This window comes from Prosthecobacter sp. (assembly GCF_020439865.1).
In the GTDB taxonomy this organism is placed as follows: domain Bacteria; phylum Verrucomicrobiota; class Verrucomicrobiia; order Verrucomicrobiales; family Verrucomicrobiaceae; genus Prosthecobacter.
Genome location: NZ_JAGRPF010000113.1, coordinates 56,286 through 169,608 on the forward strand (window position 1 = coordinate 56,286; position 113,323 = coordinate 169,608).

Sequence of the window (113,323 nt, forward strand, 5' to 3'; positions counted from 1 at the left end):
TATGTGCCAAAGGGCACGCAGATCATCGGCGGCTTCGCTGAGGGCGAGGGCTTCATGCTCGATCCCGACGGCAAAACCGCGCACACGTTTTCCCAGAAGCCTGGCTACTTCAGCGTGAAGGTGCCGACAGGGCAGGATGGCAAACTCTGGAGCTTCAAGCACAGCGGCGGCAACCGCCAGCTCATGACCGTGCCGCCGTGCCTCGCCCGGGATGCGAGCGAGTTGTTGCTGCCGGAGGAAGTGGTGGCCAAAGATGCCGCACCATGAAGTCCACGATCATCCAGCAAGCGCCGTTGCGTCTCATCACCGTGAAGGCGAAGAGTTTTCCGGAGGGCATCCGTGCCGCGTGGCAGGACATCGAATCCAGGCGGAAAATCAAAGGCCGCAAGGCTTACGGATTGATCTATGACAACGAATATTTCGCCGGACTGGTGTCGGACGGCGAACTCGAGGAACGCGTGACGGGACTGCAGGTCGTTGAAGTGCGGGGCGGTCCTTGCGCTCGCATCAAAGCAGAGGATTGGAACCAGCGGACGGGTGAAATCGGATCGTTGTTCGCACATATGGCGGCTGAGCATGAAGTTGATCCGTCACGACCGGCGATGGAGTTTTATCGCAGCTTCACGGAACTGCATCTGCTGCTGCCGGTGAAGATGAAATCCGGCAGGAATTGAATTGCAGAGAAGCTGGGATGCGGGTCATCATGGAACGAAACCCGCATGTCGAACTATTCCCAGCTCAATCCTGAACTGCTTGTCGCCACCGTTGAAAAACTCTCCACGCGCATCGGCGAGCGCTTTCCGAAGGCGGGATTGTTCCGCGTGTCAAAACACTTGTGTAACATCGCCGCTGAGTCCCGTCGGCGTGTTACCGAGACAGGGCGGCGTTCCCTGTGGATTCGTGCGGCGATCGTCCTGCTGCTCATTCTGATGGTGGCGGGCGTCGTGATGAGCGTGTCCGCTTTCCGGATTCAGCCGAAGACAGACGATGTGACGTGGGTGGAGCTGGTGCAGGCGATGGAGTCCGGCATCAATGACATCGTGTTCGTCGGAATCGGGGTGTTCTTCCTCGCAAGCCTCGAGACCCGGATGCGGCGGCGGCGCATTTTGAAGGCGCTGCATGAACTGCGCTCGCTGGCGCATGTGATCGACATGCACCAGCTCACGAAGGATCCTCAGCGCGCCGCGGGCGTGCTGGTGGCGACGCCCTCTTCGCCAACGAGTGACATGTCGCCCGACCAGCTCATCCGTTATCTCGATTACTGCAGCGAGATGCTGTCGTTGGTGGGAAAACTCGCGGCGCTCTATTTGCAGCGCTCGGACGACGAAGTGGTGCTGAGCACGGTGGACGAGATCGAGGGCCTGACGACCGGCCTCGCACGAAAGATCTGGCAGAAGCTCATGATCATTCATGCCAGCCATCCTGCTGGCGCCAAATAAAAGAGGCAGGTCCGGAGACCTGCCTCTTGGAAAAGTTTGGGTTGGATGAATTACTTCACGATGCCGAGCAGCTCGACTTCGAATACGAGAGCTTCGTTCGGGCCGATGTCGCCGCCAGCGCCGTTTTCACCGTAAGCGAGCTGAGAAGGAATGAAGATCTTCCACTTCGAACCGACGGGCATGAGCTGGAGGGCTTCCGTCCAGCCTTTGATGACTTCCTGCACGCCGAAGGTGATCGGCTGGCCACGCTCGACGGAGCTGTCGAAGACTTTGCCGTCGATGAGGGTGCCGTGGTAGTGGACGTTCACCTTGTCGGTGGCGACGGGCTTGGGTCCGTCACCGGCCTTGATCACTTCATACTGCAGGCCGCTGGCGGTGGTGGTCACTCCTTTGCGCTTGCCGTTGTCCGCGAGAAACTTGTCCCCCACTGCCTTGGCTTCCTGACCACGCATGGCGGCCTTGGCCTGCATGCTGGCTTCAAAGGCCTGCATGGCGGCGATGAGCTCTTCCTGGGTGTACTTGGGCTTGTCGCCGGAGAGGCCGGACTTGATGCCTTCGTTGAGGGCGGCCAGATCGATGTCGATTCCCTGGCCTTTGAACTGTTCGCCGAAGTTGCGGCCGATGAAGTAGCTGACTTTGTCCATGGGAACGGAGGTGGGGGCGGAGGCGGAGGGTTCGGCCAGCTGTGCGGGCTTGACTTCCTGGGCTTGGGTGGCGGAGGCGACCGCAAGCGCGGCGCAGAGCATGGCGATGGTGGATTTCATATTGGAGGCGCGGAGACTACCCATTGCCCCGTTGCGGTCAATGAAAGCCTTGGAGGGCCGGGAAAAAGCCGTTTGACCCCGTCCCCCGCTTGAACCACTATCGCCGCCCTCCTAAACCAGAACCTATATGCCCGCGAAAATCTACACTGAAAAAGACGCCAGCCTTGCACCTCTCAAAGGCAAGACCTGCGCTGTGATCGGCTTTGGCTCCCAAGGCCACGCCCACGCCCTGAACCTCAAAGAGAGCGGCGTCAATGTCATCATCGGCCTCTACCCCGGCAGCAAGAGCCGTGCGGTGGCTGAAGAAAAGGGCCTGAAGGTCTATGACACCGCTGAAGCCGTGAAGAAGGCCGACGTCATCTTCGTTGCCGTTCCCGACACTAAAATCCCCGACGTCTTCAACAAGGACATCAAGCCGAACCTCGTCAAAGGCAAGACCCTGCTGTTCAGCCACGGCTTCGCGATTCACTTCAAGACGATCACCGTTCCTGCCGACGTGAACGTCATCATGGTGGCTCCGAAAGGCCCCGGCCACATCGTCCGCCGTCAGTACACCGAAGGCAAAGGCGTTCCCGCCCTCATCGCCATCTATCAGAACGCCGACAAGCAGGCCAAGAAGATCGCCCTCGCCTGGGCGCACGGCATCGGTGGCACCCGCGGTGGTGTCCTCGAAACCACCTTCAAGGAAGAAACCGAAACCGACCTGTTCGGCGAGCAGACCGTTCTTTGCGGTGGCGCCAGCGCCCTCGTGCAGGCCGGATTCGAAGTGCTGGTGGAAGCCGGCTACTCCCCTGAGATGGCCTACTTCGAGTGCTTGCATGAGCTGAAGCTCATCGTCGACCTCATGAACGAGTCCGGCATCGCCGGCATGCGTTTCTCCATCTCTGAAACCGCCAAGTGGGGCGACGTCAAAGTCGGTCCGAAGATCATCGACAAGTCGGTGAAGAAGCGCATGAAGGAAGCCCTCAAGGACATCCAGACCGGCAAGTTTGCCAAGGAGTGGGTTCGCGAGACGAAGACCGGCTACAAGAAGTTCAACAAGCTGCTCAAGGACGGCGAGAAGCACCCGATCGAGAAGACCGGCGCCCGCCTCCGCAACCTGATGCCGTGGATCAAGAAGCGCGACATCAAGGGCCAGCAGGCCAGCTACTCGTAAGAGCGGCTCAAAAAATCAAGCAGGGCGCGGACCGGCAACGGTCCGCGCTTTTTTTGTCTCAGGTTCCCGCCTGAACGACCTTCGAGTGACCGAGTTTGTCCTCAGGTGTCTTGAAGCACATGGCGATGGCAAACGTGACCACGGTGCCGAAGAGAATGCGCCACGGGAACTCGATTTCCACCATCCACTCGGGGCGCGGAATGCCGCCCTCCATGCCGAGCGAGGCCATGAGGCCTTTGTCGAGCCCGCTGAGGTAACCGACGACGATGAATCCGGCGAGCATGGCGATGCCGTTGCCGAGATCGTTCCCACGCGTGTTCGTGAACAGCCCGACCATGAACACACCGAGGAGCGAGCCGTAGGTGTAGCCGAACACGCCGAGGATGATCGGAATGATGCGCAGCGAGGGATTGTGCGCCTTCACCCATGCTGTGCCGAGCGCGACGGAGATCAGCAGGATCGCGAACAGCACCGTTCCGAAGCGCAGCACGCGCACCTTGCCCTTTTCAGTGTCTGGTTCGCCGAACCACCGGAAGTGAAAGTCGCGCACGTAGCTCGTCGCGAGCGAGTTCAATGCGGTGCTCAGCGATCCCATCGCCGTGGCGAGCACGCCGGCCACCACGAGCCCGCGCAGGCCGGTCGGCATCGAGGTGAGGATGAAAAACGGAAACACCTGGCTGCTGTCGGGTGCGCCTTTGGCATTCTTTGGCAGGAGGATCTCCGGATGCTGCTGGTAAAAAACGAAGAGCAGGATGCCGATGCTCAGCACCATGAAGTTCACCGGGATGTCGGCCACGCCGGAGAGAATCGTTGCCTTGGCGCTCTGGCGTTTGTCCTTCGCCGTGAGCATGCGCTGCACCATGTCCTGATCGGTGCCGTGGGTGGCCAGCGTGACAAAGGTGGAGCCGAGAAAGGCCGTCCACATCGTGTATTCCGTCTCGAGGATGCCTTTGATCCAGCCCCACGCACCGGGATGCGCCGGATCCGGCCGGCCCCAGTCAATGACCGCCGGTTTCAAGATGGCGTCATTCAACGCCGACCATCCGCCGGTGTGCTCGAGCAGATGCCACAGCGCAAATCCGAGCGCGGAAAACAGGATCACCACCTGGATCACATCCGTCCAGATCACCGCACGGATGCCGCCGAGCGCGGTGTAGATCGAGGTCAGCACCGTGATCCCGACAAGCGCCACGGCATAGAGCCAGAACTCCTGCATCGGCGTGATGCTTGGATTCATAAAAACCTTCCACCCCAGAACCAGAAGCACCGTGGGCACCCAAAGACGTGAACCGCTTGCCAGCAGGCGTGTCACCAAAAACACCGCCGAGGCGCGTCGGCGCGTCTTCGGTCCGAAGCGAGCTTCGAGGAACTCATATACGCTGACCACACCGTGGCGGTAGTAGGCAGGAATGAAAACGGCGCTCACCACCACGCGGGCGAGCAGATAGCCCGCCATGAGCTGGATGTAGGTGTAATTGCGCAGCGCAAAGCCCTCGCCGGGTGCGCCAAAGAACGTCCCCGCGCTGATCTCCGCGGCCAAAATCGATGCCAGCACCGCCCACCACGCGATCTGACGATCGCCCAGTGTGAAGCCTTCCATGCTGCCGCTCTTGCTGCGCTGCGACAGACCAATGCCGATGATGAGCGCGAAGTATCCGAATATGACCGTGGCGTCGAGGAGATAAGGCATGGTGCGAAGTGTCGCCGCTAGGCACCATGCCCGTCAAGCCTTCCGCCTACTTCTTCGTCACGTTCTCCAGTTCCAGACGAGGCAGGGCACGTATGATGATCCGCTGTTGAACCGATGTGCCGCGTGGTGAGACGACGGTGACCTCCTCATACACCTTGCCGCAGTCCGCATTGGTCAGCGGACGATTGATCAGGCGGCGGGTCATTACCGTGGTGTCTCCCAGTTGTTGCCGCGTCACATTACCCGTCGGCGTGCTCAGAGCAGTGGCCACGGGCACACCGCTCTTGTTGTAGATGGTCTGCGGTTTGGCGCATTGCGTCAGGGGCAGGGACATGGTGAGAAGCAAGGTACAGACGGCGATGTTTTTCGTGCGGGGCATGGGTTGGTATCGTGTGTGTTTGGTTGGTTCCACGTCGATGACGTGGACTGCCTTGGATCATGTTCCGGCCATGGCGTTCAATCGTTTGCAATGATCTCGCGACCAACGCCTTATGCCGCAAATACCCTCGTTGCATTTTCTTCACTCCACGGTAGGGGATCAGTCCAATCTATTGCTGTAAAAGCTCTGGCAAGTCCGTGTCCGCCCGCTAGCATCCGGCCCCGAATGTCCGCCGCCACCTTCATCAAAGAACTCCGCCACAACTGGAAGACCATCGGCGCGGTCGTGCCTTCCAGTCCTGCCCTCGCGGAGCGCATGATGGAGGCCGCCGGTGTGTGGCAGGCTCGCCGGATCCTTGAACTTGGTCCCGGCACCGGCGCCTTCACCGAGGCCATCGCCGATGCCATGCCGCACGGTTCGGATTACGTCGGCATCGAGCTCAACGACACCTTCGTGCAGCAGTTGCGGCCACGTTTCCCGAAGCTCCGCTTTGAGTGCGCCGACGCCCAGCACTTCGATTTCTCCCAAGTGCTGCCCGAGGGTGAAAAGTTCGACTCCATCATCAGCGGTCTGCCATGGACCTATTTTCCGCGTTCGCTGCAGGAGTCGATTCTCGGCAACGTGCTCAAGCATCTCGCGCCCGGCGGCTGTTTTGCGACCTTCGCCTACTGGGGCTTCCACAAGCTTCCCGGCGGCCAGCAGTTTCGTTCATTGCTCCATGACATGACGCATGGCGTAGAGACGACCCGCATCGTCTGGGGCAACGTGCCGCCCGCCTTCGTGTATCTGGCGCGCATGGCGTGAGGTCTGCGCCCGGCCTTTCCGCCAGATCGCCGCATTTCAGCATCGACAGCCGCAATCCGAGCCGCTTTGATCTCGGCCCATGTCCCGGTTCTTCCTGCTCCTCCCTTTCCTGGCCTCGCTCGCCCTTGCTGCCGACTCGAAAAAGAAGTCGGACGACGCCATCAAGCCCGGCGTTCGTTCCCCCATCACGTTCCAAGTCTCACCACCGGTCTCCGACAATGCGCAGCTCAAAATGCGCATGCATGCCCTGGAGACGCCGCCGCCCTTCAGCATTAGCATGGAGAAATTCGACATCATCGTACCGAAGAAGTACAAGAAGGGCGATCCGCATGGCCTCTTCATCTGGGTCAGCCCCAGCAATGCTCCGTCTCTCTCACCCGAATGGGAGGCAGTGCTGGCGGAAAAGAAACTCATCTTTGTCGGCGCACACAACTCCGGCAACAATCGCGAGGTCTTTGCCCGCATGCGCATGGCCGTCGATGCGAACGACAACATGCGCGACCTCTACGACATCGACGATGCTCGCGTGTATGTCTCCGGCTTTTCCGGCGGCGGCCGCGTCGCCAGCATGCTCGGCGTGACCTATGCCGACATGTTCACCGGCACCATCGCCTTCATGGGCACCAACTTTTACACGGACATAGTCACGCTAGACAAGACCGAGGTCTTTGAAGCCCGCTACATTCCGCACGAAGAAATCGTCGCCATGGCAAAGACTGACTGCCGCTACGTCCTCGTCACCGGGGATAAGGACTTCAACCTCAAGAACACCAGCGCCGTCTATGAAAACGGCTTTCTCAAAGAAGGCTTCAAGTCCGTCGAGCTCATGAACATTCCCGGCCAAGGTCATTCACCGCCGAAAGCCGAATGGCTCAAGAAGGCGATCGAGTTCCTGGACGAGGGAAAGGGGAAGAAATGATCACCGTGGATCGCTCACGCGACCAAGGAACAGGCACGCACCGCTCGCAGCGTGCTGGATCGCAAAAAGGAACGGGCGGTCGGCATTGATCTCTATGGGCTTTTCTGGTGGCGGAGCGATGCCCGTGGCACGCACCATGACCACAGCCGTCGCCGCCGCTGCCTCGGTGCCCTTCTCGTCCAGCTCAAGGAAGGTCTTGTGGAACACCGCCGAGATGTACAGGTAGTCGTCAGGTTTCTTTGGTGCCATCGCATCGAAGTCTGCGCTGCCCTGTGGTTTGTCGAAGGCGGTGGTCATGCCCATCTTTTGCAGAACATCTCCCAAGAGCATGGTTGGCGGTGTGATTTTGAATTTTGGCAGATGCAGAATCACTTCACGTGAGTCAGCTCCAGAACAGGCGAGCAGCACTTCCGGTGTCAGCTTTGTCTCCACATCGGTCACGCCTTTCACGTCGTCCGGCACGATCAGCAGGAAGTGCAGCTGGTTGCCTGCATACGGCAGTGCCACCGTCTGAAAACCATTACCGCGATGGTACCGCATGTGTGTCTTCTTGAACATGGTAGGCACCTCGACAGTCTGTTTGCCGCCGCTCGGGTGAAACGGCTTCGGGGTGGTCGCCTGTGCTGAAAACTCATCCATCCAGGCGGATTTGAAGTAGAGCGCGTTCACGAGGACGAGACGCGTGGTCTCGTTGAGGCCGTTGTCGGGAATCAAGTCCCTGATGCGCTTCTGCGTCTGCTTTTCCACCCATTCGTTGATTTCGCGTGTGGCATCCGCGTGATCCTTGATGAAGTTCATGAGCTCCATTGGGGCGCCAAAGTGTTGCTTCACGCTGGACCGAAAGGTGTCGCGGAATTCGTAGCCCTTCTGCCCGAACAGCCGGTTGGCCACATGAAGTTTCACGGCCTCGGTGGGGCCGCCATACTTCTTGCTGCCTGCGACGAGTCTCGCGGAGGCCTCCTGCGCCTCTTGGAGCGCCTGCGCGAGCGCGGCGAACGACTCACTCAGCGCTGTCTTGTCCGCAGGGAAGTGCAGCACCTGCTCCATTTCCTTCTGAGTGACGCCGCTGGCTCCGAGATAAGTCATCGCCAGCGCTGATTGGATCGAGTAAGGTGAAAGGCAGGTGTTTCCATCCAGCGGCATCTGCCGGTGCAGGTTCAGGCCCAGGGTGTTTACTGCTCGTGCCGCCATCTCAGGCGTTGCGGCCGGCGCTGTGATGGCGAATGACAGCGAAATGACCAAAGCAAGCGTCTTCATGACGCTAATTCTGCCAGTTCGCTTGGATGACAGCCAGATGATTCTACGCCTTCTTCTTCAGCTGCGGGAAGAGCACGACGTCGCGGATGCCTTCGGCGCCCGTGAGCATCATGATCAGGCGGTCGATGCCGATGCCGATGCCGCCGGCGGGCGGCATGCCGTGTTCGAGTGCAAGGATGAATTCCTCGTCGATCTTCTGTGTCTCTTCACCGGCCTGATGTTCCAGGCGCTGGCGTTGGACGATGGGGTCGTTCAGTTCGGAGTACCCCGGGCTGATCTCCTGGCCGTTGATGATGAGTTCATAGACATCGACGATGGAGTCGTCCTCGGCGTTTTGCTTCGCCAGAGGCACCAGTTCCTTCGGGCAATGCGTGACGTAGAGCGGATCGAACTGCGGCGCTTCAACCAGGCGTTCAAACACATGCTGCGTGACTTCGTAGTCCTCGAAGTTCGGTCCGATCTCCACGCCCAGTTCTGCAGCACGTGCTTTGCGCTGCTCGGGCGTGTACTCATACCACTTCGGATCGACACCCTTCAGCAGATCCGTGTAGCGCGCACGGCGCCATGGACGCTCGAGGTTGATCGTACGGGTCACGTTGCCATCTTCGTCCTTGTGCTCGATTTTGAGGCCGCCGCAGAAGGTTTCCGCGAGGTGGCAGACCATGCCTTCGACCAGATCGGCCATCTTCTCGAAGTCGGCGTAGGCCCAGTAGGCTTCCAGCATCGTGAACTCCGGATTGTGACGGCGGCTCATGCCTTCGTTGCGGAAATTGCGGTTCAATTCGAAAATCTGCGTGAAGCCCGCCACCAGCAGGCGTTTCAGGAACAGTTCCGGTGCGATGCGTAGGAACATCGGCTGGTTAAGCGCATGGAAGAAGGTCTCAAACGGCTTGGCGGCGGCACCGCCGGGCACGTCCTGCATCATCGGCGTTTCGACTTCGAGGAAACCGCGCTCCTGCATGTAGCTGCGGATGGCGGCGATCATCTTGCTGCGCGTCACGAAGATCTCGCGGCTGCGGTCGTTCGAAATGAGATCGAGGTAGCGCTGGCGGTATTTGATCTCCTTGTCGGCCACACCGTGCCACTTGTCCGGCAGCGGACGCAGAGCCTTGGACAGCGGGGTGAGCTTTTTGATGTGGATGGACCGCTCGCCGCGCTTGGTGATGAACGTGAAGCCTTCCACGCCGACGAAGTCGCCGATGTCGACGAGCTGGTTGAACTGCACGTAGGCCTCGTCGCCGACGTCGCCCTTGCTCAGGTAGCACTGCATGCGTCCGCTGATGTCACCGAGGTCAAAGAAGGTCGCCTTGCCCATCTCGCGACGGGAGAGGATGCGGCCGGCCACGCGCACTTCGAGACCCTCCGTGAAGTCCGTCTTTAGCGCACCGGGCTGATGCGTCGTGTCAAAACGGGCGCCAAACGGGTTCAGGCCGGCCTTCACCTGTCCGTCGAGCTTTTCGCGGCGGATCTGGAGAAGTTCGGACTCGGTATGTTCGGGGGCTGGCGTCGGTTGCATGGTCGTTCGGATGAGTGGGCCGTGTTCTTAGCCTCTCCCGCACGTTTTGCCACTGTAAAACCCACCGGTCTCACTTCGCCCCGTAAAACGGGAACAGCTTCTTGATCTCCTCCATCGTCGGACGACGGCCATACTCGCAGACCTCGAAGGTCTCAGCGTATTTCACCGCTTTGCCCGCTTCAGGGCCGTAGAACTTGATCAGCAGGTCACGATACTTCTCCGCCTCGCTGCTTTGACGTGCACCCCAACGGCGTTTGAGCCAGGCGCGGCGCCCTGCTTCGTCGCTGGCAGGCGGAACGCTTTTCACATGCTCTTCCGAGCCGTTGGCGCCGCCTTCATAGTGTTGGGAAGTCAGTTCGTGGATGCCATCGAGCTTTTGCTCGAATGAATCGTCCACACTGACCGCGATGTCCGGGGTAAAGGGGTAGGGCTTCTGAAAACCGTCACTCGAATACAGGAACACCGGGTTTTTCTTCAGCGGCGGCACGTCCGGGCAGATGAACGGCACCGCCACCATGAAGGCCGCGTCCTGCATGAGGACACCGACATAGCGATGGTCCGGATGATAATCCCACGGGCGATGGGCGATGACGATATCTGCCTTCCACTCGCGAATCACACGAGTGATGAGCTTGCGGTTCTCCAGCGTCGGCATCAATTCGCCATCGTGAATGTCGAGCACCTGCGAGGTCACTCCGAGCTTCTTTGCACATTCTCTGACTTCCGCGGCACGGCGCAGAGCCAACGGTCCGCCCGCTTCCTTCCAGTGTCCAATGTCGCCATTTGTCACTGACACCAGCTTCACGTGATGCCCCAGTCGCGCCCACTTCACCGCGGTGCCGGCCGTTTTGTACTCCGCATCATCCGGATGCGCTCCAAAGACAATGATGCGCAGCTTGCCGTCGTCTTTGTTTTCGGCGTGGAGGGTGAATGCGGCGAGACAGGCGACGAGAGTGAGGAAGGATCGAATCATGGCGGCATGAGTACGCGATGAGGCCGGTACGTTGTTCACGCTTTAGCGTGTCAGTGGATTCTGCTTAAAGCAGCCGAACATGGAGCCAAACCCGGCAGGTCATATCGAGAAACGAGATCACGGCTGGTGCCGAGAAAAATGCAAGGAGCCACGGCTTGATACCACTGGTTCGTACGATGAAGTAAATGACCAGAGCGATGTGTGCCGCTGCGAATGGCATCACTCGCCAAAACAAGGTTTGGTAATTGGGAGACGAGGCTTGTGACATGAACAACGTCACAAACCAGCAAAACAGCAGGATTCCGAAAAACAGGCGGTCAAGCAGGGCCTTCATCACCCTCTCAACCTTCCTCAGCCTTCGGTTCCGGCAGCAGGAAGCCGAAGAGGAAGCTGACCACCACGATCACGCTGGCGACGATGCCCGCAGCTTTCGCGACGTGCAGAGGAAGCAGCGGTCCGCTGCCGGCGAGCATCGGAGCGACGAGGTTCGTTGTAACGAAGGCCATGCTCGTGCCGATCATGCGTCCGCCGACATTGGTGGCGAAGCTGCCGCCCGTGCCGCGCAGATGCATTGGAAACACCTTGGGCAGGTATTCACCGAAGTAGCTGAACTGCGCGACGGTGAGGAATCCGCAGATGCCGTAGGCCCAGAGGAAACCCTGGCCTCCCTGGTGGAAGAAATAGAAATAGGTAACCGGGAGAACGATCAGCGCCGGAATCTGGAAGATCTTGAGCAAGGCCACGCGGCTGATGCCGATGATGAGCAGGATCGCGAGCGCGATTCGTCCCATGAGGCCGCCCATTTCCTGATGGAACTGCACGGTGTTCGCCATCTCCTTCACCTTGTCATTGAGCGGCTTCTGCTGGCCGAAGTTCTCTTTGATCTGTCCGACCAAGGCCACACGGGCCGGATCCGTCGGCGGCACTTTTTTATCGATCAGCGCGTTGAGCTGGGTGTTGAGGTCCTCGCCAGCCTTGCGCAGCGGGGCGAGCGCCTTGGCTTCCTGCTTGAGCTCAGGCAAACCGGGTGTCACGCGTGCCACGGTGACCTGCAAGGCGCCGAAAGCGATGCCATAAGCGCACGCGGACAGCGCGGCGGTCACCAGTGTAACGCGGCGCAGCTCGGGTGCGAACAGAGCGCCAAAGCTTGGGCGCTTGAGAGTGCCGGCGGCCTTGCGGTCTTTCCAGATCTTCGATTCCGGCACAAACGGCAGCAGGATTGCGATCGGGAGGGCCGGCAGGATGCCGGTCATGAGCAGGTAGCGCCAGGTGGACGGATCATTGGATCCAAGGCCGGCCGGCAGTCCGATGTGCGGCATGTCCGCCCCGTGTTTGGTGATCCAAACACTGACCATGGTCACAAAGACGCCGCCGATGGATGCAAAGGCCTGCGTGATGCCCATCCACTTCTCTTTCTGCTTCTTGTCCTCGAACACTTCCGCCAGCCAGGTGATCGCTGCCACGAACTCGACGCACACACCGATGAAGGTGGTGCTGCGGAAGAATACGAACATCTCGATCGAGGTCGAGTAGGCCGCCGCGAACGGCGAGAACGAGTACATGAAGATGCTCGCCGCCATGATGGTCTTGCGGCCAAACCGGTCCACCAACCAGCCGCCCAGCAGGCCGAATACACCGCCGCACAGCGCTGCGATCCACAGCAGGCTGCCGACCCAGCTCGTGACGATGGGGTTGTTCATCGGCAGCTTCAGAAGCTCCGCGATTGCCGGCGCCGCGACCAGCGGCGTCATCAGCAGCTCATAGGTGTCAAAGAGGAAGCCGATGCTGGCGATGATGATGATGAGCCAGTGAGTGGTGGAGAGCTTGGGTGCGGGAGTGGACATGGCGGCGCGATGCTGTCAGGAGTTGGGAGGCAAGTCAACGGGGCGCGTGCCGGAACTCTTTTTCATTTCTTCCGTTTCTTTCCGGCCCGATCTCGGAATCTTCGCCCCACCATGCCGCACGACCTCACCTCCGCGCCCGCGACTGACCCTCTCAACATCTACCGCTATCGCGACAGCCTCTATGCGGTGGACATGATCACGGCGGCGCTGGGATTTGATTTCTTCACCTGGCTGGCGGCGAATCCTTCATCGCTGGCGGGCATCTGCGACCACTTTGGTTTCAGAGAGCGGCCGGTGGACACGATGCTGACATTGTTCGCGGCCAATGGCTGGGTGGAGGATCGCAGCGGCACGTTTCATGCCACGGCGACGGCGCAGGAGCATCTGCGGGCGGGCTCGGTGTGGGATGTGTGTCCTTATTATGCATCGCTGCATGATCGCCCCATCGCGCGAGACTATTTCGAAGTGCTCAAGACCGACAAGCCCGCGGGCTGGAGTGGCGACAAGGCGGCGTTCGACTGGCACAAGGCGATGGAGCAGGAGGACTTCGCGCGGAAGTTCACCGCCGCGATGGACTGCCGCGGGCTTTATCTCTCGCAGGCGTTGGCCAAGAAGCTCGATCTCGCCGGACGCTCCTGCCTGCTCGACATCGGAGCGGGCAGCGGCATCTACGCGTGTGCGATCGCAGCGCAGCACACGCACTTGAAGGCCGTCGCGTTTGATCAGTCGCCGGTGGACCGCATCGCTGCCAAACTGATCGAGGAGCGCGGCTGTGCGGATCGTGTGAGTGTGGCGACCGGCAACATGTTTGATGGCCTGCCGTCAGGATGCGACGTGCATCTCTTTTCGAACGTGCTGCACGACTGGGGCGTGCCGGAAGTAAAGAAGCTGCTCGCCGTTTCGCATGCCGCTTTGCCTGCTGGCGGACTGCTCATTATTCACGATGCGTTCATCAACGCGACGAAGAACGGTCCGCTGCATGTGGCTGAGTACTCATGCTTGTTGATGCATTCCACGCAGGGCAAATGCTACAGCACCGGCGAGTACTCTGCACTGCTTGATGAAGCCGGATTCGATCCCGGCGACTATCATGACACCGCCGTCGCACGCGGATTCATGACCGCGATTCGTCGTTAAAAATTAGTTTGTGCAAAGAAACAGAGTTGTCGTATCGTCTCAGAGTTCGCTTATGAAGCTACTCACTCTGCTCTCCTTGTTCGCTCTGGCCGCCGTCGCGCGTGCCGAGACCACCCTCACCATGACCGGTTTGCACAACTGCTGCGGCAGTTGCGCCAAAGGCATCGTTAAAGCCGGCACGAGTGTTGGCGAAGGCGTTACTATCGATCTGCCTGAAAAAAGCAGCACCGCCACCATCACCACCAAGAAGAAGGGTGATGCCATGAAAGCCGTCGAGGCGATCATCGCCGCTGGTTACTTCGGCAAGGTCGAAGGACAGGAGACCGCCGCCGCTCCAGCATCCACCACGCCTGAGACCAAGATGACAAAGGCCACCGTTTCCGGCGTGCATCTCTGCTGCAAGAAGTGCGAAACCGCCGCCGCCAAGGCCGTGGCAACGGTTTCCGGCATCACCAAGCACGACATTGTTTCCAAGGCGACCTCCTTCACCGTCGAAGGCGAATTCACCAAATCTGAGCTGGCTGCCGCGCTGAATGCCGCGGGCTTCGCCGGCGAGATCAAATAATCACCGCAACCAACAACGAGCGGGGCCGGGGTTTTGCGAAAGCAGCCCCGGCTTTCTTTTTGTCCGCGCGTCTTACTTCACCATCGCCAGCGCAGCGTCCACGCTCGCTCCGTCGTGCACCATGGCCATCAACGCACGGGTGATGCCTTTCGGATTCGGATGCTGGATGACATTGCGGCCGTAGACGATGCCTGAAGCGCCCTGTTCGAGGAGACCTTGGGTGCGTTCGAGGATTTCGCGATCGCTCACACGACCGCCGCCGCGCACAAGCACCGGAATGCCTGAGGCGGCTTCGATCACCTTGTGATAGCGGCTCACGTCGTCGGTCGGATCGGCCTTGATGATGTCCGCGCCGAGTTCGACGGCCTGACGCACGAGGTAGGTGATGGCCGTTTCATCGCCATTGACCATGTAGCCGCCGGCTTTTTCATTCGGTTGGAACACCAGCGGCTCGACCATCATCGGCACGCCGTAGTAATCGGCCTGCGGTTTGAGCTTGAGGATGTTCTCCACGCACTCGGCATGCACTTCGGGCGCGCCGGGAATCTGGAAGAGGTTCACACACACGCAGGCGGCGTCATAACGCACGGCCTGCAGCATGCAGTCCTCGATCATGAGGCTGAAGCGGCGGTTTTCAGGCAGCGTCTTGCCGTAGATGTTCGCTACGTCGGTGCGAAGCACGAGACTGGGTTTCTCGCGGCCCGGAATCTCCTGCAAATGGCGCGCCATGCCGAGGGTGAGCTGGATTGCATCCGGTGCGGCATCGACGAGCACCTCGATGACCTTGCGCATGTCTTCGATGCCCTGAAGGAAACCGGCCTGATTGAAGAAGCCATGATCGACGGCGACGTCGAAGCAGCGGTTGGACTTGGCGTTGAAGAGGCGTTTGAGGCGGAAGGATTTCATGGTGGGGTTTGTTAAAGCGAAGAGAAGGGCGGTCAACTTTCACAGAGCCGCTTTCAAGATCGTGACCAGTTCGTCATGCGTGAGCGAAATCGGATTGGCCTTCATGCTGCTCGCGGCGGCGGCTTTGCGCGCGATTTCATCGAGATCGGCTGCCTGAATGCCCCAGGCGCTGAGTTTGGGGATTTGCATACGTGCGGTGAGTGCATGGAGCCAGGAAACGGCGTCGCTGCCGAGCATCGCGTCGATTTGATCGAACTTGGTGCGGTTCGATACGCGTTTTGCATTCGCTTCCCAAACCGGAGCGAGCAGCGCTGCGCAGACGGCACCGTGTGGCGCGTGGAACATGCCGCCGATCGGCGCGGCGAAGCCATGCACGGCACCGAGACCGGCGTTGGCGAGAGCGATGCCGCTGTTGAGGGCGCAGAGCGCCATGTCTTCGCGCGCATCGAGATCGTGGCCGTTTTGGAACGCGCGTTCGAGCGAACGGATGGCGCGCTGAATGCCGTCGAGGCACAGCGCATCCGTCATCGGCTGCGCACGCGAGCAGACAAAGGCTTCGAGGCATTGAGTGAGCGCATCCATGCCGCTGGCGGCTGTGACGTTCGGCGGGACATCGACCGCGAGTTCCGGATCGATCAAGGCGACGCACGGCAGCATCGAGAGATGTCGCAGGCTGGCCTTCACGCGGTGCTGCTCACTGGCGATGACGGCGTTGCGTGTGGCCTCGGCCCCCGTGCCTGCGGTGGTCGGAACGGCGATGAAGGGCGGCGGCGAGGCTTCGAGCGGTTTGCCTTCGCCGATGACTTCGATGTAGCGCATCAAATCACCCGGCTGAGTGCTCATGGCGGCGATGGCCTTGCCCGCATCGACCACACTGCCGCCACCGATGGCGACGATGACGTCGGCGTTGAGTTGTTTCGCGAGTTCGACTCCGCTTTGGATGTCTTCGACGGTTGGCTCGCCGCGAATCGATTTGATGCCGGCATGCGGCAGCCGGGTTTCCCATTGTTGCGGGCGGCTGCCGGTCACGAGCAGGGTTCGCTGACCAAAGCTGGCACAGAGATTCGGCAGTTCGCGCACCGTTCCGCGTCCGAAGACGATGCGCTGGGCGGTGGCGAATTCGAAGCGGTTCATCGGCTGAGCGTCATGACGCATTCGAGATGCTTCGTCTGCGGGAAGAGGTCGAACGGCTGCACGGTGCCGAGCTTGTAGCCCGCTTCGGTGAAGAGAACGAGGTCGCGCATCTGCGTGGCGGGATTGCAGGAGACATAGACGACTCCTTTCGGGCCGAAGGCAAAGAGCTGCTGCAGGAACTCCGGGCTGCATCCGGCACGCGGCGGATCGATCAGCACGACGGTGTCGCCTCCGGCGTGCGGCACGTCCTGGAAGACGTGCTGCGCATCGGCGGCCATGAAGCGGCAGTTGGTGAGCGCGTTGATCTCGGCGTTGTGCGCGGCTTTTTTGACCGCGCTTTCGGAAATCTCGACGCCGATGACCTGCTCGAAGTCGCGCGCTCCACAAATCGCGAAGAGGCCGCTGCCGCAGTAGGCATCGACGAGATATTTCGCGCCGGTGGCCTTCGCTTCGTCGATGGCGTGACGGACGAACTTGGGCAGAATGAAGGGATTGTTCTGGAAGAAGTCGCCGGCCTGGAACTCGAAGCGGACACCATCCACGTCTTCAACGGCGATTTCATCGTTGCGGGTGAGGACGCCGTTCTTCGCGGCGCGCATGAGCAGCGTGGCGCCGTTTTTGAAGGCGTCGGCGTTGGCACGCGCCCGCTCGCGCACGGCGGCGAGCTGCGCGTTCAGCTCAGGCATCGCGATGGGGCAATGTTCAACATCGACCATCGCGTTGCGAGTGCGCGCACGCAGGAAGCCGATGGCCCCGATGCCGCCACTCTTCGGACGATGGAAGTGCGGCGTGATCTTGGAGCGGTAGCCGTATTCGACGGGTGAGGGGATGACCACGCGCACCGGATGCTCGATCTTCGCCATGTGTTTCAGCAACTCGGCCACCTGACAGCGTTTCGACTCAAGCTGTTCCGCATACGCGAGGTGCTGATACTGGCAGCCGCCGCACTGACCAAAGAGAGTACATTGAGGCGCGACACGATTCGGTGCCGGTTCCAGCACCTCGACGAGATCCGCCTCGCTGTAGTTCTTGTGATTGCGGAAGACACGGCACTTCACCAGCTCACCGGCAAGCGTGAACGGGATGAAGACCACCCAGCCATCGACGCGGGCCACGCCGGCACCTTCGTTGGTGAGGTTCTCGATCCGAACGTCGAGCTCCTGATGATAGGCAAAGGGATGCGGATTGAACTTGCGCGGCGGTTCCATGCGTCGCGTCACTTCTTCACGGGGTCGTCCAGCGTCATGTAGGTGCGTCCTTTGACGTCGCCATTGAAGGGATTCAGGGATTCGATCCGCAGTTCCTTCAAAGTCGTGGCTCCGTCCACTTTCTGCACCTTGGTGACCTGATAGCGTTTCACCACCTTGCTGTTCCGGTCATAGGCTTCCATTTTCGCCGCGCCGCCGCTGCCCTGATGCACCCAGAGATCGACCACGTAGTAGGGGCCCTCGCGGCTCGGGTTGGTGACACGCACGATCCAGCACTTCTGTCCGCTGACACGGCCTTCACCCATGAGCTGTGGACGTGGCCAGTAGAGGAAGGCGAGGGAGAGATCCTCGTAGTTGAACTCCATGCCGCGAACCTTGTCACCATGCTGGCCGGCAGGCACCACCGAAGAACCGCCCTGGCGCACCTGATAAAGCGTGGCGGGCTCGGTGTTCAGGTCGAGGTGGACGATCTCCGGCGGAGGGTTTTTGAAAAGAAAACGCATGACCCGGTCTTCCATCGTGAGCGTCAGGGGTTCGACACGCCCGGTGGCATCGTCGCGAAGCTGGCCGTTCATCTTGTGATTCTGCAGCGCGTAGCTCAGGCGCACGATGCGGAGGATTTCCTCGGCCGTTTTCGGCTTGGCGTCTTCGGCACGCACGAGGGATGCGAGCAGCAGCGGAAGCAGGAAGAGACGTTTCATAAGAGTGGGAGGGTTGGAGACGACACTTTGACATGCGGGCGGCGTCCTCTATTCAATGCGCTCAACCACCATGCAGCGCCAGCGCTTTCTCTTCGCCGCCCTGGGCCTGCTCACGCTCTGGCGCTGGGCGCTGCTGCCGACGCTGGAACTCTCGCCGGACGAGGCGCTGGCGGTGTTTCGCGTGAAGCATGGGCAGATTGGCAGTTTTTTCGAAATGGGACCGCTAGTGCCCCTACTGGCCCGACTGGGCATGCTGTTCGGCGGCGAAGGCGAATTCGGCGTGAGGTTTTTCGCTCCGCTGCTCGCGCTGGCGGCGTCACTCGCGATCTGGCGGTTGATGCGCGGGCTTTTTGATGAGCAAATCGCGGGCTGGGCGGTGGTGATCGTCAATGTGCTGCCGGCCTTCAACCTCGCCGCCGTGACGCTGACGCCGGCGACGGTGATGTTTGCTCTGGTTCCTGTGGCGGCGCTGTGCCTACGCATCGCACTGCTGCATGCGAATCCGCTGCACTGGGGTTGGTGGGCTGCGGCCGCATGTGTGATGGGCTCGGTGCTGGTGCAGCCGCCCGCTCTTTCGACGATGGCTGCGGTGGCCCTGGTTTTCGCGTTGCCGAAGCGGCTGCGGCATCATCTGCATGGTTCGGGGTTTGTCGTGATCGTCGCAGCGTGGCTCGTGGCGGTGCTGGGCTGGTTCATCTGGCAGTGGGGAAATGGTTGGCCGTTTTTCAGCTCAGGGCGCTGTCTGCCGGAGTGGCGGCTGATTCCAAATCTGCTGCGCTGGATCGTGCTGGCCTCGCCTCTGTTGCTCGGATTGTTCGTGATCGCCGCACGCGCGGGATTTGCCCAAGCGACACTGATGTCTCACCGCAGTCTGCCGCTGGCGATGCTGCTGCCGCTGGCAGGCATCGATTTTCTTTACGGCCCGAACGAACCTTGGCCGGACATGGGCGGCGCGGTGTGGACGCTCTTCGGCGCGATGCTCCTCGCCCATCGCGGCATGGTGACAGACCGCATCGCCGTCGAGGAAAAGATCAGCCTGCGCACCATCGCCATCGTGCTCGCCGCGTTGCAGAGCGCCTTCCTGCTGCAGACGGATCTTCCGCGCACGCTCGGTCTGCCATGGCGCTTCTCGCAGAGGTCCGGCATCGCGACGGACTACCTGCGCATCGTTTCCGCGGATCCTTCCAGTTCCATGCGTGGCTGGCGTGAGAGCGCGAAGCTCGTCGCCGGTGTGCTCCAAAAGGCGGAGGGCAGGGAGTCCTGGTTCGTCCTTGCCAGCGACTGGCCTCTCGCCGTCGAACTGGACCACTATCTCGGTCAAACCGAGTCCGTGAGATCTGTGCAGGACGATCTGGGCGCCTTCACCGGCCGCAGTGCGATCTTTGTCACCGATGACTTCGACGCCGTCGAGCCGCCGGAGGCGGTGAGGGCGCGGTTCGAGGGCTTTGAGGTGCTCTCCGTCGCCCGCATCATGCATGCCGGGAACGAGGTGCGCTGGCTGAAAATCTTCGCTTGCCACCATGGTCGGAAGCCCGACTCTTGACGCCCTTTTTGCCAGCACATGTCCGCCTCGCCCGCCATTTCCGTCGTCGTGCCTCTTTATAATGAGGAGGACAATGTCGTGGAGATGCAGCAGCAGATCGATGCCGCACTGATCGGTCGCGATTACGAACTCGTGCTCGTCGATGACGGTTCCAAGGATCAGACGCTGGCTCGTGTGAAGCCTGGCGATCGAGTTCGTGTGATCGTCTTTGAAAAGAACAGCGGACAAAGTGCCGCCATGCATGCAGGCATCCACAGTGCGAAAGGCGATGTCATCGTCACGCTCGACGGCGACCTGCAAAACGACCCCGCCGACATTCCGGCGATGATCGCGAAGCTCGAGGAGGGATTCGACCTCGTGTGTGGCTACCGCGCCAAGCGCAAGGACACCACCTTCAAGCGCTTGCAGAGCCGCATCGCCAACTTCGTCCGCTCGCGTTTCGTCGGCGACCACGTGCGCGACACCGGCTGCACGCTCAAAGTCATGCGTCGTGACTGCCGCGAGGCGCTGCTGCTCTTCAATGGCATGCACCGCTTCATTCCCGCGCTCATTCGGAACATGGGCTGGCGCGTCACCGAAATGCCTGTGAACCATCGTCCGCGCATTCACGGCGTGAGCAAATACGGCTTCGGCAACCGTGCGCTGCGCGCCACGATGGACATGTTCGGCGTGCGCTGGCTCAACAGCCGCCGCACGCGCTACAGCATCCGCGAAGAACGGCACGGTTGATGCGTTTCTGTTGTTGACGAGAGCGCCGTTGCTCCGGCATGCTGTTAAAATCTTAAACAGATGAACCTGCGCGAACAACTGCGACAACTTCTGCCTGAGATCCTGCCGCATGATCCCGCGGACTCGATCAAGGGCACCGAACTCATCCGCCTCGTGCGTCTGCGTCTCGGTGAAGGCTACAGCGACGCCACCCTGCGCTACCACTTTTCCATCCTCAGCTACGATCCCACTTCGCCCATCGCGAAGGTGGATCAGGGGCAGGGCTACTACCAGCGGCAGAAGAAAACCAGCGGTGGCAGCAACGGTGCCACCCGCCAGGGATTGTTCGACGGCGAGACCGAGAGCGATCAATGCTGGTCCCGCTACCTGCGCATGGTCGCCATCTATGAGCGGCTCTGCCTCCAGCGCTCGCGCTATCCTTTCCTGCTGAACCGCAACAGCAGCGGCGCCCCCAGCATGGAGGGCGAGTGGGACATCCCCGACCTCGTCGTCGCCGACTGGGATCTCGACGCCGGCAGCGATGAAGCGCCGCGCTTTGACGCCGCCATGCTCGATCTTCGCCGTCATCTCGGCGGACCCGAGGTCGGCATCAGCGGTATTCGGCTCAAGCTCAACGTCTCCATCGAAAACTTCAGCGCCGACTTCTTCCAGGCCCTCAGCGCCACGCGCTGGACGCTGCAGAGCGAGATCGTCTTCGCCGAAGGATTGAATGACGAGGCGCTTGTCGATGCCCTGCGCAGCCTCGGCCATCAGTTCGGCGTCGGCATCAGCAGCCTTGGCATCCCGCTTTCCCAGCTCGATGAGCTTCCCTCCGCCAAGGAGCTCCGCGCCATGAGCGCCGCCGAGTTCGAGGCGGTGCACACCTTGCTGCGCATCCAGAAAATCACGCTTCCCACGCCTCGCAATGGGATCGACTGGCCTGCGCTCAACGCCCTGCGCAAAAAGCACGACTCCGTCGCCGACCTCGTCCGCTGGCTCTCCGAATGTCTCGCGAAGCGACAGCCGGAATGGGTGGGTGGAGTGGTGAGGTAATTATTCACGTTTGATCAATTCAAATTTGAAATCGTAAATCGCGATTCAGGTAGGAAGGCTGCTTGAATGCATCAGGGAGAAATGATTCTCCCTCCACTTGCGTTCCTTCACCTCCATGAACCGACGCGCTTTTATGACCTCCGCCGCTGCTTTTGCCGCCGTGCTGCCGGCTTCGGCGGTGTTGCGCGGGAAGCGGATGGGCATTGTCATTCATTCCTATGGGAAGCGGTGGAAGGGGAAATACTCGAACCTCAAGTATCCGCCCTTTGAGCATGCGCTCGATGTGCTGGATCATGTGCGGGATCTCGGAGTCGGTGCGCTGCAGATCCCGGTGAACGGTTGGACGAGCGAGTTTGCGGGCAAAGTGCGCGCTACCTGTGAATCCTACCGCATGCAGCTCGAAGGCAGCATCACGCTGCCGAAGAACGAGAACGATGTGGCGCGTTTCGAAAACGAACTGCGCATCGCCAAGGAGGCGGGCGCCACGATCTTCCGGTCCGCCACCGGCGGGCGGCGCTATGAGCTTTTTACCACCTTGGAGGGGTTCAAGCACTTCAAGGATGGCGCGTTCAAGTCCATGCAGCACGCCGAGCCGATCGCTCGGAGGCAGCGGGTACGGATCGGCATCGAGAATCACAAGGATTTCCACGCCGCCGAACTCGCGGAGATACTTGGACGTCTCAGCAGTCCGCATATCGGCGCCTGTGTGGACACGGGGAACAGCATCGCGCTGCTTGAAGATCCGATGCAGGTCGTCGAAACGCTCGCGCCCTATGCTGTGACGACGCATATCAAAGACATGGCCGTGCAGGAGACGCCCACCGGATTTCTGCTCTCCGAAGTGCCGTTGGGCGAAGGCATGCTCGATCTCCCACGCATGATCACCGTTCTCGACAAGGCAAACCCGCAAATCGGTTACCATCTGGAGATGATCACGCGCGATCCGCTGGACATTCCCTGCCTAAAACCCGGTTACTGGGCCACTTTCCCGAACAAGCCAGGCACCGAACTCGCCCGCACGCTCATGATGGTGCGCGCACACAAGGCTGAAAAACTCCCCAAGGTCACAGGGCTCGGTTTGGAGGATGCCTTGGATTTTGAAGAGGCCAACATCGTGAAGTGCCTGCGAGCTGCGGGTGAGACGCTTGGTTTTGATCCGTCACTGCCTGAGAAGACGGCACAGAAGAAGGACGAGCATTGAGCATGCACGGTTGAGGAATCCCCCAACGCATTCATGATGCGCTGCTCGTGTCCGAACCTCTTCCAGCCGCCGACTCCACGCCGATCCATGACGCCAAACTGGCGCTGCAGAAGTATTTCGGCTTTCGCGAGTTCCTCGATGGCCAGGAAACGGTGATGGCGAGCATTCTGGGCGGCCGTGACACGATGGTGATCATGCCCACGGGCGGCGGCAAATCGCTCTGCTACCAGCTTCCCGCCATGGTGATGGAAGGTGTGACCGTGGTGGTGAGTCCGCTCATCGCGCTGATGAAGGACCAGGTGGATGCGCTCGAACGACGCGGCATTCCGGCCACGCTGATCAACAGCTCGATCTCGCTCGGCGAGCAGCAGGAGCGCATCGAAGCGCTGCGGCGTGGCGACTACAAGCTCGTCTATGTCGCGCCGGAGCGTTTCCGCAGCCGCACGTTCACGAATGCACTGCGGCAGGTGCAGATTGCCCTCTTCGCAGTCGATGAGGCGCACTGCCTTTCGCAGTGGGGCCATGATTTTCGGCCCGATTACATGCGGCTGGGCGAGGCGCTGGAACGGCTCGACCGCCCGCAGGTCGTCGCCCTGACCGCCACCGCCACGCCGGAAGTGCGTGAGGACATCCTGAAGACGCTCGCGCTGCGTGATCCGTTTGTCACGATTCGCGGTTTCGAGCGGCCGAACCTCAGCCTGCACATCGTGCAGACGAAAAACAACGGTGACAAATACGACCGTCTCAAAAAGACGATCGCCCAATACAAGACGGGCATCGTGTACTGCTCCACGCGCAAACGCGTCGAGGAAGTCGGCGAGGAGTTGCGCTCATGGAAGCTGAAGGTGATCGAATATCATGGCGGGCTCGACGACAAGGAGCGTGAGTCGCGCCAAACGAAGTTCATCACGAAGAAAGCCGATGTCGCCGTGGCCACGAATGCCTTCGGCATGGGCATCGACCGCTCGGACGTGCGGTTTGTCGTTCACTTCGACGTTCCCGGCAGTGTGGAGGCCTATTATCAGGAAGCCGGTCGCGCCGGACGCGACGGCGAGCCTTCACAGTGTGAGCTGTATTTCAATTTCGCTGACACCCGGACGCAGGAATTCTTCATCGACGGCAACAACCCGGGCGTGGACATTATTCGCAACGTCTATCAGACGCTGCTGAACACCGCCGACTCCAACCACGAGGTGCAGGCGTCGATTGATGACATCACCGACCGATCCGGTGCGAAGAACAGCATGGCGATTGGATCCGCTCTCAGCCATCTCGCACGCAACGGCTACATTGAGCGATTCGACATTCCCGGGAAGCGCATCCGTGGCACGCGGCTGCTGCAGCCAAATGTCCTGACGCGCGACCTGGAGTTCGATCTCGAAGCGTTGCGCGAAAAAGACCGCCGCGACCGCTCGAAGCTCAAGGCGATGATCGAGCTGTGCTACGATGACAAGGCCTGTCGTCAGGAGCAGATTCTTCGCTACTTCGGCGAGACAGAGAGCGCGCCCTGCGGCACCTGCGACGTGTGCAAAGCCGAAGGTGTGCAACCGCCGCGTGAAGGAACGCCCGACGAAGTCACGATGCTGCGCCAGGCGCTCAGCGGCATCGCCCGCATGTCCGTCAAGCACGCAGGCGGCTGGGAGGGCCGCTTTGGCAAAGGCCGCATCATTCAGATGCTTGTTGGCAGCAAGTCGAAGGAGATCGTCGATGCCGGCCACGACCAGCTCACGACCTACGGCCTGCTCAAGAACGTCGGCACGCAGGCGCTGCATCCGCTGTTTTCCGAACTCGAAAAACTCGGCCTCATCGAAACGAGTACAGGCGAGTATCCGAAGGTCACGCTCACCTCACGCGGTGCCCAGGTGATGAAGACCGGCGAGAATGTGAAGATGCGCTGGCCTTCGATGCACGAGCCGATGACAAAGCCCAAAGGAAAGACGGCGATGAATGAGGAACTCGCCGCGAAGGAGCTCGGATTCGACGATGTGCTTTTTGAAAAGCTCAAACGTCATCGCACTGCGGTGGCGGAGTCCGAAGGCGTGCCGCCCTACATCATCTTCAGCAACCAGACGCTGGAGTTCATGACGCGGCTGAAGCCGAAGACAATCGAGGCGGGATTGAAGATTCGCGGGGTGGGTGAAAAGAAAGCGAAGGAATACCTGCCGGACTTCATTCAGATCATCAAGAAGCACGGCTGACCGACGGATCAGTAGCGGACTACGGGGCGTTTCACGATGCGCGCCTTGCGGATGATGTCGGCAGGATGCTCCGGAGTGCCGCGGTTCATGAAGTTGTCGATGCTCTGCGTCGCATCGAGGATGCTGCGCACCTGGCCTCCGATAGTGGGGGCGGGATTGAGATAGTCGTCCATTCCTGCCACGGCCTTGTAAACGACGGACATCTCGACCACAAAGATGTCATCGAGGCGATAGAATTCGCTGCCGGTGAGCAGACCGGAGCCGACATCGCCCGTCGGTCGCGACGGTGATGCAGGACGCAGGGTTTTGTAGAGCCGTGCGCGGGTGACGGGAAGCTCAAGGCTGCGCAGACGGCGCTCGTAAACCTGACGGCGGCCGTGCTCGTCCTGCGGAAGCGTGCTGCAACCTCCGGCTGTGAAAACAAGGACGAGAAGCAGGAGGGCGTGACGCAGATTCATGCGGTGAACCTGATGCCACCTCGCAACGAATCAACCACGGTCTTCACTTTGCCTCTGCCGCTGTGCTGAAGTGTGTGGCTTCACTGGTCCGAGGTGTGGCGGTGAGACCTTTATGAAAGTCTGTCTGGGCGGGGAGTCTGGCAATGGCCTCGGTCAAAGCGGCCTGTGCGGTGACGATGTCCGGGTGCTGCAGCGTGATGCCGGCGAGTGCGAGGACATCACCAACCGCGGGATTTTTGGAGGATTCGACGAGAAGCTGCTGAGAGAGATGCGCGGCGGGGATGTCGTCCAACTGAATGGCCAGGTCGGCGATGCGGCGCAGGATGGCTTCGTCGAGGTGTTCGCGGGGAATCTTCTGCAGTGTGCGCAGAGCCTGGAGATATTGCGCGGCGGCGATCTGCCGCTGCGCCAGCTGCTGCAAGGCGGGGACATCGCCAGGGAAGCGTTTGAGGAACGCCTCCCAGAGCATGGCTGCGGAGGGCTCGCCACGCAGGGTGATGTCGATTTCGGTGAGCAGACGCCAGCCTTCGCGATCAGTGGCGGATGATTGGAGGTGAGCGGCGAGGAGATTACGTGCTGCATCGGGGGCATTGCCATCTGCGAGCGCCTGAGCGAGCTGCAAGGCGGTGAAGCGGGCGCCGAGACCGGTCATCAGTTCCGTGAGTTCTCTTCCACGACCGATCTGAGGAGCAAGCGTGTGCAGGCGGGCGAGCACTCGTGTTTCACCGAGGGCGGCGAGTCGGAAGAACAGCTCGCAGGCGATGCTCGTCTGGCTGGCGCGGTCGGCGATGCAGGCGCCTTCATTCAGCCAGCGAAGATAGCCAGCGTTGGGGCTTTTCGTCGCGGCCAGTTCTTTGAGCGAGCGTCGGTGATCGGGACATGTGCGAAGCTGGCGTTCGATCCAGGGGAGGAGTTCGGCGGCCTCCCCGGCAGTCTGGGTGGCAAGCAGGGCCCGCTGCATGAGGCGCTCGGGAATGGGCTCTTTTGCTTTCAACGAACGCAGTTCATCGAGCACGATGCGGCTGGCCTCGGCATACCGGGTGCCTTCGAGCAGCAGCGTGACTTGGAGATCGAGCGCGTCTTCGCGCTGACTTTCGGTGAGACGCGTTTGCGACGCATCGAGCCAGACATTGACGACCCGCAATGCTGCAGCGGGACGACGGGCGAGGCGTGCGGCTTCGGACAGACGCAAAATGTTTTCCCAGGTGGCGGCCGGAGACTCGCAGGCGCGCTCGTGGATTTCGACGGCGAGGTTGAGCTCGTGGTTTTCCAGGGCCTGGGAACCGAGCAGCTCGAGGGCTTCGATCTTGTTCTGTTCCTCAAGACGCTCGCCGGACGCGGAAATGAAGAGGCGGCTGTCGTCGATCAGCGGTGCGTCTGCGCGTGTGAGCTCCACGAAGAGCAGGGCGGTGTTCAGTGCGCATGGCGCATGCACGGGCCCCTGCTGCACGGTGAGCTGGCGCACTCGCTGTTCGGGCATGGCCTTTTGCCAGGTTTGCAGGGCGCGCATTTCTCGATCTGGAAGTGTGGCGAGCTGAAGGACCGCGGGCTGTTGCAGGTGCTTCGGCGCTTGTGCGAGGCTGGCTGCGATCTCGGTTCGGGTGGCGTCGAGCGAAGAGGTGTCTTCGGATGACACGCCATCGTTTGCATGCAGGCGCCAGCCCCAGGTAACTGCCAGAGCGGTGTAGGAGAGTATGAGCAGGCTGATTTGGCGGGAGTTGCGTGACATGAGAGCGTCGAAAGGATGAAAAGATCAGCGCATCGCAGCCTGGGTGGCGGGAGGCAGGGACTGGAGGGAGACAGTGGCGCGGCAGGCGACCTCGAGGTGCACGATGCCGTTCGCATCGGCATGCGCGGTGTAGGGGCGGCCGTTTTCGAGATAGGCGCACTGGCCGCGCGGCTCAAAGCCGCCAAAGACGAGTTCCACCGGACGCAGATCGCGCACCTGAACGGTGGCACGGCGTGAAGCGAGCTCCATGAACTCGACCGACGTGCTGCCTTCGACGAGATGAAGATGCTGTGACGGATTGTCCTTCGTGAGAACGAGTTCAGTCCCCGCAGCACCCATGGTGTGGATGTAGAGCTGGCCCTGATGAACATTGTAGCCGGACACGCCCCGGCAGCGCGCCATGTCCGGCACGCCCGCAGCGGCTGGCAGGCGCAGTGTGCGGCAGTCGCCTGCATTCAGGATGATCCAATGGTCCGCACCGGCACGCAGGATGCGGGTTTGGTGTGCGTCGCGAATGCTTGCGGCATAGGCGGCGGCGGTCATGGCATGGAGGGGCTCGCCTGCGCATGCGTTGAAGGCTTTTTCCAGCGTGGCGATGCCCTGCTCGGTGTGCGCATCGGCGAACGAGCAACGGATGGCGACGGGCTCCAGGCGAACGGAGCGGGAGCCGGGGGCCGCGGCGACTGCGTCGGCACCGGATGTGCCAGGAAGCGTCTCAATGCTCATCGCACGGCAGTAGCGCAGGGCTTCAGGCGACGGGGTCGAATTCGCGGGCCAGAGCATGAGATTGACGTCTTTGCCCACCGGCAGCAGACGTCGATGAATGTAGCTCATCGAACCGGCGATCTCGCGCTCCATGTCACGGCGCGTTGTTTGCGCCCGGTCATTGAGCGTGCTGCTGATGGCCATGCCGGCGGTCCACTGCGACGGACGCGTGAAGGAGTTCGAGGCGGCCTGGATCTGCGGCATTTCGAAAATGCTGCGGCCGATGTGCTCGAGACGCGCGGCTTCGGTGGCCTGCTGGCCGGGCAGCCAGGCGCGCATGTCGGCCTCACACACGGAAACCGTCACCGGCAGCAGGAAGCGGTCGAGAATGCGGTCGCGCATGACTTCGGAGCAGAGAGGGAACCCCGGAAGCGTCGAAGGAGTGGAGAAGCCGGTGCTGTCGATGTGACTGAAGAACACACGACGGCCTTCACGGGTGGTGGTGTCGGGAGCAGGAGCGCTGCGATCGGCTCCGAGCCACTGCGCGAGGAAGGCCGGGAGGTCGATCTGTGGACCGGCGGCGCCTGCGGCCGGATCCATCCATGCACCACCCCAGTTCGTGAGGAAGGCCTGGTCGAAACGATACCGAGTTCCCAGCGAGTCCTGACCATGCAGAGCGAGCACGATGTGTGCGTCGGCCGGTGCTTCGAGGTCGAGAAAACCGAGCGTTCGGGCGGTGATCTTCGTGTTGGCGCGCAGCAGGGCGGAGTCCGTGCCTGCGACGTTTGTTTTGACCAGACCTTCAGCGGGCTGGGCGCGTCCGCCGAGGCCAAGATGCTGCACCGCGTGCTGTCGTGCGGCGCTGTCCGTCCAAGGCATGCCGGTGAGCAGCAAAGGAATGTTTCGAGCCTTCAGGGAAGGCAACCAGGCGGCCAGGGTGCGCTGCTGTGCGGCACTGAGGACGAGGCTGGAGTCGAGAACGACGGCGGCGAATGAATGGTCCTGCGGAAGGAAGTCGGTGCCGCTGGCATTGCGAAAGTCGAGTTCACAGCCGAGCCACTCGAGCGGCTGGCGCAGCAGACGGGAAGTTGTGGTGGTCTGCGGCGCGGGGGCCTTCTGGCCCACGTGTTTTTCATCCCAGCCGTGCAGCACGAGCACGCGGCGGGAGACTTCCTCCAGCGGACCGAGATTGACGCCATCCAACGCCGGTGTGGTGATGAACGGGAGGGTGCTCATGCTGGTGAGGCGTTGCGCGGCCTCGCGGCAGGCGGTGCGGTCGTCAGCAGGTGCGTAATCGACGGCAAAGACACGCATGCTCTGCAATTGAACGGTGCGGATCAGACGTGAGAGACGCTGTGTTTCCGCAATCGGGTTCCAGTCCACCGATCCGTTTCTGCCTTCGCGCGTGTAAACACCTAGGGCGAGGAAACCGTCGGCGATGTGAACGGCCTGAACGCCGAGACCGACGCGGAGATCGAGCAGAAGGTGCTTGTCGGGGTAACGCTGGCGCAGCGTGGCGGCGAGACTCAGCACAGCCGCGCGTGCGGCGGGGTTCGACTCTTCTTCACCAAGGCTTAGGACATAGCCGTCGAATCCCTTTTTGGCCGCCGGATCGGCGAGCGCTTCGACCACCCAGGCGATCCACTGCGGATCCGTGGGATCGACAATGCGCACGCGCTCGTCTGAGGCGGAGGGTTTAGAAGAAACCTGACGGTCTGCCGTCAGGAGTGCGGCACGCGTTCCGGTGCGCACGTGAGCGACGTCCAGCAGCGCGAAGAAGTGGTTTCCCTGCGCATGACCGGGCTCCATGTCGAGTTCGGCATGCGGGTGGAGAATGCAGAGGTCGAAGGCGGCAAGCGAGCGGGCGTCGGGCTGCAGCGATTGATCGACAAACAGGCTGCGATAGGCCGGCAACTGCGCCGCCATTCCCGAGACTGCGGTCAGTCCCAAAAGGGCCGCTGCCATGAACTTCAGCAGCGCACCGGAGGATGAGCGCTGGAACCGGGGAATGGGTGATGCAGAAGGCATGACAGGGTGCGTTTGGCTTTCAAAACTGCGAACGCTGTCACGATAGAGTTTCAATACTTGGAAGCAATGCACGAGGCGCCGCCTTACAAACAACTTACCTCCCTCACAGAACCCAAAAATCAGTCGCCAAACGTGTGTGCAGGGGAATCGTCGTGCCCGCCATGAACTCCTCTCCTGTCCGCACCTTTGCTGAAGGCATCCTGATCGACCAGCCGTGGGGAAAACTCACCTGGCTGGCGTCGCGTGAGATGGGCAACTCGACGACGATGACTTTTGGCCGCGTGATCATCCCGGCGGATCAGACCAACCCGCGTCATCGCCATCCGAACTGTGATGAAATTCTGCACCTGCTTTCCGGGCGTCTCGAACACAGTCTTGGCGACGAAAAGTTTCTCCTCAATCCCGGCGACACGATCTCGATTCCCGCCGGCCAATGGCACAATGCGCGGGCGCTGGATGGCGTGGATGCCGAGATGGTGATCTGCTTTTCGTCAGCGGATCGGGAGACGGAGTTTGAAGGCTGATTGGGATCACCCCTTCGTCACCACTTCGTCGAGATTCATCACCAGATTCGCCACCATGGTCCATGCGGCGAGCTCGGCGGGATTGAGTTTCTCATCGGGCTTCGACTCACCGTAGCTGATGGCCTTCTTCGCTTCCTCAGGCTTCGCGGTGTAGCTGGCGAGGTGCTTTTCGAAGTCCTGGCGGATGATCTCGGCTTCCTGGGCGGTCGGGAAGCGGCCGGTGGAGGTTCGGAAGAGAGCGGTGATGCGTGCGTCGGTGCTGGCGTTGGTTTGCATCACGCGCTGGGCGAAATTCCGCGCGGCCTCGAAGAACTGGATATCGTTCATCAGCGTGAGCGCCTGCAGCGGAGTGTTGCTGCGCTCGCGGCGCAGGCAGTAGCTCTCGCGGTTCGGCGCGTCGAAGGACGTCATGTTCGGCGGCGGTGCGGTGCGCTTCCAGAAAGTGTACAAGCTGCGACGGTAGAGCGACTCGCCGTGATCCTGGATGTAGTTCTTTGTGTTACTTCCACCGAAGGCTACGGGCTCCCAGATGTTCTCGGGTTGATACGGGCGCACGCCCTTGCCGCCGATCTTTGGACTGAGCAAACCGGACACAAACAGGGCCTGATCGCGCACTTCCTCGGCATCGAGCCGGAAGCGCGGACCGTGGGAGAGCAGGCGGTTCTCCGGGTCCTTCTGGACGGCGAGATCGGAATGCTCCGCGCTTTGACGGTAGGTGTGCGACATGACGATCATCCGCACGAAGGCCTTCATGTCCCAGCCGCTCTCGCGGAAGGTGACGGCGAGCCAGTCGAGCAGTTCGGGATGGCTCGGCGGTTCGCCTTGCGAGCCGAAGTCGTTGCTCGTCTTCACGAGACCGATGCCGAAGAACTGCTGCCAGAGGCGGTTGGCCTGCACGCGGGCGGTCAGCGGATGCTGCGGACTCACGAGCCACTTCGCGAGATCGATGCGGGTGTATTCGGGTTGCGTCGGCAGCGGAGGGAAGATGGCGGGCGTGCCGCGTGTGACCTTGTCCTTCGGCTTGTCATACTGGCCGCGCTCCATCACGAAGCTCTCGCGTTTCTCCGGCAGATCAGCCATCACGAAGGTGGCGGGAATCACGGCGTCCAGCGCCTTCTTCTGTGACTCGAGCGCGAGTTTCTCGCCGCGCGATCCTTCCACAAGGCTGCGGGCGCCTTGATACTCGTTTTCAAACCACCACTCCTGCAGACGTTCCGCATCCTTCTTCGACCACTCGGCGGGCTTCTTGCCACGCACGAGCGTTTGCAGGTCGTTCGGCAGTTCGGCCACGCGCTTGCCCTGATTTCGTTCGATCCATTTGCTCCACGACCATTGCGGATCCTTCGCGGGATCAACGCGCGAACTCATCGCCAGCCGGTCCCAGTACACCGTGCCGCCGAATTGCGTGAAGGCGTATCCCGTGATCTTCATGCCGGGCTTGAGACCGACTTTTTCCACCGACACTTCGAGCCTCACCCATTTGCCGGCCTCGGGCAGTTTGCCCATCATCACGCGTTCAGGCGTGCGCACTTTGCCAAAGGGGATCGCGCCTTCCTCGCCCCACACGGCGCGGTTGTTCCAGCCCGCGGTGTGGAACTGCAGCATGACGGCCTTCGGCGGGTTCTTTTCATCAATGAAACACTGCACGCTGATCTTGCCGTTCGGCGGAACTTCAAACTTCCCGCCGTTGGCGAAAAAGTCCTGCGCCACACCGGTCGCGGTGCGTTTGAGCGCAGCATTGCCGCTGAAGACCGGGCCTTTGTCCTTCGTGACAAACTCCGTTGGCGCACCGGCCACACCCACGTTCGCTCCGGCGGGGAAGGCATCTTCAAACCACACCACTTCGCTCGTCTGCACCGGAGGTGGCGGCTGCACGGTGGCGGGATCGACGTAGTTCAGCGTCTTGATTGCTTCGCGGATCTTCGTCTCGGCGGCGGCGATCTTTTGATCGATGTCAGCGAGCTGCTTCTTCTGCTCGGCGCTGCTCAGGCGCAGGATTGGCGGCGTGAGCAGGATGTTGCCATCCATCGCCGGATCAGCGGCGCTGTTGAAGAAGGCATACATCGAGTAAAACTCCTTCTGCGAGATTGGATCGAATTTGTGATCGTGGCACACCGCGCAACCGGCAGTGAGGCCCATCCACACCGCCATCGTCGTGTCCGTGCGATCCACGGCGTAGCGATAGATGAACTCCTCGTTGATCGATCCGCCTTCGCTCGTCGTCACATTGCAGCGATTGAACCCGGACGCGATCTGCTGGTCCACGGTCGCATTCGGCAAAAGATCGCCCGCGAGCTGCCAGATCGTGAACTGGTCATACGGCAGGTTTGCATTGAACGCGCGCACCACCCAGTCGCGGTAGGGCCACATGCTGCGCTCGTTGTCGAGATGCAGGCCGTGCGTGTCTGCGTAACGCGCTGCATCCAGCCAGTAGCGGCCCATGTGCTCGCCGTAGCGTTCGGACTTCAGCAGCCGTGCCACGACTTTCTCGTACGCGTCCGGACTCGTGTCGGCGAGAAATGCATCGATCTCCGCGAGCGTCGGCGGTAGACCGGTCAGATCGAGCGTCACACGGCGAATGAGCGTCTCCTTCGAAGCCTCCGGCGAAGGTACAAGTCCTTCTTCCGTCAGCCGTGCCTGAATGAACGCATCGATCGGATTGCTGACGGGGCCTTTGACCTGCAGCGGAGCCGTTTTGACCGGCGCTTCAAAGCTCCAGTGCTTCTTGTACTGCGCACCTTCCTTGATCCAACGCTTCAAGATCTCGACCTGCTCCGGCTTCACCTTCTTGTTCGTGTCCGGCGGCGGCATCACGTCGTCTTCATCATGCGAGAGAATGCGCTGGATGATCGTGCTCGCGTCCGCGTCGCCCGGCTTGATCGGAAACGCGCCTTCGATGGCCGTGAACGCACCTTCCGGCACATCCAGCCGCAGATCCGCCTTCCGCTTCTTCGCGTCAAAGCCATGACAGGCAAAGCAGTTGTCACTGAGGATCGGCCGGATGTCGCGATTGAAGTCCAGCTTCGTCGCGGCGGATGCTGCGAGCGGCAGGAGGACAAGGGCAAAAAGAAGTCGGCTGTTCATGTGGGACGTGAACAACGTCCGAAACACTCCGGGGCTTTCCGTTCAGCGGCGTCTGCGAGACTTGGCGTGACGTCGTTCCAGACTCTTCAGGCCATGCCGGGCCTGGTTTGCCTTTTGCCAGAACAGTGATCGAAAAAGCAATGCCACGCCTGCCCCCAGAAACCACCAGCTCAAGTCCCACGATTGTGAGGCCTCTTTCATGCTCTCGGCCACCAGTTCCAGTTTTTTCATGGCCACCTCTTCAGAGTCGCCAGCACCGAATGGTGTCGCCGCCATGCTGCCACCAAAGATCGCACATCCGCGCAACCGCAGGACGGCACCGATCAGGATCAGGAACAGCGCTGTTTGCCGCGTGATGCGCATGCGGCGTTCATCGGAAGAAATACCCCGTCACATGGAAGAAAACCGGCGCGGCGAAGGCGAGCGAGTCGAGCCGGTCCATGAAACCGCCGTGGCCGGCGATGGCGCCGCCCCAGTCCTTTACGCCGCGGTCACGTTTGATCGCGGACATCACAAGGCCGCCTGCGAAACCCATGATCACGACAAGCGCCGCCATGCCGGCCGCCTGAGCAATCGTGAACGGCGTGGCCCACCACAGCGCTGCGCCAAGCGCCATGGTCGTCAGACCGCCGCCGATGAAGCCTTCCCACGTTTTGCCCGGGCTCACGTTGGGCGCGATTTTTCGTCTGCCGCAGGTTTTGCCCCACACGTACTGCATCACGTCGCTCATCTCCACGATGGCGACGAACCAGAAGAGCAGCTTCGCGTTGTGCCCATTCAACGCGGGCAGATCGAGCCACAGAATCGCCGGAGCGTGGCTGATGCAATAGACGCAGATCATGAGCCCCCACTGGATTTTTGCCGTGCGTTCGAGAAACCGCTCGCAGTCACCGGCCAGCACGGTGCGCATCGGCACAAACAGGAAGGCATAGACGGGGATCAGGATGAGAAACATGCCGTACCACTGCGTGGCCAGATAATAGTAATGCAGCGGCGTGATGATGAAGAACACCCAGAACAGTGTGCGGTGGTCGCCCGGTTTCGTCGGCGTGAGCGTGATGAACTCCCGCAGCGCCATGAACGAGCACAACCCGAAGAGCACGGTCGTGCCGACATTCCCGGCCGCCAGAGCCGCCGCAAAGACTGCGACCATTCCCCACCATGCCCTGGTGCGCGCGTTCAGATTCATCATCGTCACCTTCGCGGCGTCGGACGATGCCCTCTTCGCCAGCGCCCAGCCGATGACCGAGGCGATAATCAGCAGCCCCAGGGTGCCGCCGAACAGGTAGAGGAGCGTCGGATCGTTCGCAGAACTGAAGGGATGCTTCATCGGACCAAGCAATAGCACCATCTCCCCGCATCCGGCGAGAACTATCCGCGTGGCATATGAATGAGGGCTGTCGCCGTTGGAAAGGTGGGGGAAGTTTTTTGCCTGAACCACGCTGACGGAGTCGTTCACACAAACTCCCTATGTTGCGCCTCCTCTTCTGTCTCCTTCTGGCTTCGTCGTTGCATGCCGACGAGCCTATTGTCCACGTTTATAAAAAGGTCGCGGATCGCGAACTGAAGCTCACGATCGTCAATCCGCCGGACTGGAAGGCCTCTGATCAACGTCCGGCGATGGTGTTCTTCCACGGCGGCGGCTGGGTGGGCGGAACGCCGGTCCAGTTCACGCAGCACAGCGACTACCTCGCCACGCGCGGCATGGTGTGCATTCAGGTCGAGTATCGTTTGATCGAGAAAGGCGAAAAAGGACCGCCGGTGAACTGCGTGGCAGATGCGAAATCCGCCATGCGCTGGGTGCGTTCGCATGCAGGCGAACTGGGCATCGATCCGAACCGCATTGGTGCCGGTGGTGGCAGCGCGGGCGGTCATCTCGCTGCGTTCGTCGGCATGGTGGAAGGACTCGACGATCCGCAGGATGATTTGAAGGTTTCGCCAAAGGCCAACGCGCTCGCGCTGTTCAATCCCGTCTTCGACAACGGCCCCGATCAAGGCTGGGGCCATGCGCGCGTCGGCGACCGCTACAAAGAGTTCTCGCCCGCACACAACATCACACCCGACGATCCGCCCGCGATCATCTTCCTCGGTACGCAGGACAAGCTGATTCCCGTGGCCGTCGTCGAGCGCTACAAGGCGAACATGGAAAAGGCGGGCGTGCGCTGCGAGGCGAAGTCTTACGAAGGCCAGGGCCACGGCTTCTTCAATCCCGGCAAAGGCGGCAAGATGGACTTCTACTACGACACCCTCCTCGAAACCGACAAGTTCCTCACCTCGTTGGGGTGGTTGAAGGGCGAGCCGACGTTGAAGAAGCCGTGATAAATAGTCGATCATGTCGCAAGAAGAGCGGTCATTTTTCAAGGCGTTGTGTGGCGACGGCCGACCGTTGCTGTTGTTGACTGCGGTGATGCTGGCGTTGTCGGGTGGTGGCGCGTTGTTTCTCTCGTGCACGGGTGATTTCCTGCCTCATGACGTCGCCTTTCTCGGCATGCAACCCAAGGCCCTGTGTGAGCTGAATGAATGCCGCATCGTGCATTTCATGATTCACGACCGTGCTTCGTTCGGTGCAGTGCTGATCTCGCTGGGCGTTCTTTATGCGTGGCTGGCCCTGTTTCCGATCAAACGAGGAGAATCTTGGGCCTGGTGGTTGCTGCTGGCCTCGTTCATCACCGGATTTGGCAGTTTCCTTTGTTACCTTGGCTATGGTTACCTCGATACCTGGCATGGCTGGGCCACGCTGATGCTTCTACCAGTGGCCGTTGCTGCGATCGTTCTCACACGTCGCTTGTGTCCTGATGGTTTGAACCTGAAGCCGGGATGGAAGCCGGAAAGTTGGACGAGCTGTGAAGGTGTCGGCAGACTCATTTGGATCTGTTCGTCCTTGGGACTGATCGGGGCGGGTGCCACGATCATGGTGGTGGGGATGACCGCGGTTTTTGTGCCCAGCGATCTCGAATTCATCGGCTACACGCGTGATCAACTTCAGAACATCAACCCGCGTCTCATTCCTCTGATCGCGCATGATCGTGCTGGTTTTGGTGGCGGGGTTCTTACGACGGGCATTCTGATGTTGTGCATTGTTTGGAAGGCGCGGCCTGCTGTTCACGTCTGGCAGTCAGTGGCAGTTGCTGCATTCGCTGGTTTCTCGGTGGGCGTCGGCGTGCACTATCCCATCGGTTACGTTGACACACTGCATCTGCTGCCTGCATGGCTAGGCGCGGCGGGGTTTGCGATTGGTGCGATCTTGTCAAAGAAGCGGTATTTCTCTGCCGCTGCGGTCGTTTCATCTTGCTCACAACCATGAAGACACTCGCCCTCTTCCTTTCGTCATTCACCATTGCAACTTCGTCATTGTCGGCGAAGCCAAACGTCATCTATCTCATGGACGACGAACTCGGTTATTTCGAACCGGCGTTCATGGGCGGGACAAACATTCAAACACCGAACCTCGACCGCATGGCCGGCGAGGGCATGCGGTTCAACAACCTGCTGGCGGGCTCGTCGGTGTGCGCGCCGACGCGTTGCTGCTTTCTCACCGGCAAGCACAGCGGCCACACGAGCGTGCGTGCAAACGGAGGCGGCACGCCGATGCGTGCAGACGAGCAGACAGTCGCATCGATCTTGAAGCCTCTCGGTTATGCGACGGGCGGATTCGGCAAGTGGGGCAATGGAGGGCGCGATTCCACCGGCGTGCCGGAGAATCACGGCTTCGACACCTTCTTCGGTTACTACGACCAGGTGCATGCGCACAGCCAGTATCCGCCGTATCTGCTTCAAAACAGCGAGGAAGTGCCGCTCAAGGGCAACAAGGACGGGCGCACGGGCGAAACGTATGCCCAATACGCCATCCACGACGCGGCGATGAAGTTCATCCGCGATCATGCGAAGGAACCGTTCTTCGCCTATCTGCCTTACACACCGCCGCACGGCAATTTCCAAATCCCCGACAGCGATCCAGCGTGGGTGCTCTACAAGGACAAGCCGTGGTCCGAGGACGCACGGCGCTATGCGGCGATGGTGACAATGATCGACCGTGAAGTCGGCGAGATCATCGCGTTGCTCAAGGAACTCGGCATCGACGACAACACGCTCTTTCTCTTCAGCGGCGACAACGGCGCGAACGACTACTTCAAATCGAAGGACTTCCCGCGCGGTGTACACAGCGGCAACAAAGACCCGAAGACCGGTGTCGAGTATCGCGGCACGAAAGGAACGCTCTATGAAGGCGGCCTGCGCATTCCCTTCATCGCACGCTGGCCGGGCAAGATCGCGCCAGGCAGCACCACTGATTTCCTCGGTTACTTCCCCGACCTCCTGCCAACGATCGCGGAAATGACCGGCGCCACCGCACCGGCAGATATCGACGGCGTTTCCTTCCTGCCCACGCTGCTCGGCAAAAACTCCGAGCAAAAGCAGCACGACTATCTCTACTGGGAAATCGGCAACTGGACTGCGATCCGCCAAGGCACCTGGCGTGCGGTGCGTTCAAAGCCAAACGCCTCATGGGAACTCTACGATCTCGCTTCCGATCCGGGCGAAACCAAAGACCTCGCCGCAGCGAAGCCCGACGAACTCGCGAAACTCGTCGCGCTCGCGGAAAAAGCTCACGAACCGGTGCGCGAAGGCACCTTCAGCCGCACAGATCGTCACGAGCGCGACCGTCGCGCGAAATTCGGCAAGCAAGACGACACATCGCTCGAAGGCACGCCCGGCGGTGTGAAAAAGAAGGGCAAGAAGTCTGCCGCGGTGATGCCGACCGAGGGCATACTCTCGAACAAGGACTGGAAAATCGTCCGCGTGAGCAGCGAGAACACCGCGAACAAGAAATTTGCCACCAACGCCATTGATGGTGATTCCGAAACGCTCTGGCACTCAAAGTTCAGCGACGGCATCGCCAAACCACCGCATGAACTCGTCATCGATCTCGGTGCGCCGCACAAAGTTCGTGGATTCGTCTATCTCGGTCGTCAGGACACTGGCTGGAACGGCGCTGCGAAAGATGTGGAGTTCGCCATCAGCGACAGTTCCGACGCCTTCGGCCCTCCTGCCGTCAAAGCGTCACTGAAGAAGGTCAAAACACCGCAAACCGTCGAATGCCAGCCCATCAACGGCCGCTACGTGATGCTGCGCATTCTCTCCGAACAGCGTGATGATGGCGAACTCGGCACCATCGCGGAGCTCGGAGTGATGGGTGAGTAGGCACCGCCAAGAGGAGGGTGGGAGTGGACGGACGGGAGCTGCATTGCAGTGCTTTGTCGCAGGACCGCCATTGACAGCAGGGGGATTTCTTCGCTAGACAGAGGACGCTTTCCAACCGCATGAATCTGCCGAACCAGCTCACCGTCGCCCGTCTCATACTGACGGCGGTGTTTGTCGTGTGCTTTTACCTGCCGGTGGCGCATCACATCACGGTCGCAGCGCTGGTGTTTGGCGTGGCGTCCATCACGGATTATTTCGACGGGAGGATTGCGCGTGCACGCGGCATCGTGACGAATTTTGGGAAGTTGTTCGATCCGCTTGCGGACAAGATCCTCATCGCGGCAGCCTTCATCCTGCTGGTGGAGCGGGGTGATCTGTCTGCCTGGGTGGCGGTGGTGGTGCTGGCGCGGGAGTTCTTTGTAACAGGGATCCGGCTCATCGCGGCGGGGCAAGGAGCCATCCTGATGGCGGAAAGACTTGGGAAGCACAAGATGCTCTGGCAGATCATCACCGTCAGCTGGTTCCTCGTGAAACAGGCCTCAGACGAAACGTTGTTCGGTTTTACCAAACCGTTTTATGAGTCGGTGCCGGGCTGGGTGGGCGACATCATCGTGTATTTCACCACGCTGTTGACGCTGGTGTCCGGCTTCAGTTATTTCTGGAAGAACCGCCAGCTGTTCAACGATGCCTGATTCTCTCCAACCATCATGACTGCCGAACAACAACTCGCCTCCCTCGGACTGAACCTGCCGCCTGCACCGCCGCGTGGAGGGGTCTATAAGCCTGTCGTGATTGTTGGCGGTGTTGCCTATGTTTCTGGCCACGGCCCTTATCTAGGCGATGGCGACTACATTACGGGTCGAGTTGGTGCTGACCTTGATCTTGAGGCCGGCAAGGCTGCGGCAAAGCAAACGGGACTCGCTTTGCTGGCGACGTTGAAGAGCGAACTTGGGAGCCTCGACCGCGTGAAGCGCGTGGTGAAACTGCTCGGCATGGTCAACAGCACTGCGGATTTTCCCGATCATCCCAGAGTCATCAACGGCTGCAGTGAGCTGTTTGGCCAGATCTGGGGAGAGGAGAACGGCATTGGCGCACGCAGTGCGGTGGGCATGGGATCGCTGCCGGGAAACATTGCCGTCGAGATCGAAGGCATCTTTGAACTGCATTAAAAAACCTGCGCCGTTGTCAGCGCAGGATGTGGTGGTGAGGAGCGGCAGCGGATCAGAACCATCTCGATCCGATGCCAAGGCCGCTGCCCCAGCCGAACGGCTGGCCAAACCCAAAACCACCTCCCCACGGGCGGTAATTGTAGCGACTCACGTAATTTGGACTGCGGGAGTAGTAAGGACTGAAGTAGCTGCTGTTGGAGTAGTAGGGGTGACGGTAATACGAACTCGAGGAGTAGGGGCGGCCGTAGTAATAGCGGTTCCCGTAGCCGGAACTGCGGTTCACATAGTAGTAACGATCACGGCTGGCACCGATGGCGTTGCCGGCGAGTCCGCCGATCAGACCACCAATAAGCATCCCCTGCGCTGGATGCCGACGGCTCGCGATCCCGCCGAGCAGGGCGCCGCCAGCGGCTCCGTAGAGTGTTCCGGCGCGCTGGTTGGGTCCCATGTTGTAGTAGGGATACTGGCAGGAGGTCAGCGTCAGTGAGGCACCGACCAGAAGGATCACGACGGCTCGAAAAGAATGCGTTTTCATGATGAAGGAAGGCTCGTGAGAGATTAGCTCACAGAACCTACGATCCTGGCAATCACCAAACGTTCACCCGAATGGGGAAAAATTCCGCCAGGTTTGAGTAGATGTGATTTTTATGGGCAAGCCGTCGCAAAACGACCTGCCGCATCAAAACGCAATGATTTGGAAGGGCATGCTGTCCTTCACTTTTGTGTCCGGAGGAGTGCTCATGAGCTTCTCGAACTGCCGGGCCCATTCACGAATGGCATACTTCGCCTGACCCGAGGGAAACAACTCCTGAGGGAAGAAGAAGAAGAGGGATTTGGCTTCCTCCTTGTCAGCAAACTCGAAGAAAGATTTTCCGGTCTTTGGTTCCGTCAGGACGCCTTCGATCGCGATCATGCCGCGAGACGGTTTGCCCAGCACACTGCCAACCATCGGCAGCGTGACCAGATCCACGGCTTCTCTCACCGCCAGACCCGAGTACGTGTTGGGCTCCCATTCGATGATGGAGAGCCTCAGGGTCATCGCATCTTTGGAGGGAGCGTCCACGACGGAGAAGCGCGACTTTTTGTTGGATTTGAAGGCTCGGACAAACTTCTCCTGCGTGTATTTCAGCAGGCTCCGGATCTTTTTGTCCCGTCGCTCGTCGGAGAATTCCAGCTTGGTGAATTTTTGGCGCATGGGCTTGAGTTGATCGGCGACCACCGGTGCGATGTAGATCGACTTCACGCTCTCAGCGGCCTGAACGACGCGTTTGTCGGTATTCCACCAGTTCCCGATGAAAGGCGAGCGTTTGCGGTCCTCCTTGAGTTCGGAGGCATGGGGCAGAAACCCGGTGGGCTTGACGTCAACGGCGGCGACCACGCTTTTAACGGTGCGGCAGGAGATCATCATCCAGGGGACGAGTAGAAACAGGGCGGCGCGTATCGGTATCATGAAGGGGGATTCTTGGATACGTTTGAGGACTGAGAATGGCAAATATTTCAAGCCTCATCCCGCCATAAACTTCCCCGCATCATTTGCACGGGACTTGACGGGGTGTTAGCTTTCCGGCCTGTCTTTCGGTGCTCCGGCAATCCCGCCCGGGTCCCAAAGGATTTTCTTCCTCTTTATGGCTTGGCTTTCCTCCCTCGGTACCTTCGGTGAAATCCTCCGTTTCATCATCCTCATTCTGGAGGTGATCCTGGTTTTCAACCTCATGATTGTCGTCCACGAATGGGGACATTTCCTTGCGGCGCGCTGGCGGGGGCTGAAGGTCGAGAAATTCTACATCTGGTTCGGCAAACCCTTGTGGAAAAAGACCATCAACGGGGTCGAATACGGCATTGGCAGCATTCCGGCGGGAGGTTTCGTGGCCCTGCCGCAAATGGCCCCCATGGGCGGCCTCGAGGGAGAAACCAGCACCGAGCCGCTGCCGCCGATCACTCCTTTGGACAAGGCCATCGTCGCCTTCGCCGGGCCGTTGTTCAGTTTCCTGCTCGCCTGCGTGTTCGCGGTAGCGGTCTGGCTTGTGGGCAAGCCGCAGAGTGAGGCACACACCACGACCATCGTCGGGTATGTCGCTAAGGGCAGCCCGGCGGAAAAGGCGGGCATTCTCCCTGGGGACAAGGTTCTCGAGGTGGACGGCCAGCAAGTGAAGCGCTTTGAAGGGCTGGTGGACAGCGTGCGTTGGGGCGTGGTGGCCAGCGAGGGGGACAGGATCGAGTTTGAAGTGGAGCGTCCGGGGAAGGGAGTGCTGAAGTTTGAGGTCGATCCCAAGGCCTGGCCGAAGACGGACGAAAAGCCTGTGCCTACATTCTGGTGGAGTTCCATCTTCAAGCGCCCCGAACTACGTGATGTCGGGCTGCAGGGTCAGATGACGCCGATGGTGGGCAGCGTTGCCAAAAACAGTCCTGCGGATGAGGCGGGCATCAAGACGGATGACCTCATCTTGCGCGTTGATGGCAGGCAGCTGCGGAGCATGGGCGACCTCGGCGACTACATTAGAGAGAACCCGGGCAAGACCATCGCGCTGGACATCGAACGTGCAGGTAAAGTCATCCAGATCCCCGTGCTGCCGCGAGTCCCGGACGAGAACAACCTCAAGGAAGTCATGGAAGATCATCAGGAGTATCCGATGATCGGCGTGGCCTGGGATGTGGAAGGCAAGCGCACGCCCATCATCGTCACCCCATGGGAACAGATCAGTGACGCCGTGAGACACATGGGTAATCTGGTGACGAAGCTCTTTTCACCGAAATCGGATCTTAGCCCGGCGCACATGAGCGGCCCGGTTGGAGTAGGTCGTCTTTACTACAAGCTGTTCCAGCACCCCGATGGCTGGCGCCTCGTGCTCTGGTTCAGCGTCGTGTTCAACATCAACCTCGCCATTCTCAACATGATGCCCTTTCCGGTGCTAGATGGAGGTCACATCACCATGGCTATTGCCGAGGCGATCCGCCGCAAGCCGCCGCAGGGCAAGGTTCTCGAGTACGTGCAGACCGCCTGCGCGCTGATGCTGTTTGGCTTCATCATCTTTGTCACCCTCAAGGACACCGGCGACTTCTTCGGTGGAGGTGGAGGGGGCAAGGAGGGCAAGACGTTAAAAATCCAATGGCTTTCCAAAGAGCAGCGAGCTGCCAAAGCCACAGCGGGCGCCTAGAGTTCTCTGCGATCTATGCGCGTTCTCATCCTTGTCGAAAACCTTCCGGTGCCTTTCGACAGGCGCGTGTGGCAGGAGGCCTGCGCGCTGCGTGACGCAGGCCACGAAGTAACCGTGATCTGTCCGCAGATGCGGGGCTACACGCAGCCGGAGGAGGTGCTGGAAGGAATCCAGATCTACCGGCACTGGATCAGCGGCGAGGCCGGATCTCTCGGCGGTTTCTTCAAGGAATATGCCTCCGCGTTGTGGGGCGAGCTTGGGTGCGCTCTCAAGGCATGGAAGCGCTGCGGTTTCGATGTGATCCATCTTTGCAATCCTCCCGACCTGCTGTTTCTCGTCGCCCTGCCGTTTAAGCTGCTTGCAGGGGTCAAGGTGATCTTCGATGTCCATGATCTGTGGCCGGAAATGTTTGAGGCGAAGTTTGGCAAACGCGGCCTCATGTATTGGGCGGTTAGGATCGCCGAGCGTTGCACCCTTGCCCTCGCCGATGCGGTAATAGCCACCAATCAGAGCGTGCTGAAGGCGGTCAAGCAGCGTGGCGGGCTCGACGATGACCGCGCTTTCGTCGTTCGCACGGCTCCCAACCGCATGAACACAAATGCCGAGCCGGACGAAGCCTTGCGTGCGGGTAGAAAATATCTGGTGGGTTATATCGGCGTCATGGGCAGTGCCGACGGGGTGGAGTATTTGATTCGTGCCGCCAACCACATCGTCAATACTCGTCAGCGCTCGGATGTTCAGTTTCTGCTCATGGGGTCGGGCCCGGAGCATGCGGACCTGCTCGCCGTGCGTGATCGTCTGGGCCTCCAAGACTGCATGAGCATGCCCGGTCGTGTCAGTGATGAGTTTCTCTGCTGCGCCCTGCGCACCATGGATCTCGGAGTCGCCTGCGATCCCATCAATGCCTACAACGACCACTGCACCATGAACAAGGTGCTCGAGTACATGGCCTTCGCGAAGCCGATGGTCATGTTCGGAACCGTGGAAGGTCGTTATTCCGCCGGGGCCGGAGCCGTCTACGTTATGGAAAACAGCGCTGAGCAGTTGGGGGATGCCATCCTGGCCACTCTTGACGACGAGTCATGTCGAAAGACCTTGGCCGCGGCTGGTCATGCAAGGTTGACGCAGGAGTTGAACTGGGGGCGCAGTGTGGAGCAGTTGGTGTCGGCCTATGGGTCTGTCTGAAGTTCTTTCTAGTGATTATTTGGCTTTCATGCACTTGGTGTCTTGCCAAGAACGACTCCGCCCTCTTAAATCACCGGAATGCAGCCCGCGAATGACCATGGTGGTGAAGGGATCAAATTTGAGCCTTTCGTTCCGCCATCGACGCAGGAACTAGACGAGCTTATTCCCGGCTACAAGTTCGTCGAGTTCATCGAGCGCGGTGGCATGGGCGCGGTTTACAAGGCGGTGCAAAAGAGTCTCAACCGCACTGTGGCGGTGAAGCTGCTGCCGCAGGTTCATCGCAACAAGGAAAGCTTCGCCGAACGCTTCAAACGCGAGGCGCACGCCCTCGCGCAGCTGAATCATCCCCATATCATCGCCGTGCATGACTTTGGTGAGACTCCAGACGGGCAGATGTTCTATGCCATGGAGTATGTCTCCGGCATGGATTTGCAGCATCTGCTGAAACGCGATCCACCGGAACCCCGGCAGATTCTCAGAATCATTACCCAGGTCTGCGAGGCCCTGCAGTTTGCCCATGAGCGCGGCATTGTGCATCGTGACATCAAGCCGGCAAACATCCTCATCGACGAACGCGGTAATGTAAAAGTCGCCGACTTTGGGCTCGCCAAGGTTGTCGGCCCGCAGTCGGTTGACTACACCGCGACTGGCACCACGCTCGGAACACCGGATTATATCGCGCCCGAAGCGCTCGACCAAAGCAGAACCATCGACCACCGGGCGGACATCTACTCACTTGGAGTGATGATCTATGAACTCTTCACGGGACATGTGCCCAAAGGCATGTGGGAGCCCCCCTCGATCCGTTCGGGCGCGGACAAGGGCATCGACGCCGTCGTCAGCAAGGCGATGCAAAACAACCCCGAGAAACGCTACCAGCATGTGAGTGACATGACGCAGGTGCTGGAAAAGCTTTTCAAAAACAGCGACAATTGGAAGAACTTCCGCCGGCCTCCCAAAAGCGATATCACCGTCGCTCCTGCTCCGCAGGCGGTGCGAATCCCCACCGATGCCGAAACGATCCGGATGCAGTCGCGCACACGCAAAAAGCGCTGGATGGGGTGGGCTGCAGGGATCCTGTTGCTCGGCGGCGGCGGCGCAGCCTGGCAGGCTGGGTGGCTTGCTTCGCAGAAGACCACCGATGCGGAACTCTCTCAGGCCGGGCAACCTGCCCAGGCACCACCAGCACCCGAGCAGATGAAACTGGCCGAGTGGGTTTTTGCTCACGACGGCTTTTTGAATGTTCAAACTGACGCCGACACGGAAAAGCAGATGGGGGATCAATATGACATTTGGTATTCTTCCGGCCTGCCCAAGGAACCTTTCACCATCTGGCGGGTGTCCTTCGCCGTCGCCGGACGGTCGATCACGGAGGAAGCGGATCTGGAAGAACTGGTGCGGCTTCTCAAAGACGCGGGCACGGTGTCGAATCTCAATTTGCGCGGTCTGAGAGTGCCCGTGGCGGCGCTCGGACTGCTGGGGGATGTCGTCACTATCACAAACCTTGATCTGACTGCCAGCCCGGTTGTGACTGTTGAGGCCGTACCCTTTCTCGCTGCAAGCAGGCAGTTGAAACTACTGCGAGTCGGAGGCACCACCCGCGAACCTCTGGACCCATCGTTTGCCGAGGAAATGCGGCTGGCGCTGCCAAATTGCACCATCCTGCAGAACTGACGCCGTCTTTGGTTTTCATCTCAACCCGACACCATCATCATGAAATCGAGATCCTCAAAAAAAATGTTAGTCACCCACTCCTCCAAGACCTCAAAAACCCAAGGAAAAGTGAGGAAGACCCCGGCGAAAAAGACTGCGTCGAAAACGATGAACCGAAAGATGGTGGAGGCGAAACGAAAAGCTCCGGCCCCCAAAAAAGCTTCGCTGAAAAAGACCACGGTTCGCGAGCCTGTGGCTGCAAACGCGAAGAAGATCGCCTCGGCACCGAAGCCGCTCAAGAGGACGACGTCGGCATCCGCCAAGTCAAAGCATGGGGTGAAGAAGGAGCCGGCCGCCAAAAGGAATACCGCTTCGTCCAAAAGGAAAAACATGCAGAAGTCCAGAGCCGTTGCTCCAAAGACCATTACTGCTGAGCGCAGTGTGGGTGCGTTCTCCATGGCTGTGATGGCCAGCGGAACGTCGGCCGGTTCGGCCATGTCTGCACCTCAAGGGCGTGCAGATCGGGACGCTCAGGTAAAGTTGGGAGGTCTGCGTCGTTCCCGAAAGCCGCGTCTTCTCTGGATTGGCGATGCTTTGGTTCCCACGGGTTTTGCGACGGTCACGCATGCGGTGCTCGATCATCTGCGCCACGACTGGGAGGTCGTGGTTTCGGGGGTCAATTACGATGGTTCCGCGCACGATCTGCCCTATCGGGTCATGCCTGCGTGGCAGGGAGGAGACATGTGGGGCATGAACCGCTTCCAGCACCTGTGCGCCGAGTTCGCACCTGCAGCCGTGGTGATCAACAACGACTGGTGGAACGTCGCGCAGTTCGCCAGGATCGCTCCTTCTGGCGTTCCTGTGATCGGCTACATGCCTGTGGACGGAGGTCATCTGGACCCTGCCTCCATGAAGGAACTGAACAAGCTCCACGCCGCCGTCTGGTACACACGGTTTGGTCTCAAGGAGGCAAAAGAAGCGGGATTCCGTGGCAGGGGCCATGTCATTCCTCACGGCATCGACACTGGCGTGTTTCAGCCGGTGACCCGTGCTGAAGCGCGTCGCCTGCTTGATCTTAATGTGCCGTCAAACGCCTTCATCGTCGGGAACATCAACCGGAATCAGCCTCGCAAGCGGCTGGACGTGACCATTCAGATCTTTGCTGACTGGATCAAACAACATCGCATCTCCAATGCACATCTTCTGCTCCACTGCGCCAGGCAGGACACGGGCTGGGATTTGCGTCGTGTGGCCGCCTACCATGGTGTTGCCGACCGGCTCATCCTCACGGGCGGGGAGAACATTCGGGACATGCAGGGAAGTGAAAAGCTGCGGCTCATCTACAGCAGCCTTGATCTTCAAGTCACCACAACGCTGGGCGAAGGCTGGGGGCTTACCACGATGGAAGGCATGGCGTGCGGCATTCCGCAGATCGTGCCGGATTCGTCGGCGTTGTCCGAGTGGGCTCTGCCGGCGGTGAAGGTGCCGTGCTCGCGTCAGCTCATGAATCCGGAGATCAACACCGTCGGCTCTCTCGTGGATGATGCGCCGTTTGTCGCCGCCTTGCAGAAACTCTACCGCGACAAGACCGCTCGGGCCCGTCTTTCCTCCCAGGGAATTGCGCATGTGCGTCGGAACGAGTTTTCTTGGAAGAATGTGGCGGGCCGGTTTTCCACCGTCCTTTCCGCCGCTCTTCGCGAGAGGCCGACTAGATCGAAGGTGCTCGCATGAAGATTGCCTTCGTCGGAGCTTCTGGTTATGGCAACGTCGGTGATGACACCTATCCACTGGTGTTCGCGCAGCAGTTGTCGGGACACGAACTGGTGTTCTACAATTCTGATCTGCCTTCAAGCCTGCCAGAAGACATTGAACTGCTGGTATTGGGCGGCGGCGGGATTTTGTACAACAATCCCAAAGAGGGACCCGAAGAAGCGGAGTCACCGCACTTCCGCTGCATGAAGTTCTACATGGATGCCGCCATTGAGCGCGGCATCCCGTGGGGCATCTCCTCGTGCGGTTTCCAGTTTCGCAGTAAACGCGAAGATGCCTACGCGATCGCCCTCAAACCCTGGGTGCCTTATTTGAAGCAGGCAAAGTTCATCACGCTGCGCTCACCCAACTGCGTGCGCATTGCGCGCGAGCTGGGTGAGCGGGACGATGTGTCGTTCTTTCCTGATGCTGCCTACTTGTTCCGTCCTGATGTTGAACCCATGGGCGAAGCGCCCCGTGAAGTGAGCATCGTTCCGGCAGGCTTTGTGAATCCGCGCAACGATCTGATCCGGAACTACTTGCGACAGTTCGCTTCGTCCGAGGTTCCGATCACCTGGTTGGGAATGGGGGCGCCTGTGGATGACGACCGGCATCTGGCTGACGCAGCCGAGCTCTTCCCGCGCTCCCGAATCATCGCGAATGCCGGCCCTCAAGCCGCGTTTGCGCAAATCGCACGTTCACGATTTGTGATCACCGGGCGCTATCACGGACTGGTCTTTGCTCGCATCCACCGTGTGCCGTTCATCACCTCCGTGCACACGCCCTACAAAATCATGAACGAGGATCTCGATGCAGACATCTCGGGTGCGGCCGGTCATTTCGACGTGCTGCGCCGGTTCATCACCAACGTCTGAAAAACGCCTCCAACTCTCCCGGATCCACCTGCGAATAGTCGCGCCCAAGCGTGTTATCGCGGTCCAGGCCGAAGGCATATGCCGTGCCCCTGCGCACATCGATGTAATCTTCGGGGTAAAACACCGCGACGGGCTTGTTTTCGAGCCACGCGGCCTGATGCAGGCTGGACCAGCTTCCCACATAGGCGCGTGAGGACTTGATGAGGTTCAATGCCGCCGGGGTCGAGAGATTGTCGATCACGGTCACATTACCGCCTTCGAAGCACTTCGCATCCTCGTCCGCGTGGATCGTCTTCCCTTTGGCGCCTGTTCTTAGGTAGTTGCGGGTCACGATGAACACTTGCCATGGCAGCTTGCGCAGCACCTCGACGGTTTTCTCGATCAACGCATGGGGCAGCGAGCGGTAGGATGCGTTCCCTGCAAACGGCTGAAACACGATGTGACCGGCGGAGTCGACATCATCTGGTGCATCAAAAACTGGCACATAACCATCCGCCTTGCCTCGAATGAGCGTTGCGTAGTCGGCGCCCACGCATTCACACAAGGCCCGGCTGATGTCCGGCCCGCGCAGACCGGCGGTAAAGAACTCTTCGAACTTGTCGCCGAGTTCGTGGAGAATGAAGTTCTCCGCATTTCGATGATGACGGAAGATCTCGATCGCGAACGGGTTGTGCGAGGCGACGATCACCGGCAGCGGCTTTGTGGTCTCGCTGATCGTCCGATAGCTCGCGGTCAGATAGCAGGTGCGAATGACGTCGCCGAGGCCGGCGGAAAAAAGAGCGACTGACATTCGTGAAGCAATGGTGCGGGCGCTGACGTTGACAAGGCTCTTCTCCATCCAACCCGTCATGAAATCGCTCGCTCTCGTTTTCCTTCTTTCGTTGTCCGCCAGGGCCGCAGTCACGCTTCCGGCGGTGTTTTCCGATCACATGGTGCTGCAAAGCGGCAAACCGGTTCCTGTCTGGGGCACGGCGGATGCGAATGCGGAAGTCTCCGTCACCATCGCCGGGCAAACCAAAACCGCGAAAGCCGATGCGGAGGGCAAATGGTCTCTCAAACTCGATGCATTGACTGCTTCTTCTGAACCGCAGACGCTCACTGTTGGCGACAAGACGATCAATGACGTCCTTGTTGGCGAAGTGTGGCTCGGTTCGGGGCAGTCCAACATGGCCATGAGCGTGCAGGGTGCGAAGGACTTCGACCAGACCAAGAAGGAGTCGAATCTTCCGCTGATCCGCATGTTCACCGAAGGCAGCAGCGCTTCGGACACCGCCCAAACGCAGGGCAAGGGGACCTGGGTCGTCTGCACGCCGGATACCGTGGGTCGTTTTTCCGCCACGCTGTTCTTCTTCGGCCGCACGGTCTACGCGACGCTCCAAACACCCGTGGGCCTCATCAATTCATCGGTCGGCGGCACGCCCATCGAATCGTGGATCAGTCCCGAAGAACAGCATGCCAGCGCGGAACTGAAGCCATTCTTTGCAGCCGTCAAAAAGGATGATGCCACGTTCGACGAAGCGAAGGCCAGGGCCGGATACGAGAAGCAGCTGGCGAAATGGACCGAGGATGTGAAAAAGGCGAAGGCCGCAGGCAAGGAAGCGCCACGCAAGCCGCGCGACCCCGTGGAGACACGCAAGCGCAAGGGCAACGTCGGTGGTTTGTTCAACGGCAAGATCTCGCCGCTCATCCCTTATGCGATTCGTGGTGCGGTCTGGTATCAGGGCGAGGCGAACAGCCAGGATCCGAAGGCGCCGTTCTATCAGGCGCAGCTCACCTTGCTCGCGAAAGACTGGCGCACACGCTGGAGCGATGAGTTTCCATTCGCCTGGGTGCAGCTTCCCAACTTCACCCGCGCGGGTGAAGGGTGGATGATCGTGCGCGAGCAGATGATGAACGCGCTGAACACGATTCCAAACAGCGGCATGGCCATCACGCTCGACATCGGTGATGCGAAAAACATTCACCCGACGAACAAGCAGGAAGTCGGCCGTCGTCTCGCGCAGTGGGCGCTGGGCAGCGTGTATCACAAGGATGTTCCGGACACTGCCGGCCCGCTGATCAAGGAAGCGACTGTCAAAGGCGGAGAAATCGTCTGCGCGTTCACCCATGCGAAGGGTTTGACCGCGAAAGGTGATCTCACCGGCTTTGAAGTCGCCGGAGCCGACGGCCAGTGGCAGCCGGCCGATGCAAAGATCGACGGCGAAAAAGTAATCGTCTCGTCCAAGGCCGTCCCCGAGCCGAAGAACGTGCGCTACGCTTGGAAGGACAATCCCACCGCTTCGCTCTTCAACGGCGCTGGCATTCCGGCCTCGCCGTTTCGGAAGTAGTGAAGGATGACGGAGCCTGAGGTCGTTTGCTTGGCCTCATGAATCGCCGCCAATTCATCCAGCAGGCCGGTGCCGTTTCGGCGCTGGGATTTCCCGCCATTCTTCGTTCCGCCTCACCGAACTCGATGCTGCAGGTCGCGAGCGTCGGTGTGGCACGCATGGGCGGCAACACGATGCGCAGCGTGGCTTCGCATCCGAAGGTGAAGATCGTGGCGCTGTGCGATGTCGATGCGCGTTACATCGCCCAGGCGGCCAAGGATTTTCCAGACGCGAAACAGATCAAGGACTGGCGCGACCTGCTGGCGAAGCACGCGGACCAGTTCGACGCCGTGACCGTGGGAACGCCGGACCACATGCACGCTCCCATCGCCTGCACGGCCATGCGAGCGAAGAAGCATGTCTATTTGCAGAAGCCGATGGCTCCCACGCCGCACGAGTGTCGCGTGCTGGCGCAGGAGGCCGCCAAAGCCGGCGTGGTCACGCAGCTCGGCAATCAAGGCCGTTCGAGCATCGAGAGCCGGATGATGGTGGAACTGCTGCGCACCAAGGCGATTGGCAGGATCAAGGAGGTGATCATGTGGGAGAACAAGAAGCTCAACTGGTGGCCGAAGAACACCGAGCTGCGTCCTCAGGGCGATGCGATTCCCGAAGGCCTCGACTGGGATCACTGGATCGGCGTGCGCACGCCGCGGCCTTATCTGAATGACACGTATCATCCGCAGAACTGGCGCGCGTGGTTTGACTTCGGCTGCGGTGAACTCGGCGACATGGGCTGCCATCATCTCGACTCCACTTTCGATGGCCTGAAGCTCCGCGCACCGACGCGTGTGCGGCAGATCGGTGAAGGTAGCACCGGTCCGCTGTGGGCGGCCAAACGTCACGTCGAATTTGAGTTTCCCGGCAATGAACTCATCGCCGGTGAAACGCTCAAGCTCACGTGGCTCGACGGCGGCACCGAGCCGGATCGAAGCGTGGTGACGCTGCCGTCTGCGCTCAAGAATTTCCCTGCCAACGGCGGCTTCTGGATCGGCGAACATGGCGCGATCTTCAAACCGTATGCCGTGCGTCCCTTCGTGATGCCCGAAGCCGATTTCCCCGCAGAGAAATACCCCCGCGGCTTCGGCAAACAGGATCACTACCACAACTGGGTGGACGCGATTCTCGCCGGCAGGAAGAGCTGCGCCGACTTCAGCCACGGTGGCCCACTGACCGAAACCGTCGTCGTCGGCACCATCGCCGACCGCTTCCCCGGCCAGTGGCTCGAGTGGGATCGCGCCGGTTTGAAATTCACCAATCACGAAGGCGCCACCGCTTTGGTGAAGCGCGAGTATCGTGACGGCTGGAAGATCGAAGGGCTTGGATAAAAGAATTCCTGCGAGAGCGGAACACCACGTCCGCGTCCCGCAGGGACTCGACCAACCAGGAGATGATTAGAACTTCAGACTGCCGCCGACGTAGCAATTGCGACCGTAGGCGGGGATGATGCCGCTGGAGGTGACAATCGAGTAGTAATGTTTGTCGAACACGTTGTTGAGGCCGGCAAGGATGGAGAAGTTTTTGCAGACCGGTACTTCGGCGGTGAGATCCCACGTCGTATAGGCAGGGATGACGAAGTTGCCGGTGTTGGTGTCGTTGCCGTAGTGGCGGGCAACCAACGTTCCGAGGAAGGCGATCTTGAGGCCGCTCTTGCGTTTGTAGATGGCTCCGGTGCGGATCATGTAGGGCGGCGCATATTGCGGGGTACCACCGTCATTGACTCCGCCGTCGAGGCGCGCTTCGAGGAGGGAGATGTTGCCGTAGAGGTTGAACGAACCGAGGCGGTCGCCACGATGGGTGCCGTTCCAGGCGTCCAAGGCGCCGATGACGTCCAACTGCACGGCACCGTCCCAGCCATAGTTGATGCTGCGCCCGACACTCTGGATGTTCACACCAGCGGTGCCGAGCTTGTCATCGAGATCGATGAGGAAGAAAGAGCTGTCATAGGCGAACCACGGGCGAGGATTGCCGCGAACGCCAATCTCATAGTTCCAGCCCTGCGAGGGGGCGACATCGCTGGCGGTGCCGCCAGCAGTCGTGACCAGAGTCTGGCCAAAGGTGGTGGCGCGGTAGCTTTGCGAGACGTTGGCATAGACCGCCGTCTCGTTGCCGAGATCATAGGAGAGACCCAGGCCGAAGAGCGGCTGCGTGTCGAACTTGTTGTTGTCGCGTTGGGCGCTGATCGCAACGTTTCGGACCGTGACGTCCTGATTGATCAGCTCCATACGGAACCCAGGGGTGATGGTCAGGCGGCCGAAGGTGAATTTGTTTTCAAGGAAGAATGAGCCGTAGATCACATCACGTTGGGCGTCGGTGGTGAGGGTGCCGGTGTCGGCTGTCGGAGAGGCACCGGTGGCCGTGGTCAGCGGGGAGTGGCACATGTAGAACTGCATGCCGGCGGCCAGCGAGTGATTGCCGCCCCACAGCTCGTAGTCGTGTCGGATGCGCGGCTCGATGCCCCAGTTGTAGAACTGCTGTTGCGCAATGGTGTTGGTGAGAGCGGTGACGGTGCCGAAGCCTCCTGTCTGCCTGCGACTCCAGCGGTCGTAGGCACCGGCCCAGATTTTGAGGCTGAGTTCGGTCTGCTCGGAGAGCTTGTGCTGAAGTTCCGCACTGGCGACATAGCGGGTCAGATTGAAGCGGTCAGACCGGCGGACGGTCTGGTTACGGTCGGCGTTGTAAGCTGCTTGAGTCAGCCCGCCGGGTTCGCTATGGCGGTCTGAACCTGCATCGAGGGAGAAAATCCAGCGCGTGTCGGTGGCGGCCTGATAGATCAGTTTGAGACGTCCTGCGATGACTTCGAAGTCGCTGTTGGCGGCGCGGAAACCTTCACCGGAACGGTAGTTGAACCAGCCGACCCAACTCCACTTGCCGGCGCTGCCGTCGAAGGAGTTGAAGGTGGAATAGAGATTGTTGCTGCCAAAGATGTGCTTGGTGTGCATGCCAAACAGGCGGTCGGTGCGCGGCATGAGCGAAACGTAATTCAGAGCACCGGCCGGCTGCGGGCCATAGAGCAGGGAGGCGCCGCCGCGCACGAAGTCGATGCGCTGGGTGGACTCCAGTGGCGGCGTCCAGTAGGACTCGGGATAACCCTGCGGGTCCGCAGCGATGGGGATGCCGTCTTGGAGGACCATCATGTATTGAGCGCGGTCCGGGGAACCAATGCCGCGATAGCCGAGGCTCACCAGCGGGGTGCTTTCCTCCGCAGTGAGCAGGCCGGGGGTCATCGCAAACGCCTGGCTGTAGTTGTTGGCCTGCACTTCGGGCAGAGTCTGCAGGTTCAATGACGTGGCCTTTTTGCCTGCGTAGATCTTCGTACCTTCGACCGGCGGCAGGTAGGGGATGATGACAGGCGGGTCTTCTGGAGCGTCGGCGGTGATGACGATGTTAGGCAGTTCGGTGGCGTTGGCCGTCTTCGGTTTGATCACCGGATTGCTCAGGGTTTGTGAGCGGGCGTGTGAGGCGAAGGCCAGAAAAAGGAGAGCGGCAGCGGCCATGGCAGGGCCGACGGAGCGTTCGAGAGTGACGGGAGAGAGGTGCTTCATGAGGTTGCTGATACTGAGATTCTGTCGCAGGAGTGCCGACAGTGGACAGCATGGATTGTTGCGCAAGTATTTTTTTGCGACTGAGTCGCAATTGCAAATTGACAGCTAATTCTTGCGTTTCATCCTCCGTTCCCGCCGCTGTCTTGTGCAATGACCTCCTCAGTGATACACACCCTGCCCGCCATGGGCTTCGACCGTTCCACCCCGATTCCTACTGCTGCCGGTCTTGGTGGATCGGTGCTGTGGCGTCGTCGCAGCACCCTGCAAGTGCTTATCACACTCTCGTGGGTCGTGGGCATCAGCGCGAGCTTTCTGGCGGTGGGCATCATTGGCATGTTCGCAGCCGACCTGCCGCCGATTCATCTCAAGACGCTCGCCGATTTGGACGGCGCCACGGAGTTGCCCATGGTCGAGACCTCCATGGCAGAACTACAGGCTCTTGAGGCAAGTGAGGATCTGCCTGCCGAGACCGAGCCGGTGCTGCCGGTGGAAATCCCCAAGGCTGTCGAAACGCCGCCTGAAAACCTGGATCTGCCTGAAATCGCCGAGGCGATGACACTGGAGGATGTTTTTGCCATTCCCACGGCTCCGAAGATTGAAGACGTGCTGCGGCCGGTTGACCCCGTGGTGAAACCCAAGCCTGCGCCCGCCCCGCCACGTCCGCGCACGCCGGTGGCAAGTGGCGGCACCCCTTCAACCACGCCCCAAGCTGGATCAGCGGGTGGCACGGGAACTTCAGGCAGTGGAGGGAAGGGAAAATTCCCTGCACCTCCCTATCCCACCTTTGCCCGCAGCGGTGGCATGCAGGGAACCGTACGCTTGAGCATCAGCGTCGGTCCGTCAGGTGCCGTGGAAGCTGTCAGCATCATCGGAAGCACCGGATTCAGCGCGCTCGACGATTACGCCGCCTCCTGGGTGCGTCGCAACTGGCGCTGGCCGGGCGGCGCCTCGAATCGCTACACACTTCCGCTCACCTTCCGTCTGCGCTGATCCGGTTCACGTTCTAATCTCCATTCGTCACCCGTTTTTCTCCCACATGCCCCTGCTAGCCAACGCCGTCGTCGATCTCTTCATCAAAGGCGGTCCCATCATGTATCCCATCGCGCTTGTGTCGCTGGTGGCTGTCTGCATCTTCGTCGAACGCGTGTTCTGGTGGATCCGATTCGCCGCCAAGCGATCGCCGAAGCAGCTTGAAGAAGTTTATGTGACGCTCGAGTCCGGTGATCTGGCCAAAGCCATTTCGCAGTCCGCCAAATCAAGCGATCCGGTCGTCCGAATGATTCATCACGGCTTGCAGCATCGGCACACCAGCATGCAGGGCGCTCTCGAAGTCGCCTCTGGCCAGGAGTTGCGTGATGCGGGCCGCTTCTTGAGCGCGATGGACACCATCGTCACTCTCGCACCGCTGCTTGGTCTCCTCGGCACCGTCACCGGCATCATGGGCAGCTTCACCAGCATCGGCAGCAGCGAACTTGCCGTCGAAAAAGTCACAGGCGGCATCGGCGAGGCGCTGATCGCCACCGCGGCCGGTCTCGGCATCGCCATCGGCACGCTGGTGCCGATGAACTATTTCCACTCGCGTCTCACCGCGCTGAAGTTCGATCTCGAAGCAGCCGCGAACAACGTGCTCATTCTGGCGGCGCAGCACGGGTTCGACAAAGTCACCCCGAAGGCCTGATCACGACGTGAAACTTCATTCCCCAGTGCCCGAGCGCAGAACGCGGCTGGAAATCATCCCGCTCATCGACGTGATGTTCTTCCTGCTGGCTTCCTTCATGATGGTCAGTCTCACGATGACGAAGCAGCAGACCATCAAGGTGAACCTGCCCGTCGCCTCGTCCGCGCAGTCGGACTTCAAGCCGGACATGATCAATCTGGCGGTGAACGCCGCAGGGGATGTCTTCTTCGACAAGTCTTCCATCACGCTGCCGGAGATGGACCGCAGGCTGGCCGAGCGCTTCGGCAAAGATCCCGCCACGCCGGTGTACATCAGTGCCGACGTGAACACGCGCTATGCCGACCTTGTGAAGGTGCTTGATGCCGCCAAGCGCGTCGGTTTCACGAAGGTGGCCTTCAACGTCAAACCCTCGAATGCGGCGCAGCCGAAACCCTGACGCATGAAGCGCCTGCTTAACACGCTGCTCGTCGTCATCGCGCTCGGCCTGTGTGTCGTTTGTGTCGCGCAATGGAAGCGCGAGGCGCGCCTGCGCGGCCATATCACCGACCTGGTGAAGCGTCTCGAAGCCGAAAACGCCCTGCGCATCGAGGCGGAGCGCAAAGTGCGCGAGTACGAGAAGGAGATCGAGCGTCTCACCGAACTTCGCGCCGAAGTCGAGGCAAAGCTGGTCGAGGTCACGCGCGAGTACAACGATCTCTCCTCCGACTCGGTCGCACGTGGCATCACCATCGCCGTTTACATGCGTGAACTCATGCAACTGCAGCGTGGCCTGGAGGAAACCCGGCTTGCGTTCGGCAAAGGCAGTAATGCCATCAAGGAGCACAACGCAGCCGTCACTGCGCAGAACAGCGCCATCGAAAAACAGAACGAGATGCTCAAGCAGCTCGCCCGCGAGCGTGATTCGGCTATCGAAAAGCTCAACGCCCGCACGGCTGAGTTCAACACGCTGGTGGAGAAGTACAACAAGCTGGCAAAGGAACGCTAGGCCAGCCGGTTGCTGCGTCGGTGTCTGTGAGGCTTCGCAATAGCAGTTCGCTCCAAGGCTCTTTACCATGTGACTGTTGCTTTTTGCAGCTGGCAGCACGGTGCTGTTTGGCATCTTCGTGAGAGCCGGGGGCTTCCGATCAGCGCTGCTTCACGGGGGCTGCCTGTGCATCCCTGCCGCCGCCTTCAGAACCCAAAGGGGTCGGTGGTGTGGTCTAGCCGGTGGATTGAGGTATTCGACTTGGGGATAGTCAGCGGCCAATACGCCTCTTTCGCGTGCTTCGGTAGTTAACTTCTAAAATCACTTGGGTCGCACTTGGGCGGCACCCTTGAAATAATCCTGATACTTTGGCCAACTCCAAACCGCGATCTCGCGTCCCACTTTGAGTCCGACATCATTATCAACCGGGATATGGTAGCCTCCCAGCGCTCGTGAGAGAGCGGCCATCTCTGCGACGGATGAGAAGGTGGGCAGATTGAGACGGACCTCTGATCCTGGGTCGGATTCGGTGAGTTCACAATGTCGGCGTTGTTCAATGAAGCCGTAGTTGTCACTGCCAGTGAAGAGTTCGAGCATCTTGGCACAGGCACCGCTGACGGTGGCATGTCCGCTGGTATAGCCTGGAAAGGGAGGGGTGATGAACGATGGTGGTGAATAAGGATGCCAATCCTCGGCAGGCATTTCCTTCGTTCCGCCATCACGCCCGGCCCAGCCAATGATTCGCTGCCCGGCATAATAGTGCCGAACCAGGGTCCAAGGGCGCGAGCTGTCGTAAAATCGTTTCGTCTCCCAACAGGCTATGAAAGCGTCGTGTGCCACGTTTGCGATCACGAAATAGAGCTTCACGTCCTGGTCGAGAGTGTGCTTGTCGCGTCTTGAGACATCCTGGGCAAATCGCAGCCAGTGGCCGCTTTGGCCGGTTGAGCGGGGACCGTCGCGCATGAATTCAACCTTCGCCTTTTCCTCTTTGGTCAGTTTTTGATTGTAGGCCAGAACCCGTTCGGTCTGTTGGCGTAGGGCGGCGTCATCAGTGGTTGTCATCGGCGGCGGTGGCGGACGGAATTGCGCTGAATTCTCAATCACAAAGGGCTTCACTCGGTACCAATGAGGAGTCAGAAACCCCGGCGTCACTTTCTTTCCGTTCTCCAGAGTGAAAGTGATCGGCTGCCAGCGATCAGGATCAATGATTCTATCCGGCGGATTCACCGGCCGGTAGTATGTGTAGTCACCATACGGCGTTCCGTCACCTCCGGCTTCATCTCCGTGCTGATTTGCGCCATCTTTCCGACGGAAGTCGATCACTGCTGCGGCAGCCAGGCATCCAATACCTTCCGGCAGGGTGGGGACGGTGGAAACCACATCAGGATCAAATCCTGCCTTGCGCATCTCGGCATCAAGGAAGGCTTTGTCTTCAGGATAGACGTAGAGCAGCGCCTGGTAGGAGGCGTAGCTGACCGCCTTTTCCTTGTTGGCGAGAGTTTGTTCACTTTCCGGCCGCCTGAGCCGCCCCCCAAGCCTGGAACCGACGGCCGTTTCATCGTAAGCCGTCCATGCGTCGTAAACTGAGGTTGCCCAAATCGACAGCGTGCGGGCGATGATTGTTGGGCGCGGGCCGTTGCGGGTGACTTCGCGAGCGGTGGCCTCCTGGGCGATGTCGAGCCAGCGATAGGCAAGTGACTGCTCCGCAGCCACTGCCGACTTCATATGAACCGGGCGTGTTTCCTCAGCCGGAAGTGAAAGCAGGCCAGCCATGAAAACGAAAGCGGTCAGGATGATTTTCGAGAAGAGACGGGGGGAGTTCACGCGTGAACTTGGGGACCTGTCTCCAGAGTCGTAACAAGGAAAGCTCATGATAGAATTGGGGAAACTGCGATCAACGCACATACGCGAGGCGGTGGCTGCGGGGAGGACGGACCTTTGACGTTCGTGGGATTTTGCTCATCTGGATATGATGACTCAATTGATGCCTATGGAGCAGCCTTGATTTGTGGCGTCCATTGGTCATACCTCGTTTTCGAAACCGGCCCGCGTGGCCAGTGAACCGTCAGGTTGCGAACAAACTCATCCTTCCTCAAGGCAACGAACTGTGTGGCGGAGGACTGTGCCAAATAACTCCCTCCTGCTCGCACCTCCTTCATCAGCTTGCGTCCCGTGCTGGTTTCGATCTCCAATCTGGCACCGACTCCGGTCGGGTTTCCCTTGGGTCCTGACAAGGCAATCGTGCTCCAGCGCACCTCCGGTCCGCGCGTTTGATTGACCAGGGTTTTCAGCGCTCCGTTGTTCACGCCACAAACCAGATCCGGAGCGCCATCGCCGTTCAGATCACCGACGGCCAGGCTCTTGGCGTCTTCATGAATCCAAATGCCGCTTTGCAGGGGTGACACTTCAGTAAAACTGCCATCGCCGTTTCCTTTGAGGAACAGCCCTAGCCCGCCGCTCATGCGCCCCGTTTCAGGCTGCGGTGAATAAAAATTCTGCGCCAGCACCACATCGAGCTTGCCATCGCCGTCGAAGTCTTCCACCGCGACGCCGAAGCACGGGGCCACTTGCGCCAGAATAGGGAGTGCTTGGATCGTGAAGCGGCCTTTGCCGTCGTTGATCAGCACGGAAGAGTCCAGATTTGTGAACGTCATGACCCGTGCTGTCTCCAGCAGGGGAGGGGTGTAGATCGCCAGCAGATCGGCTTTGGCGAAGGCATCGAAGGTTTTAAACTTCTCTTTGATGAAGGGCATGGCGGCAGAGCTGCAACCGCGTCCTCGCATGGGGTAGAGCGTATCCCCTTCATATTCGGCTTCCACCAGATCGAAGTGGCCGTCCCCGTCAAAATCATTCGCGAAGATCTGGAGCGGCTTCTCTTGGGTCGCGTGGTATTTCGTGTTGTGACCCAAGTTGGTGACGACGTAGTCGAGGTCGCCGTCGCCATCCAAATCCCCGCCTTCAATGCCCTGCCACCAGCCTTTGGCCTCTGCAAGACCTGCCGTTTTTGTGGCATCGACCAGCTTGCCGTCCTGGTTCTGCAGGAACAATTGCACCGGCCCCCAGGCGGTCGTCACCATCAGATCCAGCCGCCCGTCTTGGTTGACATCCGTCCATAAGGCACTGGTGACCTGGCCCGCCGCCAGCAGCCCCGGCGCCACCCTGTCAGTCACGTCTTCCAGCTTGTTTCCGGCATTGCGCAGCAGACGCTGCCTGGGCAGTTCATGGTATTTTCCAGGAACAATCCGGGCTGCGACAAAGATGTCCATCTTGCCGTCACCATCGAAGTCAGCAGTTGCCACCGTGCCCGAACTTTCATAGGCGCGCTTCTTGTCATCCGGGTCGGGCTTGGTTGCGGCATAACTTTTGTTTTCGAGATTGAGGTAGAGCCGGTCTTCCAGCACCGGCTTGTCACTCACCTGGGCCTGATTCCCGCCGCTGGCAAGATACAGGTCGAGGTCGCCATCCCCGTCGGGATCAAAAAACACCGCACCCATGTCCTCGCTGGCAGCGTCCGCATTCCATGGACCGGTGGGTGCAGCGAGCCAGCGTCCGTCGGCTTGCTGATGGTAAAGGCGCCCTGCCTGCTTCGTGGCACCACCCACCCAGAGGTCTTCCCTGCCATCGCCATTGCTGTCACCGAACGCGAGACCGGGCCCCAGCCGCGAAACGCGCCAGGGGATCAGCGGCTGTTCCGCATAATCATCGAAAGCATCTTCGTCGTGAATGAACTCGAGGTCAGGCAGGCTGTCCTGGGCAAACAAGGAACGCTGGGCGGGCGTTTCTTTCTGTGCCGGATCTGGCTGAAAATTTCCCGCTGGCTCGATGATGATGTGACGCTGGTCCACCGGCAGCTTTTCCACCACCTGCCGGGCCCCGCTCGGCCAGTCGATCTCCAACCGCTCGATGATGGCATCCGCCCCGAGGCCAAAATGAACCACCGGTTCGTCGGCAGACTGGTAGCCACGGGTCAGGCTGAGCATCCGTGTCTGCCAGCCGGAAGCCGTCTTCATCCGCAGTCGTGCACCCACGCCGAAGAAATTGCTCTGCCGCCCCCGGAGTTCGATCAGCACCCGATGTCCCGTCGCAGCGTCATTGCGGTAGATGCCGAGCGGTTGATTCATGTTGTTGGCCACCGCGTCGAGGTCGCCATCGCGGTCGAGGTCGGCCAGGATCAGCCCATAGCTGGCCGTCAGATCGTCGTAGCCCCACTGCTTGCTGACATCCTCAAAGGTGAGGTCGCCGCGATTGCGAAACACCTTGTTCCGGTCATCCCCTGGCTTCTGAAATGCATTCAGCGCCTGGAGGCGCTCAGCGATCTTTCCCGCCGTTTCCAGTTGCTTCAATTCGGCCAGATGGTCGGAGTTGTTCACGTCCCGCGCTACCCCGTTGGTGAAGATGGCATCCTCCCAGCCGTCACAGTCGAGATCCGCAAACCGCGCCGCCCAAGTCCAGCCGGTGCTTTCCAGTCCCGAAAGAAAACCGGTCTCGATGAAACGCCGGCCGCCGGCATTCAGGTACACCATGTTTCGCATGAGCTGGCGTGGTTCGGCCCAGTCGAGAAACCAAGCATTGCGCCCCATTTCCCCCATCTCCATTTTTTGCCGGTAGTGCGTGGTGGCGGACATGTCGGCCACCATGCAGTCAAGCCAGCCGTCCCTGTTGATGTCCCCGAAATCACTGCCCATCGCAAACCATGAAGTGTAGCTGGCCATGGCGGGTAGCACATCGGTAAAAGTGCCGTCCCCGTTGTTTCTCCAGAGCCGGTCGGGATGGTAAAAATCGCTGGCCACATAGAGATCCGGCCAGCCATCATTGTTATGGTCGAACCAGGTCGCGGAAAGCCCCTGGTTGCGGTCTAGGCCGAGACCGGCCGCGCCTGACACATCCGTAAAATGGCCATTGCCATCATTCCGGAACAACCGGTCAGGCGTCCCGAGTTCCATCATATGACCGTTAAGGAAAGCATACTGCCCTAGATGATCGGGATGCACGGTGGGCTTGCCGTCAATATAGCGAACTTTGATGTCAGGATGCGTCTCGGCGAGTTGAAAGAGCCGGTAGGTCAGCAGATAGCAGTCGAGATCCCCGTCGCGGTCGTAATCCGCGAAGGAAACCATGACGCTGGCCCCCTCATAGTTTAGTCCGCGCAGCGCCCCTTCTTCGCGGAACGTCCCGTTGCCCTGGTTGACATACAGCAGGTTCGGCTTGCCCATGTTGCAAACGTAGAGGTCAAGATCGCCGTCATTGTCGATATCGGCAAAGCTGGCGCCCGAACCCCAGGCCTCACCGCCGTCCAGGCCACCCGCGGCTGCAGTCACGTCCTCGAACTGCCAAGGAGCGGTCTGCCTCAGGAGCTGGTTCTTACCATCTTGGGAAACCAAGTAGAGGTCAGACAGTCCGTCCTGGTCGAAATCACCGACACACCCCCCCGCGCCGTTGTAGAGATATTTGCGGATGTTTTCAGGCTTGAGGAAATTCTGGAATCCCAGCCCTGCTTTGGCTCCTGTAATCTTTGAAAACCCCGCAGACTGATGTTCGCCACCCACAGGCATTTTGAGCGGCGCGGACCTTAGCTCCACCATCTGATCATCAGCTTGTGCGGTCGAAAATATCCCGCCTGAGCAAAGTGCGCAAACTGCGCTGATACGGATCAAAAACCGGCACTGCCGACCATTTTGGGTGTTCTTTGGGAGGATCACGGCCAAGATATTGAGTAACCTCTTATAAAACACAAACGGAACATTTTTGAGACAAATGATTTGGCATATGTCATGCTCGACGCTACACCTGTGTATTCGTGCTCAAAATTAACTCCACCAGCGGTATAACCATGCATTGTGTGATGAATTCTATATCTAAACCGAAGGTGCTGCTTTCAGTTTTTTGCATGGTTCTTTTTGGCGGTGCCAGACTTGCAAATGCTCAAACGTTTGATGTCGTCGGTCCAGGAGTAAACGACATTCCCACTGGGTCCTCGGTAACAAGCACCATCAATCTTGGTGCCAGTGGTGCGCAGGTGAATGACGTGAGTGTGCAGTTATTCATGACAGATCTTTTTGCCAGCGAAGTGAGTTTTTCTTTGAGTCATCTCGGCACGACGGTTGTTCTTGGGTCTGGTGGAAATAATAAAATTTTTGCCAGCATTGCTGGATTCAACGGCTCGCTCCTTGACGGAGATTGGGTGTTATCAATGACCGACACTTTTATTTTCGACGGCACCGATCTCTTTTCATGGCGGCTCTTTGGAACGAGCACTAATGGGCAGCTCTCCGCCCTCACCACCGGCCTGCCGATGGCCAATGCGCAGGGGCCGATGCTCATCAACGCCAGCCAGACGGTCACCGGGGACATCAACAACCACCTCTTCAGCCTCATGGCCGGTGATGGTGAAGAAGCCGCCAACGCCGGTCTCGCCTCGGCCATGGACGACGGCGTCATCGTCGGCCAGGGCGACGGACCTGAAGATCCCATCGCCCGCAAGGGGCTGCGCTCCCGCCAGTGCGAGGTCTTCACCACCGTGAACTACGGCAACGTCAAGCTCAGCGCCGTCGGCACCCAGGCCGGAGTGCAGACCGACGCGTGGGCGCCGAGCATCGGCATCCAGCGGCATCTCTCCCGCGGTCTTGCCCTGGGCTTCGCGGTTTCCTTCCTCACCAGCGACCAGAGCTACACCGGCGGCCTTGGCAGCCTGCATCTCGAAGGCCCCGCGCTCTCCGCCTACCTCACCTTCGTGCGCAAGAACTTCTGGAACAGCCTGCTCTACAGCTTCGGCAGCTACGAGATGGACTCCAGGCGCAATCCCGGCTTCGGCTTCCCGCAGGCCTTCGGCACCACGCGCACCTACACCAACGCGGTGCAGTACAACACCGGCTGGAACTTCCGCTTCCGGAACAACACGCTGGTCACAGGCCCCTTCGCCGGCATCGACTACCTGCACGGCAGCGTGAATGCCTACAGCGAAACCGGCGGCGGTCTGGCCGCGCTGCGCTACAACCAGCAGAGCTTTGAGTCCCTCGTCACACGGGTGGGCTGGAGTGCCAGCAAGAAGATCCAGACGAGCTGGGCCACGATCACCCCGCAGGTGCGCCTGAGTTATGAGCGGCAGAACCTCAAGAACAACGGCACCAGCGTGTCATTGATCACCGCGCCGTTCACGGCCGCCGGGGGCAATCAGTCCCCCGGGCAGGACTACATGGTGGCGGGCGCGGGGTTGAACTTCGCGTTCAACGAGCAGTTGAGCCTGCTGCTGGGATACTCGGGGCAGTTCTTCCGCAACGACCAGCAGGCGCACTTCGGCAGCGTGCGCATCGGTTGGAAGTTCTAAGCATTTTGTCAGCCGAGTTATTCAGTTGAACCCAGAGGTAGGCGGTGCCGCAAGGTGCCGCCTCCTTTTTTTTCAAGACAAGTAAAAAAATGCACTCAATGAACCGCACGTTCCATTTACCCCCATGCTTCAATGACTCGGCGTGAAAAACTTGTATTTGGCGGAGAATCCTTCGACGCCGCATTCTCCGGCGAGGCGGACTTCATTTTCAGCCTGCATCTTGTTTACTGCGGCCTCGGTGAAAAGAACGGTCTGCTTCAACATGGAAGCCACTTTCTCCACCCGAAAAACGAAGTTTACCTCAGGGCCGTGCAGATTGAGCTCGTTCATCGTGGGAACGGTGCCAAGCGCGGCCGCGCCGAAGTGCAGCACGAGGCGGAAGGGCGGGTTCGCCTTTGACTGTGCCTCATAGAGTTTCGCCACGGCCTGACGCACCTGAATCGCTCCGTCTTCTGTGTCGTCCCAGTAGCAGAAGAATCCGTCGCCCAGATACTTTGACATGTGGCCGCCGCATTCGTCGATCACTTGCCGGCAGTTTTTGAACCACGTGCCGGTCATCCGCGGATACTGGGATGGAGACAGCGTCTGTGCGAGCTTGGTGGAGCCGATGATGTCCGCGACCATGAGCCAGCACTGTGCCTGGCGGATCTGTATCATCGTCGAGGCCATCGCCTGTTTCCCGGCGGGATGCATGGCACTGAGGATTTCCGTGCAGAACTCCAGCTCGTTGTTGGCGATCCGGATGATGTCGCCGTTGTGCAGGCGCACCGACTGCGAGATGCGGCGGCCGTTGACGCAGGTGCCGTTCGCGCTGCCGAGATCGACGAGCCAAAACTCACGCTCTCCCTGGGCCTGGATGACGGCATGTCGGCGCGAGACCTCGTTGTCCGGGAGCGCCACGGCGTTGTCAGGCGCCCGACCGACACTGCACGTGCCGTTCAAATCATGGCGCTCCCCATTGGGAAGGCGCAGCCAGGACTGGAGGAGGTTGTTACTCATGACATGAATTAAAGGCCATCTTGGCAAAGGATGCGCTCCAAGCCAAGAAGCGTTGTGAAGAAATATCACCGGGTTGTGTCTTGCCACGGAATGCCCCGCCGGAGAACATTCCGGTCGTGAACGAAGAGGCCCTGATGTCCCTGCATGCCGTGTTCAACTACGGCGAAGCCGCGCTGTGGTTTGTCATCGCGCTCATACTGGCCGTGCGGCTGGGCATGAAAATGCCCTGGCGCTGGCTGTTGCCGTTGGGTTTCGCCGTGTTCGGCGTTTCCGATCTCATCGAGGCGCAAACCGGCGCGTGGTGGGATCCTTGGTGGCTGTTGGTGATGAAAGCCGCCTGCGTCCTCGTCTTTCTGCTGGCATGGCGTGCGCACCGGCGGCAGGGAAAGGCACATGGCTGAGTCTCCCTTCAAATTCTGCAGCAATTGCGGCGGCAACGACTGGATCGCCCGCAGTGTGCGTGAGTTCCAATGCGGTCCCTGCGGGCACCGCCACTTCATCACATCCATCCCCGCCGCCGTGGCGCTTGTTCTCGACGCCGAGGACCGCCTCCTCGTCATCCGCCGCGGTCATGAGCCCGGCCTCGGCAGGCTCGGTCTGCCCGGTGGTGTCATCGAACCCGAAGAAACCGCCGAGATGGCCGCCGCCCGCGAAACGCAGGAGGAAGTCGGCATCGATCTTCCGGCCTCGGCGTTCACCTACCTCGCTTCATTGAACAATCGCTATCTCTTCCAAGGCTACGAATGGCCGACGATCGACCTGTGCTACGTCGCTCGCGTTCCGGATTTCAGCCGTGTGGTGATCCAGCCTTCCGAGGTGATGGAGACGCTGGTCTGCGCGTTGGAAGACGTGCCGCTGGAAGAATTCGCCTTTAAATCCAACGCCGAAGCGATCAGGCGGCTGCGGGCGCGTCAAACCAGCGTCCGTGCTCTTTGATGAGATCGATGAGGCGCTCGACGGCTTCGTCTTCGGGGATGTTGAACTTCACCGCAGTCTTGCCGACGTAGAGATTGATCTTTTCCGGGGCGCCGCCGACGTAGCCGAAATCGGCGTCGGCCATTTCACCGGGGCCGTTGACGATGCAGCCCATGACGGCGATGCGCACGCCTTTGAGATGGCCGGTGGCGGCGCGGATTTTCTGCGTGGTGGTCTGCAGGTTGAAGAGCGTGCGGCCGCAGCTCGGGCAGGCGACGTAGTCGGTTTTGAAAATGCGCACACCGGCGGCCTGCAGGATGTTGTAGCTGATGCGCAGGGCCTGTCCGGGCGCTTCTTCGCCGTTCACGATGACTGCATCGCCAATGCCATCACAGAGCAGCGACCCGATGTTGGTGGCGGCGACGAGGAGGTTTTCGGTGAAGTCGTCACTGCCGTCTGCTTTCAACGTGTCTTTGAGCAGGATCGGATGACGTGCCTGCAGCTTGGCGGCGAGCAGACGATACGCGGCGATGACGGGCAGCTTGAGGCCGTCTTTGATGGTGACGAGCTTCGCGTCGGCGCTGTCATAGAGACTCGCGATGGCGGCATCATCACGCGGGTCGATTTCGATCACGCCGCTGTCCTCGAGGACGACTTCAGGTTTGTAGTCGCCGAGCTTGTCGATCTTGTGGGCGACGGCATCCCACTTCTTGCGCGTGGTGAATACGGGAACGGTTTCGTGGCCGCCGGTTTTGACGCCGTTGATCGTGAGTGTTTCTGACTCACGTCGCACGTAGTCGAAGGGATCGTAGCTGACAGGCGGCGCGTTGCTGATGTGCTCGAAATGCGTGGGAGCACCCTCGTTGTAGGGCTTCACGAGCTGCTGGGCCACGGGGATCTCGAAGATCGCGTCCTCAGTCAGGGAAACACGCACCGTGTCGCCAATGCCGTCGGCGAGCAGCGAGCCGATGCCGATGGCGCTCTTGATGCGACCGTCTTCTCCGTCGCCAGCTTCGGTGACGCCGAGATGAATCGGGTAGTTCCAATCCGCGCCGAGCTGATTGAGATGCGCGACGAGCAGGCGATAGGCCTCGATCATGACCTTCGGATTGCTGGCCTTCATCGAGAAGAGAAAGTTGTGATAGCCCTGCGCACGCGCGATGCGGGCAAACTCGAGAGCGCTCTCCACCATGCCCAGCGGCGTGTCGCCATGGCGGTTCATAATACGGTCGCTGAGCGAACCGTGGTTAGTCCCGATGCGCATCGCGCGGCCCAGGCGGATGCATTCCTTTACCAACGGCACGAACTGTTCCTCCATGTAGGCCACCTCGGCGGCGTACTCCTCGTCGGTGTATTCTTTGACGGCGAACTTCTTTTTGTCGGCGTAGTTGCCGGGGTTCACCCGAACTTTTTCGACCCACTTCACCGCTTCCATTGCCGCGTCCGGTTTGAAATGGATGTCCGCCACGAGCGGCACGTCACATCCGGCGGCGCGGATGCCGTCGCGGATGTGCTGCAGGTTTTCGGCGATGATGCGTGTCTGCGCAGTCACACGGACGATCTGACAGCCCGCCTCGGCGAGACCAAGAGCTTCCCTCACGCAGGCGTCCGCATCGCGCGTGTCGCTGGTGAGCATGCTCTGCACCACCACGGGCGCGCCACCGCCGATCTGAACGTTGCCGACCATGACCGGGCGCGTCTCACGGCGCTGATAATTGTACAGGTCGGGGCAGTAGCGGAGCAGGGGGGCAGACATGGTATGGAAGGGCGGTTAGAATGCTAAGGCAGACGCGATTGGCAATCAAAGCCCGCTTTCACGGCGGATATTCGGCCACCAGAGATGAACATATCCGCAAAGAAGTTTGCGGGTGATTGCCATCCAGAGGCGTGCTTCGCGTCCATTCATTGCGCGGCGTAGCCACCGTTCACCATCCATTCGGCGACATTGACGAAGGAGGAGAGGAAGGCGGTGACGTTGGCGACTTCTTTCACGGTGCCCATGCGCCTGGCGGGGTGCAGACTGTTGAGCGTGTTCAGGATCGCAGGTTACGCTGGCGGGCAGGGAGGTGTGGACTAAGTCCGGGACGACCGCATTCGGCATTGCTAGGGGATCAGCCTCAACGTTTGGCCCACTTAACTCAAGGATTGCCAACGCGACCCGCGACCGATAGGCTCAAGACGGTTATGAGTGCTGCGGGTGTTTCCCTCAGCAATTTCTTCAAGCATCAGCTGCATTCCCTATGAAAACCTCATCTGCGTTTTTGATCTTGTCGGTCGTGGCCGTGCTGGGCCATCTGGATATCGCCACCGCCGCTGGCATGCCGGCTTGGTCCTTGGATCCGGATCAACTCCGCATCCCGGATGCACCGCTGCAAGGCCACATGCCGGGTTGTCCGGAGTTTCAGCCAACGCCGCAGGCGATCGCCCCGACGGGGCATTCCCTGACCTTCTTGGTGAAGGACGACAAGAAGTCTCTAGGCGCCAGCTTCTACCAGGACCAGTTCTCGATTCAGATCAACGATCCGAGGATCAAGCTGGGACCAAGCTTGGAAGGTCTGAAATTGAAAGTGACACCCACAGCCGCCCCCTCGAATCCCAAACCGTGGGATCCAGATGAATCATCAGTTCAGATGTCCTGGAGGCGGAAAGACAACACCCGCAGCGGCAGCGACAAGTTCGTCGGCAATTATGCGATGGTGCTGGAGTTCGGCACCTTCACGGACGGGGAGCTGCCGGTGGGGATTTATCTTTGCCTGCCCGATGAAGGGAAGACCGTGCTGGCGGGAAGGTCGGTCATCACCGGTTCCAAAGACAGTCCGCTTGGGCTCGGCTCCATCGCGGGATCGTTGACGATTCCTCCCTCGATCAATGAAAAGGCCGTATTGGTAGGATTCGTCGGTCCCAAGATGCAGGAAGCCAGCCGGTCCAGCGGCATCGGGATCGACATCCAGGAGAGTGGTGGCCCGGTCACTGGCTCCTATCAAAGCGGTGTCCTGATGGTGAACCTCAAGAATGCAGGGACGGGCGAATACCTGCTCTCCAACCCGAGAAAGGGCTGGAATCTGCTGCTGATCGGCGCCGCAGAACGCGAGCCTCCTAAGCCGGAAGAAGACAACCCGAGGTTTCCGAATTTTCCCCGCATGAGCATGCGCGCTTTTGCGCCCTTGATTCCGCTGCCCCGCGTGTATGCGGCGCAATGGGTGGAGGTGAAGGACTTGAAGTCCAAGTTGGAAGTCCCGCTTCAGATCAATCCCGGCCTGCAGGGAAGCGTGAGGTTGCGGATTAAGGGCGCACGAGATGGATCGGTGATCACCTTCCTGCCTCTTCTGGCCGACGGCAGCGTACCCGACCCGGAGGCTCACGGCGTCAGCCCCTACCTTCGGTTGCGCACCAAGGACGGAGCGGTGCCCACGCTGAGTCTTGTGGAGGGCAGCTATGAATTCACCTGCCTTGGCCAGAAGCAAAGTGTGAAGGTCGAGCGTGGAAAGACCAGCACGATCCAGTTTGAGTTTTAACGCTTCGCCCAAGGCATGGCATCTGCCAGCCGCCTTGGCTGCCGTGTCGCGATCGGACCAGGCCAATTGTGGGCTGCTCAGGGGAAAATCCGTTTCGGCTGCGGCCGGATCGCGTGACAAGTTTCTGACAAGGTCCTTGCCGTCTAAGCAGGCCACTGCTACCATTCGACTCAATATGGCCAATATCATTGTTATTGAAGATCATCAGCCCGTGCTCAAGCTGATTTCCACCCTCTGTCAGTCCGACGGGCACGATGTGATGGCTTTCGACAACGGTCGTGCCGGACTGGAAGCGATTCGGGAAATGACCCCTGAACTGGCCTTGGTGGACCGTCGCCTTGGTGACATCGACGGTCTCGACATGATCCGTGAAGCACGTGAAGCTTCGCCTGCGACCCGCTTCGTGATGGTTTCCGCCTGCTCCGAGACGCGCGACATTGTCACGGCAGTGCGCCGGGGCGTTTGCGACTATGTGACAAAGCCTTTCGAGCCTGAAGAACTCAAGAGCGCAGTAAGCCGCGCGCTCAGTGAACCGGTCGATCCGCCGCCGGCCTCGCGTCAGAAGCTCATCATTTTGTGCCCGAAGAAGGCGGCCTGAACGCCTGATGATGCGGTGCAACTTTGAACTTTGAAGTTCGCGGCCGCTGACGCATTGGTGCCCATGGAAAACCTCCGCCGCCTGCTGTTTGCCATCTTTGTCTTTGCCCTGGCCGGGTTGCTGTTCTCGTGGTGGCGTCATGGACGCGAGGGTTATGGCGCGCTCGATCTTCTTCATGGAGACAAACCCACAGCGGCGGCGCTCACTCCGGCCAAAGGACCGAAAATCGCGCTCGACGAGCTGCCGTTGATGAGCCGTCTGAACGACGAGTTTGCCAAGCTTTCCGCAGCCGTGCTTCCCTCGGTGGTCAGCATCACCACCAAAACGGTGCAGCCAATGCAGTTGAGCTGGCATCCATTTTACGGCCTGATCGGGGAGCGTGAGCAGATCGTGCCGGGACTGGGCTCCGGAGTGATCGTCAGCAAGGAGGGACATGTGGTCACGAACTACCACGTCATCGAGGGCGCTGTGGTGTCGGACATTCAGGTCACCACGAATGACAACAAGAAGTATCCGGCGCTCATCCTCGGGTTCAACAAGGAGCGAGACATCGCGCTGTTGAAAATTGAAAGCACGCGTCTGGATTTTCCAGCACTGAGCTTCGCCAATTCCGACGATGCCAAGGTCGGACAGATTGTACTCGCGGTGGGCAATCCGTTTGGACTCAGCGGCACAGTTACTCAAGGCATCATCAGTGCGCGGGACCGCCATCTCAGCGACAGCCAGATGGACTACCTGCAAACGGACACGGTGATCAATCCCGGCAATTCCGGCGGTCCGCTGGTGAACATCCGCGGTGAGATCATTGGCATCAACGTCGCCATTTATCGAGGTGATGCGACGGTGCGTGCCTGGCAGGGGGTGGGTCTGGCCATTCCGGCCAATGAGGCAAAGGTGGTCGTGGACAGCATTCAGGCGAAGCTCAAGGAAGATGCGAAGAAGATGGCGACAAACTTGACCGGCAGAGGTTATCTCGGACTCGAGGTCAGCAGCGAGCCGGTGGAGATCGATCCAGTCTGGGGCACCTCGCGACGCGGTGCGCTGGTGACGGACATCGGGCGCAATTCTCCGGCAGAAGAAGCGGGTCTGCATCCGGGGGACGTGGTGACCAAGTTTCAGGGCATGGCCTTCCGCTCCCCTGGCGATCTGCTCCAGATCATCCGCACCCAGCCGCCCGGCAGCGAGGTGAAACTCGAAGTCATCCGTAACAACAAGATGGGAGACATCATTGCGAGACTCGGTGAACGGCCGGATTCTTCGCCTTAAGGGCAGAAGCTCGTGATTCACGTGGATTCAGGATCACGTGCCTCCCGCTTCGTCGGGTGAGGAGGTGCAGTTCATCAGGCTGAAACTGCAGTTCGATGCTGCCATCGGTCCAAGTGTCTAGCAGCGGGATGCCGAGTTCGTTTGTCTCCTCGACGAGTGAAGCAGGCAAGGCCGCCTCCACATCACGCGCATCACTGCCGCAAAGAACTGCCTGCGGGCCGGCCTTGAGCAGGAACTCGGTTGTCATCATGAGGTCCGTCGCATGCTGGCTGCGGATCAAAACATCACAGCGAATGTCAGCGGCGCTGGCGCACAGGAACTTCTCCGCGTGCCAGCCTGCGTCGCTCAGCCACAAGACTCGCCATGGCCCGAGATGCAGCATCAGCACCATCGCCCGATCATCACCGCGATCGTGCTGCACCTGCATCGTCGGGTACAGCACCTGCGCCCCGACCTTGAAGGCCTTTTCATCGGACAACACGACACGTTCATCGACGCGCAGTTTGTGCATCAGCGACGGCCCGGCCTGATCGAGTAAACGACGCATGGTGGATAGCGATGAATCATGAATGCCCGGCTCCTGGGTGCTGCAAAACAGGTGTGGAGAATCAAATGTCGAGAGCACCTGTGAAACGGCTCCGATGTGATCCGCATCGTTGTGGCTCAGAAACACGCCCGTGACCGTATTCACGCCGCTGGAGTGCAGATACGGCCGCATCACACGGCGGAAGTTCGATTCATCCCCGGTGTCGAACAGCCAGTGGCTGTCGCCGATTCGAAGATGATTCGCCGCTCCGCCATGCGGCAGTTCCAGTACTCGCCAGACGGCGGGGGCATGCGTGGAAGAAACATCGGGCTGAAAGTGGAAGCTTGCTCCGGGCAGTCCGGCAAACCACGCCGCGCTGGCGATCATCGCTTTCGCCAGCGCCCAGTTGGCGTTGTTGAGAATGACCTGCACGCCGGTGAGATGCAGTGCTGCGGCGCACAGGCTCAGGCAGGTTGCGCTCAGACACAGGAACGCCAGCGGCACGAGCACGCAGTTGGCGATTACCGCCACGGGAGTCACCGATTGAAAGTGCCCGAGGATAAAGGGGAGGCTGCCAATCCATGCGGCAAACGACAGACTCAACGTTCCCGCAAGCCACAGCCGGGCCTGGCTCCACGCGCGCTGTCGCCAGCTGGCAAGCTGCGGTGGCAGAAATGGGTCGAGGCGCGTGAACGGCATCAATCGTTCTCGCAAAGACGCGGAGCCGGCTGAACTGATCCACAGCACGCCGAATGAAAGCTGAAACCCCGGCATGAAAAGCTGGTGGGTGTCCGACGCCAGCAGCAGCAATGCCGCGGCGCCCAGGCTGTTTTGCAGCGACGATTCGCGGTCCACCAGTGAGCCGCACATGAAGATCGCCACCATGAAAGCGGCACGTGCCGCCGAGGGGCGCCATCCGGTGACGAACGCATAGGCAAAGACGATGAAGATCATCAGCGAGACCGACATGCCGCGTCGCATCCCGGTCTGACGCAGCAGCGTCAGAGCGATCACTCCGAGCAGTCCTACATGCAGACCGCTGACGGCGAAGACATGGAGCGTGCCGCTGTTGCGAAACGTGTCTTCGATTTCGTCATCCGCTCCGGCGGACATGCCCAGCGCCATCGCCCGTATTACGGCCGCTGTTTGCGGATCGTCCTCCAGATCACGGGTGAGCTGTTTGCTGATCCATTGCCTGCAATGCTCCGCTGTCTCCAAGAACGTGCCCCACCATGCCATGCTGCTGTCACCGAGGCGCTGCATGCGATCCGCCTCGAACCGGGCCACCCGTCCCGTTCGTAGCGCATGCTCCTGCGCATCGAACGCTCCCGGGTTCGATGAGGCGCGCGGCAGGTAGATGCTTCCGTGCAGTTCAAACATTCCCGCTCCGGGAAAACGGACCCCTCGCGGCAGGCGCACCAGCAAAACGGCGGGTTGCTCGATCACCAATCCCGCAGCCGGAATCTCGATCTTTTGCGCGGTGCAAAGCGCGTGGGTGCGTCCGTCCGCCGTGGTGTCGAAGTCCGGCAGAAGGCTGCCTTGAATCGTTGCCTGCACCGGCTTGTCCTGCTGTTTCAGCTCAAGTCGCAGCGGATGGCGGAAGGTTTCATCGGTGCGTGTCGCATGGATGAAAATGAAAACCATCGCCACACTCGGAAACAACAGCCAGGAACGTCCGCTGATCAGTGCCGCAGAGAGAAACACTGCGGAACAGGCGACGAACCAGTCACAGTCGGCAGGCGGTGCGAACCATTCGGTCGCTAGGATTCCGCATACGGCCGCGAGGGCCAATGCCATCAGCGGATTTGCCCGTGACCAAAGCTGAAGCTTCGCGAGCATCTTCCGCCGGGGTCAGGGTGGTCATGCGGCGGTGCCGGAAGATCCCGCCTTCGTGCGCTGCTCCATCAGGAGCTTGTACTGCATCTGTTCGATTTCGCTCATCTTATGATGCGCGTTCGCGCTGTGACGCGTGTTGGGGAAGTTGCCGATCACCTGCTCGAGCATGTCACGCGCGGTCTCAAAGTCATGCCGGTGAGTCAGATGCACATCCGCAATGCGGAACATGATGAAGGCCGCGTCATCCACCGGCCACTCCTGGCTTTGCAGGTGCTCCTCCAAGGCGCGCAGCGCCGCCTGCGGGTCATGCAGACGCTCGGCGTACACCTTGGCGATTTCTGCCACGGGGAAGGGATCGTCCGGCTTTTCATCCAGCATTTTCTCGTAGTGGCCGATCGCGCCCTCGTAGTCACCTGTGGCGATGCAGGCCGCGGCCTTGGTCATTTCGTCCTGTTCCACCTTCTCGCCGGAGGAGAACACCGCCTCGCCCATCACATCTCCGAACCAGGGAATGACAAACTTCACAGCCGCGATGCCCCCGATCAGTCCGACGACGATCACAAACACCAGCTTCATCCCGTCCCCGGCGTCTTTGAGTGAATTCCAGATCAGGGCGATGATCAGGAAGGCGAGTGTGACGACACAGATGCGGATGACGAGGGTGGTGTTCATTATTCGGAATGTCCCCCGACGCTATCAAACCGCCTTCGTTCCGCCAAGAGTGAAGTTTATCAGTCCGGCCAATTCTTGGCACCCCATTTTGGCTGCCACGAAAGGACCTGCTGCGTCTCTGGCTACTCCCCTCTCAAATCGAGACAGATCATCCGAGGTCCCGTCTTCTGCATCAGGTCCATCGATTGCTGACGAATGTATAGCAGGCCGTGGCTCAATGCAGGAAGGCTCCAGGTGTTCAGTGCGTAAAATGGTTGTGCTTGCGCAACCACCTTGGCTCCGGTGGGATCTAGGTCGAGCCAATGAAGCGATCCTGTTTCACCGAGGCAGAGAAAGGCGCCATCAGCTCTGAGCAGACTTGCGCGGAGAATGCTGAGACGGGCGGGATTCGCACGACCGGTCTGCTTGCTGAACTCCGCGTCCTCCCATTCGATGTGCTGCTCCCATACTTCGGCGCCGGTGTCGGCGTTTACACAGACAAGCCGGGACTTCGGCTCCGTTTCGCCATCGATGGCGTAGAGATGACCGTCGTGATACACGGGGTTCATCCAATGCACGCCGAGCTTCTTGGAGGTCCACACTTCCTTCGGTTGGAACTCCGCATCGTAATCCACCATTACGCCGCCGAGCGGCCGCCCTTTTGGATACGCCGTGGTGATGAAGGCGCGGTTCTTTTCCGGAATGACGACGGGTGAACTGCCGATGGCCTGGATGTAATCTTCGTTCCGCCAGGCAAATTTCGAATGCAGTTTTCCGCTGACGGGATCGATGCACATGAGGCCGCCCGTGGCCGGATCGCTTTCACCACCGGCATAGACGAGCACCTTGGTCTTTCCATGCAGCGTCGCGGGAACGGGTGAGGCATAGCTTGCACCCCACGCGTCTTCGATCGTCCACACCACCTTGCCGCTCTTCAAATCAAACGCCGCCACGGACACGCCCGCCTCTGCGAGTCGTTCTTTGCGGTCACGCAGTCCCTCGTTGTCCTCGATCAGCGTCTTCTTGCCACCGACGTTCAGGATCACGCGTCCGTCGAGAATCAGCGGCGTGCCACCCGCGCCGAAGAAATCCTGTGGGACATGCATCTCATTCAGCAGGTCGTGTTTCCACAGCACCTTGCCCGTCTTCAAATCGAAGGCGTGCAGCTCGGCCGTCACACCATAGGTCACCACGACGCCGTCGGCGATGACCGGGCTGCCACGTGGGCCGTTGCCGAAGCCGTAACGATCCTGATACGAGATCGGGTAATCCTGCGACCAGAAACGTTTTCCAGTTTCACGGTCGAGGCATTCGATGGTCTCCTTGCCCTCGATTGCATGGAAGATGACGCAGTAGTCTCCGCTGATGGCAGGTGAGTTGTAGGCCTCACCCATGGCGACTTCCCAGACCGGTTTCGGCTCGCCTGCGGTCCACGTTTTCAACAAATGCGTTTCCGGCGAGTGGGCATCGTTCGTGGGGCCGAGAACGCGCGGCCAGTCGCTGGTCTTCGCGTCCTTCGAAATCGGCTTCGGTGCCGCATGAAATATCAGGCGGTCAAAGGTCTCCTGCGCGGAGCACACGTTCAGGGCGAAAAGGAGCAGAATCGGTCTCGACGGATTTTTCATGTCGTGCCAAGCTAGCCACTGCCATGAAGAACGCCACTCTCATCCTTGCCGCCGTCACCGCCCTCGTCCTGAGTTCCTGCACGACCTGTCCGTTCGGTTACAAGAACACGCCCAAAGGCAAGGTCGAGCACATTGTGCTCGTCTGGCTCAAGCGTCCTGGCAATGCCGCCGACCGCGCTGCGCTCGTCGCTGCCGCGAAGCGATTCCAAGCTGAGATCAAACTGATCCAGCACCTCAGCGTGGGCGCAGCCTTGCCCAGCGACCGCGACATCGTCGATGACAGCTTCGACGTCGGTTTCATCATGCGTTTTGCCAACAAGGCCGACATGACCGCCTACGAAAAGCATCCGGTGCATGTGAGTACCGTGAAGCAGACCCTGATGCCCATCGCCAAAAAGGTGCTGGTGTATGACATCGGGTGCGAGTGACCTCCTGCGCAGCAAATGCCAACGATCGTTCATTGAGCCGCTGGAATTCCGGCGTATGTGACAGGCATCCCCATCTCAACCACCATGCTCATTCCGACATCGTTCCCCACGTCCAACGGCCCTGCTGAATCGAAACCGCTGATTTCCGAAGAAGGCTGGGTCGTGCAGCACCTGTTTTTCAATATCGACCACGGCTACTGGGCGGCGTTGACACCGGAGGAGCGCCAGGAGCGGCGCGAGAATTTCTCCCGCACGATCGAGGCGATTCGCAAGCATCCCGGCACACAGCTCCTCGCTTTCGCGATGGTGTCGCCGAAGTCGGAACTCGGCTTCATGCTCATCACTCCCGATTTGCACGAATCCCAGCGCTTTGAGAAGCAGATCAGCCTCGCTCTCGGGCCGGACGCTCTCACGCCTGCTTACAGCTATCTCTCAATGACGGAGTGGACGGAGTACTCTCAGTCTGAAGAGGAGTTCAAGGCGCAGATCGAAAAGGCGGAGAACCTCACGCCCGGCACGGAGGCCTTCGACAAGCGCGTGGCGGAGTGGAAGGGCCACATGACGAAGTATTTCAACGACCGTCTCTACCCGAACATGCCGGACTGGCAGGTCTTCTGCTTTTACCCGATGAGCAAGCGCCGCAATGTGGGCGCGAACTGGTATGCGAATGAATTTGCCAAACGCCGGGAGCTGATGGGTGGTCATGCGAAGACCGGCCGCAAATACGCCGGCAAGGTGCGCCAGCTTATCTCCGGCTCCACGGGGCTCGACAGCTACGAGTGGGGCGTCACGCTCTTCGCCCACGACATGTTCCAGATCAAAAGCATCGTCTATGAGATGCGCTTTGACGAAGTCACCGCCCAGTATGGTGAATTCGGAGACTTTTACATCGGCATCCAGACACCGACTGGCGAACTGCTGCAGCGGGTGATGCTTGCGTGACGCGGGATTTGGTTCATTGCTCCCCGCCCGTGCCAAACCAGACCCTCACCATCGCCGATCGTCAGTTTCATTCCCGCCTCATGCTGGGGACCGGGAAGTTTGCGAGCGGTGAGCTGATGCGTGGCGCCATCGTCGCCTCGGAGACGGAAATCGTGACCGTCGCGCTTCGGCGGGCTGATTTGACGGGGAAGGGCGATCCGTTTGCCAACATCCTCGATTTCATCCCGAAAAACGTCCTGCTGCTGCCGAATACCAGCGGTGCCATGAATGCCGAGGAGGCGGTTCGTCTTGCCAGGCTTGCGGTCGCGGCCGGTCTCCCCAACTGGGTGAAGCTCGAAATTCATCCCGACCCTCGCTACCTGCTGCCAGACCCGATCGAGACGCTCAAAGCGGCCGAAATCCTCGTGAAGGAGGGTTTTACCGTGCTGCCCTACATCAATGCGGACCCCGTTCTGGCCCGTCGCTTGCAGGATGTCGGCACGGCCACCGTCATGCCGCTTGGATCGCCGATTGGGTCCCATCAGGGGATCACGACGCGTCGGCAGATCGAAATCATCATCACCCAGGCCACTGTTCCGGTCGTGGTGGATGCCGGCATCGGGGCCCCCAGCCACGCCGCCGAGGCTTTCGAAATGGGGGCGGATGCCGTTCTGGTGAACACCGCCATTGCCGTCGCTTCCGATCCCGTTCGCATGGCCCAGGCCTTCAAAATGGCTGTCGAGGCCGGACGCAGCGCCTATGAGATCGGCCTGAGCGAGGGTGCAGCCGAGGCTTCAGCCACCAGTCCGCTGACGACTTTCCTATATCAATAGTGCTGCCTAAAGGGGCTGTTTCAGCCCTTCACCAAGTAGGTGAAAGCGAGGACGCCGCAAAAAAGAAGAGCGGCTGCGAGACACATTCCGTAAAAGATGACCATAGTGACCGGGGATTTAGCGTGAATCACAGTGTCCGCCAGCAGAAATTTCTCCTTGCGAAAAGAGGGCTTTGAGGCAGACTCCGCGCCCCTATGGCAAAAACATGCTGGCTCGAGCGCGACAAGCGCAAACGTAAAACCGTCGAAAAGTACGCTGCGCTGCGTGCTGAACTCAAGGCGAAAGGCGACTACGTCGGCCTCTCCATGCTTCCTCGTGATGCAAGCCCGACGCGTCTCATCAACCGCTGCCGCGTCTCCGGCCGTCGTCGCGCGTTCATTCGCCGCTTCCAGATGTCCCGTATGACCTTCCGTGAACTCGCCTCCCAAGGGATGATTCCCGGGGTGACGAAGTCCAGCTGGTAGTATCACCGTCCGAACCTGCAGCCAGAGGTTTTCTCTGGCTGCTTGGAGAGGGGAAGCGTTCTTATATTGATGCCCACCTACTCCTACATCGCTGAAGACCCTGAAAAGGGGTGCCCAGCCTGTCGCAGAGGCTTTGATCTGCGGCGCCCGATCAGCAGGCCCGCGCTTGAGGTCTGCCCGTTGTGCAAACAGCCGGTCAAAAAGCTCATTTCCGGCTTCAACACGCCCAGGCTGACCAAGCCGCTTTCTGTCTCTGATGCGAAGGCCGCCGGGTTCACCATTTTGGAAAAGCGCTGCGACGGAAACTACGAGAAGCTGTGAGCCAAGCGCTGCGACGCGGCTCTTCCATTGATCTTGATGACCTTATTCCTTGCCAATGCCTCCGCCGAACTCGTGCATGAGTGGAGCTTTACTGCGGGGGAGCTGTTCTGGCAGGCGGTGATCGTGCTGGCCATCGTGCTGCTCAATGCCTTCTTCGTTGCCGCCGAGTTCGCCATCGTCAAGGTTCGCGACAGTCAGCTGCAGCAGGCCATCGATGAAGGCACCCGGGGGGCGAAGTTCGCTCAGCATGTCACGCGAAACCTCGATGCCTATCTTTCCGCCGGGCAGCTGGGCATCACACTCACCAGCATCGCGCTTGGTATCTTCGGGGAGCCTTACGTCGCCGTCGTGGTTCAGCCGTTGCTCTTCAAGTTGGGCGTTGTCAGCGAGACCGTCATTCGCTGGACTTCCATCGGTGTGGCCTATGCCATTGTCACCTACCTGCACGTCGTTCTCGGCGAGCAGACGCCCAAGGTTCTCGCGATTCGCAAATCGCTCACCACAGCGCTGATCATTGCCCGCCCGCTTCATCTTTTCTACATGGTGCTGAAGCCCGCCATCTGGATTCTCAGCGCCAGCACAAACATGGTGCTGCGTTTGTTCGGCATCACAGCCGTTTCCGAGCACGAGCTGGCTCATTCGGAAGAGGAACTGCGGCACATCGTCGCTGAAAGCCAGAAGTCCAAGGAGGTGACGGAAACCGAGAAGGACATCCTGCTCAATGCCCTCGCCCTCAACGACCGCTGCGTGCGTGATGTGATGACGCCGCGCAACCAGGTGATGTCACTGGATGCTGACGAGGCCTTTGAGGCCAGCCTCAAGATCGCCATCGATTCGAAGCATACGCGCTACCCGCTCGTCGAAGGTCATCTGGACCACGCCATCGGCATCATCCACATCAAGGACCTGCTCGGACTTGTCGGCAAGCCGCAGCCCGACCTGCGCCAGATCAAGCGCGAGCTGCACATGGTGCCGGAGATGATGCCCATCGACAAGCTCCTGCGCTTCTTCCTCGACAAGCACGTTCACGTCGCCCTGGCGGTCGATGAATTCGGCGGCGCCGTCGGCATCGTCACGCTCGACAACGTGCTGGAAGAGATTGTGGGAGACATTCAGGACGAGTTTGACCATGAGGTCAGTGAGTTCCGCCGGATCAACGAGAACGAGTTTACCGTCGAAGGCACCTACAACCTTTACGAACTCGCCGATCAAACCGGGATTGAGCTCGAAAGCGACGAAGTTACCACCATCGGTGGCTACGTGACACATCTACTCGGCCACCTGCCCAAGGTGGGTGAAAAGGTCACGATCGAGGAATACGAAGTCACCACGACCAAGGCCGACCTTCGCCGGGTGCTGCAGCTTCACTTCCAGCGCCTTTCCAGCGTGGTGGAAGAAGACGCGGTGACGTCCGATGAGACGCCGGAAGGCGTGTAAGCCGGGTCATGCGAAGTCGGTCGCATCCGCGACAAACGCATCCACGTCCGCCGCCGTCGTGCGCCACGAGCACATCAGGCGTGATCCTCCGCCAATGAAGCTGTAAAAGATCCAGCCACGTTCTTTGAGACCGTCCTTCATCTTGTCGGGCAGCTTGGCGAAAACCGCGTTGGCATCCACCGGGTAGAGAATCTGCACGCCGGGCAGGTGGCCGAGCGCATCCGCGAGGCGCTTCGCCAGCGTGTTGCCGTTCTGCGCGTGTCTGCGCCAGGTGTCGTCGGTCAGGATGCGCAGCCATTGCGCGGAAATGAACCGCATCTTCGAGCAGAGCTGCCCTGCCTGCTTACAGCGGTAGGCAAACTCCTGTGACAGCTCCTTGTTGAAAAACACCACGGCTTCCGTCACCGCCATGCCGAGCTTCGTGCCGCCGCAGCACAGCACATCCACTCCGGCGCGCCAGGTGATGTCGGCGGGCGCGCAGTTCAAACCGGTCAGCGCGTTGAAGAACCGCGCTCCGTCCATGTGGATCGCCAGCCCGTGCTGTTTCGCGAGAGTGCCGAGGCCCTTGATTTCGCCGGGGCGGTATACCGTGCCGAGTTCCGTGCTCTGGCTGATGCTCAGCGCGCGCGGTTTGGGAAAATGGACATCGCTGCGGCTGGTTGCCAGTCGTTCGACATCCGCGGGATCGAGTTTGCCCAATGGACTGCGTGCCAGGAGGATCTTCGAGCCATGGCTGAAAAACTCCGGCGCACCGCACTCGTCCGTCTCCACATGCGCCTCCTGTGCCGTGATGATGCTGTGATAGCTCTGGCAGAGGGTGGCCAGCGAGAGCGAGTTCGCTGCCGTGCCGTTGAAGACGAAGTAGACGTCACAATCGGTTTCAAAAAACCGCCGGAACGTTTCGCAGGCCTCTCCGGTCGTCGAATCAGCGCCGTAGCTCGGCTGATAACCCTCGTTGGCTTCTCCCAACGCCTGCCAGGCTTCGGGGCAAATGCCGGACGTGTTGTCGGAGGCGAAGTGGTACTTGGATTCGATGCTCATGTTTTTGCCCGGGGTTTGCCATGCCACACCAGCACGATCCCCGCTGCCAGCAGCAGCAGATCGCGCAGAATAAGATCACGGTAGTTCGAGGTGGCGTCCGCATGGCCAAAGCAGCCGCAGCGTATGTCGATGCCGCGCCACCACGCGATGCTGATCGCGCCGAGGAAGACGAGCAGCGAGGCGTTCAAAACCAGCAGACCGCCAGACCGCAAAAATCCGCTCATCACCGAGAGTCCAGCGAGAATTTCCAGCCACGGCAGTCCCATGGCCAACCACGCGGCCCAAGGATCAGTTATCAGGTCAAAACTACGGATGTCGTCGAGGAACGACATCGGATCGGCCACCTTCAGGATGCCTGCATAAACAAACACGCCGCCAAAGAAGAAGTGAAGGAGAAGTCGAAGCATGAGGAGGCGAAAGTTACGGCACCAGTTCCGCCATCGGCAACAGAACGATGACGAGCTTTTTGTCCTCGTGCTTCTCGTCCGGGCCCGGAAGGCCGCGAACATCGACCGGACGTCCCAGCAGCGTGGCCAGTTGTGTGGCAAAGCCGGCGCTCGGCGGCTTGCCGCCACCTCCGAAGCTGAGCGTCGCATCGTCATACACGCGCATCAGTTCGCCGCCGTGCAGCACGATGGGAGACTTTCCACTCGGCTCGATTCCTTCGATCGAAATCAGGTCGGCGCCCTCCTCGCCCAGCAGGTTGGCGGCATGAAGCGGATCGAGCCGGCGTGCGAGGTCCCCTGCATCCGTGTGTTCCAGAATTGTGGCGTTGATGATCGGCGTCTCCGTGCTGCCAAGGCGCGGGAACTTTTCCCGCACGTGCTTGTTCACCGTCAGCGCGACCATCTTCATCGCCTCGGGCGTCCAGTGGCTGTCCTGTGAGAAGAAAGCCAGCTCCCGGTCACGGAATTCCCAGAGCGCATCCGTCATGTCCAGCACATCGGCGCCCGCTGCTTTCAGTTCACCCAGTTTGACGGATTCGTCGTCCAATCGCACCACGTTGGCATAACGGCCGGGGCGGATCTGCTCGGGATAGAGAGCAGCGCGTTCTGGGATCGCGATGACGAGCAACTGCGTGTCCTGCTCCTTCAACCTGGCTGCCAGCTTGATCAGATCTGACCGCACTTCGTTGCCATCACGGCGGGCATGCACCAGACGATCGAGCTCATGCTGGTCAAACAGCCAGCCGTCCCGGCCGAGAAATACTTCGCGATTTCCCTCCGTCAGCGCATGCGTCAGAACCCACTGCATGCCACTGCGAACCGTGGCGGCTGCGAGGTTGGTTTTGGAGACGGTGAACCACGACGCGATCTCAAATGCCAGCGGGATGGCCAGCAGAAGTGCGAACACACGAACGATGTTCTTCGCCGCACGTGGGCTCAGCTCTGGCTCGGGTGGCACGAGCGAGCGCTTGGTGGGATCGATCGGTGGCGGCGTCGGTTTCATGACATGGGAGACGCGTGGGCCCACAGCATCGCCATGGCCAGCAGGAAGATGCTCAAACAGACGGTTCCTTTCCAGGCTGCACGTTCACGCAGGAAATCACCCGAGTTCGGCAGGCCGATCAGGCAGGCGAGCGCGGCAAACATCGTGATCACATGGAAGTCCGTCCACACCCGTGCCTGCTGGAAAGCGGTGGCGATCGTTTTGGCAGGAGGGACGAACAGGGCCTTCAAATGCAGCCAGGTATCAGTCAATGAAAGCGTCTGCAGCAGCATGCCGAGTACGGTGATCGCGATCAACAAGGCGATCAGCCGTACCACTTTTCCTCCGGTTACGGGCCTCATTGTCAGCGTTTCCAAAAACTTGTCACTCACCTTGAATCCCAGCATGCCGCCAAGTCCGGCCATCAAATCTCCCACGGCGGTGAAAATGAAATGCAGGCTGAGCAGCAGCGCGAGAAATCCCATCCACGTCACGCTGACACTCAGGCTCTCCGGTCCGCCCCGAAGGACGATCGCCGAAAGATGCCACAGCGGATCGATCAACAGCACCCATTTGCCGATTCCGAGGCAAAAGCGCATCACGCCCTGCGCCACATCGGCCGTGGCAGGACATGGCCTGACGGCCATGCGGGCCGCCAAGGCGACGGGCAGCAGCACAAACAGAGCATGGTGGAGGCTGATGAGCACGATAATGGAAATGGCGATGGCTTGACGCCCGTCAATCGCGGAATCTTGGGCATATTGTTGAGGTTGATGCCGGACGACACAAATAGGCAGCTGTGTGCAACACCCCCCTCGGTCGAATTCGTTCTATGGTCATGCACGAACTCGATCCCAGCCTGCCGGAACACCTCGTCCGCCGCGATTTCCTCAAGAAACTCGCCGCCGCCTCCACTGCCGCGTGGATGACGGGCGAGCCACGGGCGATCTGGGCGAAGACAGGCGAAAAAGCGGTGCATCCACCTGCGAAGGCCGACGCCTGCATCTTGCTTTGGATGGCGGGCGGCATGGCCGCGCCGGACACGTTCGATCCGAAGGGCTACCTGCCGTTCGAGAAGGGTCTCGAGGTCAAACGCATGCTCAGCACTTTCCCGGCGATCAACACTGCCGTCGATGGCATCAAAATCTGCCAGGGACTGGAAAACATCGCCCAGGTGATGGATCGTGCGACGCTCATACGCAGCGCCGTGCAGCCGGACCTCGGCAGCATTTTGCACTCACGGCATCAGTATCACTGGCACACCGGTTATGTGCCGCCTCAGACGGTCGCCTGCCCGCACATCGGTGCGTGGATGGCGAAAGTCCTCGGCCCGCGCAATACGGTGATGCCCGCGTTCATCAACATCGGCCAGCGACTCGAAGGCGTGGGCGAAAGTGAGGAACTGAAGGCCTTCACCACTGCCGGTTTCTTTGGCAGCGAGTTCGGACCGATGAATCTGCCCTATCCCGAAGAAGCTGCGCAGTCCGTGAAGCCGCCGAAGGGCATGGACGCGCAACGTTTCGCCAATCGTGACCGCCTGTTCCGTAAGCTCGTCGATCAAAGCCCGCAGCGCGAGTTCATGAGCGACTACCAGCAGGAGTCGATGCTGCGCAGCATGGACAACGCGTATCGCCTGCTCAGCGCGAAGGAGCGCGAGGCCTTCGACATCACGCTGGAGCCGAAGGAGAGCTACGCGAAGTATGACACGGGCCGCTTCGGCCGCGGCTGCCTGTTGGCGCGTCGTTTGGTCGAGGCTGGGACGCGATTCGTCGAGGTCACCACCGAGTACGTGCCCTTCTTCCAGTGGGACACGCATAAAGACGGCCACACCACTTTGGAGGCGATGCACAAGGAAATCGACGCGCCCATCGCGCAGTTGGTACGTGATTTGGAGGCAAAAGGACTGCTGGATCGCACACTCATCGTGATTGCAAGCGAGTTCAGCCGCGATGCGCTCATGGAAGGCAAGCCCGGCTCGAACGCGAACGACCAGACGACCTTCAAGGTCGATAAGCTCGAAGAAATGAAGCACTACGGCCTGCACCGCCACTTCACCGGCGGCACCAGTGTGGTCATGTTCGGCGGCGGAACGAAGAAAGGCTTTCTCTATGGCGAAACCGCCGACGAACGCCCCCTCATCGCCACCAAGAACCCTGTCAGCGTCATGGACCTCCACGCCACCATCATGACCGCCATGGGCATCAGCCCGAAGACCGAGTACGAGATCGAAGGCCGGCCGTTCTACGTGACCGAAGACGGTAAGGGGAAGGCTGTGGCAGAAATCTTCGCTTAGACGAATGCAGACGGTGTTTTGTCCCGTTTAGGTTGATCCCCATGACCCCCCATCGCCTGCATTTCCTCTGGATCACCACATTCGTCCTGACGCTTTCATTGTCTCTGTGTGCCGCCGACGGCGATGCAGAATGGCGGAAGGTGAAAGATGCCATTGAGGGCCTCAGAGACCCTCAGCCGCCGCCTCAGTCCCGGGAGGACGCGCTGGTTATGCTGAAGACGGGGCTGGTCGAATTCGACGCCACCTATGCCGCCGCTCTGAAGGCCGCACCGAGCAATCCCGCCCGCTGGGAGGCGGCCCTGTTTGAGTCTTTGGTGGGCAATGCGCGAGAGATGGCAGGCGTGCCTCCACCCGCGAAGAAAGCCATCAGCCTGGACGACATCCTCGCTGCGGAAGATGCCAATCCCGCGATCAAGGCCCAGGCGAGCATCCTGAACGTCATGACCACCGCTGAGGCTGTCGATGTTTCGGACGACACCGCCCCCGCCTGGATCGCCCGGGCCGAGAAGCACCTGAAGGACTATCCGACCGAACAGGGAAACCCCATCGTTGAGCGCAGGCTCAAGGAGATCAAAACGGCTGTCGAGTTTGTGTCCAAGCCGCTCGACTGGAAGTTTACCGCCATGGACGGCCGGGAGGTGGATCTCGCCAAACTGCGCGGAAAAGTGGTGCTCATCGATTTCTGGGCCACCTGGTGCACCCTTTGCGTGGCGGAACTGCCGCACGTGCTCAAAGTCTATCAGGAACTGCATCCTCAAGGGTTTGAGGTGGTCGGTGTGTCGCTGGATTCCGACAAGGCCGAGGCGGAGGCTTTCTTGAAAGCCAGAGGAGTGGAGTGGCCGCAGTACTTCGACGGTAAAGGCTGGGAGAATGAAATTTCTTCGAAATACGGGATCGAAGCTCTTCCTGTCATGTGGCTGGTGAACAAAAAGGGCATGGTGGTGAACACCAACGCCATGCAGAACATGGAAGCCAAGGTGGCAAAACTGCTCGCGGAGTAGTCCCGCGATCTCCGCGTCAGTGTTGAAGCGCTTCGCGCAGGATGCTCATGCTCGCATTCCCTCCAGTGAGCACGCAGGCGACCCGCCTGTCTTGCCAGGCGTCCCGGTGTTTTTTCAACGCCGCGTAGGCCAGTGCACCGGCGCCCTCGGCGATGTTGTGCGTCGCCTGGATGATCTCACGCATCGCGGCCATGGCCTCGTCGTCGTTTACGGTCACGATCTCGTGCGCATGACACATCACGAGTTCCAGTGCTTCCTTGTTCGGTGTTTTGCATGCCACGCCTTCGGCCACGCGAGTTGTGCTCGACTGTTCGACAAACTGACGTTGTTGGAACGACAGCGCATACGCAGGCGCATGCTCGGACACGACTCCGATGATCTTTGTCTTCAAACCCAGCGCCTCACGTGCCGAGGCAATCCCGCAGAATCCCGAACCGAGCCCGATCGGCACGAAGACCGCGTCCAGATCCGCCACGGAATGAAACAGCTCCAGCGCGTACGTCGCTACGCCGCGCACGAGCCAGGGATGAAACGACGGCACGGCGTGCAGTTGCTCTTTGGCGGCGAGTTCGCGTGAGTACTCGAGCGCTTCCTGGAATTCACGGCCGTGCTCGACGAGTTCGGCTCCGAGCGAGCGCATCGCTGTGTTCTTCTCCGGATTGTTGCCATGCGGCACGACGATCACGGCACGAAGCCCTGTCAGCCTTGCTGCGAACGCGATGGATTGACCATGATTTCCTGTCGTCGCCGCGATCACTCCGCGCACTCCGGGTTCCCGGCGCTTGAGTTCGTCCATGTACACGAGTCCGCCGCGAATCTTGAAGGCGCCCACCGGCGTGTGATTTTCATGCTTCATCCACAGTTCGAGCCCGAGACCGTTTTCGAGCAGCGGCCAGCGATACGTTGGCGTCTCGCGGATGTGAGGACGAATGAGCGCCTTGGCGGCTTCGATTTCACTGAGGGTGGGCAGAGGCTGCATAAGTAGTGAATACCCGAAAAAGAGGAAAAATGTCAAAAGATGCCTGCCATCTCCTCCTCACAGGCCTTTTTCACTTCTGTTCTCTTTTTCGACCAACTCGTCTGGAATTGAACTTCGCAAAGGCAGGCGCTTGGCCCGCGTTATAGCACGCACCATGAGCACGTTCGCCACTTCCCGTCGTCGTTTCCTCGCCACCTCCCTCGCCGGAGCCGTGTCATTGCCCGCGTGGGCTGCGCCGATCGGCGCGAATAGCGATGTGCGTGTCGCCACCATCGGTTTTCGTGGCCGCGGTCGTGGTCACATCAAGGAACTGCTGAAGGTTCCCGGTGTGCGCCTCGTCGCACTTTGCGATGTGGATCAGGATGTGATCGACAAACAGGTGGCCGCTCTCGCGAAAGAAAACATCCAGGTCAAAACCTACCGCGACTTCCGTGAGTGCTGCGCCGACAAGGACATCGACGCCGTAACCATCGCCACGCCGAATCACAGCCACGTGCTCATTGCGCTGACCGCCTTGCAGCACGGCAAACACGTTTATGTCGAAAAGCCTGTCTGCCATAACCTCATCGAGGGCCGCAAGCTCATGGCGGCTGCGACCAAGGCTGCGGAAAAAGGAATCATCGTGCAACACGGCATGCAGCGCCGCTCCGACCTCGGCTGGGCGGCGGCCATGCAGTGGGTGAATGAAGGACACATCGGCAAAAAGAAACTCTCCCATGCGCTCGTGCACGGCATGAGGCTGAGCATCGACAAGGTTGACGCCGCCCAGACGCCGCCCGCCTCGGTGGATTACAAGCTCTGGTCCGCACCGCGCCCCGAACTGCCGATCATGCGCAAGCAGTTCCATTACGACTGGCACTGGCAGTGGCCGTATGGCAACGGCGACATTGGCAATCAGGGGCCGCATCAATACGACGTGGCACGATGGGCGCTCAACGACCCCGCCACGCTGCCGCAGCGCGTGATGAGCCTCGGCCATCGCTGGGGCTATGTGGACGACGGTCAGACCGCGAACTGCCAGCTTGCCTTCCATCCGTATGAGCCAGTGCCGCTGCTTATGGACATGTTTGGCCTGCCGGCGAAAAACATGGACAAGAAAACTGGCGAGCCGCACTCCAAGGGCATCCGCACCGGTAACATCATCCATTGCGAAGGTGGTTACGTGGCCGAATCGAAGGCCTACGACAACGACGGGAAGACCATCACGAAGTTTGAGAACTTCCTCACGGGCCCGGATCACATGAAGAACTTCATCGACTCCGTGCGCGCCGGAAAATACACCAAGGACGTGCTGCACATCCGCCACGGACAGCAGGCGGCGTGTTTGTCGCACCTCGCCAACACCTCCTATCGCCTCGGGAAGGCGATGAAGAATGAGGAGATCAAAGAGCGCCTTCAGGGCGACAAGTTCGGCCAGGAAATGTTTGAGGACATGCTCGCCACGCTCGCGGCGAATCAAATCGACACCAACGTCGATCAGGTCGTTGTCGGTCCATGGCTTGATTTCGATCCGGTGAACGAGGTCTTCACCGGCGAGTTTGCCGCCGAGGCGAACAAGCTGGCGCAGGAGGAATACGCCGCAGGGTTTGAGCTTCCGGAAGTGTGAGTTTTCAGGAGTCCTCCTTCGCAATGATCAAACGTGGTGTTTTTCGCGTTTGAAAATGTCTCTCTCCAACAGATCGCATCAGCGTTGCTGCGTCGAACGCAGCATTTCCAATCCAACCATGAAACTGACCCTCCTCCCGTTCCTTCTCGCCGTCTCCTTGCAGGCGCAGACCGCCGCTCCGGCCGCCAAACCTGCGCCCAAACCCTCGCGCGCTCCCACCATCGCGAACGTGGCCTACGGCACGCATGAGCGTCAGGTGCTCGACTTCTACAAGGCCGAGTCGGACAAGCCGACGCCGCTGCTGTTTTTCATCCACGGCGGCGGCTGGGTCGCGGGAGACAAATCGAAGGTGGGTGAGCTCGAAGCCTGTCTCAAGGCCGGGATCTCCGTGGTCTCCATCAACTACCGTTACTCCTGGCAGGCGCAGCTCGCAGGGGTGATGCCGCCGGTGCAGTGGCCGCTCGAAGATGCGGCACGCGCCCTGCAGTTCGTGCGCAGCAAGGCAGGCGAATGGAACATCGACAAGCAGCGCATCGGCGCCAGCGGCGGTTCTGCCGGCGCATGCAGCAGCCTCTACCTCGCTTTTCATGATGACATGGCTGATCCGAAGAGCAGCGATCCCATCTCCCATGAATCGACACGCCTCTGGTGCGCGGCGGTGAGCGGTGCGCAGACCTCCCTCGACCCGAAACAACTCAAGGAATGGACCCCGAACAGCCGCTACGGCGGCCACGCTTTCGGATTCATGGATCCGAACAACCTTAAGTCACGCGACACCCGCTTCGCCGAGTTTTTGGAGAAGCGCGAGTCGGTACTGAAATGGATCAAGATGTACTCGCCGTACGAGCTCGTCTCGAAAGATGATCCGCCCGTCTATCTCAACTACAGCACCGCACCTGCCATCGGTCAGCCGCAGAAAGACCCGACGCACACCTCGAACTATGGAGTCAAGCTCCAGGAACACTGCCGCGAGATCGGCACACACTGCGAACTGAACTACCCCGGCGCACCGGATGTGAAGCACAAGTCGATCTCTGAGTTTTTGATCGAGACTTTGAAAAAGTAGAACGCAATCCAATCCGAACCAAACCATGAAACTCGTCCTCTCCCTCTTCCTGCTCACAGGCTTTGCCTTTGCCGCGGACACGCCGGCTAAGAAAGCCGAAGCTCCCGCCAAAAAGGCTCCGGCCAAGAAGGTTTATCCAAAGAATCCGCCGAAAACAGTCGCGGACTTCAAGTATGGGCCGCATGAGCGGAATGTGCTCGATTTCTGGCAGGCGAAGTCGGACAAGCCGACGCCGCTGCTGTTTTTCATCCACGGCGGCGGCTGGATGGCCGGTGACAAGGCGGGAATTTCGGTGGAGCCGTTTTTGAAGGAGGGCATCTCCGTCGTCTCGATCAACTATCGCTACATCTCGCAGTCGCAAAACGTGGTGCCGCCGGTGAAGGCGCCGCTGACTGATGCGGCGCTCGCATTGCAGACCGTGCGCAGCAAGGCGGCGGAGTGGAACATCGACAAGACGCGCATCGGCGCGAGCGGTGGCTCCGCGGGCGCGTGCAGCAGCCTGTGGCTGGCCTTCCACGATGACATGGCCGATCCGAAAAGCAGCGATCCCATCGCGCGTGAATCGACGCGTCTCTTCTGCGCTGCAGTGAACGGGCCGCAGACCACGCTCGATCCCAAGCAGATGCGCGAGTGGACGCCGAACAGCAAGTACGGCGGTCATGCGTTTAGTAAGAATGGCGAGTTCAAGAATTTCGACGACTTCGTGGCTGCGCGTGAGCGCATCCTGCCGTGGATCAAGGAGTACTCGCCCTACGCGCTGGTCACCTCCGACGATCCGCCGGTTTACTGTTCCTTCAGCGCTCCTCCCGCCATTGGCCAGGAGCAGAAGGATCCCACGCACACGGCGAACTTCGGTGTGAAACTGCAGGAGCACTGCAAAGAAAACGGCGTGAGCTGCGAAGTGTATTATCCCGGTGCCACAGACACGAAATACAAGAGCACGACCGAGTATCTCATCGCGAAGCTCAAGGAAGCGAAGTGATCCCTGTCATCTTTTACCGACACACACCATGAAACTCAGCACACTCACCCTCGGCGGCCTTGCGCTCGTCATATCCCTCACTGCCTGTGACAAAGCCGCCAAACCGGCTGCGTCCACGCCTGCCGCATCAGCTCCGGCGGCGACGCCTGCATCCGCATTCCGTCCGATCTTCAACGGCAAGGACCTCACCGGCTGGTACGGTCTGAACCCGCATTCGGTGGTGAAGCTTGAAGGCGAGAAGAAGGCCGAGGCGCTGAAGAAGATGCGCGACGAGTTCGCCACGAACTGGAAGGTCGAAAACGGCGAACTGGTCAATGACGGTCATGGTCCCTATGCGACCACGGAGGAGGAGTTCGGAGACATCGAGTTTCTCATCGAATACAAGACCGTCGCCGGTGCCGACAGCGGCATCTACCTGCGTGGCACGCCACAGGTGCAGATCTGGGACAAGACGCAGGTCTTTGACCCGGCCAAGCCCACGCGTCGTCCGCATCTCGGTTCCGGTGGTCTGTTCAACAACACGCCGGACACGCCAGGACGCGATCCTCTCGTGGTGGCGGACAAGCCCTTTGGCGAGTGGAACAGCTTCCGCATCCGCCAGATCGGTGCACGCACCTGGGTGTGGCTTAACGACCAGCTCGTCGTCGATGGCAATGTGATGGAGAACTACTGGGACAAAGCGCAGCCGCTGCCTGCCAAAGGCCCGATCATGCTGCAAACGCACGGTGGCGAAATCCGCTGGCGCAACCTGAAGGTGCGCGAGATTGGCGCGGACGAGGCAAAGAAGATCCTCGCCGGCGCCGACGCGAAGAAGTAACGGGGACTCAATCTGTCGCAGAGCCGCAGCAGGAATGCCTGCTGCGGCTCTTTTGTTGGCGAGGCACAAAAAGATTGCGCGGCCCGGGTATTTTCGGCTTTGATGGGGATTGCAGGGATTCTCGTTCAAGCCTTTCCCTAATTTCGACTATGACGCCGCCCAACAGTCTTATCGAAAAAGTCTTCTTCTGGGGGAGTCTGTCGCCGTATGTGCTCTACTTCATCGGTCTGGGGCCGGTCGCACCGTTGCTGCTGGCGTGGCCGCTGATTGTGCTGGCGTTTTTCACGTGGCTGCGTGACGGCATCCGACCGCCGTTGCTTGCAGTGGTGTGGTGTCTGAGCTGCACGGGCATTTTGGTGGAGGAACTGCTGTCTCTCTACATGCACGGGCTGGGGTTCAAACATATCCCGTGGTGGTTTCTGACCTATGCGCTGGGGGCCTTTTTGCCGCTGGTGGGCGGATTGATTCGCCCGGCGGTCATTGCCTCGGCTGCCACGCTGCTCGGTGTGCAGACGCTGATCTACTGCCTCGTCGCGTTCGTGCTGACCGGTGCTCAAATCCTGCCACTCATCGAGTACAAGGCGCTGATCCCCAGTTCTCTCTTTGGCAACAAAGAGCTGTTCAGCGTGCATTTCCTCGCACCAGCCTATCGCATCGACCAAGAGTGGAGGCTGGTGGCTTTCACGCCCTATGCACCGTTCGCCGGAGCGATGGCGATCATGTTTCTCATGCTCACTTTGGTGGTCAAGAATTCGCTTCTGAAGTGGATCGGTGTCATCGGCTGGGTGCTTCTGCTGGTCTGCACCTATTCACGCATGGGCATGCTGGCCAGTTTCACCTGCGTCATGATCTATGTGATCGTTGGTTTTGGGCGGCGCTACTTTTTTCTCGCCACGGGGGCGGGCATTCTGGCGGTGGCCGCCCTGACCGGACCTCTGCTGAACTTCAGTGAGAAGGCGGCGTCAGCCGTGCACTCGGCGCGGCTCAATTCTTCGCAGGACCGCGAGAACCTGCGCGCGATCGCTTTTGAAAACTGGCTGTATGGTGATCGTGCGGTGCTGGGGGCGGGAGAAACTGTTCCCGGCAGCCAGATCGTCAATCAGGTGTACATCGGCGATCTCGACTCGCTGGGGGCAATGCTGTTTTTACGTGGTGCGGTGGGTTTCTGCTTCACGGTAGCGCCCATTTTGTTCACCTGGGTGTTTGGCATGAGCGGAGGTACGCATCCGTACTATCGTGGTGTTCTGTGCATTGCCACGGCGCTGATGTTTTATTCATACTCCCAGTCGCTCAAGGACCTGTTCGTGTACTTCTGGCCAATTTTTGTTTTCATCGGCGCGGTGGCGTTTCGTGACCGTGATCGTGTTTCCTCTCCTGTTTTGCAACCCGCGCTCCTCACCCCATGAAATTGATTCGTCTCACCATCATTCTCACCGTCTGGCTCGCGCTGGGCCTGGTCGGCGGCTGGGTGGCCTACCAGCAGATTACGGGCAAATACGTCAGCGAAGGCGAGGTGGCGCTCATCAGCGAGACGCTGTCCTCCACCGGACTGGCGCAGTTTGCGCGAGTTTCGCTCATGGGCAGCGTGGACCGCGAGCTGGCGGCGCAGACATTCCAGTCTTTGCGCGTACGTGAGCGTGCGGCCAAGACTGTCGGCGGTATCACCGCCACGCAAATCGCCGACGATCTGAATGTGAAGACACGCGACACCTCGGCCATCATTTCCATCAAGATGGCGGCTGACTCGCCGAAGCGCGCGGCGGCCATTGCCGATGCGTTGATCGACGAGGCCATCCGTGTGGACGCCGAAAAGCGTGAGACTACGGCGCGCAACGCACTGGAGGCGCTGAGCACGCGTCTGGTGGAGGTGCGCAAGGAGCTGGACGACGTGAACGCCCGCATTCTTCAGTTCAACATCGACAAAGGCATCATGATCAGCGACGAAAACGAACGTCAGCAGGCGATCACAATGGCCATCGCCGATTCTGAGCGGCGGCTGGCGGAACTGCAGGTGGAGCAGAACGCTCTCAAAAGCCGTCTCCAGCAGGCGGCGGATCTGATCGCCGCATTCAACAGCAAGGGGGAGCTGCCCAGCGGCTTTGAGTTTGATGATCAGGAGCGCAACTACACGCTCTCCGAGGCACGTCGCAAGCTCCTGGACCAGGAGTCACAGCTCGCATCGTTGAAGAGCCGCTACGGCTCGGAGAATCCAAATACCCAGGCGGCGCAGGCGGAGGTGGAAACCACCAAGCGCGCCATCTCGGACACGCTCGCCATGCAGCGTGTGCGCCTCGCTTCGCGGCTGAAGGACAATGAGGAGGCGGTGAAGTACTTTCAGGCGAAACTTGCCGCCACTGAGGAAAATGCGCGCAAGACGGACATCTCGCTCGATCCTGTTTATGTGGGGCTCAAGTCACAGCGTGACGCCCTGCAGGGCTCGTTGAGCCAGCTTTCCACGCGCTTCACCGAGCTGTCCGTCTATGCGGCGGCAAGGCCGGTGACGATGCAGCGCTTTTCCGACCCCTACGTGCCGGAGGGGCGTTCGAAACTGAAGATCGTGAGCGCTCTTGCTGTCGGCCTGTTTGTAGGCGGTTTCTTTGGCCTGATGCATTGTGTGCTAAGTGCCGGTCTGGTCTCCAAACTTCAAACCTATGTGGCGGGCAGGTAAGACAAGTCTCCTTGCATGGAGCGTGACCATGGTGGTGCTCGTCATCACCGTGTCGGTCATCTGGTTCGCGCCAAAAAGCTGGCTGGCGCAGGCGCGTGCGGAGATCAGTCCGCTGGATGTCGCACCCACGGGCATGGCCGGTTTTGTGCGCGTGGACTTCGCCTATGGCAACCGCATGCTGCCTCAGGAGATGGTGGCGCGCATGACCAGCAGCGGCACGCTGCGCCGTGCGCTTCAAAAACTCGGCTGGCCGGATGACGAGGCGGGCATGGACAAGGCGGCGGATTCGGTGATGGCGCATCTTGTGCCGGGCAGCACCGTCATCGAAGTACTGGCGCGCAGTGACAAGCGCGACGACGCCCTGGCCTTGGTGGCGGCAGTCCTGGAGGTGCAGGATGACATCCGCCGCGAAATGCGCGGCGACCTTGCACAGCAGTTGCTCGGAGTGCTGGACAAGGCCGCGGCTGATCTGGGCAGAGAGCGCCATGAGCTCGCAGAAAAACTGGTGAAGATGGATGTGCATCTGCCGGTCGATTACTCGGCCTTTGTCATTAAGATGGAATCGACGCTCGCCGACATCACCGAGCAGCGCATGCGGCTGGCCGGCATCCTGCGCCGGATCGAAACACTGACGGGTGAAGGCAGGGAGACTGCCAGAGGCAGTGTCGAGGAGGAACTCTTCGCCACCAACGCCGGTTACGCCAACCTGCGTGCTCGTCTGGGAGCCAAGCAGGCTCAGATGGCCCGCGTCACGACCACCCAGGGGACAAGCAGCAAGGACTATGAGCAGACAGCTTCCGAGGTGCGGGCGCTGGAGGACGAACTGAGGCAGTTTGTCTCCGGCGCGGCGGCCCAGTATCGTTCGCAGATGCAGGCGTTGGATCAATCTGCGGAGGAGATCGAAAGACGTATGAAGACACGGGAAGAGGCACTCTCTGCTGCGCGTGCCACGCTGCTTTCGCCGGAATATGAGTCCCTGCAGCTGCGCGCGGAGATGATCCGGGAGCAGCTCAAGCAGATCGCATTGCGCCGGGCTGAGATTCAGACCTACCAGCAGCTTCATCAAACGGCGCTGCGAGTGGTGGTGCCGCCTGAAGTCGGAGCCGCACCGGAGGACCGCTTTCGTGGAGCACGCGTCGTTTTTGCCGTGTTTGGGGCTCTGTTTATCGGTCTGTCCCTGACCACCATTCTTCACCACCGTTCCGCACCGCCGCCTGGGGAGGCTTTCATCTGAAACCTACTTCTTCCTTATGGACACCCCGCTCGTTTCAGTCGTCATTCCCTGCTACAACATGGAACCGTATCTGGCGCAGACGCTGGATTCGGTGATCGGTCAGACCTACAAGAACCTGGAGATCATCGTCGTCGATGATGGTTCGAAGGACGGCACCACCGATGTGGCGCGTGACTATGAAAAGCGTGATCCGCGGGTGAAGCTGCTCGTGCAGGCCAACAAGGGCGCGTCTGCAGCGCGCAATCACGGTCTGGACCATGCCAAAGGAAAATACATCGCCCTTACCGACGGTGATGACTGGTGGGCGCCAGCCAAGATCGAAAAGCACGTCGCGCACCTGGAGAATGATCCCGGCGTCGGCTGCAGCTACTCCGCCACGCAGTTCGTCTCGCTCGACGGCAGGCTGCTGCACTGTCGCTTTCCGAAGACCCAAAACCTTAGCGACTATTACCTCTACTGCCGCAATCCGATCACGAACGGCTCAACCCCCGTGTTCCGTCGCGAAGTCTTCGACGAGCATCGCTTTGACGAAGACAAGCCGCGCAACAACGACGTGGACTGCTGGCTGCGCATCTGTTTCACGCCGCCGCGGAAATGGAAGCTCGAAGGCATCAACGAGGCGCTCACGTTTTATCGGGTCACTCCCGGCAGTCTGTCTGACAAGCTGGACAAGCACTACGACGCCTGCCTGCACACCTGGCGGAAGTCGTATCAGTACGCGCCCGACATCGCAAAGAAGTTTGCGAAACTGGCGGAGGCCTTTCAGTTGCGGAACTATGCGCGCCGCGCCTTTTCCATGCGCCAGGCCGCCGACTGCCGCCGCTTCATGTGGCAGGCCATGAAGACCGACATGCGCATGTTTCTCTATGAGCCGCTAATGACCGCCGCCACCCTCGCCGCCGCGCTGCTCGTTCCCCTTGTTCCCGGAGGAAAGAAAAAGTCATGAAGCACCGGCTGCCCACCCTCACCATTCTCGACATCCCAATCGTGTGTGCGACGGAGGCGGAGGCGATCGCGGAGATCCAGTATCTGACGGAGCTGGGAGGGCAGGCGCTGGTGATCTATGTGAACGCGCACACGCTGGAACTGACGACGGAGGATCCCGAATATCGCAAGATCGTGCAGGAGGCTGCGATCGTGATGAACGACGGCATCGGTGTGTCCTTGGCGGCGAAGATCGTGGGCGGGCGGTCGTTTCCGGCGAATCTGAACGGCACTGACCTGACGCCGTTGATCCTGAAAATGGCGGCGGAGCAGGGCTGGCGTGTCTTTTTGCTGGGAGGCGTGCCCGGCGTGGCGGAGAAGGCGGCTGCGAAGTTTGTCGCGGACAATCCCACGTTGGAGATCAGCGGGACGCACGCGGGGTTCTTCAAAGAGGAGGAATTGGACAACTTGTTGCAGAGGATTCGCGATGCGCGGACAGACGTGCTGATCGTTGGCATGGGCAATCCGGTGCAGGAGCGCTGGCTGGCGTGCAATCAGGCGCGGGCAGGTGCGAGACTGGGAGTTGGTGTCGGGGCGTTTCTTGATTTCTCGGCGGGCATGTTTCCACGTGCACCGTTGTGGGTGCAGAAGATCAAGCTCGAGTGGCTCTACCGCATGTCACGTGAGCCGAGACGTTTGTGGAAGCGCTATCTGATCGAAGGGCCTTTGTTTTTGATTCACGTCGTTCAGGACGCGGTCAAGCAGCGCCGGGCCAGATGAGCGGCATAAGAAGAATGCATCAAGTTTTTGTGTGCCGGCTTGGTCTCTAGCTGGAAAATCTTTTCTTCAGCCTGAGAAAGAACGACTCGTAGTAATTGAAGCTCAACCAAGCCGCAGTGAAGGCGATTCCTGAGGCCAGTGCGAACAAAGTGAGCGAATTGTTGATATGCAGTTTGGACAGGATTTTGGCGGCAAGATTCATGCACAGCATGTGCATCAAGTACATACCATAGCTCACTTTGCCAATTGCTTGGGCTGGTCCGAATTTCAACAGGGCGGACAGGCTATTGTCCTCGCGAATGACGCACGACGTCACCAGCCCCGCCATGGCCATGGCGATGGGGATTTCATGCAGTTCCGGCAAAGCTGCCAGCACGAGAACGGCCCCCGCCCATGCCAGGCTCGCGTATCTGGGGTAGGCGAATTTTGAGGCGATGCGGAAGCCGGCCGGGGAATGGAGCAGGTGGGCTGCAAGCACCCCCAGACAGATCGGTGTGGAGATACTGTCCAGAACTGTGAGCGGAAATGAATTCGTCCCCAGTGCGCTGTTCAAAAGTCCTGATGAAGCGGCGATGCTCGTCGCCACCAAGACGCACATGGCGACCACTGCCAGGCTACGCCCCTTGAACGCCTTTTCGATAAAGGGCCAGAACAGGTAAAACTGTTCTTCAGTGGCAAGAGACCACGCGAAGTAGAAAATGACACGACCGTCCAGCTGGACAAACCAGTTCGAAGTGTAGCTCGCAAAATAGGGCAGGTTGTCATAAAATTGCTTCCCGGCACTCGTGTGGCGGTCGAGCACCCAGACCGCGGTCACATAAACGAGCAGTACCGAGTAGTAGAGCGGGAATATGCGCAGCGAGCGCCGCATGTAGAACCGACGCAGCGAGAACTCGCCGTGCTCCCGCAATTCGCGGAGAATGAGCGTGGTGATCAGGAAACCGCTGATGGCAAAAAACAGGCTGACACCCAGATGACCTCGATCCAACAGGCCGGTTCTGTCCGTATGTCCGTGATGCCGCCAGGCATGATGCCAGACAACTGCGAGAATGCTCAAGCAGCGGAGTCCGTCGAGAGAACCAAAAAAACGAACTTCCAGAAACCTTTGATGATTCACATCGGTGAAACCGTTCGGCGGAGGAGAAGGGGACGCGCCCATGTCCGAACACTAGCGTTTCAAGCTCTCCAACCAAATGAAATAACAAGCATTTGCCCAGTCAGTTTATTTATGGTGATTAAGCCTGCTGCGCGGAATAAGTGAACGAGCGCGGAACAGCCCGGCGAGCGCCAATGGCGTGATCAGACACCAAAACGCAGCCTGCAGGATGCTGCTATGTTAATGATGCCAGAATGGCGGCCCGCAATGCGTCACGTGCGGACTGGAGACTCGCCGGAGCCGTGGAGTCGGACATCAAGTCGGTACGTTGGTCGATGCCGAGGAGGCGCTCGCCAAGTTTCAGCTCTTTGAACGCGTCGATGATCTTGTGATCTTTGGTCGGATCACAGACGGCCCAGGCGTTGGCTCCGAGGCAGAGGGAGGTGAGTGCCACATGGAGGCGGTTTGAGAGGATGAGCGATGAACCGCGGTAAGTGTGGGCGAGATTGCCGAGGGTGACCTCGGCCAGAGAGGTTCCGAGGCCCATGGCGTTGAGTTCTGCTGCGACGGCACGCACGCAGGCTTCATCCCGTTCCACCTGCCACGTGAGGGTGATCGGCAGCGAGTGCTGTCTTGCATAGTGGGCCGCCAATTCAGCGACCTGCTTCACGAATGCCGGACGTTTCTCCTCCGGGTAATAGTCGAAACGAAAAGAGACGATGAGTCCGTGTTTGCCGGTTGCCGGCGGTTCTTTGCCGAAGAGCAGGACGATGAGATCAGGTGCACATGAAATGTTTCTCTGGTTCTGAAACATTCGGACGCGTTCGAGACTGCCCTGATCGCGCACCAGGGTGTGGTGGGAGATCAGCACAAGAATCTTTTCCAGCAGTGCTCCCAGGCCCGTGTTGTGCGGAATGGATTTTCCGAGCCGCATGTAGCGCACACCGAGCAGGCGGTAATAAAAGGCAAAAACGACGGGAACCACATGCCGCCAGCCCGCTTTGCCGGCATGTCCGGGAGGGGCGATGATGACATCGAAGTACTTTCGGCAGAGGAGCAGCTTCAAATAGTAGCCGAGATCACGTCGGGTTGAAAAGATGACTGGCGAAGGGACATCGGCTGTCACGGCCTCACGAAACTTATAGGAGACACCGGAGACATCAAAGAGCATGCAGTCTGCTCTTTCGGCCAGAAGATCGATGAGCAGTTTGTTGATCAGCAGGTCGCCCAGATTGGAGTCCTGAGTCTTCATCAAGTACAGGACTCTCATGGCGTGCGGAGAATTTTGAAGGTGGCGGGAAGGTTGAAGAAAATCATGTCCACCGTGGCCAGCATGATGAAGGCGTTCGTGGCCCCCCAGCCGGTGAACGCAAACGCGGCAACACCGAACGCAGCGAGGCTCGTGACGGAAGTGACGAGCAGGAACCGCCGCTCATGCATGCCGATGAGAAAATAGGCGCCCCAGTATTTGATCAGAAGGCTGGCGAGAAAATACGCCCCGCTGATCACGTGCCAGCGGTTTACCAGCAGCCCATGGCCAAACAACAGGCTGCTGCCGCGGCTGATCAGCGCATCAGGAAACACCGCTACGATCAGCGGAGTGGCGCTGAGCAGCACGGTTATGAGATAGGCGCGGCGGATCCATGCACCCTGGTGTTGTTCCAGGGCCTGTTTGATGGCGGGGATCATCGGGCCAAAGATGAGTGTGGCGGAGTTGCGGATGAGCAGGGAGATGCTCATCAGCGCCGAATAAATTGCCAGATCAGCGGCCCCCGATTTGGAGTCCAGAATAAACTTCAGCAGTTCGCGCGGGAGATTGGAGGAAAACTCAAAGATGAGGTAGATCGAGCCGCCGAAGAAGAGCGTCTTACAGATCTCCATCTGAACGGCCCCTTCGCGGATGCGGTAGTTCGACCTGAGCTCGCGCAGACTGTAGAAGTACAGCGGCAGTGTCTGAACCAGACAGGTGATGGTGATGAGAAACCAGATCCTGGGATAGAACGGAAACAGCAGGAGCATGGCGGCGGCCAGCGCGTTGCCGAGGCCGTTGTAGAGGTAGGACCGGTGCGCCTGCAGAGCTGCGGTCTCAATGCGGATGAAGGAGTTGCACTCCGCACGCATGACCAGGCTGAGTGCAAACATGAGGAGCCCCAGAAGGTGCTCCTGCACAGAGGATCTTACCGACCCTGCGAAGCTGGGGGACAGAAAGGTGAAAAGCGAGGCTCCTACCGCACCAATGACCGATACGTAAAAGGTGAGCGTGAGCGAGGTGCGGATCACATCCGAGTTCTTGTGATCGAGCCTGGTGCCGGAGAGCAGGGAGGTCAGGTTTGGTCCACCAAACACCTGCGCGGGGGATTGCAGGATGAAGAGTGCGATGAACAGGGAATACAACCCGTAGCCATCTGCTCCGAGGTGGCGGATGGCCAGGGGAATGGAGGCCAGTTGCAGCACCGCGCCCAGGGCCTTGCTCACCAGGCCGGAGGAGATGACCTTCACGAACACCCTGCCATGCACATGCAGGGAGGCGTCAGCGCCAGCCGGGTTGGGTTCCATACGTTCTGGCATCGAAATGGCGGTGGTGCAGATTCCAGGCGGCGTTCGCCGCCGGGTGGGGACAAGGCGCTGAACCTGGCTACTTGGGCAGATGTTTTTCGATGAACTCGATCATCTGGTCGGTCGTGGCGGGTTTAGCAAGGAAGGGGAAGCCGCTGATGATGCCGCCGTGTGCGTGCAACTCAGCCTCGCGCACCGTCGCAGTGTGAAAGACGACGGCAATGTGCTTGAGCCGCGAATCATTCTTCAGACGATAGATGATGTCCGCACCGTCGAGATCAGGCATCATGACGTCCAGCACGACGAGGTCGGGAACGAAGTCCATGATACTGTCGAGCGCCTTGAGCGAGTCGTTCTGCTCACGGACCTCATAGCGGCCCGTGTCTTCCAGGTTCATGGCCATGAGGCTGGTGATGAACGGTTCGTCATCAATGAGCAGGATCTTCTTCTTCGCAGAATCGGGAGAGTCGCTCATGAGTCGGTTGGGAGTGAAGATTGTATGGCGGATTTCAAGGTCAAAACGGCCAGCACGCCACCTTCCGGTCGGTTGCCTACCTCTAGTCGCCCATGATGCAAATCAACGATCTTTTTTGCCACGGTGAGGCCCAGCCCTGCGCCTTTGCCGGCTGTCTTGGTGGTGTAAAACGGTTCGAAGATGAGAGGTATCTGGCTCTCATGAATGCCGTGGCCGGTGTCGGCAATCTCGATGACCACTGCATGGTCGCCGGCGCGGAACCAGGACTGCCGTTGCCAGCCTTCGCGTTCGCTGCTGGTGAAAACTTTGGCGGAGGAGGTGATGGTGAGTGTGCCACCATTGGGCCGCATGGCGTCGAGGGCGTTGGTGCACAGACCTGCAATAGCATCGGTCATGTGCGCTTTGTCCACCAGAACGGTCGGAAGACCCGGTGTTAGGTGCTTTTCGATCTTAACCTTGCCGTCCAAGAGGAGCGAGCTGAGAGCGGCTTCAACAAGATGGTTGGCGTCTTCGGTCGTCATGCTGGTCTCAATGGGTGCACAAGTCTGAAGCATGCTTTTCATCGCCTTGTCGATGCGCTCAGAGCCTTGGCGCAAATAGGCGACGATCTTTTTGCGCAGGTCATCTGTCATGGGCCGCGGCCCGGCCAGCAGATCGGTGGCGAGTACGATCTGGCTGAGCGGATTGCACACCTCGTGCGCGATGCTGGAGGCAAAGTGTGACAGCGCTCCGCCCTCCTCCAACTTCTGGAGGGGGGAGTGGGACGGGGGAGGGTCCGTTGGAGCGGCGCTGTTCATGATGTGAGGCTATGACAGGGCGGCGGCTTCTCCCGTTGCATGATCCAAAATGATTTCAGGTGTTACCACGACGCCATCAAGTCGGGTATTCGGGCGGATGAAACTGCGGCGCAGAACATAAGAATCGGTGACATGCACACCGGTGGCAATGACGCATTCTTCCCCGATCACGACATTTGGGCCGATGGCGGCGCCACTGATGGTGCAGCCGTTGCCGATCCAACAGGGGGCATGGAAGACGGTGTCCTTGGAGATGCTGCAGTGATGACCGATGACGACTCCGGGCGCGATCTGTGTCTCAAGTTCGGGCAGTTGCGTGCCAAACTTGTGCAGTTCCAGAAGCCACTTTTTGACAATTGCGAACCAGGTCCTTGTGGCGGGCTGGTCAGGCAGACAGGAGACGAGCGCTGTGCCCCGCTGAAGTTGAATGACGCCTTCGGAATCTGCGAAGGTGCAGGCGTCCGTGGCGGCGTCAGGCAGTCCAGTTTTGATCGCGGCCCGCTTGCACAGGGGGAAGGTCTCGGCAACAAAAGCGGCGAGTTTGGCGTCATGTTCCTCCAGCCAGAGAGTCAGCGAGGCGTTACTGCGGAAGAGATGATCCATCCAATGCTCAATGACACGGCTGTGACCGATCTCCCAGAGAAAAAATGGCTCGTTGTTGAGCAGAATAGGCGACTTGTTGCGGAGAATGGCGTCGGCGTTCATTGTCGGGGGAAGAGGTCAGTTGCCGCCTCGGTTTTTGAGCGCAATTGGAACGGTCATGAAAAGGATTTTAAGGTCCAGCCAGAGGCTTTGCCTGGCGGCGTACTTCAAATCGAGGCCGATCGCTTCGTCATGAGTGATCTTGCTGCGGTTGCTGACCTGCCAGAGGCCGGTGAGACCGGGCTTGATCTTGTGGCGCAGCAGATCGCGCGGCGTGAACTCCGCCACCTCCCACATCGCGAAAGGACGCGGGCCGACGAGACTCATGTCGCCATTGATGATGTGGAAGAGCTGCGGCAGCTCGTCGATGGAAAACTTGCGCATGAACTTGCCAAACGGGAGAATGCGCGGGTCGTTCGGATATTTCTCCTCGTCCGAGAATTTCAGCAGCGCCTTGCGCAGCTTCAGCACGGATTCGTTCTCTGGATCGACGAAGTGCTGGGCGGTCTTGCTGATCTTATGCTCCTGAATCTTCTTTTCGATGGCCTCCGCATCACGACGCATGGTGCGGAATTTCATCATCGGGAAGAGGCGTCCGAGTTTCCCAACGCGCTTGCCCGCGAAGGTAACCGGACGGCCATCGACGATGATGATGAGCAGCGCGGCGGCGATGAGTAGCGGTGAGAGCATGAGCACCACCAGAGAACCACAGGTGATGTCGAGCGCCCGTTTGGCACCCTTGCGCAAGCGGTGCCGCAGGTGATGACGTGCCAGCAGCAGCCATGCGGCGAGGTTTTGTCCGAAGCTGGTCTTGGAGATCTGAATCATGGCATCGTCGGGAGGTGAGAAGATCAGGTGGCTTTGCTTTTGGAACGGTTGCGCAGCATGGGCAGCAGTTCGCGCACGCCGGGTAGCGAAGAACGGCCTGCGGGAAGAAGAAGGAGCATGAGCAGGAAAACAACTCCGGTGATGATCGTGGCCAGCACCGCGCCGATAAAGGGATTGATCCATGGCAGCGAGACCAGCGGCGAGTGACGGAAGCCGTACAAGGCCGCCAGCGCTGCGAGTGAGGCCAAAATCAGCGGGACGGCGGTTTTGCAGATATAACCCGTCGGCACAGGCCCGGAGCGTCCCACATAGTAGAGAACAATGGGGGTGCGGATGAGCAGGCTGGAGATCGCGAAGCAGATCGCGACCATCTTGGTGCTATAAACGACACCAATGGCAATCGCCGCGATGAGAAAGACGCTGGATATGAGCTCCGCAAAAAACATCTCCCGCGTGCGCCCTTGTGAGATGAACAGATAGCTGGTGGTGTAACGCACGGGCTCGGCAAAGGCCATGATGCCGAGCCACATGAAGATTTCCGCGGCGGAGATCCACTGTTTTCCCAGAACGACTTCGATCACCCAATCCGCCGCGCCGACTGTGACCACGATCACCGGCAGCGTGAGCAGCAGCACCATCTGCAACACCTTGCCGTAGGCGTCACGATAACTCCGCGCCTCGTCAGTCATGCGGCTGAGCGCTGGGACCGTCACCTCGCCAATGGGCAGGTTGATCTGTGAAAGCGGCATGACCAGCAGTTGATAAGCACGCATGTAGTAGCCGAGTTGTTGCGTGCCCCAGAAACGGCCGATGAGCACATTGTCCACGTTTTGGATCCAGTAGCTCACCATGCGAAATGCCGCCAGCCAGCCGCCGAGGCCAATCATCTCGCCTACACCGCAGTTGCGATGCCACGTGCCAGGACGCCAGCCGCATGCGATCCACGATGAGATTGTCGTCACGCCCATGAGCACGAGTTGCGACCACACCAGCGCCCAGTAGCCGTAACCAAGACAGCCAGCCACCACGGCCGCCGTGGTGCCGCAGCCAAGCGCGAGCAGGTCGATCTTCATGATCGTGCCGAAATGCATCTGACGACGCAGCAGCGCCTGATGCTGCACTGAGAGCCCTGAGACGACAAAACCCGCCGCCAGCGTGCAGATGACGACAAACAATCGCGGTTCGTGATAAAAAGACACCACCAGAGGAGCAGCGGCGAGCGTGAGCAGGGCGAGCAGCAGACCAAAGCCGGTGTTCACCCAAAACAATGTGCTGACCTGTGCGTGCGTGATCTCTGGGCGCTGGATTGTCGCAGCGGAGAGACCGAGGTCCTTGAGAATGGTCAGGAAACCCACCAAACTCGTCACCATGCCGACGAGGCCGAAATCGTCCGGCGAGAGCAGGCGTGCCAGCACGACCATGTTGATGAGCTGGAAGGCGAACTTACCACCCTGTGCGAGCAGGGTGATCACGCCACCACGCACCGCCCGGCCCTTGAGATCCTGATGCAGATGGTCAGTGCGCAGGAAGCGTTCCGGGCCGGCATCTGGTGCTGCGTTGCTCATGCGTGAACGGGCCGGTTAAAAATAGCGTGTGAGCTGCACGCCCACCTGGGAACGGTTGACGTCGGCTCCCTGCACATCACTGCGGGTGCGTTGATGCCACTGGTAGAACAGCTCGATGTTGGTCCGGTTGTACTCACGGTCTATTTCACCACGATACCCCAGCGCTAAGCGCAGCATGGGCTCCCAGTCGCGCCTGCCGGTGTCATAAAGTCGGCGGATGACCTGCACAGCAGCGGTGGAGTAAAAGTGGGGGCTGAAATCGTGCGAGATGTCCGGCCCAAAACGTATCTGGCGAAACAGTGCGCCCTGCGCCAGCACCGACGGGGTGTTGGCCACCCGCAGGCTGGTGTTGATCCGGGTTTTCTCTGAAACCTGCCAGTAAACCGAACTCATGGTCACCAGGCTGGTTTTCATGCTTTGCGGCGGGGAGCGCTGGAACTCGCGCCATTCGATGCCGGTGCGGGTGTTGAAACCGAATTTCGTCGTGGGTCTCCAATCGATCAAAATCAGCGCCTGCTGGTAGTTCTGGCTTCCCAGGGCACGCTGCTCGTAGATGATGCTGCCAAACTCACTGCCAATCCCCAGCTTCGTCTTCGGCGACAGCTCCCAGTTCAAGCCAAGATCACCTATCCATTCAGACCGGTTGGAGGTGGCCTGTGCGACGGTCAGTTTCCGGTAGGTTCCCTTGCCTCTCAAAGTTGTTCGTGGCGTAATCTTGTACTCCTGCAATGCGGAGGCATCCAGCAAGGTGTAGTTCATTTCAGGGGAGGTGTTTTCCGAAGACGCCAGAATGCGTTCATCATACTCCAACCGCAGGACAGAGCGTGAAACCTCGTTCACCCGCCCTGTTTCACAGAGAAAGTGCTGGGCATAATCATCCACCTCCTCCCCTAAATGGTAGTAGAAGGTCGGCACATACAGCAGGCTGGTGTAGTACTGTGACCGGCCTGAGTTTGGCCCGCTGATCCAGCCCTGAGGATCGCCGAGGTCGAGTTTGATGACCGGGGAGATTTCAAAAACAGTTTCACTCTTCTTGCGATTGCTGGTCAGGAAATCAATGTTGTCGGTGTAGAACAACGTGGACTGCAGGCCTAGTGCGACGTTCGCATTGATGTCGCCGGCCAATCCCCAGGTGTACGGCTGAAATCCAGATGACGAGGCGGCGCTCTGCCAGCGTCGGGGTTCTGAGGTGAGATCCACATCGGGATTGGCTGCACGTCTGGAGGACTTCGAAAGTGTGACAAACGTGGTCCCGTCATCCGGCGGTGGGAGCAATGTGGAAGGCTCCATCAAGCCCAATGGTCCTGGCAATGAAACGAAGCCGTCAGAATATCGCGGTGCCGCCTCTTTTTTGAGCGGAGTGGCAGCCGTGGCGGCCGTGCAGGTGAGCACGATGGCCATCAGGTTGCCGGGCAGCAGAAATGCAGCGCGTAATTCCACAAATCATTAAGTGGATATGGGAGGAAATCGTCAAGGCAATTCACAATCCTTTGTATTGACACTTACGAATCAATCCAGTAACCACAATTCCATGAAGCTTCCAACTACGTGTGGCCCGTCGGCTTTGGGACTTTGTTTATTGCTCTCTGCTTGTGCTTCGAAGAGCGAACTGCCGCCGCCGCCGCCGCCGCCGGCATCAGCGGCTCATTACTCCATCCAGCCGGGAGACCTGCTGGGCATCACCTTCGCCGGTGAGCCCGATCTCGGACAGCAGGCACGGGTGGATTGGAACGGCATGATCAACGTCCCGACATTGTCCTCCGAAGGTAACGCCGAGATCCGGGCCGCTGGTTCGAGTCCCTCCGCGCTCGCATCCAGACTCAGTTCCTACGCTGTGGACAACAAGATTCTCGTCAAGGCACGGGCGCAGGTGCAGGTCATCGAGTACGTCAGCCTGGCGTACTCCGTGCTGGGTCAGGTCGCCCAGCCCGGCCGCTATAATTTCCCTCGTGGCGTGGAGCCGCGCCTCACCGTCGAGGAAGCCATTGCTCTGGCGGGCGGTTACACACGCCTCGCCCGGCAGTCAAAGGTGCTGCTGAAACGTGGAAGCCAGGTTTATGCCCTCGATTTGAAAAAACATGCCACACAGCCAGACCAGCAGCCGATTGTTATCATTCCCGGCGATGTCATCACGGTGTCGGAGCGCATGTTTTGAGCTTTCCAAAGCGAGCCATGATTTCCGCCGAGTGCAGAGCCACCTTTGTCAGTCTTCTGGAATCTGAGCTCAAGCAGCAGCAGGTTGAGCCGGTTGTTCGTGAATATCGGGCCGGCGAGGTAATCTTCGAAGAAGGGGATCCCGGTGACGGTCTCTACGCCATCCTCAATGGTCTGGTGCGCATATCCGCCTTCGTCAGCCAATCAAACAAGCATGCGCTCCGTGAATTTGCGGCGGGTGATTTTTTCGGCGAGATGGCCATCATCAACAACGCTTCGCGTTCAGCCACGGCGACGGCGCAGCAGGACTCGCGTCTGTTGTTTGTTTCACGTGACCAGGTCACCGACCTTATGGAGCAGTCGCCGCAGCTCGTCTTTGCGCTGCTGCATGCGTTCAGCCTGCGCATGCGTGAGACGAACAGCCACTTTGTCCATGAGATGCTTGAGGCCGAGCGGCTTTCGCTCATGGGGCGTTTCGCGCGTTCCATCGTGCATGATTTGAAGAATCCGCTCAGCGTCATCGCCCTCGCCGCAGATGCCACCGCGTCCGAACGCGCCAGCCCGGAACTGCGGGCGCAGGCAAAAAAACGCATTCATCAGCAGGTGCAGCGCCTCACCCACATGCTCAACGAGCTGCTGCGTGTCAGCGAAGGGTCCACCCAGCATGCACTGGAACCGGTGAACTTCGCCACCTACTTCGCCGAGGTGATCGACCAGACGCGTGACGAGTTGGAGAACAAAAAAGTCGTCGTCGAGGTGCAGGCCGCCGCGCCTGACATTGTTCTGCCGCTCAACACCCGCCGCCTCGACCATGTCTTTTTCAACCTGTTCAACAACGCCGCCGACTTCATGCCCGACGGCGGCCGCATCATGGTGCGTTTCGAACAGAACCCGCGCGAAATCTACGCCGAGGTCGAGGACACCGGCCCGGGGTTCAAGCCCGGCATCGTGGACAAGCTCTTCACGCCCTTCTTCACCGACGGCAAGCCCACAGGCACCGGCCTCGGCCTCTCCATCTGCAAAAACATCGTCGAAGACCACGGCGGCCGCATCTGGCCGAAGGAGGTGGCCGGCTGCGGCGGTGTGTTCTGCTTCACGCTGCCGTTGAAGGCGTGAGACGGCTTACTTGTTCAGCACGAGACGCAAAGTGCCGTTGTGGATGTCCATCGATCGAATGCCAGCGAGGAACTTTTGCAGCGCCGGATCGCTCTCCACGTTTTCGGCGACGAGGTCGATGCCCTTGATGTCGCCGATCCAGCTGTTTGGCAGCGAGATGCCGCCGAGGCTCAGGTCGTCGAGTTTGAGCGACAGCTTGTGTTCAGCCGACAAGCTGGTGCCGAAGGTGAAACGCAGACGGATCTTCTGATTCGGGAAAATCGGAAAATCTTCCGGTGCTTGGAAGATGATCGCTGCGGAGACATTGCCCTCGCCGAATTTCACCTGCACGTTCTCTCCGAGCTGCTGCTTGGCCAGGTAGGCGTTTACCTCCCGCTCGTTGACAATGATCGTGCGGTTCGCCTCGTCTGCCGGGATGGCGTCGGGATTGTTGAGCGCCTCCAGTTTGTTATCGAACGCCGCCTGCTCGCTGGCGGTGAGGCTCACGGGCGTGATGGGGGAGGGATAGAACGTGTGTTTCACCCAGAGCGCGCCGGTGGCGGCGGCGATGCCCGCGCAGCCAAGAATGACTCCGAGGGTGATGAGGACGATCTTTTTCTTGGAACGCGCACGCGGAGCGGCGGGCGCTGCGGATTCAGGGATGGTTTGCATGGCGGTGGGATTGGATGGTTTCGCCACCATTGTATTCACTTTGAGGTAAAATCGCCATCTACATGTTGCCCGGCAGATTGTAAGGCATTGACTCAGACTGTGGGTCTTGGGAACATCACGATTAACCATGAAATTCATCCTCGCACTCGACCAGGGCACGACCAGTTCACGCGCCATTCTCTTCAATCACGACGGCGGCATCGTGGCGACGGCGCAGAAGGAATTCCGGCAGATTTTCCCGAAACCGGGCTGGGTGGAGCACGACGCGCAGGAAATCTGGGCCACGCAGGCGGGTGTCGCTTCGGAGGTTTTGCACAAGGCGCATGCGAAGGCCTCGGATGTGGCCGCCATCGGCATCACGAATCAGCGGGAGACGGCGGTAGTGTGGGATCGCAAAACGGGGAAGCCCGTCTGCAATGCGATCGTGTGGCAGGACCGCCGCACGGCGCCGATGTGCGACAAGATGCGCGCACAGAAGCTCGATCGCTTGATTCAAAAAAAGACCGGTCTCGTCATCGATGCCTACTTCTCCGCCACGAAGGTGCAGTGGATGCTGCAAAACGTGAAGGGACTCAAAGCGCGCGCCGCGAAGGGCGAACTTGCCTTTGGCACGGTCGATTCCTGGCTGCTGTGGAATCTCACCGGCGGCAAGGTGCACGCGACGGATGTGAGCAATGCCTCGCGCACCATGCTCTACGACATTCGCAAAGGCGACTGGGATGACGAACTGCTGAAACTCTTCGGCGTTCCGCGTTCCATGTTGCCGGAAGTAAAGGATTCGAGCGGCGTGTTTGGCGAGACTTCGCTGCTTGGCGGCAGCATTCCTGTCGCGGGCATCGCGGGCGACCAGCAGTCCGCGCTCTTTGGTCAGGTGTGCACAAAACCGGGTCTGGTGAAGAACACCTACGGCACCGGTTGCTTCATGCTGATGAACACCGGCACGAAGCCGATCACCTCGAAGAACAAACTGCTCACCACCATCGCGTGGCGCATCGGCGGACGCACGGAGTATGCGCTGGAAGGCAGCGTGTTCATCGCCGGCGCGGCGATTCAGTGGCTGCGCGACGGCCTGGGCATCATCAAGACCGCGCCCGACGTTGAGGCGCTCGCCGCGAGCGTGCCGGACACGGGCGGCGTTTACATGGTGCCCGCGTTTGCAGGCCTCGGTGCGCCGCATTGGGATGCGTATGCGCGCGGCACGCTCGTGGGCATGACGCGCGGCACCACGGCGGCGCACATCGCGCGTGCGGCGCTGGAAGGCATCGCCTTGCAGGTCATGGACATCTTGAAGGCGATGGAGGCCGATGCGGGCATCAAGCTGAAGGAGCTCCGCGTCGATGGCGGCGCGAGTGTGAACAACCTGCTCATTCAAATGCAGTGCGACTTGCTTGGTGTGCCGGTGGTGCGTCCGAAGGTGAATGAAACCACCGCGCTCGGTGCCGCGTGCCTCGCAGGTCTCGCTGTCGGCTTCTGGAAGAACGTGGCCAACATCTCGAAGCACTGGCAGGTGGACCGCAAATTCAAGCCGGCCATGAAGGCCGCCGCACGCGCCAAAATCACGCAGGGCTGGAATCGTGCGCTCACCCGCGCCAAAGCGTGGGAGGAAAAAACCGCATGAAGCACCGCGAGTGGATCAATCCGCCCTGCCCGCTGCTGCCGGAGGAAAACCGGCATTACGATCACACGGATGTCGAGGCGCTGAACCACGAGCGCGGCCCGCTGTTTTATGAAACGGCGCTGCACTATGCGCAGAGCCTGTGGCGGGAGGGCTTTCCGGCCAAAAGCATCCTGCTCATCAACCGTGCGCTGTCGCTGCCCTTGAAGCGCGACGAGCCGATCCTCGCGAAATGGCCGCTGCCGTATCAGGCGCTCATCTGGATCCTGCAGCACCGCGTCGAGGGCCAGTTCATCGGCAATCCGCGCCGTCACTGGCAGCATCTCGCCACGCGCATGGTCGAGCCGAACAAGGAGCTGCGCACCTGGCGCGCCTGGGCCTGCTGGTATCTGGCGAAAACGATCCTGCCGGAGATCGAGTTCCCTTCGGATCTCAAACAAGTCCGCGAGGAAAAGCTCGTGAAGCCCACGCGCGATCAGATCGCCGCCAATCTGCAGCGGCTCTCACCGGCGAATGATCTCGAGGTGTGGCAGCAGGCATTGCAGACCATCAAAGACGCCATTCATCCGCTGCCCGCGCGCATCCGCCGCATCGGACCGGACGAACTCACCACCGTGCAGCAGCTCGGGCATGCGATCTGGCTCGCGTGCTACCCCGGCATCATCAGCGACGCGCAGATCCACTACATGCTCTCCATCTGGTATCAACCCGGCAACATGGCGCACGAGATGCAGGCGCGCGACGTGTGGTATGCGCTGGTCGAGGTCGAGGGGCGCGGCGCGGTCGGCTACATCTCGTTTGAAAAGCTCGCGCATGAGCCCGTGCTCTTCATCAACAAGCTCTACCTCCTGCCCGAAGTGCATGGTCTCGGTCTCGGCGGTCTGACACTGCGTTGGGCCGAGGACCGCGCCCGCGACCTGCGCTGCAAAAGGGTGCGCCTCCGCGTCAACAAACGCAACGCCGCCGCCATCCGCGCCTACCTCCGCCATGGCTTCCACTTCACCGAAGACGTCTGCAGCGACATCGGCAGCGGCTTCGTCATGGATGATTATGTGATGGAGAAGGTGGTGGGATCGACAATCTAAAAACTTCTCGGGCAACATTCTTCATGAAACGGTTCGTCAAATTCACCATCTACGAGGCGGAACTAGACTCTGAGGTCTGCGGAAACACGCTGCGTGCAAAAGAGATGAAGCATCTCAAGAAAAAATGGCCTCAGTTCTTCCCACCCAATTTGGTGGGCTTTCATTTGCAGGATGAACTTGGCGATCCGGTAATCGATGATGTGATTAAATACCTGCGCGCCACGGGTCGAGAACCAAACTGGAAGAGAAATCCTAGTGTCCCCCGCGAGCATCCGTCACAGTTTCAAATTGTGGGCGAGCGCGTCTGGGAGCCGGCCGACTTCGACAGCGCGGCCTATTTTCGCTGGGTCGTCAATGCCAAAGCCTGCGAGGGGAGAAGGCTGCCACCCGATGGCACCTTCGAGGTCGAGTTTAGTTCCTACCGAGGCAGAAAAATCGGCATCATGCAAAACTACTGGAATCCGATTTGCTCGGTGGAGTGCCGGGCGGAACTCGAAGCGCAGAAATTCAAGGGACTGTCTTTTCGTCCCGTGCAGGTCAAGAGCCGCAAGCCTGAAAAGCTCGTGCTCTGGCAAGTTTGGAGCAGCATCACACTGCCTCCAGTGCTTAACAAGGTGACGGGTTTAGAGGGCGAGCCATTTGATCCGGCCACCAGCAAGGTGTGCAGCATTGACGATTTGTACCGTCCTCCTGAGTATCGCTTTCCCATCGCCAAAGTGAAAGAACTCGAGCCTTTCGACATCGCCTTGACCACTGAGTGCTGGGGCGGCTCTCCAGCCCACTTCCGCGAACCGGCTATCATCGTCTCCCGTCGGTTCCGTGAGTGGTTCATGACGCAAAAGATACCGGTGGAGTGGTGGCCGGTGGCATTGGAGTAGGCCGCCAACCTTCTCCGCCATTATTCGCGCATGCAGCGAGGTTGTTTGAGAAGGAGCGCACGCGTCCCGCGTGCTGACTTCAGCGTCCCCGCTGAAGTCCGTTCCAAGATGTGTTTGGGTCGCAGAATGTTGAGAGGGGAATCGCTCATCCTCGGACGGTTTCCCGCGAGGACGCGTGAAACGGCACGCGGGACGCGTGCGCTCCTGTTGACACTTGCGAGGACGCATT

General features: G+C 59.9%; 103 protein-coding genes (1 of these 103 running past the window's edge). 58 read left to right on the plus strand and 45 right to left on the minus strand.

The genetic code is table 11. The features are described 5' to 3' along the window. The 3 genes in view from KDL09_RS13105 to KDL09_RS13115 are tightly spaced (at most 45 nt apart) and all read left to right on the plus strand, a layout consistent with a single transcriptional unit that may run on beyond the window. A protein-coding gene (locus KDL09_RS13105; RefSeq protein ID WP_294385726.1) for a DUF4838 domain-containing protein crosses the window boundary here: on the plus strand, positions 1 to 267 show its final stretch. Its footprint begins 2,163 nt before the window's first position; only the last 267 of its 2,430 coding nucleotides appear in the window; its start codon lies off the left edge, out of view; the stop codon is at positions 265 to 267. Beyond that, a complete protein-coding gene (locus tag KDL09_RS13110) occupies positions 264 to 674 on the plus strand; it encodes a hypothetical protein (protein ID WP_294385727.1) in 411 nt (136 codons plus the stop codon). Before KDL09_RS13105 ends, KDL09_RS13110 begins: the two co-directional genes overlap by 4 nt. Positions 675 to 719: 45 nt before the next feature. Further along, positions 720 to 1,439 carry a hypothetical protein gene (locus KDL09_RS13115; protein ID WP_294385730.1) on the plus strand — a complete coding sequence of 240 codons (720 nt, stop codon included), beginning with the start codon at positions 720 to 722 and terminating at the stop codon, positions 1,437 to 1,439. A gap of 50 nt (positions 1,440 to 1,489) precedes the next feature. On the opposite strand, the gene KDL09_RS13120 is transcribed toward KDL09_RS13115, so the two are convergent. Beyond that, on the minus strand, positions 1,490 to 2,203 hold the full coding sequence (locus KDL09_RS13120; RefSeq protein ID WP_294385732.1) for an FKBP-type peptidyl-prolyl cis-trans isomerase: 714 nt from the start codon (positions 2,201 to 2,203) through the stop codon (positions 1,490 to 1,492). 127 nt (positions 2,204 to 2,330) lie between these two features. Between KDL09_RS13120 and ilvC the strand changes: the two genes are divergently transcribed. Continuing rightward, positions 2,331 to 3,359 (plus strand): ketol-acid reductoisomerase, encoded by a 1,029-nt coding sequence (gene ilvC / locus KDL09_RS13125; RefSeq protein WP_294385735.1) that lies wholly within the window; start codon positions 2,331 to 2,333, stop codon positions 3,357 to 3,359. A 58-nt stretch (positions 3,360 to 3,417) separates the two neighbouring features. Here the strand turns inward: ilvC and KDL09_RS13130 are convergent, their stop codons facing one another. Together KDL09_RS13130 and KDL09_RS13135 are read right to left on the minus strand one after the other, a co-directional pair. Next, entirely contained in the window at positions 3,418 to 5,049 is a 1,632-nt protein-coding gene (locus KDL09_RS13130) for a sodium:solute symporter (protein WP_294385738.1), read from the minus strand. A 46-nt stretch (positions 5,050 to 5,095) separates the two neighbouring features. Further along, positions 5,096 to 5,428, minus strand: coding sequence for a hypothetical protein (locus KDL09_RS13135; protein ID WP_294385740.1), 333 nt, complete (start codon positions 5,426 to 5,428; stop codon positions 5,096 to 5,098). A gap of 225 nt (positions 5,429 to 5,653) precedes the next feature. Here KDL09_RS13135 and KDL09_RS13140 point away from each other — a divergent pair, with 225 nt between their 5' ends. Together KDL09_RS13140 and KDL09_RS13145 are read left to right on the plus strand one after the other, a co-directional pair. After that, positions 5,654 to 6,232 carry a methyltransferase domain-containing protein gene (locus KDL09_RS13140; protein ID WP_294385742.1) on the plus strand — a complete coding sequence of 193 codons (579 nt, stop codon included), beginning with the start codon at positions 5,654 to 5,656 and terminating at the stop codon, positions 6,230 to 6,232. A gap of 79 nt (positions 6,233 to 6,311) precedes the next feature. After that, positions 6,312 to 7,151, plus strand: a complete 840-nt coding sequence (locus KDL09_RS13145) for a hypothetical protein (protein ID WP_294385744.1) — start codon at positions 6,312 to 6,314, stop codon at positions 7,149 to 7,151. Here KDL09_RS13145 and KDL09_RS13150 read toward each other — a convergent pair whose 3' ends face one another. The 5 genes from KDL09_RS13150 to KDL09_RS13170 all read right to left on the minus strand — a co-directional run bounded on the left by KDL09_RS13150 (position 7,152) and on the right by KDL09_RS13170 (position 12,741). Then, complete coding sequence (locus KDL09_RS13150; RefSeq protein ID WP_294385747.1) at positions 7,152 to 8,408, minus strand: serpin family protein; 1,257 nt, start codon at positions 8,406 to 8,408, stop codon at positions 7,152 to 7,154. It abuts the gene before it with no gap. Between the two features lie 43 nt (positions 8,409 to 8,451). Continuing rightward, positions 8,452 to 9,924: a lysine--tRNA ligase gene (gene lysS, locus KDL09_RS13155; protein ID WP_294385749.1), complete on the minus strand. Its 1,473-nt coding sequence runs from the start codon at positions 9,922 to 9,924 to the stop codon at positions 8,452 to 8,454. Between the two features lie 70 nt (positions 9,925 to 9,994). After that, positions 9,995 to 10,897: a PIG-L family deacetylase gene (locus tag KDL09_RS13160; RefSeq protein ID WP_294385751.1), complete on the minus strand. Its 903-nt coding sequence runs from the start codon at positions 10,895 to 10,897 to the stop codon at positions 9,995 to 9,997. A gap of 64 nt (positions 10,898 to 10,961) precedes the next feature. After that, complete coding sequence (locus KDL09_RS13165) at positions 10,962 to 11,231, minus strand: hypothetical protein (RefSeq protein ID WP_294385753.1); 270 nt, start codon at positions 11,229 to 11,231, stop codon at positions 10,962 to 10,964. A 7-nt stretch (positions 11,232 to 11,238) separates the two neighbouring features. Next, the gene (locus KDL09_RS13170; RefSeq protein ID WP_294385754.1) at positions 11,239 to 12,741 is read right to left on the minus strand and encodes an MFS transporter; all 1,503 of its coding nucleotides are present in this window, start codon (positions 12,739 to 12,741) and stop codon (positions 11,239 to 11,241) included. Between the two features lie 111 nt (positions 12,742 to 12,852). Here KDL09_RS13170 and KDL09_RS13175 point away from each other — a divergent pair, with 111 nt between their 5' ends. Both KDL09_RS13175 and KDL09_RS13180 read left to right on the plus strand, forming a co-directional pair. Continuing rightward, positions 12,853 to 13,878: a methyltransferase gene (locus KDL09_RS13175; RefSeq protein ID WP_294385757.1), complete on the plus strand. Its 1,026-nt coding sequence runs from the start codon at positions 12,853 to 12,855 to the stop codon at positions 13,876 to 13,878. 52 nt (positions 13,879 to 13,930) lie between these two features. After that, on the plus strand, positions 13,931 to 14,443 hold the full coding sequence (locus KDL09_RS13180) for a hypothetical protein (RefSeq protein WP_294385759.1): 513 nt from the start codon (positions 13,931 to 13,933) through the stop codon (positions 14,441 to 14,443). Positions 14,444 to 14,515: 72 nt separating this feature from the next. Here the strand turns inward: KDL09_RS13180 and KDL09_RS13185 are convergent, their stop codons facing one another. From KDL09_RS13185 to KDL09_RS13200, 4 genes are read right to left on the minus strand one after another with little or no spacing between them, the layout of a single operon-like run. Next, positions 14,516 to 15,349, minus strand: a complete 834-nt coding sequence (locus tag KDL09_RS13185; protein WP_294385762.1) for an aldolase — start codon at positions 15,347 to 15,349, stop codon at positions 14,516 to 14,518. A 39-nt stretch (positions 15,350 to 15,388) separates the two neighbouring features. After that, entirely contained in the window at positions 15,389 to 16,483 is a 1,095-nt protein-coding gene (locus KDL09_RS13190) for an iron-containing alcohol dehydrogenase (protein ID WP_294385764.1), read from the minus strand. Further along, entirely contained in the window at positions 16,480 to 17,691 is a 1,212-nt protein-coding gene (locus KDL09_RS13195) for a class I SAM-dependent RNA methyltransferase (RefSeq protein WP_294385767.1), read from the minus strand. Before KDL09_RS13195 ends, KDL09_RS13190 begins: the two co-directional genes overlap by 4 nt. A gap of 8 nt (positions 17,692 to 17,699) precedes the next feature. Then, positions 17,700 to 18,392, minus strand: a complete 693-nt coding sequence (locus tag KDL09_RS13200) for an outer membrane lipoprotein-sorting protein (RefSeq protein ID WP_294385770.1) — start codon at positions 18,390 to 18,392, stop codon at positions 17,700 to 17,702. A gap of 55 nt (positions 18,393 to 18,447) precedes the next feature. Between KDL09_RS13200 and KDL09_RS13205 the strand changes: the two genes are divergently transcribed. From KDL09_RS13205 to KDL09_RS13225, 5 genes are all read left to right on the plus strand, one after another. Then, positions 18,448 to 19,935 carry a glycosyltransferase family 39 protein gene (locus KDL09_RS13205; protein WP_294385773.1) on the plus strand — a complete coding sequence of 496 codons (1,488 nt, stop codon included), beginning with the start codon at positions 18,448 to 18,450 and terminating at the stop codon, positions 19,933 to 19,935. A gap of 18 nt (positions 19,936 to 19,953) precedes the next feature. Continuing rightward, on the plus strand, positions 19,954 to 20,664 hold the full coding sequence (locus tag KDL09_RS13210; RefSeq protein WP_294385777.1) for a glycosyltransferase family 2 protein: 711 nt from the start codon (positions 19,954 to 19,956) through the stop codon (positions 20,662 to 20,664). Positions 20,665 to 20,724: 60 nt separating this feature from the next. After that, positions 20,725 to 21,696 carry a hypothetical protein gene (locus KDL09_RS13215; protein ID WP_294385780.1) on the plus strand — a complete coding sequence of 324 codons (972 nt, stop codon included), beginning with the start codon at positions 20,725 to 20,727 and terminating at the stop codon, positions 21,694 to 21,696. Between the two features lie 115 nt (positions 21,697 to 21,811). Next, complete coding sequence (locus KDL09_RS13220; protein ID WP_294385783.1) at positions 21,812 to 22,897, plus strand: TIM barrel protein; 1,086 nt, start codon at positions 21,812 to 21,814, stop codon at positions 22,895 to 22,897. Positions 22,898 to 22,944: 47 nt separating this feature from the next. Then, a complete protein-coding gene (locus KDL09_RS13225; protein ID WP_294385785.1) occupies positions 22,945 to 25,095 on the plus strand; it encodes a RecQ family ATP-dependent DNA helicase in 2,151 nt (716 codons plus the stop codon). A gap of 8 nt (positions 25,096 to 25,103) precedes the next feature. Here the strand turns inward: KDL09_RS13225 and KDL09_RS13230 are convergent, their stop codons facing one another. From KDL09_RS13230 to KDL09_RS13240, 3 genes are read right to left on the minus strand one after another with little or no spacing between them, the layout of a single operon-like run. After that, the gene (locus tag KDL09_RS13230; protein ID WP_294385789.1) at positions 25,104 to 25,553 is read right to left on the minus strand and encodes a hypothetical protein; all 450 of its coding nucleotides are present in this window, start codon (positions 25,551 to 25,553) and stop codon (positions 25,104 to 25,106) included. 43 nt (positions 25,554 to 25,596) lie between these two features. Then, on the minus strand, positions 25,597 to 27,282 hold the full coding sequence (locus KDL09_RS13235; protein WP_294385792.1) for a hypothetical protein: 1,686 nt from the start codon (positions 27,280 to 27,282) through the stop codon (positions 25,597 to 25,599). A 24-nt stretch (positions 27,283 to 27,306) separates the two neighbouring features. After that, positions 27,307 to 30,015, minus strand: coding sequence for a hypothetical protein (locus KDL09_RS13240; protein WP_294385794.1), 2,709 nt, complete (start codon positions 30,013 to 30,015; stop codon positions 27,307 to 27,309). Between the two features lie 161 nt (positions 30,016 to 30,176). On the opposite strand from KDL09_RS13240, the gene KDL09_RS13245 reads away from it, so the two are divergent. Further along, positions 30,177 to 30,539: a cupin domain-containing protein gene (locus KDL09_RS13245; RefSeq protein ID WP_294385796.1), complete on the plus strand. Its 363-nt coding sequence runs from the start codon at positions 30,177 to 30,179 to the stop codon at positions 30,537 to 30,539. A 6-nt stretch (positions 30,540 to 30,545) separates the two neighbouring features. Here the strand turns inward: KDL09_RS13245 and KDL09_RS13250 are convergent, their stop codons facing one another. The 3 genes from KDL09_RS13250 to KDL09_RS13260 are packed head-to-tail and all read right to left on the minus strand — an operon-like array spanning position 30,546 to position 34,953. Next, positions 30,546 to 33,623 (minus strand): PSD1 and planctomycete cytochrome C domain-containing protein, encoded by a 3,078-nt coding sequence (locus KDL09_RS13250; RefSeq protein WP_294385799.1) that lies wholly within the window; start codon positions 33,621 to 33,623, stop codon positions 30,546 to 30,548. A gap of 42 nt (positions 33,624 to 33,665) precedes the next feature. Then, positions 33,666 to 33,986 (minus strand): hypothetical protein, encoded by a 321-nt coding sequence (locus KDL09_RS13255; protein ID WP_294385802.1) that lies wholly within the window; start codon positions 33,984 to 33,986, stop codon positions 33,666 to 33,668. A gap of 7 nt (positions 33,987 to 33,993) precedes the next feature. Beyond that, on the minus strand, positions 33,994 to 34,953 hold the full coding sequence (locus tag KDL09_RS13260) for a phosphatidate cytidylyltransferase (protein ID WP_294385805.1): 960 nt from the start codon (positions 34,951 to 34,953) through the stop codon (positions 33,994 to 33,996). Positions 34,954 to 35,093: 140 nt separating this feature from the next. Here KDL09_RS13260 and KDL09_RS13265 point away from each other — a divergent pair, with 140 nt between their 5' ends. From KDL09_RS13265 to KDL09_RS13285, 5 genes are all read left to right on the plus strand, one after another. Further along, on the plus strand, positions 35,094 to 35,942 hold the full coding sequence (locus KDL09_RS13265; RefSeq protein WP_294385807.1) for an alpha/beta hydrolase: 849 nt from the start codon (positions 35,094 to 35,096) through the stop codon (positions 35,940 to 35,942). A gap of 13 nt (positions 35,943 to 35,955) precedes the next feature. Then, entirely contained in the window at positions 35,956 to 36,927 is a 972-nt protein-coding gene (locus KDL09_RS13270; protein WP_294385810.1) for a hypothetical protein, read from the plus strand. Beyond that, positions 36,924 to 38,822 (plus strand): sulfatase-like hydrolase/transferase, encoded by a 1,899-nt coding sequence (locus tag KDL09_RS13275; protein ID WP_294385813.1) that lies wholly within the window; start codon positions 36,924 to 36,926, stop codon positions 38,820 to 38,822. Before KDL09_RS13270 ends, KDL09_RS13275 begins: the two co-directional genes overlap by 4 nt. 119 nt (positions 38,823 to 38,941) lie before the next feature. Next, a complete protein-coding gene (gene pgsA, locus KDL09_RS13280) occupies positions 38,942 to 39,514 on the plus strand; it encodes a CDP-diacylglycerol--glycerol-3-phosphate 3-phosphatidyltransferase (protein WP_294385816.1) in 573 nt (190 codons plus the stop codon). 15 nt (positions 39,515 to 39,529) lie between these two features. Beyond that, positions 39,530 to 39,991: a RidA family protein gene (locus KDL09_RS13285; protein ID WP_294385817.1), complete on the plus strand. Its 462-nt coding sequence runs from the start codon at positions 39,530 to 39,532 to the stop codon at positions 39,989 to 39,991. A 52-nt stretch (positions 39,992 to 40,043) separates the two neighbouring features. Here the strand turns inward: KDL09_RS13285 and KDL09_RS13290 are convergent, their stop codons facing one another. Then, positions 40,044 to 40,526, minus strand: coding sequence for a glycine zipper domain-containing protein (locus tag KDL09_RS13290; RefSeq protein WP_294385820.1), 483 nt, complete (start codon positions 40,524 to 40,526; stop codon positions 40,044 to 40,046). A 144-nt stretch (positions 40,527 to 40,670) separates the two neighbouring features. After that, positions 40,671 to 41,441 (minus strand): DUF3313 family protein, encoded by a 771-nt coding sequence (locus KDL09_RS13295; protein ID WP_294385822.1) that lies wholly within the window; start codon positions 41,439 to 41,441, stop codon positions 40,671 to 40,673. Between the two features lie 175 nt (positions 41,442 to 41,616). On the opposite strand from KDL09_RS13295, the gene rseP reads away from it, so the two are divergent. From rseP to KDL09_RS13310, 3 genes are all read left to right on the plus strand, one after another. After that, on the plus strand, positions 41,617 to 43,146 hold the full coding sequence (rseP, locus tag KDL09_RS13300) for an RIP metalloprotease RseP (protein WP_294385828.1): 1,530 nt from the start codon (positions 41,617 to 41,619) through the stop codon (positions 43,144 to 43,146). A gap of 15 nt (positions 43,147 to 43,161) precedes the next feature. Further along, complete coding sequence (locus KDL09_RS13305; RefSeq protein WP_294385831.1) at positions 43,162 to 44,331, plus strand: glycosyltransferase family 4 protein; 1,170 nt, start codon at positions 43,162 to 43,164, stop codon at positions 44,329 to 44,331. Between the two features lie 78 nt (positions 44,332 to 44,409). Beyond that, positions 44,410 to 46,005, plus strand: a complete 1,596-nt coding sequence (locus KDL09_RS13310) for a serine/threonine-protein kinase (RefSeq protein ID WP_294385834.1) — start codon at positions 44,410 to 44,412, stop codon at positions 46,003 to 46,005. A 20-nt stretch (positions 46,006 to 46,025) separates the two neighbouring features. On the opposite strand, the gene KDL09_RS13315 is transcribed toward KDL09_RS13310, so the two are convergent. Continuing rightward, on the minus strand, positions 46,026 to 46,481 hold the full coding sequence (locus tag KDL09_RS13315; protein WP_294385835.1) for a hypothetical protein: 456 nt from the start codon (positions 46,479 to 46,481) through the stop codon (positions 46,026 to 46,028). Here KDL09_RS13315 and KDL09_RS13320 point away from each other — a divergent pair. Together KDL09_RS13320 and KDL09_RS13325 are read left to right on the plus strand one after the other, a co-directional pair. Beyond that, a complete protein-coding gene (locus tag KDL09_RS13320; protein WP_294385840.1) occupies positions 46,480 to 47,715 on the plus strand; it encodes a glycosyltransferase family 4 protein in 1,236 nt (411 codons plus the stop codon). The two genes, KDL09_RS13315 and KDL09_RS13320, sit on opposite strands and share 2 nt — an antisense overlap. Next, positions 47,712 to 48,608 (plus strand): polysaccharide pyruvyl transferase family protein, encoded by an 897-nt coding sequence (locus KDL09_RS13325; RefSeq protein ID WP_294385843.1) that lies wholly within the window; start codon positions 47,712 to 47,714, stop codon positions 48,606 to 48,608. Before KDL09_RS13320 ends, KDL09_RS13325 begins: the two co-directional genes overlap by 4 nt. Here the strand turns inward: KDL09_RS13325 and KDL09_RS13330 are convergent. After that, positions 48,595 to 49,398: a hypothetical protein gene (locus tag KDL09_RS13330; protein WP_294385845.1), complete on the minus strand. Its 804-nt coding sequence runs from the start codon at positions 49,396 to 49,398 to the stop codon at positions 48,595 to 48,597. The two genes, KDL09_RS13325 and KDL09_RS13330, sit on opposite strands and share 14 nt — an antisense overlap. A gap of 58 nt (positions 49,399 to 49,456) precedes the next feature. Here KDL09_RS13330 and KDL09_RS13335 point away from each other — a divergent pair, with 58 nt between their 5' ends. Both KDL09_RS13335 and KDL09_RS13340 read left to right on the plus strand, forming a co-directional pair. After that, a complete protein-coding gene (locus KDL09_RS13335; RefSeq protein WP_294385847.1) occupies positions 49,457 to 50,935 on the plus strand; it encodes a sialate O-acetylesterase in 1,479 nt (492 codons plus the stop codon). Between the two features lie 38 nt (positions 50,936 to 50,973). After that, a complete protein-coding gene (locus KDL09_RS13340; protein WP_294385849.1) occupies positions 50,974 to 52,299 on the plus strand; it encodes a Gfo/Idh/MocA family oxidoreductase in 1,326 nt (441 codons plus the stop codon). Between the two features lie 66 nt (positions 52,300 to 52,365). On the opposite strand, the gene KDL09_RS13345 is transcribed toward KDL09_RS13340, so the two are convergent. Next, positions 52,366 to 54,516 carry a TonB-dependent receptor gene (locus KDL09_RS13345; protein WP_294385851.1) on the minus strand — a complete coding sequence of 717 codons (2,151 nt, stop codon included), beginning with the start codon at positions 54,514 to 54,516 and terminating at the stop codon, positions 52,366 to 52,368. 183 nt (positions 54,517 to 54,699) lie between these two features. Here KDL09_RS13345 and KDL09_RS13350 point away from each other — a divergent pair, with 183 nt between their 5' ends. Genes KDL09_RS13350 through KDL09_RS13365 form a run of 4 tightly spaced genes read left to right on the plus strand, consistent with a single transcriptional unit; the run spans position 54,700 to position 57,179 of the window. Further along, positions 54,700 to 55,506: an energy transducer TonB gene (locus tag KDL09_RS13350; RefSeq protein ID WP_294385854.1), complete on the plus strand. Its 807-nt coding sequence runs from the start codon at positions 54,700 to 54,702 to the stop codon at positions 55,504 to 55,506. 46 nt (positions 55,507 to 55,552) lie between these two features. Beyond that, positions 55,553 to 56,194 (plus strand): MotA/TolQ/ExbB proton channel family protein, encoded by a 642-nt coding sequence (locus KDL09_RS13355; RefSeq protein ID WP_294385856.1) that lies wholly within the window; start codon positions 55,553 to 55,555, stop codon positions 56,192 to 56,194. A gap of 7 nt (positions 56,195 to 56,201) precedes the next feature. Beyond that, the gene (locus KDL09_RS13360; RefSeq protein ID WP_294385859.1) at positions 56,202 to 56,630 is read left to right on the plus strand and encodes a biopolymer transporter ExbD; all 429 of its coding nucleotides are present in this window, start codon (positions 56,202 to 56,204) and stop codon (positions 56,628 to 56,630) included. A gap of 3 nt (positions 56,631 to 56,633) precedes the next feature. Further along, positions 56,634 to 57,179, plus strand: coding sequence for a hypothetical protein (locus KDL09_RS13365; RefSeq protein ID WP_294385862.1), 546 nt, complete (start codon positions 56,634 to 56,636; stop codon positions 57,177 to 57,179). Positions 57,180 to 57,479: 300 nt separating this feature from the next. Here the strand turns inward: KDL09_RS13365 and KDL09_RS13370 are convergent, their stop codons facing one another. Beyond that, a complete protein-coding gene (locus tag KDL09_RS13370) occupies positions 57,480 to 58,982 on the minus strand; it encodes a vanadium-dependent haloperoxidase (RefSeq protein WP_294385863.1) in 1,503 nt (500 codons plus the stop codon). Between the two features lie 164 nt (positions 58,983 to 59,146). Further along, positions 59,147 to 62,890: a VCBS repeat-containing protein gene (locus tag KDL09_RS13375; protein WP_294385866.1), complete on the minus strand. Its 3,744-nt coding sequence runs from the start codon at positions 62,888 to 62,890 to the stop codon at positions 59,147 to 59,149. A 458-nt stretch (positions 62,891 to 63,348) separates the two neighbouring features. Between KDL09_RS13375 and KDL09_RS13380 the strand changes: the two genes are divergently transcribed. Continuing rightward, the gene (locus tag KDL09_RS13380; protein WP_294385868.1) at positions 63,349 to 64,482 is read left to right on the plus strand and encodes an autotransporter outer membrane beta-barrel domain-containing protein; all 1,134 of its coding nucleotides are present in this window, start codon (positions 63,349 to 63,351) and stop codon (positions 64,480 to 64,482) included. 129 nt (positions 64,483 to 64,611) lie between these two features. On the opposite strand, the gene KDL09_RS13385 is transcribed toward KDL09_RS13380, so the two are convergent. Continuing rightward, positions 64,612 to 65,481, minus strand: a complete 870-nt coding sequence (locus KDL09_RS13385; RefSeq protein ID WP_294385872.1) for an adenylate/guanylate cyclase domain-containing protein — start codon at positions 65,479 to 65,481, stop codon at positions 64,612 to 64,614. A gap of 80 nt (positions 65,482 to 65,561) precedes the next feature. Here KDL09_RS13385 and KDL09_RS13390 point away from each other — a divergent pair, with 80 nt between their 5' ends. Both KDL09_RS13390 and KDL09_RS13395 read left to right on the plus strand, forming a co-directional pair. Then, entirely contained in the window at positions 65,562 to 65,882 is a 321-nt protein-coding gene (locus KDL09_RS13390; protein ID WP_294385875.1) for a hypothetical protein, read from the plus strand. After that, positions 65,875 to 66,417, plus strand: a complete 543-nt coding sequence (locus KDL09_RS13395) for an NUDIX domain-containing protein (protein WP_294385878.1) — start codon at positions 65,875 to 65,877, stop codon at positions 66,415 to 66,417. Before KDL09_RS13390 ends, KDL09_RS13395 begins: the two co-directional genes overlap by 8 nt. On the opposite strand, the gene ispG is transcribed toward KDL09_RS13395, so the two are convergent. Further along, positions 66,374 to 68,152 carry a (E)-4-hydroxy-3-methylbut-2-enyl-diphosphate synthase gene (gene ispG, locus KDL09_RS13400; protein WP_294385880.1) on the minus strand — a complete coding sequence of 593 codons (1,779 nt, stop codon included), beginning with the start codon at positions 68,150 to 68,152 and terminating at the stop codon, positions 66,374 to 66,376. The genes KDL09_RS13395 and ispG overlap by 44 nt on opposite strands. Before the next feature lie 484 nt (positions 68,153 to 68,636). On the opposite strand from ispG, the gene KDL09_RS13405 reads away from it, so the two are divergent. The 3 genes from KDL09_RS13405 (at position 68,637) to KDL09_RS13415 (ending at position 71,775) form a co-directional block, all read left to right on the plus strand. After that, positions 68,637 to 69,911 (plus strand): hypothetical protein, encoded by a 1,275-nt coding sequence (locus KDL09_RS13405; RefSeq protein WP_294385883.1) that lies wholly within the window; start codon positions 68,637 to 68,639, stop codon positions 69,909 to 69,911. A 43-nt stretch (positions 69,912 to 69,954) separates the two neighbouring features. Beyond that, positions 69,955 to 70,509 (plus strand): response regulator, encoded by a 555-nt coding sequence (locus KDL09_RS13410; RefSeq protein WP_294386080.1) that lies wholly within the window; start codon positions 69,955 to 69,957, stop codon positions 70,507 to 70,509. A gap of 63 nt (positions 70,510 to 70,572) precedes the next feature. Further along, positions 70,573 to 71,775 carry a trypsin-like peptidase domain-containing protein gene (locus KDL09_RS13415; protein WP_294385886.1) on the plus strand — a complete coding sequence of 401 codons (1,203 nt, stop codon included), beginning with the start codon at positions 70,573 to 70,575 and terminating at the stop codon, positions 71,773 to 71,775. Here the strand turns inward: KDL09_RS13415 and KDL09_RS13420 are convergent. From KDL09_RS13420 to KDL09_RS13430, 3 genes are all read right to left on the minus strand, one after another. Then, positions 71,735 to 74,098 carry a ComEC/Rec2 family competence protein gene (locus KDL09_RS13420; RefSeq protein WP_294385888.1) on the minus strand — a complete coding sequence of 788 codons (2,364 nt, stop codon included), beginning with the start codon at positions 74,096 to 74,098 and terminating at the stop codon, positions 71,735 to 71,737. The genes KDL09_RS13415 and KDL09_RS13420 overlap by 41 nt on opposite strands. 63 nt (positions 74,099 to 74,161) lie before the next feature. Continuing rightward, complete coding sequence (locus tag KDL09_RS13425; RefSeq protein WP_294385891.1) at positions 74,162 to 74,809, minus strand: hypothetical protein; 648 nt, start codon at positions 74,807 to 74,809, stop codon at positions 74,162 to 74,164. A gap of 122 nt (positions 74,810 to 74,931) precedes the next feature. Next, positions 74,932 to 76,413: a PQQ-binding-like beta-propeller repeat protein gene (locus KDL09_RS13430; RefSeq protein WP_294385894.1), complete on the minus strand. Its 1,482-nt coding sequence runs from the start codon at positions 76,411 to 76,413 to the stop codon at positions 74,932 to 74,934. Between the two features lie 23 nt (positions 76,414 to 76,436). Here KDL09_RS13430 and KDL09_RS13435 point away from each other — a divergent pair, with 23 nt between their 5' ends. From KDL09_RS13435 to KDL09_RS13460, 6 genes are all read left to right on the plus strand, one after another. Then, entirely contained in the window at positions 76,437 to 76,841 is a 405-nt protein-coding gene (locus KDL09_RS13435; protein ID WP_294385896.1) for a Dabb family protein, read from the plus strand. Positions 76,842 to 76,925: 84 nt separating this feature from the next. Next, positions 76,926 to 77,783 (plus strand): hydrogen peroxide-dependent heme synthase, encoded by an 858-nt coding sequence (gene hemQ, locus KDL09_RS13440; protein WP_294385899.1) that lies wholly within the window; start codon positions 76,926 to 76,928, stop codon positions 77,781 to 77,783. A 29-nt stretch (positions 77,784 to 77,812) separates the two neighbouring features. Beyond that, complete coding sequence (locus KDL09_RS13445) at positions 77,813 to 78,595, plus strand: thiazole synthase (protein WP_294385902.1); 783 nt, start codon at positions 77,813 to 77,815, stop codon at positions 78,593 to 78,595. A 194-nt stretch (positions 78,596 to 78,789) separates the two neighbouring features. Beyond that, positions 78,790 to 79,059 (plus strand): 30S ribosomal protein S14, encoded by a 270-nt coding sequence (gene rpsN, locus KDL09_RS13450; protein ID WP_294385905.1) that lies wholly within the window; start codon positions 78,790 to 78,792, stop codon positions 79,057 to 79,059. Positions 79,060 to 79,128: 69 nt separating this feature from the next. After that, entirely contained in the window at positions 79,129 to 79,380 is a 252-nt protein-coding gene (locus tag KDL09_RS13455) for a zinc ribbon domain-containing protein (RefSeq protein WP_294385909.1), read from the plus strand. A 36-nt stretch (positions 79,381 to 79,416) separates the two neighbouring features. Next, complete coding sequence (locus tag KDL09_RS13460) at positions 79,417 to 80,817, plus strand: hemolysin family protein (protein ID WP_294385912.1); 1,401 nt, start codon at positions 79,417 to 79,419, stop codon at positions 80,815 to 80,817. A gap of 6 nt (positions 80,818 to 80,823) precedes the next feature. Here KDL09_RS13460 and KDL09_RS13465 read toward each other — a convergent pair whose 3' ends face one another. The 4 genes from KDL09_RS13465 to KDL09_RS13480 are packed head-to-tail and all read right to left on the minus strand — an operon-like array spanning position 80,824 to position 83,993. Then, positions 80,824 to 81,858, minus strand: coding sequence for a low specificity L-threonine aldolase (locus KDL09_RS13465; protein WP_294385916.1), 1,035 nt, complete (start codon positions 81,856 to 81,858; stop codon positions 80,824 to 80,826). Then, a complete protein-coding gene (locus KDL09_RS13470) occupies positions 81,855 to 82,265 on the minus strand; it encodes a MauE/DoxX family redox-associated membrane protein (RefSeq protein WP_294385919.1) in 411 nt (136 codons plus the stop codon). The genes KDL09_RS13465 and KDL09_RS13470 overlap by 4 nt, the downstream gene beginning before the upstream one ends. A gap of 13 nt (positions 82,266 to 82,278) precedes the next feature. Next, entirely contained in the window at positions 82,279 to 83,307 is a 1,029-nt protein-coding gene (locus KDL09_RS13475; protein ID WP_294385921.1) for a hypothetical protein, read from the minus strand. Continuing rightward, positions 83,304 to 83,993 (minus strand): hypothetical protein, encoded by a 690-nt coding sequence (locus tag KDL09_RS13480; protein ID WP_294385925.1) that lies wholly within the window; start codon positions 83,991 to 83,993, stop codon positions 83,304 to 83,306. The genes KDL09_RS13475 and KDL09_RS13480 overlap by 4 nt, the downstream gene beginning before the upstream one ends. A 131-nt stretch (positions 83,994 to 84,124) precedes the next feature. On the opposite strand from KDL09_RS13480, the gene KDL09_RS13485 reads away from it, so the two are divergent. Both KDL09_RS13485 and KDL09_RS13490 read left to right on the plus strand, forming a co-directional pair. After that, positions 84,125 to 85,579 carry a DUF1501 domain-containing protein gene (locus KDL09_RS13485; RefSeq protein WP_294385931.1) on the plus strand — a complete coding sequence of 485 codons (1,455 nt, stop codon included), beginning with the start codon at positions 84,125 to 84,127 and terminating at the stop codon, positions 85,577 to 85,579. Positions 85,580 to 85,620: 41 nt separating this feature from the next. Beyond that, on the plus strand, positions 85,621 to 86,580 hold the full coding sequence (locus tag KDL09_RS13490) for a TlpA disulfide reductase family protein (protein WP_294385934.1): 960 nt from the start codon (positions 85,621 to 85,623) through the stop codon (positions 86,578 to 86,580). A gap of 16 nt (positions 86,581 to 86,596) precedes the next feature. Here the strand turns inward: KDL09_RS13490 and KDL09_RS13495 are convergent, their stop codons facing one another. Beyond that, positions 86,597 to 87,550 (minus strand): threonine dehydratase, encoded by a 954-nt coding sequence (locus KDL09_RS13495; RefSeq protein WP_345781089.1) that lies wholly within the window; start codon positions 87,548 to 87,550, stop codon positions 86,597 to 86,599. A gap of 163 nt (positions 87,551 to 87,713) precedes the next feature. On the opposite strand from KDL09_RS13495, the gene KDL09_RS13500 reads away from it, so the two are divergent. From KDL09_RS13500 to KDL09_RS13540, 9 genes are all read left to right on the plus strand, one after another. Further along, positions 87,714 to 89,165, plus strand: coding sequence for a Gfo/Idh/MocA family oxidoreductase (locus KDL09_RS13500; RefSeq protein WP_294385940.1), 1,452 nt, complete (start codon positions 87,714 to 87,716; stop codon positions 89,163 to 89,165). 118 nt (positions 89,166 to 89,283) lie between these two features. Further along, positions 89,284 to 90,231 (plus strand): alpha/beta hydrolase, encoded by a 948-nt coding sequence (locus tag KDL09_RS13505; RefSeq protein WP_294385942.1) that lies wholly within the window; start codon positions 89,284 to 89,286, stop codon positions 90,229 to 90,231. A gap of 25 nt (positions 90,232 to 90,256) precedes the next feature. Further along, a complete protein-coding gene (locus KDL09_RS13510; protein ID WP_294385944.1) occupies positions 90,257 to 91,213 on the plus strand; it encodes an alpha/beta hydrolase in 957 nt (318 codons plus the stop codon). Positions 91,214 to 91,241: 28 nt separating this feature from the next. After that, on the plus strand, positions 91,242 to 92,030 hold the full coding sequence (locus KDL09_RS13515; protein WP_294385946.1) for a DUF1080 domain-containing protein: 789 nt from the start codon (positions 91,242 to 91,244) through the stop codon (positions 92,028 to 92,030). 74 nt (positions 92,031 to 92,104) lie between these two features. After that, positions 92,105 to 93,436, plus strand: coding sequence for a hypothetical protein (locus KDL09_RS13520; RefSeq protein ID WP_294385948.1), 1,332 nt, complete (start codon positions 92,105 to 92,107; stop codon positions 93,434 to 93,436). Beyond that, entirely contained in the window at positions 93,433 to 94,698 is a 1,266-nt protein-coding gene (locus KDL09_RS13525) for a hypothetical protein (RefSeq protein ID WP_294385949.1), read from the plus strand. The genes KDL09_RS13520 and KDL09_RS13525 overlap by 4 nt, the downstream gene beginning before the upstream one ends. Positions 94,699 to 94,726: 28 nt before the next feature. After that, entirely contained in the window at positions 94,727 to 95,932 is a 1,206-nt protein-coding gene (locus KDL09_RS13530) for a hypothetical protein (RefSeq protein WP_294385952.1), read from the plus strand. Between the two features lie 16 nt (positions 95,933 to 95,948). Beyond that, entirely contained in the window at positions 95,949 to 96,878 is a 930-nt protein-coding gene (locus tag KDL09_RS13535) for a glycosyltransferase family 2 protein (protein ID WP_294385954.1), read from the plus strand. After that, on the plus strand, positions 96,875 to 97,636 hold the full coding sequence (locus KDL09_RS13540; protein ID WP_294385956.1) for a WecB/TagA/CpsF family glycosyltransferase: 762 nt from the start codon (positions 96,875 to 96,877) through the stop codon (positions 97,634 to 97,636). The genes KDL09_RS13535 and KDL09_RS13540 overlap by 4 nt, the downstream gene beginning before the upstream one ends. A 46-nt stretch (positions 97,637 to 97,682) precedes the next feature. Here the strand turns inward: KDL09_RS13540 and KDL09_RS13545 are convergent, their stop codons facing one another. From KDL09_RS13545 to KDL09_RS13585, 9 genes are all read right to left on the minus strand, one after another. Continuing rightward, positions 97,683 to 98,795 (minus strand): acyltransferase, encoded by a 1,113-nt coding sequence (locus KDL09_RS13545; protein WP_294385959.1) that lies wholly within the window; start codon positions 98,793 to 98,795, stop codon positions 97,683 to 97,685. A 172-nt stretch (positions 98,796 to 98,967) separates the two neighbouring features. Next, the gene (locus KDL09_RS13550; protein WP_294385960.1) at positions 98,968 to 100,002 is read right to left on the minus strand and encodes a polysaccharide pyruvyl transferase family protein; all 1,035 of its coding nucleotides are present in this window, start codon (positions 100,000 to 100,002) and stop codon (positions 98,968 to 98,970) included. Further along, positions 99,999 to 101,300, minus strand: coding sequence for a hypothetical protein (locus tag KDL09_RS13555; protein WP_294385963.1), 1,302 nt, complete (start codon positions 101,298 to 101,300; stop codon positions 99,999 to 100,001). The genes KDL09_RS13550 and KDL09_RS13555 overlap by 4 nt, the downstream gene beginning before the upstream one ends. Positions 101,301 to 101,367: 67 nt before the next feature. After that, positions 101,368 to 101,763 (minus strand): response regulator, encoded by a 396-nt coding sequence (locus KDL09_RS13560; protein WP_294385967.1) that lies wholly within the window; start codon positions 101,761 to 101,763, stop codon positions 101,368 to 101,370. After that, the gene (locus tag KDL09_RS13565) at positions 101,760 to 102,560 is read right to left on the minus strand and encodes a HAMP domain-containing sensor histidine kinase (protein ID WP_294385969.1); all 801 of its coding nucleotides are present in this window, start codon (positions 102,558 to 102,560) and stop codon (positions 101,760 to 101,762) included. The genes KDL09_RS13560 and KDL09_RS13565 overlap by 4 nt, the downstream gene beginning before the upstream one ends. A gap of 9 nt (positions 102,561 to 102,569) precedes the next feature. After that, the gene (locus KDL09_RS13570; protein WP_294385973.1) at positions 102,570 to 103,265 is read right to left on the minus strand and encodes a hypothetical protein; all 696 of its coding nucleotides are present in this window, start codon (positions 103,263 to 103,265) and stop codon (positions 102,570 to 102,572) included. Positions 103,266 to 103,280: 15 nt separating this feature from the next. After that, a complete protein-coding gene (locus KDL09_RS13575) occupies positions 103,281 to 104,030 on the minus strand; it encodes a sugar transferase (protein WP_294385976.1) in 750 nt (249 codons plus the stop codon). Positions 104,031 to 104,053: 23 nt separating this feature from the next. Beyond that, positions 104,054 to 105,595 (minus strand): lipopolysaccharide biosynthesis protein, encoded by a 1,542-nt coding sequence (locus tag KDL09_RS13580; RefSeq protein WP_294385980.1) that lies wholly within the window; start codon positions 105,593 to 105,595, stop codon positions 104,054 to 104,056. A gap of 15 nt (positions 105,596 to 105,610) precedes the next feature. Continuing rightward, positions 105,611 to 107,035: a hypothetical protein gene (locus KDL09_RS13585; RefSeq protein WP_294385983.1), complete on the minus strand. Its 1,425-nt coding sequence runs from the start codon at positions 107,033 to 107,035 to the stop codon at positions 105,611 to 105,613. Positions 107,036 to 107,126: 91 nt separating this feature from the next. Here KDL09_RS13585 and KDL09_RS13590 point away from each other — a divergent pair, with 91 nt between their 5' ends. Next, complete coding sequence (locus tag KDL09_RS13590) at positions 107,127 to 107,750, plus strand: polysaccharide biosynthesis/export family protein (protein ID WP_294385986.1); 624 nt, start codon at positions 107,127 to 107,129, stop codon at positions 107,748 to 107,750. 17 nt (positions 107,751 to 107,767) lie between these two features. After that, positions 107,768 to 108,865, plus strand: a complete 1,098-nt coding sequence (locus tag KDL09_RS13595; protein ID WP_294385989.1) for an ATP-binding protein — start codon at positions 107,768 to 107,770, stop codon at positions 108,863 to 108,865. Positions 108,866 to 108,871: 6 nt separating this feature from the next. On the opposite strand, the gene KDL09_RS13600 is transcribed toward KDL09_RS13595, so the two are convergent. Then, complete coding sequence (locus KDL09_RS13600; protein WP_294385992.1) at positions 108,872 to 109,516, minus strand: hypothetical protein; 645 nt, start codon at positions 109,514 to 109,516, stop codon at positions 108,872 to 108,874. Positions 109,517 to 109,643: 127 nt separating this feature from the next. Between KDL09_RS13600 and glpK the strand changes: the two genes are divergently transcribed. The 3 genes from glpK to KDL09_RS13615 are packed head-to-tail and all read left to right on the plus strand — an operon-like array spanning position 109,644 to position 113,094. Next, positions 109,644 to 111,134: a glycerol kinase GlpK gene (gene glpK / locus KDL09_RS13605; protein ID WP_294385995.1), complete on the plus strand. Its 1,491-nt coding sequence runs from the start codon at positions 109,644 to 109,646 to the stop codon at positions 111,132 to 111,134. Then, positions 111,131 to 112,216: a GNAT family N-acetyltransferase gene (locus KDL09_RS13610; protein ID WP_294385998.1), complete on the plus strand. Its 1,086-nt coding sequence runs from the start codon at positions 111,131 to 111,133 to the stop codon at positions 112,214 to 112,216. Before glpK ends, KDL09_RS13610 begins: the two co-directional genes overlap by 4 nt. 23 nt (positions 112,217 to 112,239) lie before the next feature. Beyond that, on the plus strand, positions 112,240 to 113,094 hold the full coding sequence (locus tag KDL09_RS13615; protein ID WP_294385999.1) for a hypothetical protein: 855 nt from the start codon (positions 112,240 to 112,242) through the stop codon (positions 113,092 to 113,094). Positions 113,095 to 113,323: the final 229 nt, after the last annotated feature.

What these genes read in the sequence shown, in the direction of transcription:
- KDL09_RS13425 (WP_294385891.1), bottom strand. Translation starts at nt 74,809, where the DNA reads ATGAACACCACCCTCGTCATCCGCATCTGTGTCGTCACACTCGCCTTC.
- KDL09_RS13295 (WP_294385822.1), bottom strand. Translation starts at nt 41,441, where the DNA reads ATGATACCGATACGCGCCGCCCTGTTTCTACTCGTCCCCTGGATGATG.
- KDL09_RS13190 (WP_294385764.1), bottom strand. Translation starts at nt 16,483, where the DNA reads ATGAACCGCTTCGAATTCGCCACCGCCCAGCGCATCGTCTTCGGACGC.
- KDL09_RS13240 (WP_294385794.1), bottom strand. Translation starts at nt 30,015, where the DNA reads ATGCCTTCTGCATCACCCATTCCCCGGTTCCAGCGCTCATCCTCCGGT.
- KDL09_RS13475 (WP_294385921.1), bottom strand. Translation starts at nt 83,307, where the DNA reads ATGAAACCGACGCCGCCACCGATCGATCCCACCAAGCGCTCGCTCGTG.
- KDL09_RS13545 (WP_294385959.1), bottom strand. Translation starts at nt 98,795, where the DNA reads ATGGGCGCGTCCCCTTCTCCTCCGCCGAACGGTTTCACCGATGTGAAT.
- KDL09_RS13185 (WP_294385762.1), bottom strand. Translation starts at nt 15,349, where the DNA reads ATGAAATCCTTCCGCCTCAAACGCCTCTTCAACGCCAAGTCCAACCGC.
- KDL09_RS13205 (WP_294385773.1), top strand. Translation starts at nt 18,448, where the DNA reads ATGCGCTCAACCACCATGCAGCGCCAGCGCTTTCTCTTCGCCGCCCTG.
- KDL09_RS13490 (WP_294385934.1), top strand. Translation starts at nt 85,621, where the DNA reads ATGACCCCCCATCGCCTGCATTTCCTCTGGATCACCACATTCGTCCTG.
- KDL09_RS13315 (WP_294385835.1), bottom strand. Translation starts at nt 46,481, where the DNA reads ATGGCCGAACCGGCCGACGTTCCGCTGGCCATCACAGCCATGGAGAAC.
- KDL09_RS13395 (WP_294385878.1), top strand. Translation starts at nt 65,875, where the DNA reads ATGGCTGAGTCTCCCTTCAAATTCTGCAGCAATTGCGGCGGCAACGAC.
- KDL09_RS13165 (WP_294385753.1), bottom strand. Translation starts at nt 11,231, where the DNA reads ATGAAGGCCCTGCTTGACCGCCTGTTTTTCGGAATCCTGCTGTTTTGC.
- KDL09_RS13405 (WP_294385883.1), top strand. Translation starts at nt 68,637, where the DNA reads ATGAAAACCTCATCTGCGTTTTTGATCTTGTCGGTCGTGGCCGTGCTG.
- KDL09_RS13210 (WP_294385777.1), top strand. Translation starts at nt 19,954, where the DNA reads ATGTCCGCCTCGCCCGCCATTTCCGTCGTCGTGCCTCTTTATAATGAG.
- KDL09_RS13465 (WP_294385916.1), bottom strand. Translation starts at nt 81,858, where the DNA reads ATGAGCATCGAATCCAAGTACCACTTCGCCTCCGACAACACGTCCGGC.
- KDL09_RS13130 (WP_294385738.1), bottom strand. Translation starts at nt 5,049, where the DNA reads ATGCCTTATCTCCTCGACGCCACGGTCATATTCGGATACTTCGCGCTC.
- KDL09_RS13270 (WP_294385810.1), top strand. Translation starts at nt 35,956, where the DNA reads ATGTCGCAAGAAGAGCGGTCATTTTTCAAGGCGTTGTGTGGCGACGGC.
- pgsA (WP_294385816.1), top strand. Translation starts at nt 38,942, where the DNA reads ATGAATCTGCCGAACCAGCTCACCGTCGCCCGTCTCATACTGACGGCG.
- KDL09_RS13215 (WP_294385780.1), top strand. Translation starts at nt 20,725, where the DNA reads ATGAACCTGCGCGAACAACTGCGACAACTTCTGCCTGAGATCCTGCCG.
- KDL09_RS13275 (WP_294385813.1), top strand. Translation starts at nt 36,924, where the DNA reads ATGAAGACACTCGCCCTCTTCCTTTCGTCATTCACCATTGCAACTTCG.
- KDL09_RS13120 (WP_294385732.1), bottom strand. Translation starts at nt 2,203, where the DNA reads ATGAAATCCACCATCGCCATGCTCTGCGCCGCGCTTGCGGTCGCCTCC.
- KDL09_RS13150 (WP_294385747.1), bottom strand. Translation starts at nt 8,408, where the DNA reads ATGAAGACGCTTGCTTTGGTCATTTCGCTGTCATTCGCCATCACAGCG.
- KDL09_RS13175 (WP_294385757.1), top strand. Translation starts at nt 12,853, where the DNA reads ATGCCGCACGACCTCACCTCCGCGCCCGCGACTGACCCTCTCAACATC.
- KDL09_RS13160 (WP_294385751.1), bottom strand. Translation starts at nt 10,897, where the DNA reads ATGATTCGATCCTTCCTCACTCTCGTCGCCTGTCTCGCCGCATTCACC.
- KDL09_RS13340 (WP_294385849.1), top strand. Translation starts at nt 50,974, where the DNA reads ATGAATCGCCGCCAATTCATCCAGCAGGCCGGTGCCGTTTCGGCGCTG.
- KDL09_RS13550 (WP_294385960.1), bottom strand. Translation starts at nt 100,002, where the DNA reads ATGAGAGTCCTGTACTTGATGAAGACTCAGGACTCCAATCTGGGCGAC.
- KDL09_RS13570 (WP_294385973.1), bottom strand. Translation starts at nt 103,265, where the DNA reads ATGAACGCCGACGCCATTCTCCGCAACAAGTCGCCTATTCTGCTCAAC.
- KDL09_RS13355 (WP_294385856.1), top strand. Translation starts at nt 55,553, where the DNA reads ATGCCCCTGCTAGCCAACGCCGTCGTCGATCTCTTCATCAAAGGCGGT.
- KDL09_RS13140 (WP_294385742.1), top strand. Translation starts at nt 5,654, where the DNA reads ATGTCCGCCGCCACCTTCATCAAAGAACTCCGCCACAACTGGAAGACC.
- KDL09_RS13220 (WP_294385783.1), top strand. Translation starts at nt 21,812, where the DNA reads ATGAACCGACGCGCTTTTATGACCTCCGCCGCTGCTTTTGCCGCCGTG.
- KDL09_RS13575 (WP_294385976.1), bottom strand. Translation starts at nt 104,030, where the DNA reads ATGATTCAGATCTCCAAGACCAGCTTCGGACAAAACCTCGCCGCATGG.
- KDL09_RS13455 (WP_294385909.1), top strand. Translation starts at nt 79,129, where the DNA reads ATGCCCACCTACTCCTACATCGCTGAAGACCCTGAAAAGGGGTGCCCA.
- KDL09_RS13385 (WP_294385872.1), bottom strand. Translation starts at nt 65,481, where the DNA reads ATGAGTAACAACCTCCTCCAGTCCTGGCTGCGCCTTCCCAATGGGGAG.
- KDL09_RS13230 (WP_294385789.1), bottom strand. Translation starts at nt 25,553, where the DNA reads ATGAATCTGCGTCACGCCCTCCTGCTTCTCGTCCTTGTTTTCACAGCC.
- KDL09_RS13345 (WP_294385851.1), bottom strand. Translation starts at nt 54,516, where the DNA reads ATGAAGCACCTCTCTCCCGTCACTCTCGAACGCTCCGTCGGCCCTGCC.
- KDL09_RS13470 (WP_294385919.1), bottom strand. Translation starts at nt 82,265, where the DNA reads ATGCTTCGACTTCTCCTTCACTTCTTCTTTGGCGGCGTGTTTGTTTAT.
- KDL09_RS13515 (WP_294385946.1), top strand. Translation starts at nt 91,242, where the DNA reads ATGAAACTCAGCACACTCACCCTCGGCGGCCTTGCGCTCGTCATATCC.
- KDL09_RS13600 (WP_294385992.1), bottom strand. Translation starts at nt 109,516, where the DNA reads ATGCAAACCATCCCTGAATCCGCAGCGCCCGCCGCTCCGCGTGCGCGT.
- KDL09_RS13530 (WP_294385952.1), top strand. Translation starts at nt 94,727, where the DNA reads ATGGTGGTGCTCGTCATCACCGTGTCGGTCATCTGGTTCGCGCCAAAA.
- KDL09_RS13195 (WP_294385767.1), bottom strand. Translation starts at nt 17,691, where the DNA reads ATGGAACCGCCGCGCAAGTTCAATCCGCATCCCTTTGCCTATCATCAG.
- KDL09_RS13290 (WP_294385820.1), bottom strand. Translation starts at nt 40,526, where the DNA reads ATGAAAACGCATTCTTTTCGAGCCGTCGTGATCCTTCTGGTCGGTGCC.
- lysS (WP_294385749.1), bottom strand. Translation starts at nt 9,924, where the DNA reads ATGCAACCGACGCCAGCCCCCGAACATACCGAGTCCGAACTTCTCCAG.
- KDL09_RS13200 (WP_294385770.1), bottom strand. Translation starts at nt 18,392, where the DNA reads ATGAAACGTCTCTTCCTGCTTCCGCTGCTGCTCGCATCCCTCGTGCGT.
- KDL09_RS13110 (WP_294385727.1), top strand. Translation starts at nt 264, where the DNA reads ATGAAGTCCACGATCATCCAGCAAGCGCCGTTGCGTCTCATCACCGTG.
- KDL09_RS13485 (WP_294385931.1), top strand. Translation starts at nt 84,125, where the DNA reads ATGCACGAACTCGATCCCAGCCTGCCGGAACACCTCGTCCGCCGCGAT.
- KDL09_RS13235 (WP_294385792.1), bottom strand. Translation starts at nt 27,282, where the DNA reads ATGTCACGCAACTCCCGCCAAATCAGCCTGCTCATACTCTCCTACACC.
- glpK (WP_294385995.1), top strand. Translation starts at nt 109,644, where the DNA reads ATGAAATTCATCCTCGCACTCGACCAGGGCACGACCAGTTCACGCGCC.
- KDL09_RS13305 (WP_294385831.1), top strand. Translation starts at nt 43,162, where the DNA reads ATGCGCGTTCTCATCCTTGTCGAAAACCTTCCGGTGCCTTTCGACAGG.
- hemQ (WP_294385899.1), top strand. Translation starts at nt 76,926, where the DNA reads ATGCTCATTCCGACATCGTTCCCCACGTCCAACGGCCCTGCTGAATCG.
- KDL09_RS13145 (WP_294385744.1), top strand. Translation starts at nt 6,312, where the DNA reads ATGTCCCGGTTCTTCCTGCTCCTCCCTTTCCTGGCCTCGCTCGCCCTT.
- KDL09_RS13310 (WP_294385834.1), top strand. Translation starts at nt 44,410, where the DNA reads ATGCAGCCCGCGAATGACCATGGTGGTGAAGGGATCAAATTTGAGCCT.
- KDL09_RS13430 (WP_294385894.1), bottom strand. Translation starts at nt 76,413, where the DNA reads ATGAAAAATCCGTCGAGACCGATTCTGCTCCTTTTCGCCCTGAACGTG.
- KDL09_RS13170 (WP_294385754.1), bottom strand. Translation starts at nt 12,741, where the DNA reads ATGTCCACTCCCGCACCCAAGCTCTCCACCACTCACTGGCTCATCATC.
- KDL09_RS13380 (WP_294385868.1), top strand. Translation starts at nt 63,349, where the DNA reads ATGACCGACACTTTTATTTTCGACGGCACCGATCTCTTTTCATGGCGG.
- KDL09_RS13335 (WP_294385847.1), top strand. Translation starts at nt 49,457, where the DNA reads ATGAAATCGCTCGCTCTCGTTTTCCTTCTTTCGTTGTCCGCCAGGGCC.
- KDL09_RS13415 (WP_294385886.1), top strand. Translation starts at nt 70,573, where the DNA reads ATGGAAAACCTCCGCCGCCTGCTGTTTGCCATCTTTGTCTTTGCCCTG.
- KDL09_RS13435 (WP_294385896.1), top strand. Translation starts at nt 76,437, where the DNA reads ATGAAGAACGCCACTCTCATCCTTGCCGCCGTCACCGCCCTCGTCCTG.
- KDL09_RS13560 (WP_294385967.1), bottom strand. Translation starts at nt 101,763, where the DNA reads ATGAGCGACTCTCCCGATTCTGCGAAGAAGAAGATCCTGCTCATTGAT.
- KDL09_RS13255 (WP_294385802.1), bottom strand. Translation starts at nt 33,986, where the DNA reads ATGCGCATCACGCGGCAAACAGCGCTGTTCCTGATCCTGATCGGTGCC.
- KDL09_RS13460 (WP_294385912.1), top strand. Translation starts at nt 79,417, where the DNA reads ATGACCTTATTCCTTGCCAATGCCTCCGCCGAACTCGTGCATGAGTGG.
- KDL09_RS13265 (WP_294385807.1), top strand. Translation starts at nt 35,094, where the DNA reads ATGTTGCGCCTCCTCTTCTGTCTCCTTCTGGCTTCGTCGTTGCATGCC.
- KDL09_RS13500 (WP_294385940.1), top strand. Translation starts at nt 87,714, where the DNA reads ATGAGCACGTTCGCCACTTCCCGTCGTCGTTTCCTCGCCACCTCCCTC.
- KDL09_RS13590 (WP_294385986.1), top strand. Translation starts at nt 107,127, where the DNA reads ATGAAGCTTCCAACTACGTGTGGCCCGTCGGCTTTGGGACTTTGTTTA.
- KDL09_RS13115 (WP_294385730.1), top strand. Translation starts at nt 720, where the DNA reads ATGTCGAACTATTCCCAGCTCAATCCTGAACTGCTTGTCGCCACCGTT.
- KDL09_RS13245 (WP_294385796.1), top strand. Translation starts at nt 30,177, where the DNA reads ATGAACTCCTCTCCTGTCCGCACCTTTGCTGAAGGCATCCTGATCGAC.
- KDL09_RS13350 (WP_294385854.1), top strand. Translation starts at nt 54,700, where the DNA reads ATGGGCTTCGACCGTTCCACCCCGATTCCTACTGCTGCCGGTCTTGGT.
- KDL09_RS13330 (WP_294385845.1), bottom strand. Translation starts at nt 49,398, where the DNA reads ATGTCAGTCGCTCTTTTTTCCGCCGGCCTCGGCGACGTCATTCGCACC.
- ispG (WP_294385880.1), bottom strand. Translation starts at nt 68,152, where the DNA reads ATGTCTGCCCCCCTGCTCCGCTACTGCCCCGACCTGTACAATTATCAG.
- KDL09_RS13325 (WP_294385843.1), top strand. Translation starts at nt 47,712, where the DNA reads ATGAAGATTGCCTTCGTCGGAGCTTCTGGTTATGGCAACGTCGGTGAT.
- KDL09_RS13180 (WP_294385759.1), top strand. Translation starts at nt 13,931, where the DNA reads ATGAAGCTACTCACTCTGCTCTCCTTGTTCGCTCTGGCCGCCGTCGCG.
- KDL09_RS13420 (WP_294385888.1), bottom strand. Translation starts at nt 74,098, where the DNA reads ATGGCATTGGCCCTCGCGGCCGTATGCGGAATCCTAGCGACCGAATGG.
- rpsN (WP_294385905.1), top strand. Translation starts at nt 78,790, where the DNA reads ATGGCAAAAACATGCTGGCTCGAGCGCGACAAGCGCAAACGTAAAACC.
- KDL09_RS13510 (WP_294385944.1), top strand. Translation starts at nt 90,257, where the DNA reads ATGAAACTCGTCCTCTCCCTCTTCCTGCTCACAGGCTTTGCCTTTGCC.
- KDL09_RS13135 (WP_294385740.1), bottom strand. Translation starts at nt 5,428, where the DNA reads ATGCCCCGCACGAAAAACATCGCCGTCTGTACCTTGCTTCTCACCATG.
- KDL09_RS13535 (WP_294385954.1), top strand. Translation starts at nt 95,949, where the DNA reads ATGGACACCCCGCTCGTTTCAGTCGTCATTCCCTGCTACAACATGGAA.
- KDL09_RS13365 (WP_294385862.1), top strand. Translation starts at nt 56,634, where the DNA reads ATGAAGCGCCTGCTTAACACGCTGCTCGTCGTCATCGCGCTCGGCCTG.
- KDL09_RS13595 (WP_294385989.1), top strand. Translation starts at nt 107,768, where the DNA reads ATGATTTCCGCCGAGTGCAGAGCCACCTTTGTCAGTCTTCTGGAATCT.
- rseP (WP_294385828.1), top strand. Translation starts at nt 41,617, where the DNA reads ATGGCTTGGCTTTCCTCCCTCGGTACCTTCGGTGAAATCCTCCGTTTC.
- KDL09_RS13285 (WP_294385817.1), top strand. Translation starts at nt 39,530, where the DNA reads ATGACTGCCGAACAACAACTCGCCTCCCTCGGACTGAACCTGCCGCCT.
- KDL09_RS13610 (WP_294385998.1), top strand. Translation starts at nt 111,131, where the DNA reads ATGAAGCACCGCGAGTGGATCAATCCGCCCTGCCCGCTGCTGCCGGAG.
- KDL09_RS13555 (WP_294385963.1), bottom strand. Translation starts at nt 101,300, where the DNA reads ATGCCAGAACGTATGGAACCCAACCCGGCTGGCGCTGACGCCTCCCTG.
- ilvC (WP_294385735.1), top strand. Translation starts at nt 2,331, where the DNA reads ATGCCCGCGAAAATCTACACTGAAAAAGACGCCAGCCTTGCACCTCTC.
- KDL09_RS13540 (WP_294385956.1), top strand. Translation starts at nt 96,875, where the DNA reads ATGAAGCACCGGCTGCCCACCCTCACCATTCTCGACATCCCAATCGTG.
- KDL09_RS13505 (WP_294385942.1), top strand. Translation starts at nt 89,284, where the DNA reads ATGAAACTGACCCTCCTCCCGTTCCTTCTCGCCGTCTCCTTGCAGGCG.
- KDL09_RS13615 (WP_294385999.1), top strand. Translation starts at nt 112,240, where the DNA reads ATGAAACGGTTCGTCAAATTCACCATCTACGAGGCGGAACTAGACTCT.
- KDL09_RS13580 (WP_294385980.1), bottom strand. Translation starts at nt 105,595, where the DNA reads ATGAGCAACGCAGCACCAGATGCCGGCCCGGAACGCTTCCTGCGCACT.
- KDL09_RS13525 (WP_294385949.1), top strand. Translation starts at nt 93,433, where the DNA reads ATGAAATTGATTCGTCTCACCATCATTCTCACCGTCTGGCTCGCGCTG.
- KDL09_RS13250 (WP_294385799.1), bottom strand. Translation starts at nt 33,623, where the DNA reads ATGAACAGCCGACTTCTTTTTGCCCTTGTCCTCCTGCCGCTCGCAGCA.
- KDL09_RS13565 (WP_294385969.1), bottom strand. Translation starts at nt 102,560, where the DNA reads ATGAACAGCGCCGCTCCAACGGACCCTCCCCCGTCCCACTCCCCCCTC.
- KDL09_RS13320 (WP_294385840.1), top strand. Translation starts at nt 46,480, where the DNA reads ATGTCTGCACCTCAAGGGCGTGCAGATCGGGACGCTCAGGTAAAGTTG.
- KDL09_RS13260 (WP_294385805.1), bottom strand. Translation starts at nt 34,953, where the DNA reads ATGAAGCATCCCTTCAGTTCTGCGAACGATCCGACGCTCCTCTACCTG.